The organism is Streptomyces sp. NPDC002889, assembly GCF_042888425.1.
Taxonomy (GTDB): domain Bacteria; phylum Actinomycetota; class Actinomycetes; order Streptomycetales; family Streptomycetaceae; genus Streptomyces.
In genome coordinates this window covers 170,779-256,289 of sequence record NZ_JBIAPT010000012.1, presented here as the reverse complement: position 1 = coordinate 256,289, position 85,511 = coordinate 170,779, and the positions used below count along the sequence as shown (strand labels likewise).

Here is an 85,511-nt window from a genome sequence, read left to right as displayed (position 1 = left end):
TTGGAGGCCGAGGTCGTGCAGGGTGACCGCGAGACTGTGGGCGGATTGGAGGGTGTCGGGGTGGTCCTCACCCAGCACCCGCCGACGCCGCTCCAATGTGTCCTCGTCTAGGCGGCGGGCTTCGGCATGGAGGCCGAGGTCGTGCAGGGTGACCGCGAGATTGTGGGCGGAGTGGAGGGTTTCGGGGTGGTCCTCACCCAGCAGCCGCCGACGCCGCTCCAACGTGTCCTCGTGCATGCGGCGGGCTTCGGCATGGAGGCCGAGGTCGTGCAGGGTGACCGCGAGACTGTGGGCGGATTGGAGGGTGTCGGGGTGGTCCTCACCCAGCACCCGCCGACGCCGCTCCAACGTGTCCTCGTCTAGGCGGCGGGCTTCGGCACGGAGGCCGAGGTCGTCCAGGGCGTTGGCGAGATCGTGGGCGGATCGGAGGGTTTCGGGGTGGTCCTCACCCAGCAGCCGCCGACGCCGCTCCAACGTGTCCTCGTGCATGCGGCGGGCTTCGGCACGGAGGCCGAAGTTGTGCAGGGTGTTGGCTAGGTCGTGGGCGGATTGGAGGGTGTCGGGGTGGTCGTCACCCAGCACCCGCCGACGCCGCTCCAACGTGTCCTCGACCCTGCGGCGCGCTTCGGAGTAGCGGCCGAGGTCGTACAGGGCGTCGACAAGGGCTTCGGCGGAGTGGAGGGTGTCGGGGTGGTCCTCGCCCAGGCCGGTGGCCCACGATTGGTACAGGGCGTGGGTGAGATCGTGAGCTGCACGTGGCTGGCCACTTTGGATGAGGTACCGAGCGGCATTGAGCAGTGTCGGCCGTAGGTCGGGGTGGGCGCCGATCGTGTGCCGGGCGGCTGTGAGGTGTGACGTGAGCGTGGCCCATCGCGGCCACGTCTGGGGCAGTTGGGGATTCCCTGGGTCGGCAGCGGACAGCAGCACTGCCAGGTCGTCGTGGATCTCTGCGGTGTCACCCTTGCGAGCTTGGTCGCGCACGATGGCCTGGGTGAGACGGTGGATCTGGACGGTTTCGTGCTCAACACGGGTCAGGCCGAAGCGGGCGAGTGGCTCGATGGCGGACTGAGGCCACATGAGGTCGTTGTGGTCGCCGGGGATGGTGGTCAACCGGCTGCGCGCGTCGGCCAGCCAGGGAGTGGGGATGGGGTCGGGGCCGAGGAAGGATAAGAGGCATAGCAGTGCGATTGCGTCGCGGTGGCTGACGTTGAGCCGTTCGGTGGCGATGGTGACAGTGGCCTTCAGTGAGGCGGGGTACCCGGGGGGGTCACCGTGCGCAAGGACTTTGGCGGTTTTGGTGTCCAGGAGCTGTCGGTAGCGTGCCAGCGGCATCCCTGCGGTCAAAACGCCTACGGCTTGGGCAAGGGCGAGGGGGAGGTCTCCCAGCGCATCGGCCAGCGAATTGGCCTGCTCGGGTTCGAGGGCGGGCAGACGACCGTTCAGGTAGGCCAACGAGTCCTGGCGGCTGAATACGTCCAAGGGCAGTCCGGGGACGGTCAACTGCCATGCGGAGTTGCGGGACGTGATCAGAACGTGGCCGGTCCCCTCGGGCAGCCATTCCTCCAACTTGTCCCGGTCCTCGGCGTTGTCCAGGATGATCAGCCAGCGGTCCAACGTGCGCAGGCGCTGCATCGCGTTACGTGCATTGGCTTCGGTACCGGCCTCAGGCCGAGCCACGTCCAGCCGCGCGGCCAGGTCAGCGTACGTCTGGGGGAGCTGGTCCACTTTTTCGGCGTCGACCCACCAGACGACGTCGTACTGGCCGGCGAAGCGATGCGCATACTCCACCGCGATCTGCGTCTTGCCGATGCCGCCCGACCCATGCAGCGCCTGGACAGCGATGTGCCGCTTCGCGAGCAGTCTGCTCCGCAGATCGTCGATGACCGTCTCGCGGCCGGTGAAGTACGGATTGCGCCGCGGTACGTTCCACACATCGGGGAGACCGGTGCTCGACGGGAAACGTGGCTGCGGTCCGCGTCGCACGACCGGCACGGTGGGCGCAGTCTGCGTGGTGCCGGGGAAGGCCGGTGGACTGGTCGGGGGAACGGGGCCGCGCACCGCCTCCACGAGGGCAGCGGTGGCAGTGGTTTCGTCCAGGCCGTGCAGCTCTTTCCGGAGTAGCGATGCCAGGATCGGCGGCAGCTCGCCGGCTTCAAGCGGCTGGATGACCACCGGGATGAAGCGGTCTCTACGGGCCAGGGCTGCCGTCCACTCCTCCTCGGTGAACCGCCCTGCGGCAAAGTAGGCAGGCGAGAACAGGGCCATGACCGCTGTGGCCTTCGCCAGAGCCTCGCTCATCTTTCTCACGAAGTTGTCGCCGGCGCGCCAGTGCCACACGTCCAGCTCGACCGAGTGGCCTGCTTCCTCGAGGCGCCACGCGACCCACTCCGCCCACTGACGGTCCGGCCCCGCATGACTGATGAAGATCGAATCGGAACCCTCGGGCATCCCCGTCTCCCGTCCCCCGGCGGCGATCACGTGGACGCCGTACCGCAACAACGCCCCTTGTATAGCGCGCCCTGCCCCCGGACACGCTGAAAGTCGATGCATTCCTTCGCACGCTGTAGCGGACCGCCTGGCACCTGCCTCGCGAGGTCGGCTGTGCGGCTTTGGCCGGTGTCCTGCCCGGTTTGGGGTCGTGCATGATCAGGGGGCCGTACGCTTGCCGGCTACTCGGGCAGGCTTGTCCCCTGCCCGCAATGTGTCCGAGTGGCCCCCTGGTCTTGCTCGACGCGGGTCCCGGATCGGGGAGTGTGGGTAAAGCCGTGGAGCCGTCCGTCCCCACCCCCGGGCCTGGTTCTTTTCGCCCCCTTGTGGGCGCGGGCGGGCGACGACGTGCGGGCCCGGTGGCGTAGACATTGAGGGGCAAGCGCGGCGGCGTCCGGTTGGCGCCGCCGCGCCTTGGCGCGGCACCTCTGACCTCGCGTCAGACTGCTACCGCAGTTCAGGAGGCCGGGAATGCAGACGCTCGATGCGTCCAATGTGGTGTTCTCCCGAGCGTCCACCTCTTCCCCCGGATCTGGTGCGCTGGTGTCTTTGAAGTCTTCCGGGGGCCACTCGGGCGCACGGCGGGCGTGGGACAGGGCCGGGCCCTCGGGGGTGTGCTGCGAGTGGCGGCTGATTGGCAATGATCCTGCTCCCTGACCGACTACGGGCAGCGAGCGTAGCGAGCCTTGATGAACGTAGTGAAAGTCTGTCCGCGCAGCACCAGCGGGCGCTGTCCGGTCCCGGTAGATGCTGACATTGCGATCCCAGCTGATAGTTGACGGTGGCCGTGATCGGCTTTGCTTGTCGGTCGACGAGCAGAGGTTTCGGCCGCGCCTGCGGTGCTGGCTGGGCGACGGGGTCGCCGCTCAGCTGGGTGTCGCACGGCAGACGGTCAGCGGGTGGAAATCGCAGTATGTCGCCTCGGTCTGGCGAGGCTGTCTGATCCGCTTGCGCAGGCTGACCTTGTGTCCACATCAGGCGTCTGCGGAGTGGAGGAGCCGCTTGTAGCAGCACAGGGCTACCGCGAGGCTGACCCTTGCCTACGCGGCAATCGTTCCAATCGCCTGCCGAGGTGAGCGAATGCCGCCACACTTGGGGAGCAGTGCTTCGCGACGACGCTCCGCCGGGGGAACTCATGCACCACGACGCTCCGCTAAGAAGTGGTCACATGCATCGCTGGGAGGGTGATCTGCTGAATGTACTGCTGGCCATCCTGCCCGACCCCGAGCTGGACCAAGAGGTGGCAGAACGACTAGCGCGCCAGCTGCGGTCTGAGATAATCGAGTTGGATGTCGAATCGGTCTGTCCCGCGTCCCACGCCCCGGTTCCTGACGGGGCGAAGGGCACCGATGCGGTCACGCTCGGGGCCATCGTCGTAGCCCTGAGCGCGTCTGGTGGCGTATTCACCGCACTCGTTGAGACAGTGCGCGACTGGCTCGGCAGGTCCTCTGCTCGGCACCGTGTCTCGCTGACCATCGACGGAGACACCATCGAACTGGAGCGGGCATCCGTCGCTGAGCGGCGAGACCTAATCGATGCCTACATCCGGCGCCACACGGACAGTTAGCCATGGGACGCCGAATGGCGCTGCTAATCGCGACATATGACTACCAGGACAGCGGGCTGCGGCAGCTGACCGCTCCGGCGCACGACGCCGAGGCGTTCGCGGCGGTGTTGAGAGACCCGGCCATCGCCGGGTTCGAGGTGACCACGCTGGTCAACGAGCCGCATCATCGCGTGGGGGAAGCCATAGGCGACTTCTATCGCGATCGCCGCCGCGAGGACCTGACCCTGTTGTACTTCACCGGCCACGGCCTTAAAGACGACGAGGGACGGCTGTACCTGGCGATGACCAACACCCGTCGCGAGAGTCTTCTGTTCACCGCGCTGGCTGCCGAGCAGGTCGATCAGGTGATGGAGAGCTGTGTCTCGCGGCAGAAGGTGCTGGTACTCGACTGCTGCTACAGCGGGGCGTTCCCAGCCAGCCGGCTTTCCAAGGCCGACACGGCGGTGCATGCGCTGGAGCGGTTCCAGGGCCGCGGTCGCACTGTGCTGACCGCATCGGATGCAACCCAGTACTCCTTTGAAGGAAACCAGGTCCACGGTCAGGCGGTGCAGTCCGTGTTCACCCGCTTCTTGGTGGAGGGCCTTCGCGACGGCGGCGCAGATCTCGATGGCGATGGCAACATCACCCTCGACGAGCTGTACGGCTACGTCCACGACCGGGTCGTCGACGAGATGCCTCAGCAGCGGCCCAAGAAGCAGGACAACGTAGAGGGCCGCATTGTTATCGCCAGGAACATCAACTGGACGCTTCCAACGCACCTGCGCAATGCGCTTATCAGCCCGATGGCCCATGACCGTCTCGGCGCACTGGACGGACTCACCCACCTGCACCGGGTCGGTAACGAGCTCGTTCGCCAGCGCGTTGTCGGCGAGATCCAGCGTCTCGCAGACGACGACAGCAGGATGGTGTCGGCGGCAGCTGCGGCACGGCTCCAGGCAATCCATCCCCAGGCACCCGGAAGCCCCTTCGGGGCCGCGCCGGAGCCGGCATGTACACCGGTAGCGGAGCCCACCCTTGAGGTGCAGCCAACAGCGTCCAGCATCGCTCGCTCCCAGGACAGCACCGCCGCAGGAAGCCCTGCGCGCGACCGCCCTCCGCACCTCCTGAGCCGCACGCACCCGAGCCGGACCTAGCGAACCAAAAGAAATACGCGGCGAATATCGACCCGTCCAGCCTTCCAAACTTCGGAGTCCAGCCCCAGCCTCAGGCCCAAGAAGCGGCGGGGCCCGTCGTTCCTGATCAGGACCTGATCAAGCAGCTCCTCGACCAGATGGAGCTGAAGTACGTCGTCGACGACGAGGGTGACCTCGCGGCGCCGTGGGAGGACTTCCGCACCTACTTCATGTTCCGCGGCGAGGACGAGCAGCAGATCTTCTCGGTGCGTACCTTCTACGACCGTCCGCACCCGGTCGAGGAGCGCGCCAAGATCCTCGAGGCGATCGACGACTGGAACCGTCGCACCCTGTGGCCCAAGGTCTACACCCACACCCACGAGGAGGAGGGCACCCCGGCCAGCCTGCGCCTCATCGGTGAGGCCCAGATGCTGATCAGCACCGGCGTCAGCCTGGAGCACTTCGTGTCGTCGACGGTCAGCTGGGTCCGCGCGGCGATCGAATTCGACGGCTGGCTCGTGGAGCAGCTTGGGCTCGAGTAAATGACCTCTTCGCCTCAGAGCTGGCAGCCGCCGTCCTGTACAAACGCTTCCGCAACCTCATCTGTAGGACACGGTCTTAGCGGACACGGGTGAGGTTGTTCAGGTGGTCCAAGTAGTCGCGTCCTGCTGCTTCGTTGGCGAAGTCGCGGTTGACGATGGAGGCCAGTTCTCGGCTGACCATGAGGAGCGAAGGGAGGGATTGCCGGCCCCCTTTAAGTGCCCATTCGCCGTAGTTGACGGCCTGCTCTAGATCGCCCTGCCGGGCTGCCACCACTCCGAGAGTGATCCGGGCTTCTGCCATCCTCATGGGTGCCCGCTCGGCGCCGTCGAAGTCCGTCCCGGCGCGGATGACCTCGTGGGCAAGGTTCTCCGCGAAGCGGTCCTCTCCGAGCAGTCGGTAGCAATCCATCGCGTAGAAGTCGAACTTCGCCGGGTCCACTACGAAGTGGTGGTCAAGGTTCTCGGGGTAGGGCATTCCTTCGAGGAGCTTCCGGCCGCGATCGAGCGCTACCTCGGTCTGACGACGGTCGCCGAGTCGGGCCCAGCCCTTGGCTTCCTGTGCAGCGAGCTGAACGGCAACGCCCTGGTTCGGTGCTGCGTCGGTGCCTGCTTGGGAAGCAGCGAGGATGCCTCGGTAGTCGCCCGTGGTGAGTGCAAACCAGGCCCGCATCTCATGCGCCCAGCCAGCGATCTCGGAATTGTCTGCTTCACGGGCCAGGGACAACGCCGCTCGCCGCGTGCTCTCGGCTGCGGCTCGCTCTCCCATGTCGTACTCGACACAGCCGATCAACAGAGCGAGCCAACCGGACAGCGTGAGTACCTCACGGTGCTGAGCAAGTGTGAGCCGCTGAGACTGGAGACCAGCCACCCGCTTGAGCCACTGCCGCCCTTCCACTGCGAGCTGATCGCTCGGCAGGTGAGGGTATTCGGAGCACAGCCGATCGGTGGTGATCCTCAGCGCATCCAGGGTGGCGCCGTCGACGTCGGAAGCCTGCAACCGGCTGATGATGTCCAGCGTTTCCATACCGCTGGCCGCGATGATCTCGGCGTTTCCGTCCCGTGAGCTGGCGACTGGGAAGATCGCGTGCGTCACGGTGCCGAAGGTCGCCGCAATGATCGGCTGGTAGAACTCGCTCGGCGTGACTTCGCCGGCCTCCCACCGCTTCCACTGCCGAATCATGCTGGCGCCTTCAGGCAGGCGCTTTGAGGAGTGCGCGCGCAAGGCGGCCACAGCTTCGCTCTGGGACCACTGCCGGGCTTCTCGCTCCGCCGCGATGCGTCGCGCCCATGCCGGACGATCGTCGCTCATGTGCCCTCCCATCGGGGTGCCTGCTTCGAGTCTGGCATCCCAGAAGCCGGTGACACGGGGGGTGACAGGGAGATGGCACCAAGGCTGTCCCCCAGTGACACCACGCCTGTCACTAGTTGCACGAACACGGAGCGCGCACGGTGGATCACAAGTCAGGCGCCGCCCGACCGGCTTGCTTCTCCAACTCGGCCACCCGGGCGGCTAGTTTTCGAATCTCGGAGTGGATTGCGTTGATCTCATCGCGCTCAACAGGCCCGGTCGCAGCTTCTGATTCGATCGCTGGCGTCTGCACGAAGTACCCCCGCGTAGGTACTGAGGTGACCAGCCCTTCGTCCATCAGGATCTGGAGCGCGTTGCCGATCGTCACCGTAGTGACCTCGAACCTGTCTGCTAGCTCGCGAAGCGAAGCAAGGCGATGCCCCGACGGGAGCGGGCCTCCGGTGATCTCCGAGCGCAAGACGTCGGCGATTTGCACCTTCTTGGGCCTCGGGTCGTGGGCAGCGATGGTCATGCATCGAGCGTATCCACTGAACCGAACTAGTGCACCGTATGACGCACTAGCTCTTGTGATCTAGTCTGCACTAGTGCACTCTAGTTCATGATGTTGCACGCGCTACTAGTCGAGAGGGCGGCGCCCAACCGCCAAGTAGTTCGCCGCCCTCCCAATCCCCTGAAAGGGAGTTCCATCATGCGTCAGATCCCTGTGGACACCGCCGCGATGACGGTGATGCTCATCCAGGCCCCTGAGCCGAAGATCAAGAACCGGGAGACCGGTGAGGTCGCGATCGACAAGCAGTCCGGTAAGACGCTGTTCAACGTGAACGTCGCGGTGATCGTGGACGGTCGCCCGGACGCGCTGACGATCGTGGTCGCCGAAGACGGCATCCAGCCGGACCTGTTCCCGGGCGCGCCGGTGGCTCTGCCCGGTCTGGTGGCCCGCCCGTGGGAGAACGACTTCGGGCACGGCATCAGCTACCGCGCCACCGCTGTGATGGCGCAGCAGGTCCCGGCCGCCGCCAACGGCAAGGGCTGACCGCCATGTCCGGTGGGACGCTCTTAGCACTGGCGGTCATCGTCACCGCCCTGCTCCTGGTGGCCCGCGTCAAGGCCCCCGCCGTGTACTGGACGTTGGTCGGTCTCCCCGCCGCTCTGTACCGGGTCCTGTCCTCCTACCGCCCGACGATGGAAGCCTGTGAGCTGACCGTCGCCCCGCCGTGGTGGAAGGTCTTCGCCCGCAAGCTGTCCGCCGGCGACAAGGAGACGCGCCCCGGAATCCCGAAGATCCGCGGGATACGCCCCACCACCACCGGGCTCCGCCTTCGCCTGCGGCTGGCCGCGGGTCTGGCCCCGGACGACGTGGTCAAGTCGGCCGAACGGCTGCGGCACGCCTGGGGCATCTACTCCGTCCACGTCGCCGAGATCAAACCCGGCGTAGTGGACCTGCGGCTGACCGGCCTCGACGTGCTGGCCCGGGTACGCATGCCGCGCCGCCTCGCCGTCGGTCCGCTGTCGGTCACCGTGGCCCTGCGGGAGGACGGCCGGCCCTTCGTCCGGGACTACCAGGACATCCCGCATGCCCTGACGCTGGGTGCGAACAAGTCGGGGAAGTCGATGTATCAGCGCTGCCTGATCAAGGGGCTCGCTCCGCTGGATGTGGCCGTGGTCGGGATCGACTGCAAGCGGGGTGTGGAGCAGGGACCTTTCGCCCCGCGGCTGTCGGCGCTGGCCACCACTCCGGATCAGGCCGACGGGCTGTTGGATGCCCTGGTTGCGGAGATGGAGGAGCGTTTCGACCTGCTGTGCCTGCACCAGGGCATCGCGCCGGGCACGCCGCTGGAGGACATCACCTCCGACATCTGGGGCCTGCCGAAGAACCTGCGCCCGGTCCCGATCGTGGTCCTGATCGATGAGATCGCCGAACTGTTCCTGATCACGTCCAAGGCCGACGGCGTCCGCCGGGACCGCATGGTGACCCAACTGGTCCGCCTCGCACAGCTGGCCCGCGCGGTCGGCATCTATCTCGAGGTGTGCGGGCAGCGCTTCGGCTCCGAACTCGGCAAGGGCGCAACCGCCCTGCGTGCCCAGCTCACCGGCCGCGTGGTGCACCGCTGCAACGACAAGCAGACCGCCGACATGGGCCTAGGCGACGTCAACGAACTCGCCGTCATCGCCGCGACCAGCATTGCGCCCGAACGGGCCGGTACCGCCATCGCGGGCGACTCCTCCGGCGGCTGGTCCCGCATCCGCACCCCCAAGACGACGCTGGGTGAAGTCGCCGCCGTGTGCCGCGAGTTCGCGCACCTGACCCCGGACATCCCGGCCTTGACGGCCTTCCGCCCCCACGACACGGCGCCTGCCGACGCGTGGGAGCTGGCTCCCGAGTCCGTCTGACTCGCTCCACCCTCACGGCCGGCGCGACCGCTCGCGCCACGTCCCTACCCCTCCCATGCCCGAAAGGAGAAGCCGCCGTGACCTCAGGCAAGCGCACCACCGGCCGAACGGCCAAGCCCAAGCCCAAGGCGTGTCCGGACTGCCAGACCGGCCAGGTCTCCGAGGCCTTCAAGGTCGGCACCCGCAGCAAGCGCGAGAGCACCGACCGGCAGGAAGCCCTGTGTCTGACCTGCTTCGGCACCGGTCACGCCCCCGAGTAGATCCCCGCCGGGACCGGGCGGCAGGACCTGTGAGCCCCGCCCGGCCCTGGCCCCCAACCCCTTGATGGAGGTGAAGACCCGTGACCCGCTCGACTCGTTCACTCCGGCTGGATGCCGTGCTGGTGCAAGCCGTGATCGCCGGGGCGCTGTCCTTCGCCCACCTGCACGACTTGGCCGCCGCTGCCGGACAGGACGGCTGGAAAGCCTGGGCCTATCCCATCAGCGTCGACCTGCTGCTGGTCGCGGCCTGGCGACGCCTGCGCATCCTGCGTACCGACGGAGGCCCGACCCGCGCCGCGTGGACCTGGTTCGCCGTCGCGCTCGCCGCCTCCCTCGGTGCCAACGTGGCCACTGCGGGACTGCTCGACCTGAACAACGTCCCCGACTGGCTGCGCATCCTGGTGGCCGGCTGGCCCGCCCTCGCGTTCCTCGGCGGAACCCTCCTCGTCCACACCCCCGAGCGCCCGCGACCCGAGGCTTCCCAAGAGGTCCGGGTCACCGACTCGGCTCCGGACATCGCCATTGCTCGCGAGGCACCCGCACCCGCTCCGGCTCCGGCTCCGGCTCCGGCTCCCGAGCCTGACCCCGTTCCGGCTCTGCCGCCCGCCATCCCCGTACCGCCCGCCCTGCTGGCGCATGCCCGCAAGGTCGCCGACGCGCACCACAACACCACCGGCACCCCGATCGACCCCGCAACGCTGCGCGTCCGCCTCGGCGTCCCCGCCCCGATGGCCGACGCGATCGCCGCCCAACTCGCCTGACCCGGAAGGAAGAAGAACCCCTGTGATCCGTGACCCCGCGGACCTGACGGCCACCGACTACCTCGACGGCGCCCGGGAAATGGCCGCCGCCGATCGCCCCTATCTGGCCCACCTGCTCGCCGAGGAAGCCGCACGGCGCACCACCGACCCGGCCACCGCCCACAGCATCCGCGCTTGCTTCCCCGACCCGACCACCGGAAAGGACTGACCGGCTGTGAACGTCGAACTGCCGCTGATCGCCGTCATCGCCATATTCGGCTACTTCGGGATCAAGCGCCTGCGCCCGCCGACCTGGCTGATCGTCGTGCTCCTCCTCGGCGGCTTCCTCCTCGCCGACACCTTCCTCGCGCCGACCATCGAGTCCGGCACCAAGGACGGAGTCGACTCCGTCAACGGCACCACCAAATAGCCCAGACCCGGAAGGGAGACCCGCCGTGATCCGCCCCGAGGACCAACTGCGCCACGGTCATATCCCGGCCGACCTGATTCCACCGGGCACCGACCCGCGATCGGTCGTCATCGTCCACACCACGCCCCGCTCATGGGTCGGACCGGTGGTCTTGGTTTTGGTCGCCACGGTCGGCATCTGCGGCCTGGTCTACGTCACCACGGTCGTCGTGCTGTCCCTCGTGCAGGTCGCTACCGCCGCTGCCGTCGCGGTCAAGGCCGCGATTCCTGCCCTGATCGGTGGTGGCGGTCTGATCACCCTCGCCCTGAGGGCGCCCAAAGCCCCGCGCAAGTGACCGGCCCCCGGAGCGGCCTCAACGGCCAAGCATCCGCCGCTCCGGGAGCCGTGCCCCCACCCGATCTCACAACCGAAGGGAACGCCCATCATGACCCACAATGCGGCTCGCGCTGCCCGGATCTGCCCGGACTGCGACGGCTTCCCCGTCGTCGCCGTCACCACCGGCACCCGCAACCAGGACGGCATCCGCGCCACGCTGCCCGTCGTCTGCCCGGCCTGCCACGGCACCGGCACCGCCCCCCACTGGCTCGTCACCACCCGCCGCCCGAGTGCGCATCTTCACCAGCTCGCTGTGTCCTCGTCCGGGCGGGAGGCACACCGGTGATGCGCCGATCCGCCACCTCCCGACCGACCTCCATCCATCTGTTCTGCGGCGCGGGCGGCGACTCCGACGGATTCCGCCGGGCCGGCTTCGACGTGGTGCTGGGTGCCAACCACTGGGCACGGGCCGTCGAGACGCACGCCGCCAACTTCCCCGAGGCAGAACACCTCTGCGTGGATCTCGACCACTACGACATGCGGCGACTGCCCAAGGCCCGCGTCCTGGTCGGCTCCCCGATCTGCACCGAGGGCAGCCCCGCCGACGGCATCAGCCGCCCCAAGCCCCCGCCCACCCCAGGACAACTGGATCTCCTGGAGGAAGGGCCGATCCAGGACGCCGCGTGGGAGCGGACCAGGGCCACCGCCTACGACATCCTGCGCGCCGCCGAGGTCCACAACTTCGACGCCGTCGTGTGCGAGAACGTCCCCCGGTTCGCCACCGCCTGGCCGCTGTTCTCCTGGTGGCTCCAGGCCTGGGAGATCCTCGGCTTCCGCCACCAGATCGTGTCCGTCACCGCCGCACACATCGGAGCGGACGACAACCCGCACGCCCCGCAGTGGCGGGACCGCATCTTCATCGTCTTCACCCGCCGGGAACTGCGGGCAGCGAACCTCGATGTCCGCCCGCCCGCCTGGTGCTCGGGCTGCGAACAGGACGTGTCGGCGGTTCAGTCCTGGCGCAACGGCCGGAAGATCGGCAAGTACCGGCAGCAGTACGACTTCCGCTGCCCCAACCCCGGCTGCCGTCACCGGATCGTCGAACCGTACGTACGCCCCGCAGCCAGCGCGATCAACTGGACCGACCCCGGGATCCGGATCGGCGACCGGCCCACCAAGGGCATGAAGCCCCTCGCCCTATCCACCCTCCGCAAGATCCGTCTCGGGGTGGACAAGCACCGGGTCCCGTCCGTGGTCACCGTCAACCACAGCGACCAAGGCGACGGCCGCGCCTTCCCTGCGCTCGCAGCCCCCTTGCCCACCCGCACCGTCCGGATCGGCGACGGGATCGCCATACCGCCTCTCCTGGTCCCCGTCGGCGGCAGCTGGAACACCGACGCCGCCACCGTCACCGTGCCCATGCGCACCCGCACCACCCGCGAGAGCGAAGCCCTGCTGGTGCCCGGCCCGTTCATCACCGAGCACCGAGGCGGCGGCTCCACCACCCGAGGCGTCAGCGATCCGCTGGCCGCCATCACCGCCGGCGGCAACCACCACGGCCTGGTCATCCCCTACCGCAAGGGTGGCCCGACCACGACCAGGACGCCGCTGCACACCATCGCCACCCGCGAGTCGGCCGGCTTAGTCCTCGGCACCGACAGCACCCCCGCTCAGATCGACGTGGAGGACTGCTACTTCCGCATGCTGTCCGCCCGCGAGCACCTGCGCGCCCAGCGCTTCACCGACGACTACACCGTCATGGGCCACGGAGGCGAGCAGACCAAGCAGGCCGGAAACGCCGTGCCCGCCAACGTCGCCCAGTGGATCGCATCCGCCCTCCTGGAGGTGCTCTGATGCCCCACACCTACGAACTGGCCGCCGCACCCGAGGTCTTGGCGCTGACGCTGTGGCAGCCATGGGCGAGCGCGATCGCCTACGGCACCAAGCGGATCGAGAACCGCACCTGGCCCACCGATCACCGCGGCCTGGTCCTCATCCACGCCGGACGCACTACCGACCCGAACGCCAAGGACGCGCCGCTGGCCCGCCCGTTCCTGCGCCGCCCCTACCCCAAGGGCGCGATCGTCGCCGTCGCCCGCCTCGACGGCTGCCACGAGGACGACGGCTGGTGCACCCTCTGGTCCGCACGCGGCAACTGGCACTGGCGACTGTCCACCGTCGTCCCGCTCGCCGAGCCGCTGCCCTGGCCCGGTGCCCGCGGCCTGTGGACCCCGCCCCGGGGCCTGCTCGCCTCCCCACTGCTCGTCGACGCGATGGGGGCTGCCCGTGCCTGACCTGCTCGATCCGACCACCCTGGGCGACCTGCTCAGGGTGGCCTCAGCCCCCGACTTCGACCGCTGGCAAGACCAGATCCGCAAGACGGGTGGATGTGCACAGCCCATCCACCTCACCGGATGGTCCCTCACCCGCGACAAGACGACTCGGCAGGTTCTGCACACGTACTCCACAGAGGACGAGCCCGGCGGCCGACTGCGCATCGCCTGCGGCAACCGCCGCGCCTCCCGCTGCCAGCCCTGCGCCTACCTCTACGCAGGCGATGCCTACCGCCTCGTCCGCGCGGGCCTGTCCGGCGACACCGCCATGAACATCCCGGCCGCCGTACGGGAACGGCCCCGGGTCTTCGCGACGCTGACCGCCCCGTCCTTCGGCCGCGTGCACAACATCCCCGACACCGGCCGCTGCCGCTGCGGTACTCGCCACACCGCCGACGATCCCGCCCTTGGCGCTGCGCTCGACCCGGAGACGTACGACTACGCGGGCACGGTGTTGTTCAACAACCACGCAGGCGAGCTGTGGCACCGGTTCATCAACCGGCTCCGCCGCGAACTCGCCGCCTCCGCCGGCCTCACCCAGAAAGCGTTCAAGGAGGCTGCCCGGCTGTCGTTCAACAAGGTCGCCGAATTCCAAAAGCGCGGTGCGATCCACTTCCACGCCGTCATCCGCATCGACGGACCCGACGGGCCCGCCACCTTGCCGCCCAGGTGGGTCACGACCGAACTCCTCATCCGCTGCATCGAGGCTGCCGCCGCCCACCCCTACGTCACCGCCAAGGTGCCCGCCGCCGAGGACCAGCCCGCACGCACCCTGCGCTGGGGCACCCAGCTCGACATCCGCCCTATCCGCGCCTTCGACGACGGCAGCGACATCAGCGAAGGGGCAGTTGCCTCCTACGTGGCCAAGTACGCCACCAAGGCCGCCGAAACCACCGGCACCCTCGACCGCCGCATCGGCGAACTCGCCGAACTCGACCAGCACCGCGTACCTGAGCACGCCCGACGCCTCATCCGTGCCTGCTGGGACCTCGACCCGCTTTACCCCGAACGAAGGCTGTGGGCCTGGGCGCACATGCTTGGCTTCCGCGGCCACTTCCTCACCAAGTCCCGCCGCTACTCCTCCACCTTCACCGAACGCCGCCAGGTCCGCGCCGACTACCGCGCCAACGAACAACGCCAAGTCCTCGGCCTCCCAGAACCCGACACTACCCTCGTCCTCGCCGACTGGCGCTACGCCGGCCACGGCCACACCCCCGGCGAATCCGCCCTCGCCGCATCCATCGCCGAAGACATCCGCCTCAACCGAGAAACCGCCCGTGAAGCCATGACGCTGGGGGAGGGGGTGTGACGTGACGACAGCAGCCCGATCGAGCGGGATGCTCACCCTCGCTGAGGTCTGCAAAGAACTGAGGATCTCGCGATCGACGTTCTACGACTGGCGTGCGAAAAGGCGTGCTCCGCGCTGCATCAAGCTCCCGAACGGTGACCTACGGGTCCGTCGGACTGAACTCGACCATTGGCTCGATGGTCAGGAGGACACGGCCTGATGGAAACGACTTTCGACGTCCGGATCTACAAGATTCTGGCCTACAAGGGGAAGCGCAAGACGAGCTACACCGTGCGCTGGGTGGTCGCCGGTAAGGCGTACCGCGAGACGTTTGGGACTTCGGCCCTGGCCGACTCGTTCCGCTCCGACCTGATCTCCGCCACGCGCCGCGGTGAAGCCTTCAGCCTGACCACCGGGCTACCGGTCTCCCACCAGTCTGGAGCGAGCACGGTCAACTGGTACAACTTCGCGCTCCAGTTCACGGATGCTCAATGGCGCCGTACGTCTGGTAACAACCGTAAGAACGTTGCCAAGGCACTGATGACGACAACCATCGCCCTCCTACGCACACCCTTGCCGAGTCGCTTCGCTCCCATCGATGTGCGGACTGCGCTGCGTGAGTTCGCCTTCAACACCAACCGCCGCGCTGACGCACCGCCCGAGGTGTCCACCATCCTGCGGTGGGTGGAGCGGAACATCGAGTCCATGGCGGCCTGGGAGGATCCTCGACGGGTCGAGGACGTGCTCCACGCTCTCGCGACCAAGCTGGACGGCTCTACTGCAGCAGCCTCCTCGATCAAGCGCAATCGCAGGATTCTGAACGTGGCCATGGAGTACGCGGTGAAGCATGGCACCCTGCGCTCGAATCCCCTGCCAAAGGGACGCGGGACTACCCCCAAGACATCGTCAGCCGTGGACAAGCGGTGCCTCATCAACCCGGACCACGCCGCTGGCCTGCTGGGCTGGATTTGGCGTCGTCCTCGTGGTGGCCGGCGGCTGCACGCCTTCTTTGCCACGCTGTACTACACGGGACCGCGGCCGGAGGAGGCCGTCGCCATGCGGGTCCTGGACGCACGGCTACCTGGCGAGGACGAGGAAGACCAGTGGGGCGAGCTGCTGATCCACACCGCGCAGCCTGAGGTGGGGAAGCGATGGACCGACACCGGCGAGGTCCACGAGGAGCGCGGACTGAAGGGCAGGGCCAAGGACGACACCCGCGTGGTGCCCTGTCGCCCGGCGCTCACTCGCATCCTTCGCGACCACATAGAGGCAGAGGCACTGAAGCCAGGAGACCTGCTTTTCCCTGGGGAGAACGGGGACATCCTGTCCGGCTCGGTATTCCGCCGCGCCTGGCGGACCGCTCGAAAGGAAGTCCTACCGCCCGAGGAATTCGCCTCGCCCCTTGGTAAGCGCGTTTACGACCTCCGCCACACCTGCCTGACGACGTGGCTCAACGCGGGTATACCGCCAGCACAGGTCGCCGAGTGGGCAGGCAACAGCGTACCGGTCCTGCTCGCCACGTATGCCCGGTGCATCTCCGGTCAGCTCAGGGATCACCAGAAGCGGATCGAGGCCGGGGGAGACCTCCCCGACCTGACGGAAGATCGCTGAGCCACCCCCCGAGAACTTCGACACGTATTCGACAGGGCCACCCGCAGAAACCCGGTGACAGCCGGACAGCGCCGGACCGTCCTCGTGATCACTGAGGGCGTTCCGGCGCTTACGCGTCCGCTACCGCCCACCCGCTAGGGTGCCCCTGACCAGCAAAAAGGCCCTCCCGGGAGGAGGGCCGATCTTGGTGTGCGCTGTGCGCCCCCGGCAGGACTCGAACCTGCGGCCAAGCGCTTAGAAGGCGCCTGCTCTATCCACTGAGCTACGGGGGCCGGATGGTGGCCTCGGTGGCCTGGAGCCCCACTCGGGTGGTCCGTGACCTTGCCGGGACAAGGATAGGGCTCCGATCGCCTTGGCCCGGTTGCTTCACCTGCGTGGCACGATGTGGAGGTTCGGTGAAGCGAACCGATAATCGCAGGCAGGTGCGATTCCCGCACGGCTTTTGACGTCTCAGGTCTCGGGTGTTGTGCACTCGTTATGCCTGCGTCCCACTCATCCCGTGTGTCCCGTCTGTCTGATCGGCGCGCAGAGAAGGCCATACGCTTCAAAAAAGCGCCAAAATTGGGCATTCTTCGCATGTGGTGACCATGGATGCACGGCCTCAGCTCATCGACGCACTTTCCGCCCTGCGCGACCGTGTCGCCGCCGTGCGTCTCCACCTTCCTCTGCCTGGTGCTCCACGCGCCAGGCAGACCCGTGACGAACTGCTTGCCCAGCTCGATGACTATCTCGTGCCCCGGCTGAAGGAGCCCGAAGCTCCGCTTCTGGTTGTTGTCGGGGGATCCACCGGGGCCGGGAAGTCCACGCTCGTCAACTCCCTTGTGGGGCGCCGCGTCAGTGAGGCGGGGGTGCTCAGGCCGACCACGCGTACGCCCGTGCTGGTGTGCCATCCCGACGATCACCACTGGTTCGCCGGGCAGCGGATCCTGCCGTATCTCACCCGCGTCCGGCCGCCCTCTCAGAACGAGACCGAGGCCGCACGCGAGCGGGAGCGGGAGCGGGCTCGTGGCCTCACGCCCGGAGCGCGGACGAGGGCGGCCCGGGCCGAGCAGAACTCGCTGCGCGTCGAGACTGCCGCCTCCCTGCCCCGCGGGCTTGCCCTCCTCGACGCCCCCGACATCGACTCGCTCGTTGTCGAGAACCGGCTGCTGGCCTCCGAGTTGATGTGTGCCGCCGACGTCTGGGTGATGGTGACCACCGCATCGCGTTATGCCGACGCCGTGCCGTGGCATCTGCTGCGTACCGCCAAGGAGTACGACGCCACGCTCGTGTCGGTGCTGGACCGGGTGCCGCACCAGGTACTCGCCGAGGTGTCGCGGCAGTACGCGGCACTGCTGACCAAGGCCGGGCTGGGTGATGTCCCGCGCTTCACGATCCCGGAGCTGCCCGAGTCCACGGGCGGGGGCAACGGACTGCTGCCCGCCAACGCCGTCGCGCCGCTGTTCTCCTGGCTGGCGCACCGCGCGCAGGATCCGGCGGCGCGGCAGCAGGTCATGGCGCGTACGGCGGGCGGCGTGATCGCGTCCCTGAAGAGGCGGATGCCCGAGCTCGCGGGCGCGGTGGCCGCTCAGTACGCGGCGGCCGTACGGCTCACGGGCGCGGTCGAGGACGCGTACGAGAAGGAGCGCGAACGGGTGCGTCGGCAGCTGCAGGCCGGTGCCGTGCTCGCCGGGGACGCGAGGACGCGCTGGCGCGGCTATCCGCGCGACAGCTCCGCGGACGAGCTGCTGGACTCCCTGGTCGCCGGCCTGGCCGCGTTGCTGCAGTGCGCGGTCGCCGCGGCCGACGAGCACATCCAGGAGGCGTGGCGGCGCGAGCCCGCGGCGGGGGCACTCGACGAGCACGGCCGGCTCGATCTCGAGGCGGGGGAGCGGATCGGGATGGCCGTACGCCGCTGGCGGCGGGAACTGGAGGAGCTCGCCGAGGAGGAGGTACGGCGGCTCGAGCGCAAATCCGCGCCCGACCCCGAGACGGTGGCCGCCCTGGTCGCGGCGGCGCTGCTGGGCGGGCGGCGGGCGCGCAGCGCGGGCGAGCAGCTGGCCGAGCGGATCGGTGCGCAGGGAGCGCTGCGGCTGCGCGACAAGGGCGGGGAGCTGGTGACGACGTACATCGACCGCGTACTGCACAGCGAACGCGACCGGCGCCTGGCGCCGCTCGACGCACTCGAGGTGACCCCCGAGCCGCAGGCCGAGCTGATCGCCGCGCTGTCCCAACTGCAGAAGGAGAAGTGACCGCGGATGACCGCCATCACTGACGACGAGAACGCGGCCGGCGAGAGCGCGGCCGGTAACAGCGCGGCCGGCAGGCGCGCGTCCGGCGGGAGCGGGCATGAGGCGGCCGTGATCGACGACGCCGTGGCGTACGTGACCGCGGCGGTGGCGGACGCGAACGGGGCAGAGGCGGGCGGGGGCCGCTGGGACGACGGGCTCATCGCACGGCGCGCGGACCGGCACGACGACGGCGGCGGTGGGGAAGCGGAAGGCAGCGACCAGGAGCTCATCGGGGACGAGGAGCAGCTGCCCATCGGCGGGGCGTACGTCGGGCCGCTACGGGTCAGGCTCGACGCCCTGCGTGAACTCCTCGGGCTCTCTCAGACCAGGCTGGACGGACGCACCCTCGCGGAGGCCGGACGGGTGCTCGACGAGGCCGCGGCCCGCCAGCGGCTCTCGGCCAGGCACACCGTCGTCGCCATCGCGGGGGCGACCGGCAGTGGCAAGTCGACGCTGTTCAACGCGCTCGCCGGGGTACCGATCTCGGAGACCGGGCTGCGCAGGCCGACCACCTCTGCCCCCATCGCCTGCACATGGTCCGACGGAGCGGCAGGGCTGCTCGACCGGCTCGCGATTCCCGGGCGGCTACGGCGCAAGCCGCTGGCCGGCGGCGACGGCGACGAGGAGCTGCACGGGCTCGTGCTGGTCGATCTGCCCGACCACGACTCGGCGATGGTGCGGCACCGGGAGCAGGTGGACCGGGTACTGGCGCTGGTGGACGCGGTGATCTGGGTCGTCGACCCGGAGAAGTACGCCGACGCCGCTCTGCACGAGCGCTATCTGCGCCCGCTGGCCGGGCATGCCGAGGTCACCTTCGTGGTGCTCAACCAGGTGGACCGGCTGCCCGGCGAGGCGGCCGACCAGGTGCTCGACGATCTGCGCCGCCTCCTCGACGAGGACGGCATGGCGGTCGGCGAGCACGGTGAGCCGGGGGCCACCGTGATGCCGCTGTCGGCGCTGACCGGCGAAGGGGTCGGCGAACTGCGGGAGATGATCGGGACGTTCGTGCAGGAGCGCAGCGCGGCGGCGCGCCGGCTGTGCGCGGACGTCGACGCGGCGGCGGCCAAGCTGCGGGCGGTGTACGTCGCCGGCGGCCACAACGGCCTGGGGGAACGGGCCCGCCAGGACTTCACCGCCCGGCTGGCGGAAGCGATCGGTGCCACGGCGGCCGGTGAGGCGGCGGAGCGCGCGTGGTTCCGAAACGCCGGGCGGGCGTGCGGTACTCCCTGGCTGAGGCTGTGGCGCTGGTACGAGCGCACCCGCATGCCCAGCGCCGCCCGGGTGGAGCCGCCGGCTCCGGCGGAGGAGGAGTTGACGGCACGGCAGCGGGTCGAGCAGGCGGTCCGTACGGTCGCGGACGAGGCGGCGCACGGGCTGCCAGGTCCATGGGGGCAGGCGGTGCGTGAGGCGGCGGTGCGCGGGGCGGAAGGACTTCCGGAGGCGCTGGACGAGCTGGCGGTACGTGAAGCCGAGGCGATCGGCGGGAGGCCGCAGCGGCCCGCGTGGTGGCCGGCCGCGGTGATGGCACAGGCGGCGATGACGCTGCTTCAGATCTTCGGCGGGCTGTGGCTGGTGGGCCAGATCGTCGGGGTGCTGGAACCCGGTCTGGTGCCGCCGGTGCTGGTGATGCTCGCGGGGATCGTGGGTGGTCCGCTGGTGGAGTGGGCGTGCGCGGCGGCGGCCCGGGGGCCGGCTCGTCGGTACGGGCAGGATGTGCAAAGACGGTTGCAGGAGGCGGCAGCCGCGTGCGGGCGGGCGAAGGTGCTCGATCCGATCGCGACGGAGCTCATGCGGTACCGGGAGGTGCGGGAGCAGTACGCCACGGTGTCGGGGCCCACACGGCCGGGGGTGGGGCCCGGGAGGGCCGGGCGGGCCGGGGTCGGGGCCGTTGCCCGGACCGGGGCATCGTTCGGGTGACGGGATTGTCCACAACCGCTCCGTTGTCCACAGGGCTCAGCAGGTTCTTCCCGTCCGGTCCAGCATGGAGAACGACCGGTCCGCGGTGACCGGCTCAATGCAACCGGACTGCAACCGGACGGGGAGGTGACCGTCATGAACGACACCATGGTGACGGTGGTGGGGAATGTCGCCACGAATGTGGAGTACCGGGAAACGGCGACGGGCGGGCTGGCGCGATTTCGTTTCGCGGTGCCGTCGCGGCGGTGGGATCGCGGCAGCGGAATCTGGACAGACGGACACACCAGCTTCTACACGGTCTTCGCATGGCGGGCGCTGGCGATGAATCTGGCGGGTTCGGTGTCCGTGGGTGAACCGCTTCTGGTTCACGGTCGGTTGAAGGTGCGCGAGGAGGAGGGGGACGGCAGACGCAGGACATTTGTCGACATCGACGCGGTGGCGGTGGGGCACGATCTGACCCGCGGTACTTCGGCATTCCGGCGGGTGGTGAAGGCGGAGCCGAATGCGGTACTCCCTGGTCGCGCGGGACACGCTGGCCAGGCAGGACGCCCTGGTCAGGCGGGACGCGCCGGACGGGTGGGACAGTCGGGCCAGGCAGGACACCCGGGGCGGGAGGGCCGTGTCGATCGGACCGGACGTCCCGCTGTGACGGAGCATCACGAGGTGGCCGCCGCGCCGGTTCCCGTGCCATGAGCGGACGTTGTGGAGATTTGTCGGCCCAGTCGCGTGGAAAAGGGGTGTACGGAGGCGAACGGCCGGGCGGGGGATAACGATTCCGATTCGGAATGGTTGTCTGACGGTATGACGGGGCAGCCGGCGCTGTGCCGTCCATAGGATTCCCGAGTACTCACGGGGCACTTGAGTCTGCAGGCGAGGCACTCCCCCCACGCGTCACAGCGCCCGCGCGCCCCGCGCGAAAGGTCTCGCCCGGAGGGGAATTCTGTGTTTGCTGTGTTCTCTGCGCCTGTCGTCCGCATGCGGGGCGCCGCCCGCCGGCTCGCCGCCGCGGCCGTGCTCTCGGGCCTGATCGCGACGGGTTCCCTCGCCGGCGCGGGGATGGCCGCCGCCGATGACGGCGCCCAGCACCAGGGCGGCGCGGTCGCCACTCTCGACGGGCTCAAGACCTTCGACCAGGCCGTGCTGCACACCAACGGCGAGAGCCACCAGATCCCCGCCGGGCTCTTCGAGATGACGGTCGACGGCGGCGGCCGGCTGAAGACCTACTGCACAGACATCCACAACCCCACCCAGGACCAGGCCAAGTACCTGGAGACCCCCTGGAGCCAGACCTCGCTGGGCGGCAACGGGAACGCCGGCAAGCTCCGGTGGATCCTGGAGCACTCCTACCCGCAGATAGACGACCTGGCGGCGCTGGCCGAGCAGGCCGGGACCGGGCCCCTGTCGGAGCAGACGGCCGCGGCCGGCACGCAGGTCGCGATCTGGCGCTACTCGGACGGCGCCGATGTCGACGCCGTCGACCCGCATGCGGAGAAGCTCGCCGACTGGCTGCACCAGCAGGCCAGGGCCACCGCCGAGCCCAAGGCATCGCTGAGCCTGGAGCCGAGCGCGGTCTCCGGCAGGGCGGGGGAGCGGCTCGGGCCGGTGACGGTGCGTACCGACGCAGGACAGGTCACCGTGGCGCCGCCCGCCGACGCGGCAGCCAGCGGAATCAAGATCACCGACGGGGCGGGCAAGCCGGTCACCTCCGCCGTGAACGGCAGCAAGCTGTACTTCGACGTTCCCGAGGGGGCCGTCGACGGGTCGGCGACGCTGAGTGTCGGGGCGACCACCTCGGTGCCGGTGGGCCGGGCGTTCGCCGGGGTCACCAAGAGCCAGACACAGATCCTTGCCGGCTCCAGCGAGTCCACCGTCGCCGCGCACGCCACGGCGACCTGGGCGAAGGCGGGCGCGATCCCCGCACTGTCCGCCAGGAAGAACTGCGCCAAGGGCGGCGTGGACATCACGGCCTCGAACAAGGGTGACGCCCCGTTCACCTTCGAGCTGGTGGGCTTCACGCACACCATCGCGGCGGGAGAGTCACGGACGGTGACCATCCCGGTCGCCGAGGACCAGGCGTACGACTTCACGATCACCGGGCCCGACGGATTCCAGAAGAACTTCAAGGGGGTGCTGGACTGCAGGACCACCGGTGCTCCTGGGGAGGGGACCGAGGCGCTCTCGTCGCAGCCCAGCCCGGCCGCGGCCGGCAGCGTGTCCGCGGGCCTCGAGGGGGACCTCGCCGAGACGGGCGGCTCCAGCGCCACCCCGGTGATCGCGGGTATCGCGATCGTGCTGGTCCTGGTCGGCGGCGGTGCGGTGTTCTTCCTCCGCAGGAAGAAGGCGACGACCGCCGACGAGTGAGCACGTGACGGCACGCTGGGTCACTGTGCCGAGTGACGGGCCCGGTACGCGAGGTGACTGCGTACCGGCCGCGTGCGCGGAGCCGGGCGGGGCGACCCTGCGGCCGGGCGCGCAGATCGCGGGCGTGGAGGGCACGGGCGGTTTTCGCCGAGGGACGGACGTACGGCAAGATGGGTGTATCTGCCCACCCACTGCTTGCCGGACGGTTTCTCTTGGCTGAGTACATCTACACGATGCGCAAGACGCGCAAGGCGCACGGCGACAAGGTCATCCTCGATGACGTGACGCTGAGCTTCCTGCCCGGTGCGAAGATCGGTGTGGTCGGCCCCAACGGCGCCGGTAAGTCCACCGTGCTGAAGATCATGGCCGGCCTTGAGCAGCCGTCCAACGGTGATGCCTTCCTTTCGCCCGGCTACTCCGTCGGCATGCTTCTCCAGGAGCCTCCGCTCGACGAGTCCAAGACCGTCCTGGAGAACGTCCAGGACGGTGCCGCCGAGATCATGGGCAAGCTCAAGCGCTTCAACGAGGTGGCCGAGCTCATGGCGACCGACTACTCCGACGCGCTGATGGAGGAGATGGGCAAGCTCCAGGAGGACCTGGACCACGCCAACGCCTGGGACCTCGACGCGCAGCTGGAGCAGGCCATGGACGCGCTGGGCTGCCCGCCCGGCGACTGGCCCGTCGTCAACCTCTCGGGTGGCGAGAAGCGCCGTGTCGCGCTCTGCAAGCTGCTGCTCGAAGCCCCCGACCTGCTCCTCCTCGACGAGCCCACCAACCACCTGGACGCCGAGTCCGTGCAGTGGCTGGAGCAGCACCTCGCCAAGTACGCCGGCACCGTCGTCGCCGTCACCCACGACCGGTACTTCCTCGACAACGTCGCCGAGTGGATCCTCGAGCTCGACCGCGGCCGTGCCCACCCGTACGAGGGCAACTACTCCACCTACCTGGAGAACAAGGCCTCGCGTCTCAAGGTCGAGGGCCAGAAGGACGCCAAGCGCGCCAAGCGGCTCAAGGAAGAGCTCGAGTGGGTCCGCTCCAACGCGAAGGGACGTCAGGCCAAGTCCAAGGCCCGCCTCGCGCGCTACGAGGAGATGGCCGCCGAGGCCGACAAGATGCGGAAGCTGGACTTCGAGGAGATCCAGATTCCGCCGGGCCCGCGTCTGGGCTCCGTCGTCGTCGAGGTCAACAACCTCTCCAAGGCTTTCGGTGAGAAGGTCCTGATCGACGATCTGTCCTTCACGCTGCCGCGCAACGGCATCGTCGGCATCATCGGCCCGAACGGCGCGGGCAAGACCACGCTGTTCAAGATGATCCAGGGTCTGGAGACGCCGGACGCCGGCTCCATCAAGGTCGGCGACACCGTCAAGATCAGCTACGTCGACCAGAGCCGTGGCAACATCGACCCGAAGAAGACGCTGTGGGCCGTCGTCTCCGACGAGCTGGACTACATCAACGTCGGCCAGGTAGAGATGCCGTCCCGCGCCTATGTCTCCGCCTTCGGTTTCAAGGGCCCGGACCAGCAGAAGCCGGCCGGCGTCCTGTCCGGCGGTGAGCGCAACCGCCTCAACCTGGCGCTGACCCTCAAGCAGGGCGGCAACCTGCTGCTCCTCGACGAGCCCACCAACGACCTCGACGTGGAGACGCTCTCCTCCCTGGAGAACGCGCTGCTCGAGTTCCCGGGTGCGGCCGTGGTCGTCTCCCACGACCGCTGGTTCCTCGACCGGGTCGCCACGCACATCCTGGCGTACGAGGGCGACTCCAAGTGGTTCTGGTTCGAGGGCAACTTCGAGTCCTACGAGAAGAACAAGGTCGAGCGGCTGGGTGCGGACGCCGCCCGTCCGCACCGCGCCACCTACAAGAAGCTCACGCGGGGCTGAGGAACCAGGATCGTCATGGCCCGCCATATCTACAGCTGTCCCCTTCGCTGGTCGGACATGGATGCCTTCGGGCATGTCAACAACGTCGTCTTCCTGCGGTATCTGGAAGAGGCGCGCATCGACTTCATGTTCCGGCTGGCGCCGGGGGACGGTTCACCGTCGTTCTCGGGCGGGTCCGTCGTGGCCCGCCACGAGATCGACTACGTACGGCCGCTGGTGCACCGGCACGAGCCGGTGATCATCGAGTCGTGGGTGACGAAGATCAGCGCGGCCTCACTGACGATCGCCTACGAGGTCAAGGAGGCCGACGACCCGCGGCAGGTGTACGTACGCGCCTCCACGATCGTCGTGCCCTACGACCTGGCGGCCGCCCGGCCGCGCCGCATCACCGCGGAGGAGAAGTCCTTCCTCCAGCAGTACCTGGACGACGACGCCAAGGGTGTTCTCGTCGCATGACCGCATCGGCGCCACTGCCCGTACAGACCCTGCGTCTCGCCGATGATCGGGAGACGGAGGATCTCGCCGCCTTCCTCGCGCGGCTGATCCACTACGACCGCGCCGCGGCGGTCCGGCTTCAGGCGGGCGGTGGCGCGCTCGCCGTGTTCGGCCGCCCGCCCTCCTTCGAGGTGCTGGCGATCCGTACGGCACGGCTCGGCGAGGACGTCGAGCTGGATGTGACCGTCTCGGCCGGCGAACTGCTGGAATCCCTCGGCGGGGCGGATGTCACCGTGCCCGCCGCCGTCACCGGGCCGCCGTGGGCGGGCGTGCTGCCGCCGCGCGGCGGCTGGCGCGAGCTGCCCGGCCTGCCCGAAGTGGCCGCGATGCACGGCGCGGTGGCCGCCGCGGTCACCGAGTTCCGTACCCGCGACGAAGCGCTGCCCGCCGAGCGCCGCACCCGTGCCGAGCGGGACCGCATCGGGCGCGAGATCTGGTCGCGCACCGTCGGCGGTACCGGGCTGCCGCTGCGCGCCGTACATGCCGCGCAGTCGCTCGGCTTTCTGCGTCCGGGAGTTCCGGTCGCGCTGCTGTCCGCCGGCGTCTGGCTCAGACTGCGTACACCCTTCGGGTCTGTCGCCGTCCGCACCGGCGGACTCGGCACCCTGAGCGTCACCCCGCGCCAGGCCGGCTGACGGCGGACCGACGGGCAGGCGCCCTGGTTGCCTGTCGGCGTCGTCCGGGGCAACTGCATGGGCAGCGCCAGATTCTGGGCCGCCGTCAGGCGGTGAAAGAGGCTGCGGCAGGCGGTCGCGGGGTCACCGGTTCACCATGGACGCCGCGGCATAGGTGAGATAGCCCCACAGCCTCCGCTCGTGCTCCTCCGACAGTCCGAGCTCGTCGACCGCCACCCGCATGTGCCGCAGCCAGGCGTCGTGCGCCGCCTGGTCCACGGTGAAGGGGGCATGACGCATCCGCAGCCGCGGGTGGCCGCGGTTGTCGCTGTAGGTGCGGGGGCCGCCCCAGTACTGGATCAGGAACAGCGCGAGCCGCTCCTCGGCCGGACCGAGGTCCTCCTCGGGGTACATCGCCCGCAGCACCGGGTCGTCGGCGACCCCCTGGTAGAAGCGGTGGACGAGACGCCGGAAAGTCTCCTCGCCGCCGACCTGCTCGTAGAAGGTCTGCTCCTCAAGTGTCCCGTGCGGAATCTCGTTCAACTGGATGAGCCTCGCAATATGTCTCGGGTCGGCCCCGAGAATGACGGCCGGGGTCCGGGGCAGGCCCCCGGGGAATGCGCTACCCGTCCATGGTCTCAGACGCACCGGCGGAGGACCCCGGCCCTAGGACCACCGGCCGGGACCACCGCAGCCGTACGGCCTGCGGGCGGCTCGCCTCCGGGGCGGCAGCGCAGGAAAGTGGAGGCATGGCCGCAGTCCCGGACCCGTTCGCCGCAGCCGCCGTCGAGGAGCGGCTGTCCTTGGTGCGCGAGATCGTGGCCGGCGGCGGACTGACCGACCCCGCCTGGCGGGCGGCGTTCGAAGAGGTGCCCCGGCATCTGTTCGTGCCGTACTACTTCGACACCCGCGCGGGTGCCTACGAACGTCTGTGGTGCGAGGACCCCGACCCGGTGCGCCGGGACCGCTGGCTGCGCGGTGCCTATGAGGACGGGCCGCTCGCCACCCGGGTGCGCGACGGCGAGCTGCTGTCCTCCAGCAGCCAGCCCTCGCTGATGGCCCTGATGCTGGACGCACTCGAGGTCACCGACGGGGACACTGCGCTCGAGATCGGCGCCGGCACCGGCTACAACGCGGCCCTGCTCGCGCACCGGCTCGGGGACGGGGCGGTGACCAGCGTGGACCTGGACCCGGAGATCACCGAGGCGGCCCGCTCGCATCTGGCCGCGGCGGGTTACCGGCCTGCCGTGGTCACCGGGGACGGGGCGCGCGGCTGCCCCGAGCGTGCGCCTTTCGACTGCGTCATCGCGACCTGCACCCTGCCGTCCGTGCCGTCGGCCTGGCTGCCGCAGTGCAGTCCGGGCGCCCGGATCGTGGCCCCGCTGTCCACCGGGCTGATCGCGCTGCGGGTGACCGGTGACGGGCCCGCCCGCAGCGCCGAGGGCCGCTTTCTGCGGACGTCGGCGTACTTCGTGGCACTGCGCGGCGGGGCGCTGCCCGTGCGGGGACGGACCGGCCGGGTGCCCCGCCGGGTGAGCGACAACGATCTCTTCCGCTTCCTGCTGACGCTGACGTCGGGCAGCCTCGACCCGCATGAGGCGCTCTCACTGTGGGAGCGGGAGCGCCGGCCGGAGCGCAACCGCTTCGGGGTCACCGTCTGCGGAGACCGCCAGTGGGCGTGGCTGGACGACCCGGAGGGCCCGTACATCTGGCCGCTCGGGGGAGGGCGGGAACGGCCGGCCTAGAGGCGAACGGCCGGCCTGGACGGGCACGGCCGACCGGGCGGGCACGGCCGACCGGGCGGGAAGAGCCCGGCCCGGACGGGAAGAGCCCGGCCCGGACGGGAACGGCCGCCTTGGACAGGAAGAGCCTGTCCAAGGCGGCCGGTGTCCTCCGCGGACTCAGCCCCGGCGGACGGTGATCGTCGTCCAGGCGCCGACATGCACCCGGTCGCCGTCGTTCAACGGGATCGGGACATAGGGCTGGATCGGGTCCTCGGCGCCGTTCAGCGTGGTGCCGTTGGTGGAGTTCTGGTCGACGACAGCCCAGGAACCGTCGGGCTGCTGCACCAGCACCGCGTGCTGATGCGAGACGCCCGGATCCTCCGGCGGCACGGACAGGTCGATGTCGGGGGACTCGCCCGTGGAGTGGCGGCGCCGGCCGATCGTGATCTGGCTGCCGGTGAGCGGCAGATGCTGCTCGGGGGAGTACGCGGGCAGATTCAGCCCGGTCGCCTCCGGGCCGCTGCGCTGCATCATCGCCAGGAAGTACTCCCGGTCGGGGCCGATCACAGCAGTCCAGCCCGCGGGAGCGGACGGGTACTGCGGCTGCTGCGGCTGTCCGGGGTGCTGACCCTGCTGAGGCCGGGGCTGCTGCTGGTACGGCGGCGCACCCTGGTAGCCCTGCGGACCTTGCGGACCAGGACCTGGCCCGTTCGGCGTCTGGGTGCCCGACGGAGGCGGCAGCATCCAGTCGTCACCGCCGCCAGTCTGCTGCGGCTGCGGCGGAGCGGGCGGAGCCGGCTGCTGGAAGGCGGACGGCATCGGCGGACCGGGTTGCTGCTGGTACGGCGGCGGGGGTGGCGGACCGGGTTGCTGCTGGTACGGCGGCGGGGGTGGCGGACCACCCTGCTGGAACGCCTGCGGCGGCTGCTGCGGGCCGGGCGGCTCGTGGCCCAGCGGCTCGGCGGGCCGGTTCATCTGCGACGGCCGAGAGCTCTGGTACTCGTACGCGTCGTGCTGCTGGGGCGGCGGCGGGGGCCCCTGGCGCGGCGGCGCGGGCGGGCCCGACTGGAACCCCGGCGGGAGGTTCAGCCCGGCCGACTGCTGCGGGGGCGGTGCGACGGGCGTGTAGGACGTCGCCGTGTTGGTGAGGAAGTTGTACCGGCACTCTTCGCAGAAGGGAGCCATGGCCTCTCGCGGCGTACGGCACTGCGGGCAGAGCTCGGCCTGAGCGGTCGCGTTCGGATCACCCGGGCCCGGGTAGCCGTACCCGGGCGGAGGCGGGAATCCGCCCGTGGGAGCGCCGGGAGGCGCCATGCGATGGCCGCAGACCTCGCACCAGTCGTCGGAACCCGACTGGTGTCCGTTCGGGCAGGTCGGCATGTCGGCGCTTCCCCCTCTCCTCGTCCGGCCTCTGGGCCGCTGTACGTCGTGCTGTTGCAGGCTACTTCTTGACGCGAACCGTCTTCGTGGAGCGCGTCTCGAGGGTCATCTCGTCCGCCTCCGCGACCTTTGCCTTCAGTCGCACAGTACCTGTCGCCGCATCGACGACGTCCACCACCTTCGAAAGGAGTTTCGCAGTGTCCTGATTCCCCGAGTCCGCGGCGAGCTGTACGGCACGCCCGAGTTTGGCGGTCGCGCCGTCCACATCGCCCGACTTGCGGGCTTCCAGCCCCTGTTGGATGACCTGGGCCAGTTCGGCCTGACCTGTGTAGTGCGCGACCTGGGGATTGATCGAGGTCGACGCCGCCATGTCGTCCGTCCACACGGCCCGTACGAGGCCCTGCGACAGCACCTGCGGAGCGCCGCCGTCCGCCGCTGGAACGATCAGTGAGACGCGGGCCGCCAGCATCTCCTGGCCGATCCCGGCGTCGGGCACCTGTACGCACACGTGGTAGTCGCGGGACTCGTCGCCCCATGAGCCGGTGGGATAGTCACCGGCCCGAGGTCCCGCCTCGGTGCGCCGCCCGGTCAGTTCCTCGACCGCCGGCGCGACCTGCTTGACGAACTTGATCTCCACACCGACGGGCGTCCACAGCCGCAGCGCCACGTCCGCGACCTCCTTGCCCATCGCGTTCTCCATCATCTGTGTGAAGTCCGTGGCCAGACCGCTCGGGTCGGCGACGATGTCCGCCGTTCCCAGCAGGGCCGAGGCGATGCCGGTGACCTCCTTGACCTCCCAGTCGGTGCCGACCCCGCGGGCGTCGCAGGTGAAACGGCCTGCGCAGGCGTCCAGGGCGGCCCGCAGATCCTCTGGCGACTCGTGTTCGTTGCGCCCGTCGGTGAGCAGGATGCCGTGCCGGATCGCCACGTCACCGGTGGCCAGCAGCCGGTCCGCCAGCTTCAGCCAGGTCCCGATGGCGGTGCCGCCCCCGGCGCTCAGGCGGCGCAGCGCGTCCTTGGCCTGGGCGCGGGTCTGTGCGTCGGCGACGGCGAGGCGCCCGCCGCCCGGGAAGACCTCGGTCGCCTGATGGGTCCCGGCGACCACCGCGAAGGCGACACCGTCGCGCAGGGTGTCGATGGCGGCGGCCGTCGCGTCCCGCGCATTGCGCATCTTCGTCGGCGGATAGTCCATCGAGCCGGAGCAGTCGACCATGATCACTACGGCGGCGTCCGGTGTCCGCCCCGGTATGTGCGCGGGGGACGCGGACGCCCCGGTGAGCGGGACGCCGCCGCTGGTGCCGCCTCCCGTGGAGGTGACGGTGACGATCGCGTTGACGTCGCGGCCACCCTCCGGAAGGAACTCGTTCTGGTACACCTCGACGGAGAACTGCGGCACCTGGGACTTGGAGAATACGGCCATCTGTTCGGCTCCTCGGGACTCCGCCTGGGCAGAGAGAAACAACACGTCATCGGTCAGGGCGGGTCGGCCTCCGCAGCGGCGACTCGGCAGGGCTCATGCTGTGCTGTAGGCCGATCCTGCCCCCGGCTGCGGCACGGCGAACGGCAGCACCGCAACAGTTACGTTGTCGTGGCCGCCGCCGTCGAGCGCATGGCCGACCAGCACCTGCGCACTGTGCAGCGGCCGTTCGGCGGCATCCGCGGGGACCGCGCGGGCCATCTCGTCGGCGCCCTCGGCGTAGTTCCACAGGCCGTCCGTGCAGACCACGACCACACCGGACCGGTCCGGCTTGAACGAGGCGGTGTGCGGCTCCAGTTCGTACGCGTCCGCTCCCAGCCAGCCCGTGATGGCGTGTGCGCGTTCGTCCGCGTACGCCTCCGTCTCGTTCATCAGACCGGCCGCGACCATCTGCGCGGCCCACGAGTCGTCCTCGGTCAGCCTCGCCGGCGGGCCGCTGCGGTCGTCGGGCACCCAGTAGGCGCGGCTGTCGCCGACCCAGCCGACCACCAGCAGACCGCCGGCAGCCACCGCGCCGACGATCGTGCAGGCGGGAGCATTCTGATGGCGGCCCGAGTCGTGCTCCATGGCTTCTCCCCGACCGGCGTCCGCCGCCAGGGAGTTGACCGCGGATGCCGCCGCGACGATCGCCTCGTGCATGGCCTGCTGCGGATGGGTGCCGCGCGGCAGCGACTCCAGCAGCTGCTCGTTGGCGGCGCGGGCCGCGGCCGCGGACGCCTCGTCCGGGCGGGTCGCCGACGACACCCCGTCGCAGACGACCGCGACCACGGCAGGCGAACCGTCCGGCAGGGCCGTCGACGAGACCGCGAACGAGTCCTCGTTGCGGTGGTGGCGCAGACCGCGGTCGCTGACCGCTGCGACCGAGCCGAGCTCCTGCTCCATGTGGTCCCGCTCGCGCGGCTGGGCATGACCGCAGTTCTCGCAGTAGCCGTCGGTGTCGACCCGTCCGGCCCGGCACGCCACACAGAGCTTGGCGGCGGCCTCGGTGGCCGCGGCGGGCTGCGCGGCGGCACGGGGGTCGGCGGCCACGGCCGTACCCGGCTGGGGTGCGGGCAGCTCGAAGTCCCCGGAGGCCTTTGGCGCCGCCGGGTGCCCCGGCGGAATGTCGTAGCGCACGCCGGGGCCCGGTAGCGGGTCGCCGTCGGAGTCCGTGCCCGGCAGATCGCCGGGCCGGTGGGCCGACGCGGGAGTGCCCGCACTGCCGGCCTCGGCGGCCGGCCACGCAACGGGCGTGCCGATGGCAAGGGTCGGGCGGTCCTGACCGCGCCCGGCGGGTACGGCCGACAGGTCGTACCCGCAGGCGCCGCAGAACAGATCACCCGGCGCCTGAGGTTCCCCGCAGCTCGGGCAGTTCGGCCCGGCGACAGGCTGTGGCATCTGCGACATCAATCACACCCACGTCCGGGGGCGGTAGCGGTTCGCCCGCTCCACCAGCTCTATGCGCTCCTCGCCGCGCTGGGCGAGCCGGGCGAGCACCCGGTAGGAGCGTTCCAGTCCGAAGCGCAGGCCGCGTTCGTCCAGTTCGCTGCCGAGCAGTACGGTCGGCGTGCCCGCGTGAGGCGCGTACGGCGTGTTCGGTGCGGGCGGTACGGGCGGCCGGGCCCCGGGACTTCCGGAGAGTACCCAGTCCAGAGCCGTGCCGAGTACCTCCGTGGACAACTGCTCGCGGCGCACCGCGTCCAGACCGAAGCCCCCGAGGGCCTCCACCTGCGCGGCGGCCGCCGACAGATCGTCGATGAGCGGTTCGTGCACGGCGCGTCGCCGCAGCCTCGCCCGTACGGCCGCGACCCGCGCCGCCGTGTAGTGGATCGACGCCTCGGGAACCGACTCCAGCGTCCGTACGGCTCCTGCCCGGTCGCCCGCCGCGAGCTGCACCCGCGCCAGACCGAACGCCGCGCTGACATAGCTGGGGTCCGTCGTCCACACCAGGCGGTAGTACTCCGCCGCGTTGTCCAGCTGGCCCAGCACCTCGGCACAGACGCCCAGGGCCAGCTTGGGGGCCGGCTCGCCGGGGAACGCGTCGTAGATCGCGTCGAAGGAGAGCGCCGCCGCCTCGTTGTCCCCGGTCACCAGGGCGGTGATGCCCCGGTACCAGACGACGCGCCAGTCGTCCGGCTGCTGCTGCTCCAGGGTGGTCAGCGCCCGGTCCGCGGAGACGAGCTCGCCCATCTCCAGCCGGGCGCGCAGCTCCCGCAGCCTGGTCTCGGGCGAACTCGTGGGCGCGGAGTGCAGCGCGGTGATCAGCTCGGCCGGTGCGGAGGCCATCAGGCCCGCCAGGAAGCCGGCGTTCGGATCGGTCGCATCGACGCGGGGGACGGGCAGCGCGAGCGAGATCGCACGGGTGTCGAGCACGGCGAGCTGCGGCGCGAGAGCAAGGCTCGGAGGGGCACCGGTGAGGGGCCCCGACGCCGTGCGCGGAGCGGGAACGGCGGCCCGCGCCCCGGCCCGTGCGCCCAGTTGGGACACGTCACCGGTCAGCTCCGTGAACAACTGGGTGTCCGTCACCCGCAGTTCCGCTCCGAACAGGGTCGACAGCGCCGGTCGCGGGCGGCCCGTCTGGAGGGCCACCACCTCCCTGAGCACCCCTGTCAGCTGCTCCGCCATCTCCTGAGCGGAGGCGAACCGGCGCGCCGGATCGGGGTCCGTCGCCCGCACGAGCAGCCGGTAGAACGACTCGTAGGTCCGGAAGACCTCGATGTTCTCCGGGTCCGGCAGGGAGTCCACGAACACATTCGTATAGCCCTGGAAGTCGAAGGTCAGCACCGCCAGCGTGCGCGCCACCGTGTAGAGGTCGGAGGCGACCGAGGGACCGGCCTCCGCGACCTCGGGCGCCTGGTAGCCGACCGTGCCGTAGATCGCGGACTCGTCGTCGTCCATCCGGCGGACCGCGCCCATGTCGATGAGCTTGAGCTGGTCCTGCTGCTGGATGGCGTTGTCGACCTTGAAGTCGCAGTACAGCAGGTTCCTGCTGTGCAGATGGCCGAGCGCCTCCAGCGCCTCGATCCCGTACGCGCACGCCTGCTCGACGGGCAGCGGATCGCGCCGCCCGTCCGGGCCGCGCCGCTCGTTGGCGATCTCCTTGAGCGCCTTGCCGCCCACGTACTCCATGACGATGTAGCCGTCGAGAGAGCCGGTGCGCTGGTCGAGGTGCTCGACGAAGTTGTAGATCCGCACGATGTTGGAGTGCTCGATCTCGGCAAGGAAGCGGCGCTCCGAGATCGCCGCTGCCATCGCGTCCTGGTCGCCGGTGTCCAGCAGACCCTTGAGCACCACCCACCGGTCCGAGACCGCGCGGTCCACGGCCAGGTACACCCAGCCCAGGCCGCCGTGGGCCAGACAGCCCATCACCTCGTACTGCCCGTGCACGATGTCGCCCGCGGCCAGCTTCGGTACGAACGAATAGGGGTGCCCGCACTTGGTGCAGAAGCCCTCCGTACGCCCGGGCCGCTCCCCGCGCGCACGCCCGACCGGGGCGCCGCAGTCGGAGCGCGAGCAGTACCGCTTGCGCTCGGGAACCTCGGGATCGGCCATCACCGCCGAACGCGGGTCGGGGCGCGGCACCTCCGGTACGGACACCAGCCCTGCACCCAGCCGGTTGCGGCTGGACGCGCCGGTCGAGGAGCCGGAGCTGCGCACCGAGACCGACCGGGTGGAGGTGCTGCTCCCGGTCAGGGAGCGAGACAGCCGGCCGGACACCGAGCGGCGCGAGGACGCCGAACGCGACGAAGCCCGCGAGGAACGCGAACTGCTGCGCGCCGACCCGGAGTCCCGACCGCCGGCGGTGATACCTGTCGGCTGGGAGGCGACCATCCCGTTCGCCGAGACGACGGGCGCGAGACCGCAGGTGTCGCAGTACAGCTCGCCGCCGCCCATGTCCTCGTAGTGGCCCTCGCAGCCGGGGCGCTGACAGTTGTTGATCTCGCTCACGAATCCCCCCTGCGGTCGGCGGGCCCGGAGATGCCTCCGGGCGCTCTCGGCACCAGGACCTCTGCGGCCGCATGCTGATAGCGCAGCACCGCCTGCTCGGCGACGCGCAGATCGCACGGAGCGCTCCACAGCATCCGGCGCGCCGCGTCGTACCGCTCGATCAGCAGCGGGTCCTCCGCCATCCCGTGCCGGGCGACCTTCGCCTTGTACGCGTCCAGGCGGCCGCGCAGCTCGGCGCGGACCGCCAGCGGCGCCGTGACCGCCGTCAACGACTCACGGGCACGCAGCAGTTCGTCCTCGGCCTCGCGCTCCAGCGACTCCAGCAGCGGCGACAGCCGGTGCCACTGCGCGTGCCTGCGGTACTCGGCGGCCGTGGCGAGCCGTTCCTGCAGGACGGTCGGTGGCCCGCTCACCGCGGGCACCTCGGAGGCGGCGATCTTCGCCAGCACCTCGCCGCGGGCGGCACGGGCCTCGGTCAGCGTCCGGTCGGCGCGCGAGAGGACGTCGCGCAGCCGCAACAGCCGCTCCTCCGAGTCCTGGCGGACCCGCAGCACCGCCTCGATCTCCCGGCGTACGTCCTCCAGGGCGCGCGCGGCCCGGTCGTAGCGGTCCGTGTCGGGCCGGCCGCCGCCCGGCGCCGAACTGCCCTGGGCGGAACGCCAGAAGGCGAGCGGGTCGGACACCACCTGGACGCGTAGCGCGGACAGCTCGTGGGTGATGGACTCCAGGTCGTCGCCCGAGGGGTGCTCGCCGGGCCGCACGCCCACCGAGTGCGCCAGCGAACGGGTGCGCTGCAGCTCGGCGGAGAGCAGATCTATCCGGGCGGGCAGCGCCGACCACACCGCGTCCGCGGTCACCACCATGTCCAGCGAGCTCGCGTACAGCTCGTTCATCCGCGCGACCAGCTCCGCGAGGGTGAACTCCTCGGAGAGCCTGGCGGGTCCGGTGATCGACGGTGCGGGCCGGGCCGCCGGGCTCGCCACCGTCACACTGCGCCCGCGCAGCCGCTCGGTCAGCTCGGCCAGGTCCTCCCGACTGGGCCGGTTGCGCCGGGCGCGCACCTCACGGATGTCGTGCAGGGCGGCGGTGTACGCGTCGAAGTATCCCCACAGCAGCGTGATCGCCTGCTCGGCGTCGTTCCAGCGCTCCTTGGTGACACCTGTCAGCTCGGCGCCTTCGAGGAGCCTGCGGCCGGCGTGGTCCTGCAGAGCGAGGAGCGAGGTCTCGACCGCCTCGTGCTCCGCGTCGAGCCGCGCCATCGCGCGGTCCACCTCGTCCCGGTCCATCACCGGCCCGTGCGGTCTCCCCGCGGAGCCGGGGAAAGGTCCCGCGACGCCCATCGATCACCTCTCCGTTCGTACGCACTGTTCCTGGCGGACCAGGCTTGTTCTCTAGCCGGCCTTGTACTTCGGCTGCGGCGGCCCGGATATCCCGGGCAGATCCGCGGCCAGCCACTTGTTGTACGCCTGCATCCAGGGGCCCTTGCGATAGTCGACCAGCACCTGGTTCACCCGCTTGACCAGGTCGTCGTTGCCGAGCTTGGTGGCGACGCCGTAGTACTCGGTGGTGAACGGCTTGTCGCCCTTCAGCTCCACCGCCGGGTCCTGCGCGGCCTGGCCGGCCGCCAGCGCGTTGTCCGTCACGACCGCGTCCACCAGCCCCTGCTGCAGCCTGACCAGGCAGTCCAGCTGATTGGGGACCGTGTACAGGTCCTCGTCCTGCGACTGCCCGTCGTGCTCGTCCCTGAACGTGGCGCCGAAGCTGTTCCGCTCCAGGGCCTCGTACGCCGTCGAGCCCTCGGCGGAGCAGACCCGCTTGCCGGTCAGAGACTTGTCGTACCCGGTGATGGACGAGCTCTTGGGCGCGAGCACCTGCTGGCCCGCCTGGAAGTACGCCGTGGAGAAGGCGACCTGGTCGATCCGGGCACAGTTGATCGTCATGGTGCGCACGACGACGTCCACCGTGCCGCTGTCCAGTGCGGCGACGCGCTGGTTGGTCGGTATGGCACGGAATATGACGGCCTCGCGGTCGCCGAGGATGTCCTCGGCGATGGCCCGGGCCAGGTCGATGTCGAAGCCCTCGATGCCACCGCCGGCCGGATTGCGGTAACCCCAGCGGTAGCTGTTCTGGTCGACGCCGACGATCAGCCGGCCCCGCTCCTTGATCGCGTCGATGGCGGGCCCGTCCGCCCCGGACGGCTGGAGCGAGGCCTCCGGCTCCTTGCAGTCGTCCGCCTTCGCGGAGGCGGACGCCGTCCCATGGCCGGCAGGCGTGGAACTCAGCGCGTCCGCGCCGCCCTGGGACAGTGGCAGCAGGGTGACGGCCGCGGTCAGCGCACAGGCCGCGGCCATCCCCGCGACGCCGCCCCAGCCGCGGAACCTGGCCCTCGTGTCCGACATCGCTCCCCCTCTCACCGGTACTCCGAAAGCCTGCGGTTGATCCCGAGGATCGCGCCGACCGCGCCGAGCACGGCCAGGGCCGCGGCCCCGACCGGCAGCCCGGCGAGTGCCCCGCGCCCGTCCTTCGCCGCCTCGGTGAACTCGCGCTGCTCGTGTGCCAGCGCCTGCTCCAGTGCCTGGTCCACCTTGTCGAAGCACTCGCCGGTGGACCCCTTGTCGCCGATGACCTTCTCCAGCGCGCCCTCGTAGTCGCCGGCCCGGTCGGTCCGGGCCACATCGGCGTGCCGGTCCTGCCACGCCGACATGCCCTTCGCCGCGCTCTCGACGGGGCCCGCTCCCTCGTCGTCGTCGGCCAGCTGCTGCGCCCGGGTCAGCTCCTTGCCGAGCCGGTCCATCCCGGCGCCGAACTCCGTGGCGTACTTGTCGTTCTTGCCGTCGTCCGTGAGCACCGCGCCCCGGGCGACCAGGGTGAGATTCTCGTTCGCCCGGGCCTTCAACGATGCGATCCGCGCGTCGTTGAGCACCTTCAGAGACTGCTGCCCGTGCGCCTCGGCGTCGTTCAGCTGGGCGCGGGCCACCGTGTGCCCCACGGCCAGCCACAGCAGCACCACCGTCGAGGCAGCGGTGGCCGCGAGCAGCCCGTGGTTGAACACACGGTTCGTACGCCGGTAGTTGCGCCGCTGTGCCCACACCAGGCCGCCGATGGCGACCACGCCGATCGCGAGCGAGACGACGGGCCAGAAGCGGGCGTCGTCGTCGTCCTGCTCGAGACGGGCCGTCTCCGCGTCGTACAGCTTCTGGGCCGCGGGAAGCAACTGCTTGGCCATCTGCTCGTTCGCGAACCGCAGATACGCGCCGCCCAGCGGCCGGCCCAGCCGGTTGTTGGCCCGGGCCGTCTCGATCAGGCCCGCGTAGCGCGGCAGCCCCTCGTTCAGCGTCGCTATCTGGTGTCCGGAGTCGCTCGAACTGTCCGTGTTCGCGGCCGCCTTGACCAGCAGCCGGGAGGCGAGCGCAATGTCCTTCTCGTACCGCTCGTGGACCGCGCGCGGCTCCTCGGCGCCGGCCAGGAAGCCGCTGGACGCCGCGGTGTCCGCGTCCGCAAGCGAGCGGTAGATCGAAGCGGCGTCCGCGCTCAGCGGCTGGCTGCGGCTCACCACGTCGTCCGCCGCGGTGGCCCGGTCGGAGATCTCGAAGGCCGTCGCCACTCCGAAGGCCAGGACGAGCGCCGCGAGCGCGGCCCCGATGATCTGCAGCCGTCCGGGCTCGGTCGTCGCCGCGGTACGCAGCCGCCGCTTGGCCTCGGCCCAAGCACCACGGCCGGCGGGCGGCTGGACGGGTGGCTGCGTGGGCGGATGGACCGGCGGCTGCGCGGACGCCGTCGCCGGAGCCGACTGGGGCGCGGTGCGCACATTCGGCGGGTGTGTCACGTGACCTCCCCCTCGGTCGCTGACGTCGGTCCGCCCCCCGGCGGGTCAGTAGGACGACTCCCGGCCAGCAGTATGGCCGTAGGGGACTGCTTCACACCAGAATTGCCTGGATCTTGTTCAAGTCGTGGCAATGCAGGTCCAGCCTGCGCGATCCTCCCACCCCGTCCCCACCTTGAATACGCCCGTGGACCTTGATCGGTTCCATCCGGCGCCCGACGGCACCCGAAAGGGTGGTCGCCCCTGCTTCCGAACACCGCCCGGATGCAGCCGGACACTGCCGGAGGTCGCCCCGCTGCGGCGCGCAGCCGCCGCAGCGGGGCGCATCACCCCCGCCTACGCGTATTGCGCGCGCAGCCTCGCCCCGGCCTCGGCCGGGGCGCCGACATGGTCGAGCCCGAGCAGCGCCGCCCCCAGCACCGGTGGAGCCGTCACGACGTCCACGACGGCCTTGGGCGCCCTGGTCGCCAGCAACGCGCGGACCCGCTCGTCGAGTTCCGGATGCCGGGCCGCCAGCACGCTGCCGCCGAGCAGCACCGGTACCTCCTCGTCGAGGAGGTCCAGGCGCGCCAGCGCGACCCTGGACAGCGCCACGACCTCCTCCGCCAGCCGGTGCACCAGAGCACGTGCGACCGGATCGCCCTGCGCGCTCGTCGCGAACAGCACGGGCGACAGCTCGTGCTTGCGCACCGAGGGGATACGGCCGAGGTGCAGTGCCTCGATCAGCGCGTACATCGAATCCAGGCCGAAGTGCGCGGGCAGCGCCGACATCAGAGCCGTCGGCTCTCCCCGCCCGTCCTCGGCCCGCGCCGCGAACCACAGCGCCTCCTCGGCGAGACCCGCGCCGCCGCCCCAGTCCCCGGAGAGCTTTCCGATCGCGGGGAAGCGGGCGGTACGGCCGTCCGGCAGCATGCCCACGCAGTTGATTCCGGCGCCGCACACCACGGCCACACCCCGTGGCTCGTCCACTCCCGCGCGCAGGATCGCGAAGGTGTCGTTGCGCACCTCGGTCGTACGCCCCCATCCGCGGGCGTGCAGCGCCGCGGTCAACTCCTCCTCCTCCACCGGAAGATCGGCGTTGGCCAGACAGGCCGAGACATGCTCGACGCTGTCGGCCCCCTCGCCGTCCGCCCCTGCCTTCGCCAGAGCCTCCCCGACCGTGGACGCGAGGATGTCCAGCGCCGCCTCCACACCCACTTTCGGCGGCTGGAAGCCGGGCCCGCGACTCGACGCGAGCACGGACCCGTCGGCGCCCACGAAGGCCACATCGGTCTTGCTGTTGCCCGCGTCGATGGCGAGGACTGTCGCGCCGGGGCAGCGGGGTGTCCTCGCGGAAGGCCCGGGGCTGCGGCGCGTCCCCGCGGAAGGCCCGGTCACGCCCACGCGAGGTGCTCCCGGTTGTGCGCGACCAGCTGGTCGGTGAGCTTCTCGGCGTACTCGTACTGGCCGATCAGCGGGTGCGAGAGCAGGGCCTTGAAGACCCGGTCGCGGCCGCCGCGCAGCGCGGCCTCAAGCGCCAGTTCCTCGTACGCCGTCACCTGAGCGATCAACCCCGTGTACAACGGGTCCAGTTCGGCGACCGGAAGCGGCCTGGCCCCGCTGCCGTCCACCCGGGCCTGCACCTCGATGACCGCCTCGTCCGGCAGGAACGCCAGCGTGCCCCTGTTGTAGGTGTTCACGACCTGCACCGCACTGCCGCCGTCGCCGAGCAGCGCGGCCGCGAGATCCACCGCGGCCTCCGAGTAGAACGCGCCGCCGCGCCTGGCCAGCAGCTCCGGCTTGGTGTCGAGCGACGGGTCGCCGTACATCCGCAGCAGTTGCCTCTCCATCTCGGCCACCTCCGCGGCCCGGGACGGCTTGGTCCTCAGCTCCCGCACCACCGCGTCGTGGGCGTAGAAGTAGCGCAGGTAGTACGAGGGGACGACGCCGAGCCGGTCGAGCACCGCGTGGGGCAGGCGCAGATCGTCGGCGATCGCGTCGCCGTGTTCGGCCAGCAGCTTCGGCAGCAGATCGGCACCCTCGGGGCCGCCCAGTCGCACACCTGTCTCCCAGGTGAGGTGGTTGAGGCCCACATGGTTCAGATGCACATCGGAGGGAGCCACATCGAGGAGTGCCGCGAACTTGCGCTGCAACCCGATGGCCACATTGCACAGCCCGACCGCCTTGTGCCCGGCCTGCAGCAGTGCCCGCGTCACGATGCCGACCGGATTGGTGAAGTCGATGATCCATGCGTCGGGATTCGAACGCCGCACCCGCTCGGCGATGTCGAGCACCACCGGCACGGTGCGCAGCGCCTTTGCCAGTCCGCCGGCGCCAGTCGTCTCCTGCCCGACGCAGCCGCACTCCAGCGGCCAGGTCTCGTCCTGCTCGCGGGCAGCTTGTCCGCCGACCCGCAGCTGGAGCAGCACGGCGTCGGCGTCCGCGACGCCGGCGTCCAGGTCCGAGGTGGTGACGATCCTCCCGTCGTGACCCTGCTTGGCGAAGATCCGCCGGGCAAGGCCCCCGACCAGCTCCAGCCGTTCGGCCGCCGGGTCGATGAGGACCAGCTCACCGACGGGCAGCGTGTCGCGCAACCGCGCGAAGCCGTCGATCAGTTCGGGGGTGTAGGTGGAGCCGCCCCCCACCACAGCGAGTTTCATAGGTGACTAGCCCTTCACTCCGGTCAGCGTGACGCCCTCGATGAAGGCCTTTTGCGCAAAGAAGAAGACCACGATCACCGGCGCCGTGATCAGCAACGTGGCTGCCATGGTCAGGTTCCAGTCGGTCTGATGGGCGCCTTTGAAGGACTCCAGGCCGTAGCTCAGGGTCCAGGCGGCCGGGTTCTCGGAGGCGTAGATCTGGGGGCCGAAGTAGTCGTTCCAGCAGTAGAAGAAGTGGAACAGGGCCACGGCGGCGATGGCCGGCTTCGCCATCGGCAGCACGATCCGCACCATCGTGCGGAACTCGCCGCAGCCGTCGATCCTGGCCGCCTCCGTGTACTCCTTCGGGATGGTCAGCAGGAACTGCCCCAGCAGGAAGATCGTGAACGCGTTGCCGAAGGCGAACGGGACGATCAGCGGCCACAGTGTGCCCGCGAGGTCCAGCTGCTTCGCCCAGAACAGGTACATCGGTACGACGACCACCTGGGGCGGCAGCATCATCATCGCGATGACCAGCATCATCGCCGGATTGCGGCCGCGGAAGCGGAACTTCGCGAGCGCGTACGCCACCGGGATGCTGGACCCCACCGCCAGCACCGTGCCCAGCCCCGCGTACAGCAGCGTGTTGCGCCACCAGGTCAGAAAGCCCGGGGTGTTCCATACGGTGGCGAAGTTGCCCCACTCCCACGTACGCGGCCACAGATCGCGGGTGAGCGCCTGGTCGTCGCTCATCACCGCGGTCAGGAACACGAACACGAACGGCAGCAGGAAGAACAGCGCGGCGGCGATCGCCAGCGCGTGGACGGCGATCCACTCCAGGGCCGCACGCCGCCTGGCGGCTTGCCGGGCCGGGTGGTTCTCGTTACGGGGGGCCGTCGGGGTGGCCGGCCGATACGCGGCCGGGGTCGTGGTCGTCATGGCTCAGTCCTCCGCAGACATGAAGCCGGAGCGCCGTCGCATCAGAAGCGCCGTGAACGCCATGGCCAGGGCGAACAGCACCAGGGCCACCACACAGGCCGCACCGGTGTCGAACCGCTGGAAGCCGAGGTTGTAGACGATCTGCGGGACGGTGAGCGTGGTCCTGTCCGGATAGCCGGGCTCGAACTGCTGGCCCGAGCCTCCGATCACCCCGCTCGCGACCTTCGCGGCGACCAGCGGTTCGGTGTAGTACTGCATCGTCGCGATCACACCGGTGATCACGGCGAACAGCACGATGGGCGAGATGTTCGGCAGGGTGACGAAGCGGAACCGCTGCCAGGGACCCGCACCGTCCAGCTCCGCCGCCTCGTACTGCTCCTTCGGCACATCGAGGAGCGCCGCCATGAAGATCACCATCAGATCGCCGATGCCCCACAGCGCGAGCAGCGTCAGCGAGGGCTTGGACCAGGCGGGGTCGGTGAACCAGCCGGGCGCGGGCAGCCCGATCGCTTCCAGAATCGTGTTCGCCGGCCCCGTCCCGGGGTTGAGCAGAAAGACGAACGCCATGGTCGCCGCGACCGGCGGGGCCAGATAGGGCAGGTAGAAGAAGGTCCGGAACAGCCCGGCCGCCGTCCTGATCCTGGTGATCAGCAACCCGATGCCGATCCCGAACAGGACCCGCAGCGACACCATGACCGCCACCAGCCACAGGGTGTTGCGCAGGGCGGGCCAGAAGAACGGATAGTCGTTGAAGACGTACGACCAGTTCTTCAGGCCCACCCAGGTCGGCGGGGCGAACCCGTCGTACTTCATGAAGGAGAAGTAGACGGTCGAGATCAGCGGGTAGGCGAAGAAGACACCGAACCCGATCAGCCAGGGTGAGAGAAACGCGAGGGTGCGCAGCGTCGATCTGCGGTGCCTGGCCCGCAGCCCGGGAGGGACGGGGCGGAGGGGGCTGCCCGGGTGGCCGGGGTGGACGGCGGTCATCAGCGCGCCTGCTCGTTGTCCTTGTCGACCTGCGCGTCGGTCTTCCTCAGCCCGGCGTCGAGGTCCTTCTCACGATCGGACTCGTAGCGCACCCCCAGGTCCTGGGCGGTGAGCAGGAACGCGCCGCCGTTGACGGAGGACGGGGCGTGCGCGCTCTTCGGGTGCTGCGCGATGTCCACGAAGGTCCGGTACAGCGGGTCGTTGTTGAGTTTCGGCGACGTGAGCGCGGCCACCGTGGAGGGCACGTTGTGGATGGCGTTGGCGAAGGAGACGACCGCGTCGGTGTCGGTGGAGAGGTACTTCACCAGCTCCCAGGCCGCGTTCTGCTTCTTGCTGACCTGGGCGATGCCGAGGACGGTGCCGGACAGGTAGCCCTTGCCGTACTCCGCCACCTGGTCGTCCGGGACGGGGAGGGGAGCCGCGCCGATCTCGAACGGCAGCCTGGCGTCCGAGGCCATCTTGCCGCGCCACTCGCCGTCGAGCTGCATGGCGACCTGGCCGGTGTGGAAGGGGTGCTTGGGCCCCCACTCGTCACCGAGGCCGGTACGGAACCTCTCCAGCTTCCGGAAACCGCCGAGCTTGCCGACCAGGTTCTTCTGCCAGGCGAACAGGGCCTTGGAGGCCGGGTCCTTCGCCAGGTTCGACTTCCCCGAACCGTCGAAGTACCGCACGCCGAACTGCGCGGCATAGTGTTCGAACGTGGTCTCGTAGCCCTGGAAGTTCGGCATGAAGCCGAGCTGCTCGTAGCCGTCGGCCGTGGGCCTGGTGAGCTTCTTCGCGACCTCGTCGAACTCCGAGAACGTCTTGGGCGGGGTGGTGATCCCGGCCGCGGCGAACGCCTTCTTGTTGTAGTAGAGGCCGTACGCGTCACCCAGCAGCGGCACCGCGCAGCGCTTGCCGTCGTGCTCGGTGTACTTGGCCATCTGCGGCAGGAAGGTCGTCGCCGGGTCGATCCCGGACCTGCCCAGGAAGGGCCCCAGATCCGCCAGAGCGCTGGTGGCGCAGAACCGGCCGACATTGTCGGTGGTGAAGGACGAGACGACGTCCGGAGCATTCGAACCGCCCGCGCGCAGGGCCTGGTTGAGCTTGTCGTCCGTGATGCCCTTGACGATCCTGACCTTGATGTTGGGGTGCTTGTCCTCGAAGGCCCTGATGTTCGCCTCGATGGCCTTCACCTCACCGGGCGCGCTCCAGCCGTGCCAGAAGGTCAGCGTCGTGTTCGCCTTCGGATCGTCCGTGGCGCCGCTGCCGGCCGAACCGGTGCAGGCCGGGACGAGAAGGGACAGGGCGGCCGTCGCCGCGAGCGCGGCAGCCGTGGTCCGGCGGTTTCTGGGCATGGCGGTGTCTCCCTTGGACAGGACGGAGGTCTGGGAAGGGGGGAGGGAGGAGCGGCGCTGTTCGGCGGGAGGCGTCGGATCTGCGGCAGGTGCCGGTTCGGCGGGAGCTTTCGGCTCAGCGGGAGGTGTCGAACACTTCGTCGCGGGTGGTTGCCAGCGCACTTTCCAGCGCTCCGCGCAGCACCGGATGCCTGCGTACGGAGCCGAGCACCAACCGGGGCCGGGAGGCGGCGAGTTCGGTGAGCTCCGCCTGTACGCGGTCCCGAAGCGGCTCCCCGCCGGCCGCGATCACCTCGCCGGACAGGACGACCAGCTCCGGGTCGAGCACGGCGACCATGGACGCCAGACCGGTCGCGAGCCCGGTCGCGTAGGCGTCCAGCAGTTGCCGGTACGGCCCCGAATCGGCCTCGGCGGCCCGGCTGACCAGTGCGGTGGCGACCTCGGCGTGCGGGCCGTGGCCGATGCTCCCCACTCCGAGCTCCCGGGCCAGCCGGGGCAGCGCCTGTGCACCGGCCAGCTCCTGGAAGCCGCCGCTGTTCGCCCTGGTCACCTGGCGCACCAGCGGGGTGCCGGGCACGGGCAGGAAGCCGACCTCGCCGGCACCGCCGGTGAAGCCGCGGTGCAGCCTGCCGCCGATGACGAGAGCGGCACCGAGGCCCTCCTCGTTCCACAGCAGCACGAAGTTCTCGTGGCCGTGGGCGGCACCCAGGCGCTGCTCTGCGACGGCGACGAGGTTGACGTCGTTCTCGTACTCGACCGGCATCGGCAGGGCCGCGGCCAGCTCGTCGAGCAGGGCGGGGGAGTGCCAGCCGGGCAGATGCGAGGCGTACCGCAGCCGGCCGGTGGACGGGTCGAAGGCGCCGGGTGTGCCGATGACGAGACGGTGCACCTCCGCGCGGGTCACCCCGGCGGCCTTCACCGCGCCGTCGAGCGCGTCCGTGACCTGCCGTACGACGCTGTCGGCGCGCCGCCTCGGGGTGGCGAGCTCGAACTCGCCGACGGTCGCACCGGTGATGTCGGCGACGGCGGCGCGGATGCGCTGCGGTGTGACGTCGAGACCGGCGGCGTAGGCGGCGCTCGCGTTGACGGCGTAGAGCTGGGCGCCGGGCCCGGGCCGCCCCTCGGTGGTGCCGGTGACGACGACGAGGCCTGCGGCCTCCAGCCGGGCGAGCAGCTGGGAGGCAGTGGGCTTGGACAGCCCGGTGAGCTTGCCGATCCGGGTGCGGGACAGCGGTCCGTGCTCGAGCAGCAGATCGAGTGCGGCACGGTCGTTCATGGCGCGCAGTACGCGGGGGGTACCGGGCGTGGTTCCGGCCACGGCGGTTGCACCTGCCTTTCGACCAGCACTGTTAGGAAAGTTTCCTATTCTGTAGGAGGAAAGTAGGCCGGACGTAGGGGGCCCGTCAATGGCAAACGCCCCCCGGGCAACCAAAGCGTTACCTGGGGGGCGTCGCGGGCGGGCGTGCGCCCAAGCGGTCGAATCGATCGAGGGATCAGGGGGCCGAAGGAGCGAAGGGATCAAGGGATGCCGCGGCGCCTGCCGGGAACGATCCCTCCTTCCGCCGATCACTTGGCGAGGGGCGCCGGCGGAGCTATCGGGGAGGCCGCCACGGACTGCGGCGATGTCACCGAGGCGTAGGCCGACGGAGCCGCCATCCCGGCTGTCGGGTCCGGTGCGGACTCCTCCGCCTGCTGCGGCAGCCCGCCGACGATACGGATGCCCTCCGCGTCGAACGCACGCTTGATCCGCCACCGCAGCTCCCGCTCGACGCCGAGCGCCTTGCCAGGCATCGTTTTCGCCGCGACCCGGAAGGTCATCGAGTCCAGCAGTACCTCGGTCAGCCCCAGCACCTCGACCGGGCCCCACAGCTGCTCGTTCCAGGGGTGAGCCTCCGCCAGGTCCTCCGCGACCTGGCCGATCACCGCGCTGACACGGTCCAGGTCCTCCGAGGAGCGGACCGTGACATCGACCGCCGACGTCGCCCAGCCCTGGCTGAGGTTGCCGATCCGCTTGATCTCGCCGTTGCGCACGTACCAGATCTCGCCGTTGTCGCCGCGCAGCTTGGTCACCCGCAGGCCCACCTCGATCACCTCGCCGGAGGCGACGCCCGCGTCGATCGAGTCCCCGACGCCGTACTGGTCCTCCATGATCATGAAGACCCCGGAGAGGAAGTCGGTGACGAGATTGCGCGCACCGAAACCGATCGCGACACCCGCCACGCCCGCGGAGGCCAGCAGTGGCGCCAGATCGATCTTGAACGCGCCGAGGATCATCAGACCCGCGGTCCCGAGGATCAGGAACGACGCGATCGAGCGCAGTACGGAACCGATGGCCTCCGACCGCTGGCGCCGCCGCTCGGCATTGACCAGCAGGCCGCCCAGCGCCGTGCCCTGCACCGCCTGGGCCGAGCGGTTCATCCGCTCGATCAGCTTCGTCAGCGCCCGGCGCACCAGCATGCGCAGCACCAGCGCGATCACCAGGATCAGCGCGATGCGCAGCGAGGTGTTCAGCCAGGTGGACCAGTTCTCCTCCACCCAGCCGGCGGCGTCGCCGGCCTGCTTGGCCGCCTCGTCGAGGGTGACGGGCGCGGGCGACGGATCGGCGTCCGCGGCGCCTGAGGACCAGAACGCGGTCACAGGGGAAACCTCCAGGCTTGCGTCGGTTGACCAACCACCCTAACGGGGCCGCCGGTGTCATCCGGCGCGCTCGTCCCCGGGAGAGACAAGGCTCACCCCCCGGATGAAAGGGGCGAAAGCCCTGTGGTGGAAAACACCTCGAGCCCGTTACCCGCACGTGGTGGCGCTCGGACCGGCCATGAGGAGAAACTGAAGACAGATCGTCCCGGCGCGAGCCACGCGCCGCCGGCGTACAAGGAGGCATCCACGTGCCGCACGTCCTGGTTCTCAACGCGTCGTACGAGCCGCTCGGCGTCGTACCGCTCCGCCGCGCGCTCGTCCTCGTTCTGGAGAACAAGGCTCTCTGCCTCGAGGAATCCGGCGCCTTCATGCACAGCGCGACCCGTGTTGTCGCCGCACCCAGCGTGGTCCGGCTCAAGCGGTTCGTGCGGGTCCCCTACCGGGGGCCCGTTCCTCTCACCCGCAAAGCGCTCTTCGCCCGCGACGGCGGGCGCTGTATGTACTGCGGTGGCGTCGCAACCAGCGTCGACCATGTCATTCCGCGCAGCCGCGGGGGACAGCACGTCTGGGACAACGTGGTGGCGGCCTGCCGCCGCTGCAACCATGTCAAGGCCGACCGGCATCTGCGCGAGCTGGGCTGGCGCCTGCACCAACAGCCGGCCCCGCCGAGCGGGCTCGCGTGGCGCATCATCGGGACCGGACATAGGGACCCGCGCTGGCTGCCATACCTGCAGCCGTACGGCGCGGACGACGCGATGGCCCGGATCGACGGCATCTCCGCCTGAGGTCCGCGGGCCATTTTTTGTGGCTCGGTTCCCCCCGCCCCGGCGGGGGAACGTCCACCCCTTCGGGTCACCCGCTGTGAGCCCGTGCCCGGGCGCCCGGCCGGCCCGCGGGGCAGGTGTGCCGGGGCGCGGCGGCCGTGCGCTCAGTCCGCGACCGCGTACGCCTCGACCGAGAAGAGCGAGTAGCCGAACGCGGTCGCCCGCTCGTCGCACTGGATACGGATGAAGCGGGTGTCCTTCGCGTCCATCCGGATCGCCTCGCGGCCGCCCGCGCCATGAGCGGCCGTCGCCGCCGTCCGCCAGATGCGGCCGTCGGCCGAGACCTGGACGCGGTACCGCTTCGCGTACGCGTCCTGCCAGTGCAGCACCACCTGGCCCACGCGGGACGGTCGCTCCAGTTCCAGCTGCCACCAGGCGTCGGGGCCGACGGGTGAGGACCAGCGCGTCCGCGGGTCGGCGTCGAGCGCCGCTCCGGCCGGGAAATCCGGGGTCTCGTCGGCGGACGAGGAGGCCCGGGCCCCCGCCGTGCGCCCCAGATCCTTACCGGTCGTACGCGGATAGGCGCGCACCGTCAGTGTGCTCTCCTGGCCGGCGAACGAGAACGGCACCTCGTACTCACCCGCAGGGGTGTCCGCCGGCACGGTGACCTCCACCGGAACCGTCGTCTCGAGCCCTCGCGGCACCGTGGTCTCCTCGGGCACCTCCACCTCGATACCGGCCGGCGCCTTCGCCTTGAGCGCGCCGCGCACCTCGCCGGGACGCTGCGCGGTCAGCCGTACGCCCGCCTTCTGCGGTGCGCCGCCGATCTCCGCGCTGGTCTCCGGACGGACGAGGTCGAGCCCGGCCGCCGGCTCGTCCGCGAACCAGGGCACCACGGAGCGCACCGGCAGCGGGGCATGCGGGCCGGTGCCCGCCGGGGCGATCCGCAGCGCGTCCACCCGCAGCCCCTTGGCGTCGGTCTGGGTCCAGCCGCTCGCCGCCAGCGGGGCGAGCTCCCGCCAGCCCTCCCCGGGGACGTGCGCTTCGAGCCGTCCGGCCGGGCCGGCCGAGCCCGTCGGCCCGCCCAGGGGATCGGTCATCGCGGTGACCGCGGTGACGGGCCGGGGCCGGTCCAGCCACACGGTGTCCTTGCCCGCCTTCGCCCGGTCGGCGCCCGTCCAGATCTGCGACTCCTTCACCACGCGGTCCAGGAACGGGGTCAGCACGCCCTTGCCGACGGTGGCCCGGCTCGCCCGCAGACCGGCCCGCAGCGGCTCCAGGGCAAGTGACGCGCGCCAGGCCGCGGCGCCGTCGCCGCGGCCCTGTGCCTGCAGCATGTCGACCGCCAGCTCCCCGGCCCTGCCGTAGCGCACCAACTGCTCCAGCCACGGCTCCACTTCGCCGACGAGCCGGCCGTCCGCCGTCTCCTTCAGCCGCTGCGGTGCCTGGCGCATCACGGTGAAGGCGGCGCGCAGCCCGGCCGCGGCCCGGTCCCGGGCCCTGGTGTCCGTCGTGGTGCGCGAGCGCCAGAAGTCGTCCAGCAGGGGCCGCAGATAGGCCGACTCGTGGTCGGGGTCGAGGATCGACGAGGAGTCGTTGCCGGCCAGGGCGCGCAGCGCCTCACGGGCCTCGGGGTCGCCGCCGGACAGGTCGTCCAGTGCGGCCTGCCAGGACTGCTGGGGGAGGTAACCCCTCGGGTTCCAGGCGTAGTCGGCGGCGGTGAACAGCGGGATGCGGGAGGCCGACGCCTGCTCCATCGCGTTGGCGAGCAGGGCGGCCGAGCCGCTGGCCACCGCGGGCTCCCGGCCCGTGTAGGGGCCGAGGAAGATCCGGTCCTGCGCGTAGTCGTTGACCGGATAGTTGTCCATGGTGACGAGCGGGTGGGCGAACGCGTCCCGTGCGTCGGCCAGTTCCCGCCCGGTGATGGTGCGCGGCACCACGCCGACCCCGGTCCACGCCACCTTGACCCGGCCGTCCAGTTCCTCGGCGAGCGCCCGCCGGTAGTCGGTGGCACCTTCCTGGTAGAACTCGGTCGGCATCAGGGAAAGCGGCTCCGCCTGCGGGTGCCGCTCCGCCAGGTGGCGGGCCACGGCGTCCGCCACGCGCGCCTGCGCCCGGGCCGCGGCTTCGGGGCCCGAGCCGAAGGCGTCCGCGTCCTTGCCGCAGTGCCATTCGCTGTAGCTGACGTCCTGGAACTGCAGCTGGAAGGCGCGCGCACCCAGCGCCCACATCGCGTCGATCTTGCGGGTCAGCGCTTTGATGTCGTCGTCGTCGGCCAGACACATCGACTGCGCGGGCGCGACGGCCCAGGCGAGGGTGACATGGTTGCGGCGCGCGCGCTCGGCGAGTTCCCGGAACTCGGCGCGCTGCGCCGCCGGGTACGGCTCGCGCCAGCGCGCCTGACGGAACAGGTCGTCACCGGGTGCGTACAGATAGCGGTTCTGCTTGGTGCGTCCCATGAAGTCGAGCTGCGCCAGGCGCTGCTCGTGGTCCCACGGCTGTCCGTAGAAACCCTCCGTCGTGCCGCGTACGGCGGTACCCGGCCAGTCGCGTACCGCGACGCCGGCGACGGACTTCCCGTCGATCAGCTGCCGCAGTGTCTGCACACCGTGGAAGAGGCCGTCCTCGCCGACGCCGTCGATCGCGACCGTGTCACGGCCCGCGACCTTGCCCACAGCGAGCCGGTAGCCGCCGGCGGGCAGATCGGCGCGCTCGGGTACGCGCAGGGCGCGCAGTGCCTCTGCCGCGCTGCCGCCGCCGATGCGCAGCACCGGGCCGCGGCCGGGCAGCGCGGGGTGCACGGTCCGGACTCCGGCCTCCCGCAGCAGCTCCTCGACCAGCCCGACCGCGTACGGATCGGCCGCGGGATCGGCGACGACGGTCGCCTCGTCGCCGAGCTGTACGGGGCCGCCCGCGGCCTTCAGCGACTGCGGACGCGGCCAGACAGCCGGCAGTCCGTTCGTGCCTTCGGGATCCTGCGCGGATCCCGCGGGGGAGCCGGGCTCCTGGGGGGCTGCGGCCGCGCCGTGTGCGCCGCCGAGCAGGCTGCCGATGACGGCGATCGAGACGGCTGCCGCTGTTCGCCTTCTGCCCCCGAGCCGCACGCCCGTCTCCCCTCGGTCTCCCTTGACGTTCCGGTCGGTTTCGAGCCCACCACCCCCACTACGAGGGTGTCAATGCGCGTGGCCGTTGTGCGCCTTTTGCCTGGCGTGGTGGATGATCGGAGCCAACTGTCGCACAGGGAACGCAACGTGATGCGGAACACGTTGACCGATCGTGCAGGTCTGCCGTCGTGCCCGCTGGGTAGGGCTGCTGTGACCCCTCACATCCGCTTGGAGTGATAACCGTGGCCGCATCCGCACACCTGCTGCTCTCCGCCCTGTCGCAGCACACGCATTCCGCACAGATCCAGGCAGTACAGGCCCAGTCCGGGCACGTCCTGTCCAAACAGACCCCGGGCCCGTCCGATACGGGCCGGGGCCCGGCCGGCCGGGCCCCGGCGGCGTCCGGACCGGTGCCCGGTGGCTGGCCTCTGGCCCATGAGGCTTCCCTGACCGGCGAGCCTTCGCTCGGCTACGACGCCCCGCTCACCAGCGAGCCCCCGCTCGCCCACGCCGCCCCGCTCACCAGCGAGCCGCCGCTCGCCGACATCGCGCCCCTCACCAGCGAGCCGACCGCCTCCGGCACGGCCGGCGGCTCGGAGCTGCCAGGGGCCTGAAGGAGTCCGCATGGGCCTTGCCCGGCTCGCCGCGCTGCACGGAGTCGCCACCGAGTTCGAACCGTCCGAGGGCGTCACCGTTCCGGTGGCCGACGCCACCGTCGTCCGCGTGCTCGCCGCCCTCGGCGTGGACGCGTCCACGCCGCAGGCGGTCCGTGCCGCCCTGGACCGTGCCGACAGGGCCGCCGCAGGGCTGCTGCTGCCGCCGGCGGTGGTCGCCTGGGGCGGCCCTGAAGGCTCCGCCGCCGTGCTCCCGCAGGCGCTGGCGGAGCTGCCCGACGGCACGGCCCTGCGGGTTGCCACCGAGCAGGGCGCCAGGATCTCCTGGAGCGCCCCGGACCATTCGGCAGGCTGGGCGCAACTGCCTCTCGGCGTCCACCGGTTGACTGCCTCGGTGCCGGGCGGGCGGACCCTGGAGGTGACCCTCGTCGTCGCCCCCGGCCGGGCGCCGCGGCCCCAGGGGCGTTCGCACGGCTTCCTGGTGCAGCTCTACTCCCTGCTGTCCGCCCGTTCCTGGGGCATGGGCGACCTCGGTGACCTCGCGGAACTCGCCACCTGGTCCGGCCGCGGTCTCGGGGTGTCCTTCGTACAGGTGAATCCGCTGCACGCTGCCGTGCCGGGCGCGCCCACCGATCCTTCGCCGTACCGCCCTTCGTCGCGGCGCTTCCCCGATCCGGTGCACCTGCGCATCGAGGACATCCCCGAGTACGCGTACGCGCAGGGGCCGGTCCGGCAGCGGCTGCAGGAGCTGCGCGACAAGGGATCCCAGCTGCGCGAATCCGTCCTGGACAAGGGTGAGTTGATCGACCGGGACGCCGTGTGGACGCTCAAGCGCGAGGCGTTGGAGCTCGTGCACCGCGTCCCGCTCGGCCCGGGCCGCCGCGCCGCCTACTGCGACTTCCTGGCCGAGCAGGGCAGGGCCCTGGAGGACCACGCGACCTGGTGCGCGCTCGCCGAGGTGCACGGCCCCGAGTGGCACAGCTGGCCCGCCGCGCTGCGTGATCCCCGTTCGCCGGAGACCGCCCGCGCCAGAAGCGGGCTGATGGACCGCATCGACTTCCACAGCAGGCTCGCCTGGCTGACCGACGAGCAGCTGGCCGCCGCCGGGCGGGCGGCGCGCGAGGCCGGTATGGGCGTCGGAATCGTCCACGACCTCGCCGTCGGAGTGCATCCGGGCGGCGCCGACACCTGGGCGCAGGGCGACGCCTTCGCCGCGGGGATGTCCATCGGCGCGCCGCCCGACGCGTTCAACGCACGCGGGCAGGACTGGGGTCTGCCGCCGTGGCGCCCCGATGTGCTCGCCGCATCCGGCTACGCCCCGTACCGCGGACTGCTGCGCGGCATCCTGCGCCATGCGGGGGCGCTGCGGATCGACCATGTGATGGGGCTGTTCCGGCTCTGGTGGGTGCCGCAGGGCTGTCCGCCCACCGAAGGCACGTATGTCCGCTACGACGCCGACGCGATGCTCGCGGTCCTGGCCCTGGAGGCGCACCGCGCGGGCGCGGCCGTCGTAGGGGAGGACCTCGGGACGGTCGAGCCGGGCGTGCGGGAAGCCCTGGAGAAACGGGGGGTGCTCGGCACCTCCGTGCTCTGGTTCGAGCGCGACTGGACCGGATCGGGGCGCCCGCTGCCGCCACAGGAGTGGCGCGAGGGCTGCGTGGCGACGGCCACCACCCACGATCTGCCGTCCACCGCGGCCCGGCTGACCGGCGGCCATGTGGAGCTGCGGCACCGGCTGGGGCTGCTTGCCCGCCCCCTGGAACACGAGCGGACCGAGGACAGCGCGGATGTGCGCGAGTGGCTGGACCAGCTCGCGGCCCTCGGTCTGCTGCCCGAGGGTGTGGATGACGAGGAGGGCGGGATCCGGGCGGTGTACCGCTTTCTGCTGCGTACGCCCGCGTGCATGGTCGGTATCTGGCTGCCGGACGCGCTGGGCGACCGCCGGCCGCAGAACCTGCCCGGCACCTGGGACGAGTACCCGAACTGGCGGCTGCCGGTCGCGGACGCCGCCGGGCGCCCTGTCGGCCTGGAGGAGCTGGCCGCCTCGCCCCGGCTGCACGCGCTGCTGGAGGTCTTCCCACCCCGTACGGCACCCCCGGGCGCGCGGCCGGATCAGCCGTTCGCTACGTTGGCACCGTGGACAAGAAGAACGCCTTGCGCGCCGGCGCCGTCGCGGCCGGTACGACGCTGATGATGCTGCTCATGTCGTCCCCCGCGCTCGCGCTCACGCCGGACGACGGCGACGACCCGGGTCCGGGCCTGAGCGTGATCCAGACGGTCGGTCTCTTTGTGATCGCGCCGCTCGGCCTGTTCGTGGTGATCGCCGGTCTGGTGATGGTGCTCGACAAGTCCGGGAAGCAGAGCTGACGCAGGGCTGACCTGCCGACGAGGCGCTCTGGGGTGTGCGGACACCCCAGAGCGCCTTTGTCGTGCCATGGTGCCGATCCTCCGCGGCGTGATGCCCATGTGATGCCGGCGTGATCCGCATCCCCGGCGGAGTCAAGTGGGCGCTGAACAAAGGGTCTTGCGCAACCACTACAAGTGAAGCACTATAGGTGTCGTGGTCGAGGCGCCGGTCGCCCCGGCCGGTCCTGGCGCCCAAGACAAAGAGGCTCGGCTTGCGAAAGCTCGTGTACTACATCGGTGTTTCCGTCGACGGCTTCATCGCCGGCTCCGACGGGGACGTCAGCATCTATCCCATCAGCGAGGAGTTCACCCGGTACGCCGCCACGGAGTACCCGGAGACGCTCCCCACGCACATCCGGCCGCTCCTCGGTATCGGCGACGCGCCCAACGTGCGCTTCGACACCGTGATCATGGGGCGAGCCACCTACGACCCGGCCCTCAAGGAGGACATCACCAGCCCCTACGGGCACATGCGCCAGTACGTCGTCTCCCGCAGCATCGGGCACAGCCCCGACCCCGCCGTGGAGATCGTCAGCGGCGACGTGGTCGCGAAGGTGCGGGAGCTCAAGGCGGAGGACGGGCTCGACGTCTACCTGGCCGGCGGCGGTGACCTCGCCGGGCAGCTGCGCGACGAGATCGACGAGCTGCATGTGAAGACCTACCCGCTGCTGCTCGGCTCGGGCGTTCCAATGCTCTCCGCGCCCTTCGCCGCCACCGACCTCCAGGTCACCTCCAGCCGGGTCTTCGACAACGGCCTGATCTTCACGACGTACACCAGGAAGCGGTGAGCGTCGTCGGGTCGGGCGGGCAGTGAGCCCGCACGGTGGCGACGGCCGAGGTGCCGCAGATGACCGCTCGGCCGTCCCGCGGCAGCTCTCCGGCCCGGCCGAGGGGCTCGGTGTGCCGCTGCCGGCCGACGGCGGACCGGCGCGGCGGGGCGTGAGAGAAGTGCTCGGTACGGCCCCCGCCGCCCTGTGATCGCGGCGACCCGCCGCAGGACGCGGGCGGGCGCGGGCCCGGCGCACGTCCTGGCGGCGCTGCGGAAGGCGGCGGCGGGCGGACCGGCGGGGCCACTGGGGGCCCGACGCCCCCGCGCGGGGACCGGCGGTCCAGGTCCTGTCCGGGTGGACAGGACTCAAGCGGTCTGCTTCAGCGGAACGCGTCCCCAGGGCACTGCCGCACCCTGGCGGGGGACCAGCTCCCACCACCAGGCGACCGCCGGGATGTCCAGTGGCTCGCCGCTGTCGTCGGTGGGCGTGTCCCGGAACACCGGAGGAAGGTTCGCCGGGTCGTCCGGCGTGGTGTAGCGCACGGAGCTGATGCCCCAGTCCTGGGCGCCGCGTATGAAGCTGGAGAGGCTGCGCAGATACTGCCGCAGTTGCGGGCTGCCCGTCTCCGCCAGATGCTCGCTCACCCGCATGTAGAGGCACATCACCCGGTCCCGCTGGGATATCGCGGTGTCGAGCGCCTGCCCGGTGGTGAGCCCGTGGTGCTCCTCGAGCACCCGCAGGATGTTGAGGTAAAAGCCGAGAGAGCTGCGCTCCTTGCGATGGGAGAAGATGTCGTTGTCCCACGTGATGATGAAGGACGCCATCTCGGCCACGGCGCGCACCGCCGTACGGTCGCGCTCGTGCGGCTGGAGTTCGTAGCCGTACCCCATCTCGAGCATCGGCAGCACCATCGACGTCGCGCCGTCGTACAGCCGCATCAGGGTGTAGTCGTTGAGGTCCGGTACCGTGCCCGCGCGGCGGTGGGCAGCTTCCCAGACCACGGAGAAGAAGTACTCCCGCAGCGCGTCGACCCAGCGGGCCGTCTGCCCGGCGGTGCCGTAGCGGTCCACGCGCAGGCGCAGGTCGCGTACGCCCGCGGCCAGTGGGTCGTCCAGCAGCATGGCCGCTTCCGGGTTCTGCGCGATACGAAGCAGCCGGTGCAGCAGACCTGCCAGGTCGCCAGGGCGGTGGCCCAGTTCGCCCTCCTCGCAGTGGCCGTCGTCGACGCCGAACAGCCACAGGACGAAGTCCGCGAGCAGGGAGACGACCTCCTCCCGGCCCTCCGGCAGGATCCGAGCGGAGAAGGTGCCGATGTCCTGACGGACCAGCTTGCCGCGCAGCTCGTCGGATCCGATGCGAAACGTTTCGGCCCAAGCCGCCGTCTGGACATCGATGTCCGCGTGGCATGGGTGGATCGCCGGAGGGATGGGAGAGAAGATCGGCGGAACTGTCAGGTCGGGCTCCACTACGGCCTGCCTCTCGATGCCCAGGTGCTCGGATGCCATGGCCGTGCTGCCGCACCAGCCACCACTTGCACCACACAGTGATCAACTATTACGCATCGTACTCAGCCAAGTTGGCTGATCCAATAGGACAACTCCGTAGTAAAACGGCATCACTTCAGAATCACTTCGGAACTGTTACCCACGGTTCATCGATCACGAGCGGAACAGTGGCCGCAGCCGGAACCGGCAGCCGGAACGCCCGATGCCCGAGGTGGGGCGGGGCCGGCAACGTACAAGCGGAACCCGTGCCGGGGCCGGTGGGTCCGGCATGCCGATGCCGGGCCCACACACCGTATTCACGCCACCCGCGCGCCACGGGGTGTGCTCAGGACGCCTCCTGCGCCGTGGCGAGGGTCTGCAGATAGCGCATGAGCGTCATCAGCACGTCCCGGCTGGAGCCGCGCAGACGTGCGTCGCAGGGGACGATCGGTACGTCCGCGGGCAGATCGAGCGCCGTGCGCAGGTCCTCGAGCGGGTAGCTCGGCGCCTCGGGGAAGGTGTTGACGGCGACCACGAAGGGCACCCCGCGTTCCTCGAGCCGGCCGATGACATCGAAGCTGACCTCGAGCCTGCGGGTGTCGACCAGCACCACGGCGCCCAGCGCGCCCTCGAACAGACCGCGCCACAGGAACCAGAAGCGCTCCTGACCCGGGGTGCCGAACAGGTAGAGCACCAGCTCCTCGTTGATGCTGATGCGGCCGAAGTCCATCGCCACGGTCGTCGAGGTCTTGCGCTCCACGCCCTGGGTGTCGTCGACACCGACCCCGGCCTGGGTCATCGTCTCCTCGGTGGTGAGCGGCCTGATCTCGCTCACCGAGCCGACCAGCGTCGTCTTGCCGACGCCGAAGCCGCCCACGATGACCACCTTGACCGCGGCGGTCGCCGTCTCGGGCAGCACGTCCTCGCTCCGCGGCCCCACGGCCTGCTCAGAGCTTTTGAAGTCCATCGATCACTGCCTCAATCAAAGCGCGGTCGGGGAGAAGAGCGGGCTGGACCGGTGCGCGGGCCAGCACCCGGTCCTCTGCCAGCAGGTCGCTGAGCAGCACGGTGACCACACTCACCGGGAGGCTCAGATATGCGGAGATCTCGGCCACCGACAGCGGCGCCTGACAGATCCCGATGATCGCGGCGTGCTCCGGCTGCATGCCGGGCTTGGGCCCCGACCTGGCCACGATCAGCGTGACCAGGTCGAGCGTTTTGGGTGTGGAGGAGCCGCTGCGGCCGCCGGTGATGACGTACAACCGCTCGGGGCTGCTCTCCTCCCAGTCCCCGCCCGCGTCGCTCACGCGGTCTGTCCATCGTGCCGCGGCGGCGTGCTCAGGTGCTCTCCGATCCGCAGCACGAGGTCCCGCATCCGCTGGCCCATCAGCCCTGCGTCGACTCCCTGGTCGGCGAGTACGGCGAGATACGCGCCCGAGCCCGCCGCCATCAGATAGAAGAAGCCACCGTCCATCTCGATGACGACCAGCCGCATCCGCCCGTCGCCGTGGGGGAGTTCGGAGGCCACCGCGGCCGCCAGGGACTGCAGCCCGGCGCAGGCTGCCGCCAGCCGGTCGGCGGTGTCGGTCTCCGCGCCGTACTGGGCCATGCGCAGACCGTCGGCGGACAGGACGACGACGTTTCTGGTCTGCGGGACGCCCTCCGCCAGGTCCTTGAGCATCCAGTCCATGTTGGTCTGGTTGGACTGCCGCTGAATCATGGCTGGTTGTTTCCCTTACTGGTCTGGGGGGTGTCACCGGACACGCCGCTCTGGAACGCGGCCAGCCACATCCCGGGCTGCACCGGGGGAGCGGATTCCGGCTCGGGCGCGGGGGCAGCGGCTGCAGCGGCGGGGGCGGGGGGCGGGGCGGTCACCCGGTTCTTGCGCCGCCGCTGCGGCAGACCGTTCGGGGTCCGCTCCGTCACCATCGGGGCGTCCTCCTCGGCCGACAGCTGGACCGTGGTGGGCCCGGTGACCGGCCTGGGCAGCCGCTCGTGGGTGTCGGAGCCGGCCGGGCGGGGGCCCGACGAGGTACCGATGCCGTGGGCGAGACCGGTGGCTGTGTTGGCCGCAGTGATCAGTTCCTGCGGGACGACGAGGACGGCACGCACACCGCCGTACGCCGACGAGCGCAGCGAGACCTGGAAGCCGTACGCCTGCGCCAGCCTGCCGACCACCGCGAGACCCAGGCGCGGCGTCTCGCCGAGGTCGTTGACGTCGATGCCCTGCTGGGCCTGGCGCAGCATGCGCTCGGCCCGCTTGCGGGCCTCCTCGCTCATGCTGACGCCGCCGTCCTCGATCTCGATCGCGATGCCCGACTGCACGTCGACGGCGGTCAGATGGACCTTGGTCTGCGGGGGTGAGTACCGGGTCGCGTTGTCGAGCAGCTCCGCGAGCGCGTGGATCAGTGGCTCGACGGCGGTGCCCACGACCGCGACCTCGGAGACCGAGTGCAGTTCGACGCGCTGGTAGTCGATGATCCGCGACATCGCACCGCGCATGACGCTGTAGAGCGGCACGGCCTTGCTCCACTGGCGGCCGGGCCGCGCACCGCCGAGTACGGCGATGGAGTCGGCGAGCCGGCCGATCAGCGCGGTGCCGTGGTCGATACGCAGCAGATCGCCGAAGACGTGCGGGGACTGACCGTGGCGGTCCTCCATCTCCCGCAGCTCCTGGGCCTGTTGGTGCACGATGGCCTGGACGCGGCGGGCGATGTTCACGAACGCCCGCTGGGCGGACTCGCGCAGGTCCTCCTCGGCGACGACCGCGTCGACGACCGATCGGAGCACCGCCTGGTGCGCGGCGGGCGCGTCCAGCGCGGCGATGACGTCCTCGGGGAACTCGCCCTTGCGCAGCTGCTCCACCACCTGGGGCAGCAACTCGGCGGCGAGGCGCGTGCTTTGGGCCGCCTGGCGGGCGAGCTCGGCCTCCTGTATCGCGAGCCGGCCCCGCAGTTCGGCCACCAGTCTGCCCCGGCGCACGACTTCCGCACAGGCGAGGGCCACCGTGACGACCGATGCGACCGAGACAATGACCACGGAGGTCCGAGCGGATTCGGAGGCCTGGGACACGGCCAGGACCGCGGCCGCGATCGTGGCGATGACAGGCAGCTGCCAGATCAGACCGGCCGGCGGCCGCGGACTTCCGGTCGACGTTCCCTGTCGAACCATCAGCATCCTCAGTATCGAACGAGAAAGATCATATGAATGAACGGGCGGGAGCATATCCCTGTTCTGTAACAGCAATTGACGGGGGGTCATGGCAGTGGCGCGTTGTGTATGGTCCAGACCATGAAAAAGCGTCCCGGACCGTACGGTCCGGGACGCCTCGAAGGAAACTGCCGGTGCTACTGTGCGGCGGCGTCCGCCGCCTGCGCCTTCAGCGCACGCTCGATGCCCGCGCGCGACTCCGAAACCAGCCTGCGCAGCGCCGCATTGGGCTGCGCCGATTCCAGCCAGGCATCGGTCGCGTCCAAGGTGTCCTGCGAGACCTGCAGTGACGGGTAGAGACCGACCGCGATCTGCTGGGCCATCTCATGGCTGCGCGACTCCCACACGTCCTTGACCGCGGCGAGGTACTTCTCCGTGTACGGGGCGAGCAGTTCGCGCTGGTCGGTCTGGACGAAGCCGGAGATCACCGCCTCCTGCAGGGCGTTGGGGAGCTTGTCGGACTCCACGACCGCGGCCCACGCCTCCGCCTTGGCCTCCGGAGTCGGCCGCGCCGCCCGCGCGGTCGCCGCGTGACGCTCGCCCGCGGCCGTCTTGTCCCGCTCGTACTCCGCGGAGATGTCCTCCTCGTCGAACACACCGACCGAGGCGAGGCGCTCCACGAACGCCCAGCGCAGCTCGGTGTCGACAGCCAGACCCTCGATGGTCTGCGCCCCGTCCAGCAGCGCCTCGAGCAGGTCCAGCTGCTGCGGGGTGCGCGCGGTCGTGGCGAACGCCCGCGCCCACGCCAGCTGGTGGTCGCTGCCCGGCTCGGCCGCCTGCAGATGCGCGAGCGTGGCGTCCGTCCACTGGGTCAGACCGGTCTCGCGCCACTGCGGCGCCGCGTACAGGTCGATCGCGAGCTTCACCTGGCGGTGGAGCGACTGGACCACGCCGATGTCGGACTCCTTGCCGATCCCGGACAGGACCAGCGCCAGATAGTCGCGGGCGGCGAGCTCGCCGTCGCGGGTCATGTCCCAGGCCGAGGCCCAGCACAGCGCCCGCGGGAGCGACTCGGCGAAGTCGCCCAGGTGCTCGGTGACCGTCTGCAGCGACGCCTCGTCGAGGCGGACCTTGGCGTACGTCAGGTCGTCGTCGTTGAGCAGCGCGACCGCGGGACGCGGCTTGCCCACCAGTTCCGGTACGCCAGTGAGTTCACCGTCGACGTCCAGTTCGACGCGCTCGGTGCGCACAAGCTTCCCGTTCTCGTCCAGGTTGTAGAAGCCGACCGCGATCCGGTGCGGCCGCAGCACCGGCTCACCCCTCGCGCCGGCCGGCAGCGGCGGGGCCTCCTGCTTGACCGCGAAGGAGGTGATCACACCGGACGCGTCGGTGTCGATCACCGGGCGCAGGATGTTGATGCCGGCGGTCTCCAGCCAGGCCTTCGACCAGGTCTTCAGATCCCGGCCGCTGGTCTCCTCCAGGGCGCCCAGCAGATCGGACAGGCGTGTGTTCTTGAAGGCGTGCGCCTTGAAGTACGCCTGTACGCCCCTGAAGAACTCATCCACCCCGACATACGCCACAAGCTGCTTGAGAACGGACGCGCCCTTGGCGTAGGTGATGCCGTCGAAGTTCACGAGAACGTCATCGAGGTCGCGAATTTCGGCCATGATCGGATGGGTCGACGGCAGCTGGTCCTGCCGGTACGCCCAGGTCTTCATGGAGTTCGCGAACGTGGTCCACGCGTGCGGCCACTTCGAGCCCGGCGCGTACGCCTGGCAGGCGATCGAGGTGTAGGTGGCGAACGACTCGTTCAGCCACAGGTCGTTCCACCACTCCATGGTGACAAGGTCGCCGAACCACATGTGGGCCAGCTCGTGCAGGATCGTCTCCGCCCGCACCTCGTACGCCGCGTCCGTCACCTTCGAGCGGAAGACGTACTGGTCGCGGATGGTCACCGCGGCCGCGTTCTCCATCGCGCCCGCGTTGAACTCCGGCACGAACAGCTGGTCGTACTTGGCGAACGGGTACGCGTAGTCGAACTTCTCCTGGAACCAGTCGAAGCCCTGGCGGGTGACCTCGAAGATCGCGTCCGCGTCCAGGAACTCGGCCAGCGAAGGACGGCAGTACACACCGAGCGGGACGGACTGCCCGTCCCTCTCGTAGCTGCTGTGCACCGCGTGGTACGGGCCGACGATCAGCGCGGTGATGTACGTGGAGATCCGCGGCGTCGGCTCGAAGTGCCAGACGTTGTCCTTGGGCTCCGGCGTCGGTGAGTTCGAGATCACCGTCCAGCCCTCGGGGGCCTTCACGGTGAACCGGAACGTGGCCTTGAGATCGGGCTGCTCGAACGAGGCGAAGACCCGGCGCGCGTCCGGCACCTCGAACTGCGTGTAGAGGTACGCCTGCTGGTCCACCGGGTCCACAAAGCGGTGCAGACCCTCACCGGTGTTGGTGTACGCGCAGTCCGCGACCACCGTCAGCTCGTTGTCGCCCTCGTGCAGATGCGCCAGCGCGATCCGCGAGTCGCGGAAGACCGCGGCGACGTCCAGCGACTTGCCGTTCAGCACGACCTCGTGCACCGCCGGCGCCACCAGGTCGATGAACGTCTCGGCGCCCGCCTCGGCGGACGAGAAGCGCACCGTGGTCACGGACCGGTAGGTCCCGCCCTCCTGCGCCCCGGAGAGATCGAGGTCGATCTCGTACGAGTCAACGGTGAGCAGGCGCGCCCGCGCTTGCGCCTCTTCACGGGTCAGGTTTGTGCCAGGCACCCGGTCATCTCCTCGGTATGTGATGTTTCAGGTCATCCTTCCACGGGCCGGCCCTGGTCCGCCCGGGAGAATCGTCCGCTACCGTCGCCGCACGGCGACCGGGACGAGGGGGAGCGGGCATGAGTGCCGACATCGTGATCGCGGGCGCCGGGATCGGCGGGCTGACCTGCGCCCTGACCCTGCACGAGGCCGGGTTCCGGCCCCGGATCGTCGAAGCCGCGCGGCAGCTGCGTCCCATCGGAGTGGGAATCAATCTGCTGCCGCACGCCGTGGCCGAGCTGACCGCGCTGGGCCTCGGGGACGCTCTCGCCGAAGTCGCCGTGCCCACTGCCGAGATGGCCCACTTCGACCGGCACGGCAACCGCATCTGGGCCGAGCCGCGCGGCCTGGCAGCCGGCCATGAATGGCCTCAGTACTCACTGCACCGCGGCGAGCTCCAGCAGATCCTGCACGACGCGGTACGCGACCGGCTCGGGCCGGACGCGGTGCGCACCGGGACGGCGCTTTCGTCCCTCGCCCACGACGGGGACCCGCTGCGGATCACCCTGCGCTCCTCGGCGACCGGTGCCCGCACCACCGAGTACGCCGACGTGCTGATCGGGGCCGACGGACTGCACTCCGCGGTCCGCGCGCTGCTGCACCCCGGCGAACAGCCACTGCCGCTGTGGAACGGCATCCGGATGTGGCGCGGCACCGCCGTCGGCAAGCCGTTCCTGGACGGGCGCACCATGGTCATCGCCGGCAGCAACGCGACCGCCAAGCTGGTCGTCTACCCGATCTCGCGCCGCGCCGAGCGCCGCGGCGATGCCCTGTTGAACTGGGTCGCCGAGGTCCGCGTCGGCGACCCGGGCCCGGTCGAGGGCGCCGCCTGGAACCGCACCGGACGCCTCGACGACGTGCTCGCCCACTTCACCGACTGGCGGCTGGACCGTCTCGGCCTGGACGTGCCGGCGCTGATGGCTGCCACCGGTGAGATCCTCGAGTACCCCATGGTCGACCGGGAACCGCTGGAGCGCTGGGGCAGCGGGCGGGTGACGCTGCTCGGCGACGCGGCGCATCCCATGTATCCGATCGGCTCGAACGGCGGCTCACAGGCGATCCTCGACGCCCGGGCACTGGCCCGCGCTCTCACCGCGTCCCACTCGCTCCCCGCCGGTCTGCGCGCGTACGAGCAGGAGCGCACGGACCCCGTGAACGCCCTGGTCCTCGCCATGCGCGACATGCCCGCCGACCGGCTGCTGCAGGCAGTCGCACAGCGCGCCCCGGACGGCTTCGAGCGGGCGGAGGATGTGCTCACCACCGAGGAGCTGGACTCGATCGACGCGGCATACCGCAGGACATCGGGGCGGTAGCCGTCCCGAAGCAAAGGGGGCGGGCGCCGTGCCGGCGCCCGCCCCCCTCGTACTCGCCGTGTCAGCCGCGCAGCTCCTCCGCGACCAGCTCCGCGATCTGTACCGCGTTCAGCGCCGCGCCCTTGCGCAGATTGTCGTTGGAGAGGAACAGCGCGAGGCCGTTGTCGACGGTCTCGTCCACACGGATACGGCCCACGTACGAGGCGTCCTTGCCGGCCGCCTGGAGCGGGGTCGGGATCTCGGAGAGCTCCACGCCCTCCGCGCCCTTCAGCAGCTCGTAGGCGCGCTCCACGCTGATCGGACGCTCGAATCGGGCGTTGACCTGGAGGGAGTGGCCGGAGAAGACCGGGACACGGACACAGGTGCCGGAGACCTTGAGCCCGGGGATCTCCAGGATCTTGCGGGACTCGTTGCGGAGCTTTTGCTCCTCGTCCGTCTCGAAGGAGCCGTCGTCGACGATCGATCCCGCCAGCGGGACCACGTTGAAGGCGATGGGGCGCTTGTAGACACCCGGCTCCGGGAACTCCACGGCCTCGCCGTCGAACGCGAGCTGGTCGGCCTTCTCGGCCACGGCGCACGCCTGTGTGCGCAGCTCGGCGACGCCCGCGACGCCCGAGCCGGACACGGCCTGGTAGGTCGTGGCGACGAGCGCCTCGAGGCCCGCCTCCTGGTGGAGGGGCTTGAGGACCGGCATCGCGGCCATCGTGGTGCAGTTCGGGTTGGCGATGATGCCCTTGGGGCGGTCCTTGACCGCGTGTGGATTGACCTCGGAGACCACGAGCGGAACCTCGGGGTCACGGCGCCAGGCGGAGGAGTTGTCGATCACGACGGCGCCCTGGGAGGCCACCTTCTCGGCGAGCGCCTTGGAAGTGGCGCCGCCGGCCGAGAAGAGCACGATGTCCAGGCCGGAATAGTCGGCCGTGGAAGCGTCCTCGACGGTGATGTCCCGGCCCTGCCACTCGATCGTGGAGCCCGCGGACCGGGCGGAGGCGAACAACCGCAGCTCGTCGGCCGGGAACTTGCGCTCGGCGAGGATCTTGCGCATGACCGTGCCGACCTGCCCGGTGGCTCCGACGATTCCGACCTTCACGGGACTCCTCCGTACGTTTGTGCAGCCTGTGTGGCCTGGGTGTCTTCCATGATGCGTATGTCCCTGGCCACCTTGTCCAATCCATTGTCCGAGGAGCGGGACACATGCTCCTTCTCACACGCGAAGAGCGGGCGCCCCATGGACGCCCGCCCTCCGAGTGCAGTCGGTCACACCGTTACGGCGTGACCTTCTCGATCACGACGCTGCCGGTGCCCGCGGCGGTTCCGCGCGCGTTCAGCAGCTGCACCTCGCCGAAGAACTGCCGGCCCTCGGGCGCCGCGCTGCCCACCAGGACCTCCGCGCCGACCTGCGCCGACGCACCGTTGGCCAGCTTCACGGTCTGGGCCTCGTCGACCTTGACGGTGCCGAGGGAGGGCGAGAAGTAGACGTCCCGGTAGTTGTACTCGGTGCTGCCCGCCGGGACCGCGTAGCCGACGACCTTGATGGTGTAGGTGCCGGCGGCCGGCTTGGTGAGGCTCACGGCCTCCTCCGAGTCGCCGTCCGCGGACTGGCCGACGCGGGTCGCGCCGTTCCAGACCTCGAGGTCGAGGTCGGCCGCGGCGTCGGAGACACCGCCGATGGCGACGTCGAGACGCTCCACACCCTCACCGACGGTGACCGTGGTCTCGAGGGTCTCGCCCTCCTTGATGACCGGACGGGCCACCTTCGCCGAGCCGAGCGAGCCGCCCTTCAGCTTGCCGTCGATGGCGGCGAAGCCGTTGGAGACCTTCCAGTCGACCTGGGCCGGGGTGCCGACCTTGGCCTCGGGGATCGTCTTCACGGCCGGGTCGAACGCCGCACCGAGGACGGTGACGTCCAGCTTGTACGGGTTGTCCAGCAGCGGGGACGTACGACGGGACTCGACCTCGATCTCCCAGACACCCGGCTGCGGGTCGGCGTACGACCGCAGGTCGGGACGGCAGGTGTTGGCCGGGTTGTCGTAGTTGGGGTAGCAGTTGACCGTCGCGCTGTCCTCGACGCCCACTCCGTACGGGTGGATCGAGATGAACCGGGTCTGGCTCTTGTCCTTCAGACCGCCGAGCGCGACCTCAAGGGTCTTGGCGCCCTCGGGAACGGTCACGAAGTACGACTTGTGGCTGTTGCGCTGCACCGAGCCGGACGCCGAGAACGAGTACGCCGGCTTGGCCAGCTGATCCGATGCGACCACGGTGGCCAGGATCTGCTTGTCCACTCCCTCGGTGCGGACGTCGTCCACCTCGAGGATGGCGCTGTGCGCACCCTTGGTGCGAGCCTTCGCGTCGACCTTCACGGTGACCGGCTTGTTCAGCGGCAGCACCACGGAGCCGGAGCCCGGCAGGTCGAAGGTGCCGTCGTTGTACTTCCAGTCCAGCTCGTGCCGGATCGGACGGTCCGGGCCGGTGGTCCGGGTGATGGTGACGTCGTACGACTTCTTCTGGCCGGCCTTCAGGCCGCCCTCACGGTCGTACAGTCCGGTGCCGAAGCCCGGAGTCTTCAGGAACTGGTCGATCGCGGTGTCGACCGGAGCCTTCACGGCGTACTCGTGGGCGGTGGCGCGGTCCTTGATCGCGTCCCAGGCGTCCACGATGTCGATCAGGCCGGAGCCCTGCTCGTGCGCGGCGACACCCTTGATCTTGTTCGCCGTGCTGGTGAGCGCGGTGCGCAGGTTCGCCGGGGTGAGGTCGATCTTCCTCTGCTTGGCGGCGGAGATCAGCAGCGCGCTTGCGCCGGCGGCCTGCGGCGAGGACATCGAGGTGCCCTGCAGCATGCCGTAGCCGGCGGGGAGCTGGTAGCCGGACTCCTTCACCGGCGCACCGGGCAGCCAGGTCTGGATGGTGTTGACGGAGGCGCCGGGGGCGGTGATCGTCGGGGTGAAGCCGCCGTCCTCACGCGGGCCGCGCGAGGAGAAGGGGAACATGGCGTACTTCTTCTCCACGGCCGAGCCGTAGTTGGAGGCCCAGGTCTCCTTGGAGATCGCGGCACCGACGGAGAGCACCTTGTCGGCCAGACCGGGGTCGCCGATGGTGTTGGTGCCCGGGCCCTCGTTGCCGGCCGAGATGACCAGCTGGACGCCGTACTCGTCGATCAGACGCGTGTAGAGCTCGGCGCGGGCGTTGTTGCCGTCGTTCAGCGCCGGCAGGCCGCCGATGGACATGTTGACGATGTCCACACCGCGGTTGATGACCAGGTCGGCCATGCCCTCGGTGAGCGCCACGTTGGTGCAGCCGCCGCTCCAGGAGCAGGCGCGCGAGGAGACGAGCTTGGCGCCGGGTGCCGCACCGTTCATCCGTCCGCCGAACAGACCGTTGGCGGCGGTGATACCCGCGACGTGGGTGCCGTGCTCGGACTCGATGATGCCGACGTTGACGAAGTCGGCCTTCTTGCCGACCCAGTCACCGCCCAGCGGGTCCATCGGGACGTCCTTGCGGATCTCGATCACGAACGGGATCCGCTCGGCGACCTCGGTCGCCGGGTTGTCCGTGCCGAACCAGCCGATCTGGTAGCCGTCCTTGTACGGCTTCATCGGCTCGTTGTCGGTGAAGTCGCCGTCCTGGTCGGTGTCGACGCGGACGGTGCCCGCGGCCGGGTCGTAGAGCAGGCCGAACCGGTCGCTGGTGTCGCCGTCGCGGTTGACGTCCCCCTTCATGTCACCGTTGGCCGTGATCGACTCGGTGAACCGGCTGAACTGGTACGAACCCGCCGGGGCCTTCCAGGTGCTGCCGGCACTGGTGAACACCGGACCGTCGACGGGCGTGATCTGGGCGCGCCAGGTGCCGTCGCTGTCGGTGATCGGGTCGGTGGCGGTCACCCAGTCGGTGATCTTGCGCTCGCCGGTCGTGGTCTTCTGCAGCGCCGGGTGACCGAGGTCGACGCCCGAGTCCATGATGCCGATGGTCACGCCGCGGCCGTCGTACTTCGGGTGGTCCTGGACGAACTCCACCGCGCCCGTCTCGAACGACGGGTTGTAGGGGTTCTTCGCGGGCGTGCCCTTGTCCGGCGCCTGGTAGTTGCCCGCGGTCGGGGCCGTGGCCGCGCCCCTGCTGCGGTCAGCGGCCGGGGTGGGGTCGTCCAGCTCGACCTCGTGCTTGAGGTCGATGCCGTGGACGCTGGAGAGCTTGGTGGCCGCCTTGATGGCGGCGTCCGCCTTGCCGGTCGGCAGAGTGGCCCGTACGTAGCCGAGCTTGTCGATGGTCTTGCCGACCGACGCGCCCGGTACGGCGTCGAGCTGGTCGGCGACCTGCTCGGTCCGCCCGGGTGCGGTGGCGACCATCACGGTCACGCTCTTCTGGCCCTTGGCCTCGGCCTGGGCGAGCAGATCGGCGTCCGCCGAACCGAGCTTGTCGGAGGCGGAGCCCTTGACGGGGGCGGAGCCGACGGGGTCGTCGGCGGTGCCCGCCGAGAACGCCGGCACCGCGCCGGCGGCGACCAGCGCGGCCACGAGGCCGGCGGCGGCTGCCACACGGGCCGCGCGTCTCGGCCCTGTTATGGAGCTCTGGGACTGGGGGGTCATCAGCATCCCTGTTTGTGAAAGAGAGGGTCCGGATTTCGGTACCGGATGACCGCTCACCCTTTCGCAAATGACAGGGGTTTGTGGAGAGTTGCCGGGGGCGGGATGCGGCCATGGCGGACATCCGCCACTGCGGAGTATGCGCCACGACGGTCAAATGGGGATGAATCGCCACGCGGGAGCGAGGGAAGGAGCGCCGGAAGCGGACCGTCAGCTTTCGCGGGTCTTGGCGTAATGCCGGGACGCCTTTGTGCGGTTGCCGCACAGGGCCATGGAGCACCAGCGGCGGGTGCCGCTCCGTGAGGTGTCGAAGAAGTGCAGGACACATGCCTCGTGCGCGCAGGCGCGGATCCGGTCGGGCGCGGTGCGCAGCAGGGCCAGATGGCCGTGCGCCGCGGTCCAGGCCGGCCCCCAGGCCGGATCGGCGAACTCCGCCTCCTCGCCCGGCCCCTGGGAGGTGAGTGTGGCGCGAATCCGCCCGTGGGCGAGCACCTCGTCCACACGGGCGGCCGCCGCGGCGGCGCTGTCCGTGCCGTCGGCGAGCGCGACGAGGGCGTCGCGGGCGGCCCGGGTGTGCATCAGGGTGGCCCCGTCGGCGGTGAACCGGTCCGCGAGCCCGTTGCCCTCCAGCCAGATCCGCAGCCCGTCGGCATCGGCGAGCAGATCCCGCGGTTCGCCTTCGTGGATCCAGCGGGTGTTGAGCAGGTCGAGCGAGATCGGCTCGCCGATGAGTGGGCGGGGATCGGCGACGGGCATTCCGGGTTCCTTCCTGCGCCCCTTGGGCGTCAACCGCTCAAGGGTGCGTGACTGGTTGGCTCGCGCCACGGGAGCGCATGCCGCGCGGGGCCGCCGCAGACCGGTGACCGGGACCGGGCGGGTCGTACGCCTCGTTGCGTAGCCTCTGTGGATGAACAAGGAGTTGAGGGTCGCGGCCTACGCGGTGTGCATCCGGGAGGAACAGGTCCTGCTGGCCCGTTTCGTGGCGGGCGACGGCACCAGGAGATGGACACTGCCCGGCGGAGGCATGGACCACGGGGAGGATCCCCTGGACACCGTGGTGCGTGAGGTCGAGGAGGAGACCGGGTACGCGGCGGAGATGACCGCGCTGCTCGGACTGGACTCGGTCCGCCGCCGCTATCCGCGCAGGCTCGGCGCGTTCGCGGACTTCCAGGGGCTGCGGATCGTGTACGAGGGCCGGATCACGGGCGGCTCGCTGCGGCACGAGACGAACGGGTCGACCGACCTCGCGGCCTGGTACCCGCTGACGGCGGTGCCGGGTCTCGACCGGGTCGAACTGGTGGACATCGGGCTGGAGCTGTATCGCTCCAGACCCCCGGTCGGCCGGGCCGCTCAGCGCGGCAGCACCACCACATAGGCGGCGGGATCGCGGTCCGCGGCGGCCATCAGGGCCGTGCGGACCACGACCGCCTGTTGCTGGGGCGAGTCCCGCAGTTTGCCCGGAGTGATGTGGACGACGGTGATGCCGAGGCGCTCCAGGTGCTCCCGCCTGCGGCCGTACTCCGACGACAGGGCGTCCTCGTCCTGGCGGGGCGCGCGGGTGTCCAGCTCGATGGCGACAGCCTGCTCGGGCCAGTACGCGTCCACCCCGCCGAGGTCGGGGCCGCCGGGAAGCCGCAGATCCACGTTCCACAGCGGCTCGGGGAGTCGGCTGTCGCGCACCAGGTCGTACAGCCGCCGCTCGGACAGGGCCCGCCCTTCGCACAGCAGCGTGTCGACGGCCTCCACGACAGCCGGGACAGCGAGCAGCCGGGCCTCGTTCAACTCCCGTACGACGGCCGCGGGCTCGCAGTACCTGCCGCGCACGGCCTCGGTGAGCACCAGGCGGATGGTCTCGACGTCGCCGAGCTGTGCGACGGTATCCGCGACGGCGCGGGCCACCGGGGCGACGGGCAGTCCGGTGATCTCCAGCGGCCCCGGCAACTCCTGCGCCCGCACCAGCCGGACACACCCGGCCGACCGAAGCCGCCGGGCACGCGACACGAGTACGTCGATCTTCTCGAGCGACCGCAGCGGCGGCGCGGCCGAGAACCCGTACAGGACGAGCGCGGCCATGCCGGTGATCATGGCCTCACCGGTCCGGTGCCGCCCGGCGTACAGCAGCGCCCCGTGGAGCCGCTCTTCACTGGTCGGCGTCCCGGGCCGCAGGAGATACACGCCGGGCAGCATCAACTGCCAGGCCCCGCCGGCCCGGCACTGCTCGGCGATCCGTGCGGGCGCAACCCCGTGCGCCCGCAACTGCGCGGTGGACATCACCCGCGGCCGCACCGTGGAGAGGTGGCTGAGGGGAAGGGGGGAGAGGGGAGTGTTGTGCTGCGTCATGCGGGGGAAATGCCCGCATGGACCGAGTCCGCTAACCGCTGTTACAAGCCCGTCGACATTCCGGGACAACCTCGTCCTAAAGTACGCGCGTTCGACTGCCGATCAGGATCGCTGCGCCATTCGACTGACATGGGGAAACAGGGTGCTCGGCGGGGGCAGCAGCGTCGCCCGTCCCGCCGGGCCGAGGCGGCGGGGCCGGGAAGCCCCCGACCCCGCCACCGGCCGTCAGACCGACGCGCCCGCGTCACACGCCTGCGCCCGCAGCGCCCTCGCCAGGTCGTCACGGGACTCGAGGACCAGGCGGCGCAGGGCCGGAGCCGCCGAAGCGTGCGCCGTGAGCCACTGGTCCGTGGCCGCCAGTGTCGCCTCGTCGTCCTGGAGCGACGGGTACAGCCCCCGCACCACATCCATGCCGATCTGGATCGACCGCTTCGACCACACCCGTTCGATCGCCTCGAAGTACCTCGGCGTGAACGGCGCCAGCAGCGCGCGCTGCCCCGGCTGGGAGAACCCGGCGATCGTCGCCTCCGCCAGCGCGTTGGACAGCGCGTCCGACTCCACGACCGCCGCCCACGCCTGGTCCTTGACCGCCGCCGACGGGCGCGCCGCCAGGCAGCGCACCTCGTGCCGCTTGCCCGAGGCCGTGTCGTCGCGGGCCAGTTCCGCCGCGATCGCGGCCTCGTCCGCAGCCCCGTGCGCGACCAGCGGCCCAAGGAACGCCCAGCGCAGCTCCTGGTCCACGTCCAAGCCGTCGATCTTCGCCGTACCGTCCAGCAGCCCGGTCAGGAGCTGGAGATCCGCGTCGCTCGAGGCGACCGACGCGAAGAACCGCGCCCAGGCCAACTGGTGCTGGCTGCCGGGGGCGGCCAGCCGCAGCTCCCGCAGTGCGCCTTCCGCGAGCAGCCGTCCGCCCTCCTCGCGCCACGCGGGTGCCGCGTAGTGCTCGAGCGCCGCCCGGGTCCAGGCATGCAGCATCTGCAGCACGCCGATGTCGGACTCCCGCCCGGCGAACTTCAGCACCAGGTCGATGAAGTCACGCGTCGGCATGAGCGCGTCCCGCGTCAGGTTCCACAGGGCCGACCAGCACAGGGCCCTGGCCAGCGGGTCGGCGATGTCGCCCAGGCGCGTGCGCAGCGTCTCCAGCGACCGCTCGTCGAAGCGGAGCTTGCAGTACGTCAGATCGTCGTCGTTCACCAGGACGAGCTCCGGCCGCTGCGCGCCCGCCGGCTCGGAGACGACCGTCCGCGCCCCGGCCACGTCCACCTCGGCGCGCGCGTACCGCACGAGCTCCGTGCCCTCGGTCCGGTACAGGCCGACCGCCACCCGGTGCGGTCGGAGCTCCTCGCCGTCCTGGACCACCGCGAGCTCGGTGATCCGGTCCCCGGCGTCGTAGGTGATCTGCGGGGTGAGCGAGTTGACCCCGGACGTCTGAAGCCACGACCGCGACCACGCCGTCATGTCCCGGCCCGAGGTCTCCTCCAGCACGGACAGTAGATCGCCCAGCCGCGTGTTCCCGTACGCGTGCCGCTTGAAGTAGCGCCGGGAGCCCTCCAGGAACGCGTCCCGTCCCACGTAGGCCACCAGCTGCTTCAGCACCGACGCGCCCTTGGCGTAGGTGATCCCGTCGAAGTTGAGCTTGGCGTCCTCCAGGTCACGGATGTCGGCCGTGATCGGGTGGGTGGAGGGCAGCTGGTCGGCCCGGTACGCCCAGGCCTTGCGGTTGTTGGCGAAGGTCACCCACCCGTTGGTGAAGCGGGTCGCCTCCACCATCGAGAACGAGCCCATGAAGTCCGCGAACGACTCCTTCAGCCACAGGTCGTCCCACCACTGCATGGTGACCAGGTCGCCGAACCACATGTGCGCCATCTCGTGCAGGACGACGTTCGCCCGGTGCTCGTACGAGGCCTGTGTGACCTTCCCACGGAAGATGTACTCCTCGCGGAAGGTGACCATGCCCGGGTTCTCCATCGCGCCGAGGTTGTACTCGGGCACGAACGCCTGGTCGTACTTGCCGAACGGGTACGGGTAGTCGAAGTTGTCGTGGAAGAAGTCGAGGCCCTGCTTGGTGACGAGGAAGATGTCGTCCGCGTCGAAGTGCTTCGCCAGCCCCTTGCGGCACATCGCGCCGAGCGGGATCTCCAGCTCGGTTCCGGAGCCGGAGGCGCCGCCCCCGTCGACGGTGCGCCGGTAGGTGTCGGTCACGTAGTGGTACGGGCCCGCCACCACACAGGTGATGTACGTGGAGATCGGCGCGGTCCGCGCGAATCGCCACACCCCGCCCTCCCGGGACTCCTCGGCGCCGTTGCTCCACACCGTCCAGCCGTCGGGTGCTGTCACCTCGAAGCGGAACGGTGCCTTGAGGTCGGGCTGTTCGAACGTGACGAAGACCCGGCGGGCGTCGGCCGGCTCGTACTGCGTGTACAGGTAGACCTCGCCGTCCTCCGGGTCGACGAACCGGTGCAGGCCCTCGCCGGTGCGGCTGTACGCGCACTGTGCTTCCACGGCCAGCACGTTCTCGGCCGCGAGGCCGTCCAGCCTGATCCGCGAACCGTCGAAGACCGTGTCGGGGTCCAACTTCTGACCGTTGAGTGTGATCCCGGTCACGGCGGGCGCGATCAGATCCGCGAACGTCGACGCCCCCGGCTCCACGGCACGGAACCGGATCGTGGTCACCGACCGGAAGGTGCGCGGCCCGGAGCCCTCCGGGGTCTCCCCGACCGCGGAGCGCACATCGAGGGCGACTTCGTACCCGTCGACGGACAGCAGCTCGGCCCGGGTGCGGGCCTCGTCGCGGGACAGATTCTCACCGGGCACAAGCACTCCTTCGGTGTCTCGTTCGACAGGGGAGATCCTCCCACGGGAATCGATCGGGCGATCGGTGGTGTTGCCGGTGCGAGGCAGGCAGAATGCCGTGGCCAAGGTGAGGAGAGACATGTCGGAGAACGGCAAGACCCCGGTCGACTTCTGGTTCGACCCGCTGTGCCCGTGGGCGTGGATGACCTCCCGCTGGATGCTCGAGGTCGAGAAGGTGCGTGACGTCGAGGTCCGCTGGCATGTGATGAGCCTTGCCGTGCTGAACGAGGACAAGCTGGACGAGCTGCCGGATTCCTACCGCGAGATGCTCTCGACCCAGGCCTGGGGTCCGGTCCGGGTCGCGGTCGCCGCCCAGCAGGAGCACGGCGACGAGGTGCTCGGCAAGCTCTACACCGCGCTCGGCACCCGATTCCACAACGAGGGTCAGGGGCCGGTCCGTGACGCGGTCGTTGCCGCCCTGGAGGAGACCGGCCTGCCTGTCTCGCTCGCGGACTACGCGGACAAGGAGACCTACGACGCCGAACTGCGCGCCTCCCACAAGGAAGGCATCGAGAAGGTCGGCCAGGAGGTCGGCACCCCGGTCATCGCGGTGCCCGGCTCGGACGGCGAGCAGATCGCCTTCTTCGGCCCGGTCGTCACCCCGGCCCCCAAGGGCGAGGACGCGGCCAGGCTGTGGGACGGCACGCTGATGGTCGCCTCGATACCGGGCTTCTACGAGATCAAGCGCACCCGGACACAGGGCCCCATCTTCGACTGACCGACCGACTGGCCGCGCACCGCAACGATCAATGGAGCGACCCCGGCGGTGAGCGGCCACGTCCACGAGAGCGGCGCCGGTTCAGGTGCACAAAGGGGACGGCCCCCGCGAGTCATGTCCTCGCGGGGGCCGTCCTTCTTTCCGCCTGCCCGGTGAAGGCTGAGAAGACGATCACGAGCAGGGCGTCCTCGGATTCCCCGGGTCAGGGGGCGATGAGCGGCGTGCGCTCCTTGGCCCGCGCGTAACGCCCGGCCACGTCCTGCCAGTTCACGACCTGCCACATCGCGTCGATGAAGTCCACCTTCTGGTTCTTGTACTGCAGATAGAAGGCGTGCTCCCAGGCGTCGAAGACCAGGATCGGGACGGTGCCCTGGCCGACATTGCCCTGGTGGTCGTAGACCTGCTCGACGATCAGGCGGCGGCTGACCGGCTCGTACGCCAGCACGCCCCACCCCGAGCCCTGTGTGGTCGCCGAGGCCTTCGTCAGCTGGGACTTGAACTTGGCGAACGAGCCGAACGACTCGGCGATCGCGTCCGCGAGCTCGCCGACGCCGTCCTTCTCCAGCGGTTCGCCGCCGCCGTCGCCCGTCATGTTGTGCCAGTAGATCGAGTGCAGGATGTGGCCGGAGAGATGGAACGCGAGGTTCTTTTCCAGACCGTTGATCGCCCCCCAGGCTTCCTTGTCGCGCGCCTCCTCGAGCTGCTCGAGGGTGTCGTTGGCGCCCTTCACGTAGGCCGCGTGGTGCTTGTCGTGGTGGAGCTCGACGATCTGCGGACTGATGACCGGTTCGAGCGCCGCGTAGTCGTACGGAAGTTCGGGAAGCGTGTAGATGGCCATGAGTCCAGTACCTCCGACTGCCAGTACTTATTGCAAGTCTTATGCATCTGCACATTAGCAGCATCATCGTCCCGCCGTGATCAGGCGTCGGTCCTCGGTACTACCGGCCCGCCCGCCCTCCTGCCGCGAGATCACCGCGAGGTCCGGAAAGTCGGTCACGACGGCATCCACGCCGAGGCTGTAGTGCAGGGCGTACTCGGCGAACGCGTCACCGAACGCGTTCGGATCGCTGCCGCGTCGCAGCGCCGCCGGAAGGAACTGGTTCTCGGCCCGGAAGGTGTACGCGCCGACCTTCAGCCCGGCCGCATGCGCATCCGCCCGCAGCGGGGACGGCGGGACGAGCGACGACGTGTCCGGGCCGATCCAGTCGGCGTACTCGGCGATCTCGCGCAGGTGACCGATCGCCAACGGTCCGTCGTGGAACGGGCGTTGGCTTCCGGCGGCAGGGGCCGAAAGTACGGACACAGCGGTCGTCGCGCCGGCGGCGAGCAGCAGCGAACGGCGTCCTGGCGTCGCGGGCATACGGTCTCCCTCTCACGGGCCCGGGTGGGGGCGCCGGGCGTACGCCGGCGACAGGTGGACGGTCATGTCCGGCGTGCGCGGGCGCGCGAGGCGGCGAGACGGTCCAGATGCTCCCCGTACGCCTTCGCGTAGAACGCCGACCGGGACGGGTCCGGCGCGACCAGTGCCGTCGGGGCCGTCCAGGCGGCGGCATCCAGCTCGACGCCGTGCCGTGCTGCCGAGGCCAGCACGGCGCCGCGCGCCCCCACCTCGCCCTCGATGATGCGCAGTTCACGCCCGAGCACATCGGCGAACAGCCGCGTCCAGGCGGGGGAGCGGGTGCCGCCGCCGCAGATGGTCACCGTGCCCGTAAGGCCCGCGGCCTCCAGACAGTGGCGGGCGGCGAAGGCGATGCCCTCGCAGGTGGCGCGGATCAGATCGGCCTTCGTCGACTCCAGGCTGATGCCGGACAGTTCGGCGCGCAGATGCGGCTCGACGAACGGGGCGCGCTCGCCGGAGGGTGCGAAGTAGGGCAGTACCCGAACCCCGTGCGCGCCGGGAGGTGTCGCCTCCAGCAGGGCGTCGACCTCCTGGTGCGGGACGCCCGTGGTGTTCAGCACCCAGTCGAGGGCGGCCGTGCCGACCATCGCCGGCATCGCGTGCAGGAAGTGGCCTGGGCGCTCCGTCGAGATGTACAGGCCCGCGGGCTCACCGGCCAGATCCAGGCGGGAGGTGGCCACGAGGGACGCCAGACACGTGCCGATGATCAGCAGACCGTCGCCGGGCGCGGTCACGCCCGCGCCTAGCGCACAGGCCGGCAGATCGTAGGGGCCGTTGGTGATCGGCGTGCCCGAGGGCAGCGTGCCGGTGGCGAGCGGATCGCTGACCGGGGCCAGCAGCCCGCGGCGTCGGCTCAGCCCGAGCGCCTCGACGACCTCGGCGCAGTAGCGCCGGGTGCGTGGGTCGAGGAAGGGCATGGACGCGTCGGAGACATCGGTCGCCCGCAGGCCGGTCAGCCGCTGGAAGACCATGTCCTTGCAGTAGAGCGCGGTGGCCGCGGCGTCCAGGGACTGCGGCTCATGACGCTCCAGCCAGGCCAGCACAGGGCCGGGGCAGCCGGGGAACATCGCGCTGCCGGTGCGCCGGAACACCGACTCGAACACGCCCGAGGTGAGCCATTCGTCGACCAGCGCATGGGCCCGGCCGTCCATCCACGAGATCGCCGGGCGTACGGGACGGCCTTCGGTGTCCACCAGCCACACGCCGTCGCCCTGCCCCGTCAGCCCCACCAGGTCGACCGGCTCGCCGGCGGCGTCCGTCAGCGTCCCGAGCACATCGAGGACCGCCGCGTACACCTCGTCCATGTCCTGCTCGACCCGGCCGTCGTGGATGTCCAGTGCCACTGGCCGGGACTCCACGGCCAGTGTCCGCCCGTGGGCGTCGAAGGCCGCGGCCTTCACCATGGACGTGCCCGCGTCGATGCCGATGAACATCGCCATTGCAGCAGCTCTCCTAGGGGTGGGCCGTCGGGGCAACTCCGGCCCCGTGGGGGTCCCCCGGACGAGGTCGGGGGGAAGGGATGAGGCGCGGTGTCCGGGGCAGAGTCCCGCGGGGGCGCTCCAGCACGTACCGGTCCGGGGTCTCAGACCAGTACGTGCTGGAGCGGCTCCCCGCGGGCATGGCGTGCCACCTCCGCCGCCGCGATCGCCGCCGCCTTGTGGGCGACGGCGCGGCTGGCGCCGCCCAGATGCGGGGTGAGGACCAGGCCCTGCGTGGTGAGCAGCCGGGAGCCGGATGGCAGCGGCTCCTGCTCGTAGGTGTCCAGCGCCGCGGCGGCCAGCTGTCCGCGCTCCAGTGCGTCGCACAGCGCGCCGGTCTCCACCAGGCCGCCGCGTGCCGCGTTCACCAGGACCGATCCACGCGGCAGCAGCGCCAGTTCGCGGGCGCCGATCAGAGCGCGGGTCTCGGGGGTGAGCCGGGCGTGCAGGGTCACGATCCGGGAGCGGGAGAGCAGCGCGTCCAGCGAGTGCGCGCGCATTCCGTGCACATCGCCGCGCACGTACGGGTCGTACACCTCCACCTCGGCGCCGAACGCGCACAGCACCCGGGCGACCCTGCTGCCGACCGCGCCGTAGCCGATCAGCCCGACGGGTGTGTCCTCCAGCTCCGGCCCGCAGCGTTCGTAGGTGTAGTACGAGGCATCCCAACTGCCCTCCACGGCGAGCGAGTGGTGCGCCTCGGGGATACGGCGCAGCGCCGCCAGCATCAGGCCAACGGTGAACTCCGCCGTCGCCGCCGCGTTGCGCCCGGGCGCGAAGCAGACCCGCACCCCGCGCGCCTGGGCCGCCTGTACGTTCACATTGACCGGACCGCCGCGGCACACCACGATCAGCCGCAGGGCAGGCGCCGCGTCCAGCACCCGCTCGGTGAACGGCGCCATCTGGGTCACACAGATGTCGACTCCCTCGAGCGCCTCGATCAGCGTGTCCTCGGCGTCGCTCGCCTCGTCCACCTCGGCGACCTTGCCGAAGGGCTCCAGCGGCCAGGGCAGGATGAGTTCGCGCAGCTCGAAAGGGAAGCCGTCGAGGTCGTGACGTAAGGCATCGGCGATGAGCGCGTTGCGGACGAAGTGGTCACCGGCGGCCAGGACTCTCATCTCAGGGCGTCTCCTGTTTCGGCGTCATAGACATGCGTGAGCTGCGGGTCGGCGGTGACGTGGACGCTCGCGCCGCGCTCGAGGCGTACCTCGGGCCCGGTCTGCACGACCAGCGGCCGCTCCACCCCCGCCAGGGCCAGGGTCGCGATGCCGTTCTCCAGCAGCGGTTCATGGGCGCTGACGACGGCCGCTACGCCCTCGTCACCGAGCCGCAGATCCTCGGGCCGCACGCCGAGGAGCACGGCCCGGCCGGAGGGGAGCGGACGCGGCAGCGGCATCCGTACGGTCGGCGAGAGCCGCGCCTGCCCGGCCTCGACCACTCCCGGCAGCAGGTTCATCGCCGGCTCCCCCACGAAGTCGGCGACGAAAACGGTGGCGGGGGCGTCATAGATCTCCTGCGGGGTTCCGAGCTGCTGGATCACTCCGTCGTTCATCACCGCGATGCGGTCGGCGAGCGACAGCGCCTCCTCCTGGTCGTGCGTGACCAGGATCGTCGTATGGCCGAGGTCCCGCTGGATACGTTTCAGCTCGCGGCGGGTCGTATCGCGCTGGGCGGCGTCCAGATGGGACAGCGGCTCGTCCAGCAGCAGCACGTCCGGCTCCCGGATCAGCGCGCGGGCCAGTGCCACCCGCTGCTTCTGGCCGCTGGAGAGCCCGGCCGGACGGGCGCCCAGCAAGGGCGAGATCTCGATCCGCTCCGCCATCGCCGCCACCCGGCGGGCTGTCTCGGCCCGCCCTAGCCCACGGGCCGCCAGCCCGAAGCCCAGGTTCTCCGCGACGGTCAGCGGCGGATACAGCGCGTAGTTCTCGAACGCGACCCCGATGTTGCGCCGCCCGGCGGGCAGGCCCACCACGGAGGTGCCGCCGATGAGGATGTCCCCGCCACTGACCTGCTCCAGACCCGCGATCATCCGCAGTGTCGTGGACTTGCCGCAGCCGGACGGGCCGAGCAGCCCCAGCAGTTCCCCGGAACGCAGCCGGAGATCGATGCCGCGCACCGCCTCCACCACCGGGCGGCCCCGTGCGGTATACGTCTTGCGCAGCTCGTGCAGGGCCAGTTCAGTCATGTCCGGTCACCGCCCACCTCGCAGACCCGGTAGGGAACCTTGTGCTCGTCGAGGTCGCGCAGCGCTTCGGCCGGGGCGCCGTCGTCGACCAGGACCAGATCGAAGCGGGACAGCGGGGCGAGCCGGTGCAGGGCGACGCGGCCCAGTTTGGAGTGGTCGAGCAGCAGCACATTGCGGGCCGCCGAGTCGAGCATCGCCCGCTTGACCGACACGATGTGCTGCTCCTGGTGGTAGGCGAATCCGCCCGAGACGGCGGAGGTGGAGGTGAAGCAGATGTCGACCTGGAGCGACTGGACGGCCTCCACGCACGAAACGCCGAGGAAGGAGGAGTGCAGCGGGTCGTAGTCGCCGCCGAGCGCCATCAGATGGATGCCGCGCTCGGCCGACAGCAGTGTCAGCGCCTCGAGGAAGTTGGTGACCACGGTCAGCGGGGTGATCGCCCCGAGCCGGCGGGCGATCTCCAGGGTGGAGGTGGAGTCGTCGAGCATCACCGCCATGCCCGGTTCCACCAGGGTCAGCGCCTCGGCCGCGACGGCCGCCTTCTCGTGGCGCATGGTCTTGAGCCGGTAGGCGACGTTCGACTCGAAGACGCCGGACGGCTGGGCGGTCACCCCGCCGCGGAACTTGCGCACGATTCCCTGGCGTTCGAGCTCGTCCAGGTCGCGGTGGATGGTCATCAGGCTGACGTCGAACCGGTCGGCCAGCTCGGCCGCCGTCCCTTCGCCACGGGCGAGGACGTATTCGGCTATGGCGGCCTGGCGGGGTGCGGGCCCGCGCTGCTGAGGGGTGCTCATGAGGTGATTCCTTCGATCCTTCGTCCTGGTCCCTGCGGCCCGTCGGCCTCGAACAGCAGCAGGTTCTCAGGCCGGGCGCTCAGCCGGACCGGATCGTCGGGACGCAGACCGGCCGCCGTGGCCCGCGGCGTGACGAGCGAGACCTGCCGGCTCCCGACGCGCACGGTGATCTCGACCGACCGGCCGAGGGGTTCGATGACGTACACGCTGCCGGCCAGTTCGAAACCGGAGCCTCCGAGAGCCAGATCGCGGGGCCGCACACCCAGCTGTACGGGGGTGCCGGGAACCGCCGACACCCGTGGGGCTCCTGAGCAGGCCCCCTCCAGTGGGCGGAAGGTCCCGTCGGTGGCGACCGTTCCCGGCAGCAGACTGATCCGCGGCCGGCCGAACGAACGGGCCACAAAGGTGTCGTACGGCCGGTGCCAGATCTCCTCGCGGGTGCCCGTCTGCACGATCCGCCCGGCCCTGATCACCCCGATCCGGTCGCCGAGCGCGAGCGCCTCCACCGAGTCATGGGTGACGTACAGGGTGGTGGTGCGCCGCAGCGCGCTGATCGCCTTGAGCTCGGCGCGCATCGCCTGCCGCAGTTTCGCGTCGAGATGGGACAGCGGCTCGTCCAGCAGGAACGCCCGCGCCGGCCGCACCAGTACCCGGCCGAGCGCCACCCGCTGACGCTGCCCGTTCGACAGCTCGCCCACCGGGCGCCCCAGCAGGGCGCCGATGCCGAGCAGTGCGGCGACCTCGGCGATCCGCTCCCGGGCCCGGTCCGCCGGCATCCGGTGGCGTGGCGAGCGCAGCGGGGAGGCGAGATTGTCGAAGACGCTGCGGTGCGGGTACAGGGCGTACGACTCGAAGCACATCGCCACGCCGCGGTCGTACGGCTCGACGCCGGTCATGTCCGCGCCGTCCAGTTCGACCGTGCCCGCGTCCGGCTGCTCCAGGCCCGCGATGGTCTTCAGGGTCGTGGTCTTGCCCGCGCCGGACGGTCCGAGCAGACAGAAGAACTCGCCCTCGGCGACCTCCAGTCCGATCCCGTCGAGCGCGGTCGCCCTGCCGTATCTCTTGGACACGCCCCTCAGCGCGATCGCCGTGGTCATGACTTCACCGCCCCGAAGGACAGCCCGCGCACCAGGTACCGCTGGATGGTGAGCGCGAGCAGCAGCGGCGGTACGACGGAGACGAGGGCGGCAGCGGCTGTCAGGTTGTACTTGGGCCGGTCGCCGCCGAGGAAGGACAGCGCGCCCACCGTCACGGTCTGAGCCTCGGAGGAGGTGAGGATCAGCGGGAAGACGAAGTTGTTCCAGGCGAAGATGAAGGCGAGCAGAGAGACGGCTGCGACACCCGGTTTCACCAGCGGCAGCGCCACCTTGAAGAAGGCCTGCTTGCGCGTGTAGCCGTCCAGCAGCGCCGCCTGCTCCAGTTCGGGGGACAGGTCGGAGAAGTACGACCGCATGATCCATACGATCAGCGGCAGGGTGACCAGCTGCAGCACCCACACCATGCCGACGTACGTGTCGAACAGCCCGAGCTTCTGGTAGAGGACGAACAGCGGGATGATCACGGTCAGCTCGGGCGCGAAGCGGAACGAGAGCAGGGTGAACATCAGGTTCTCGGAGCCGCGGAAGCGCCAGCGCGCCGCCGCGTACGCGGCCGGGAGCCCGATCACCAGCGACAGACCCACCGCTCCGAGTGACACGACCAGGCTGTTGAGGAAGAACCGTACGAACGGCACCCCCTCGTCGTCCCCGGTGCCCAGCACCGTGCGGTACGAGTCCAGGGTGGGGGTGAACGAGAAGTAGGTGCTGAACAGTTCGTTCGCCGGCTTCAGCGACAGGACCACCATCCAGGCGACCGGGAACAGCGCGAAGACGAAGTAGAGGATGAGGGCGCCGTCCGCCGCGATCGCGAGCAGCCTGCGTTTCCACGTCACTCGGGCACCTCCGCCGCACGGCTGTTGGCCCGGCCCAGACAGCGCACCAGCACCATCGCCGCCAGATACACCACGGCCCACAGCACGATGGTGTAGCTGATCCCGAAGGAGTAGCGCTGGAAGCGGATCGCCTCCAGATAGGCGCGGATCTGCAGTGCCACCGTCGAGTCGCCGGGGCCGCCCTCGGTCAGCGCGTAGATGATGTCGAAGACCTTCAGAGAGTCCATGAACCGGAAGATCACCGCGACCAGGACATAGGGCCACAGCATCGGCAGGGTCAGCCTGCGGAAGGTGAACCACCACCCGGCCCCGTCCACCGCGGCCGCCTCGAAGGGCGAGGGGGGCAGCGAGCGCAGCCCTGCCAGCGCGAGGATCGCGACGAACGGGGTGTAGACCCAGACATCCACCATGATCGACGACAGCAGTGCCCCGGTCGGGGTGTCCGTCCACTGCACCCCGCCGAGCCCGAGAGGCTCCAGCAGGTGGTTGACGACGCCGACGGACGGCTGGAGCATCAGCTTCCAGATGATCGCGGCGATCACCGGCGCGATCATCAGCGGCAGGATCAGGATCTTCTCCAGCACCCGCCCCACCGGTGTGGAGCGGTGCAGCAGCAGCGCGACCGCCACCCCGAGAACCGTCTCGACGGCCGCCGCGCCCACCGCGTACAGCAGGGTCACCCGAGCGGAGTCCCAGAACGCCCTCTGGGCGAAGATCCGCCGGTAGTTCTCCAGGCCCACCATGTCGGGCACGGGCCTGCTCGCCGCGAAGTCGAAGAAGGTGTAGTACACCCCGAGCCCGAACGGATAGAGGATCCCGCCGGTCAGCAGCAGGGCGGGCACGATCAGCAGATACGGACGCAGCGAGCGGCGCCAGGCCGGGACGCTGCGCGCCGCCCGCTTCATCTCCTCGCGTGAGGCCGCCCCGTGGTCGGTCTCCATCAGCGAGGACATCGCTCAGCCCACCTTCGACGCCAGGTCGCTCGCGAGGCCGCCCAGCACCGATGCGGCGTTCTTGCCGCCGTAGATCTCCTGGAGGGCCGCGGCCCAGCTCGTGGTCGCGTCGAAGAACTGCTCCTGCGGCGTGAACTGGATCTTCGTGTGTTCGACGACCTTCTCGAAGGTGTCGATGAAGCCGGGGATCGCCTTCATCTTGTCCTTGTACGCGGCGTCCTGGCTCACCGACTGCCGTACCGGGTCGATGTGGTTGTACCGGACGGCGCCCTTGAGCAGATGCTCCTTGCCGGTCGCCCACTGAAGGAACAGCCAGGCAGGCAGTTTCTTCCCGCTCCTGGCGTTCATGCCGAGCGACCAGATCCACATATTGGTGGCGAGCGAGCCGCCGGGACCCTTGGGGCCGGGGTGGAAGGCGATCTTCCCCGACGCCGGGGAGGCGCCCTCGACCGCCTGGAAGTACGCGGCGGTGTCGGCGTCGAACAGCATCCCCGCCTTCTTCGCCCCGAGGTCACCTGAGCACTGGTACCAGGTGTACGAGGTCCAGGACGGCGGGCCGCCCTTTCTGACCATGTCCGCCCAGTCCCGGGTGAAGGCGATCGCCTCGGGGGAGTTCATGGCGGGCTTGATCCTGCCGTCCTCCACGGTGAAGTCCTTGAGTCCGCTTCGCGCGTACATGGTCATGAAGCCCGGGTGGATGGTGGCCCAGCTGCGCGAGCCGCGCACCGCGACCCCGTACATCCCGTCGAAGCCCGCGCCCGGCGCCCTGCGCTTGATCGCCCCGGCCAGCTCACGCAGTTCGTCGAAGGTCTCGGCCGGTTTCAGACCGAGCTTGCCGAACACCTCGGTGTTGTAGGCGACGACATTGGTCTCCCAGCCCCACGGCAGCGCGTACTGGCCGCCCTGGCCGAGCGGGGCGCCGGCCTTGAGCGACCACTGGTCGGCCTGCAGCAGATTGGGGAAGAAGTCCGCCTGGTCCCACTCGGCGCCGGTCGCCGACGCGTTGCGCATCCACGGCCCGAGATCCTCCAGCCAGCCCGGCGGACCGTACTGCCACACCATGTAGGCGCCGAGCATGAAGACGTCGTACGAGGCGCGCCCGCTGGACAGGTCGACGGTGAGCTTGTCGAAGTAGTTGTCCTCCGGGAAGACGTCGTACTCGACCTTGATGCCGGTCTTCTCGGTGAACGACTTCAGGTCGGCGAGCAGTGCGTCCGTGTACGGGTGCTTGTTCAGCAGCGCCTTGATCGTCTTTCCTTCGGCCCGCTTCCAGTCGAAGGAACCGGTGACGTCGTCCGCCGCCGAGCCGTCGGCGCCCTGCTTGCTGTCCTCGCCGAAGCCCGCGCCGCAGGCGGTGAGCAGTCCCGCCGCGGACGCGGCGGCACCGAGGGCGAGGAACCGCCGCCGGTCGTATGCGCGCATGTCCATCCCGACCTCCGCTGTGTCTTGCCCCGGGGAGGGCCCCGGACCCCGGCAGGGGAGCGATAACACGTTCAGCCGACTGGTTAACAGAGCTTGGAACAGCAGTAGTTGCCCGTCAATCCCTCGCGCAACGTCAATTCTCGGTGCACAGTGAGAACTTCACAGAAGGAGCCGGTATGTGGATGGGGATCGATCTCGGCACACAGGGCGCCCGTGCGGTGCTCGCCACCGACAGCGGTGACATCCTCGGCAGCGGCTCGGCCCCGCTCGCCGGCAGACGCGACGGCGCGGTCCACGAACAGCGGCCCGCCGACTGGTGGAACGCCGTGTGCGCCGCCACCCGCCAGGCCCTGCGCGGGCGCCCCGCCCCGCGTGCGCTCGCCGTCTGCTCCACCTCCGGCACGGTGCTGCTCGCCGACGGTGCGGGCCGGCCGCTCACCCCCGGGGTGATGTACGACGACGGGCGCGCCGCGGCCCGGGGCCCCGGCCGGGCGCTGTGGCTGCTGCGGGAGTACGGCGCCGGGCACGGCATCCGCGGCGTACGTGTCATGCATCAGGCCGATCTGATCGTGGCCCGGCTCGCGGGCCGGCCCCTGCCCACCGACTCCAGTCACGCCCTCAAGACCGGCTACGACCCCCAGCTGGGTGCGTTCACCCGGCCCGGCCCGTCCGAGTCGGCGCTGCCGGACGGGCTGCTGCCCGAGGTGGTACGGCCCGGAACCGCGCTCGGCGGAGTGTGCCCGGCCGCCGCGGAGCTGACCGGCATCCCGGAGGGCACGCTGATCGTGGCCGGGATGACGGACGGATGCGCGGCCCAGATCGCCTCGGGCTCGCTCACCGTCGGCTCGTGGAACTCGGTCCTCGGCACGACCCTCGTCCTCAAAGGCGTGGCCGCCGCACCTCTGCACGATCCGGCCGGCGTGGTCTACAACCACCTCTCCCCGGACGGGAACTGGCTCCCCGGCGGGGCATCCGGCGTGGGCGGCGGGGCCCTGCGCGCCGCCTTCCCCGACGCCGACCCCGCCCACTACGACCGGCTCGCCCGGGCCCATGACCCGTCCGGCGCCGTCGCCTACCCGCTGCTCTCGCGCGGTGAGCGCTTCCCGTTCCTGGCTCCCGACGCGACCGGATTCCTGCTCGGCACCCCCGCGTCCGACGCGGACCACTGGGCAGCCCTGCTCCAGGGCACCGGCCTGGCCGAACGGCTCTGCCTGGACTACCTCGACCATCTGGGTGCCCCGCTGCACGGACCGCTCACCTTCACCGGCGGCGCGGTACGCAGCGACCACTGGACACAGCTGCGCGCCGACATCATCGGCCGGCCCGTGCACATCCCCCGCTCCGGTGAACCGGCCCTCGGCATGGCCGTCCTCGCCGCGTACGGCGCGGGCAGCGCGGGCACCCTGAGCGCGGCCGCCGAACGGATGGTGCGGCTGCGCCATGTGGTGCGGCCGCACCGTACGGACCGGTTCACCGGGCCGTATCTGACGATGGTGGACGAGCTGGAACGGCGCGGCTGGCTGCCCGGGCCCGTCGCCGCGCACGCCCGCGCCCGTACCGAGAGGACCCCGTGACTGCCACCCTGCTCCTCGCCCGGCACGGCCAGACCGTCTGGCATGCGGAGAACCGCTACGCCGGCGTCAGCGACATCGGCCTGACCGACGAGGGTCGACGCCAGGCAG

At 70.4% G+C, this 85,511-nt stretch carries 73 protein-coding genes, 1 tRNA gene and 1 pseudogene (1 of these 75 running past the window's edge); 34 read left to right on the top strand and 41 right to left on the bottom strand.

What is annotated here, in order from left to right; genetic code table 11:
* Nucleotides 1-2,448: FxSxx-COOH system tetratricopeptide repeat protein (gene fxsT / locus ACFYWI_RS20475; protein ID WP_389234092.1), on the bottom strand; the 2,448-nt coding region annotated here is incomplete at its 3' end.
* Between the two features lie 1,207 nt (nucleotides 2,449-3,655).
* Here fxsT and ACFYWI_RS20470 point away from each other — a divergent pair.
* The 3 genes from ACFYWI_RS20470 to ACFYWI_RS20460 are packed head-to-tail and all read left to right on the top strand — an operon-like array spanning nucleotide 3,656 to nucleotide 5,708.
* Nucleotides 3,656-4,054 carry a hypothetical protein gene (locus ACFYWI_RS20470; RefSeq protein WP_389234089.1) on the top strand — a complete coding sequence of 133 codons (399 nt, stop codon included), beginning with the start codon at nucleotides 3,656-3,658 and terminating at the stop codon, nucleotides 4,052-4,054.
* Nucleotides 4,055-4,068: 14 nt separating this feature from the next.
* Nucleotides 4,069-5,187, top strand: a complete 1,119-nt coding sequence (locus ACFYWI_RS20465) for a caspase domain-containing protein (RefSeq protein WP_389234086.1) — start codon at nucleotides 4,069-4,071, stop codon at nucleotides 5,185-5,187.
* Nucleotides 5,188-5,213: 26 nt separating this feature from the next.
* Complete coding sequence (locus ACFYWI_RS20460; protein ID WP_389234152.1) at nucleotides 5,214-5,708, top strand: YbjN domain-containing protein; 495 nt, start codon at nucleotides 5,214-5,216, stop codon at nucleotides 5,706-5,708.
* Between the two features lie 76 nt (nucleotides 5,709-5,784).
* On the opposite strand, the gene ACFYWI_RS20455 is transcribed toward ACFYWI_RS20460, so the two are convergent.
* Both ACFYWI_RS20455 and ACFYWI_RS20450 read right to left on the bottom strand, forming a co-directional pair.
* Nucleotides 5,785-7,017: an XRE family transcriptional regulator gene (locus ACFYWI_RS20455; RefSeq protein ID WP_389234083.1), complete on the bottom strand. Its 1,233-nt coding sequence runs from the start codon at nucleotides 7,015-7,017 to the stop codon at nucleotides 5,785-5,787.
* Nucleotides 7,018-7,162: 145 nt separating this feature from the next.
* Nucleotides 7,163-7,528 carry a winged helix-turn-helix domain-containing protein gene (locus ACFYWI_RS20450; protein ID WP_389234080.1) on the bottom strand — a complete coding sequence of 122 codons (366 nt, stop codon included), beginning with the start codon at nucleotides 7,526-7,528 and terminating at the stop codon, nucleotides 7,163-7,165.
* A gap of 177 nt (nucleotides 7,529-7,705) precedes the next feature.
* Between ACFYWI_RS20450 and ACFYWI_RS20445 the strand changes: the two genes are divergently transcribed.
* The 13 genes from ACFYWI_RS20445 (at nucleotide 7,706) to ACFYWI_RS20385 (ending at nucleotide 16,385) form a co-directional block, all read left to right on the top strand.
* The gene (locus ACFYWI_RS20445) at nucleotides 7,706-8,050 is read left to right on the top strand and encodes a hypothetical protein (protein ID WP_389234078.1); all 345 of its coding nucleotides are present in this window, start codon (nucleotides 7,706-7,708) and stop codon (nucleotides 8,048-8,050) included.
* Between the two features lie 5 nt (nucleotides 8,051-8,055).
* The gene (locus ACFYWI_RS20440) at nucleotides 8,056-9,408 is read left to right on the top strand and encodes an FtsK/SpoIIIE domain-containing protein (protein WP_389234075.1); all 1,353 of its coding nucleotides are present in this window, start codon (nucleotides 8,056-8,058) and stop codon (nucleotides 9,406-9,408) included.
* 77 nt (nucleotides 9,409-9,485) lie between these two features.
* The gene (locus ACFYWI_RS20435; protein ID WP_389234072.1) at nucleotides 9,486-9,668 is read left to right on the top strand and encodes a hypothetical protein; all 183 of its coding nucleotides are present in this window, start codon (nucleotides 9,486-9,488) and stop codon (nucleotides 9,666-9,668) included.
* Between the two features lie 80 nt (nucleotides 9,669-9,748).
* Entirely contained in the window at nucleotides 9,749-10,429 is a 681-nt protein-coding gene (locus tag ACFYWI_RS20430) for a DUF2637 domain-containing protein (protein ID WP_389234069.1), read from the top strand.
* 22 nt (nucleotides 10,430-10,451) lie between these two features.
* Complete coding sequence (locus ACFYWI_RS20425; protein ID WP_389234066.1) at nucleotides 10,452-10,637, top strand: hypothetical protein; 186 nt, start codon at nucleotides 10,452-10,454, stop codon at nucleotides 10,635-10,637.
* Nucleotides 10,638-10,643: 6 nt separating this feature from the next.
* Entirely contained in the window at nucleotides 10,644-10,838 is a 195-nt protein-coding gene (locus ACFYWI_RS20420; protein WP_389234063.1) for a hypothetical protein, read from the top strand.
* 25 nt (nucleotides 10,839-10,863) lie between these two features.
* Nucleotides 10,864-11,172: a hypothetical protein gene (locus ACFYWI_RS20415; RefSeq protein WP_389234060.1), complete on the top strand. Its 309-nt coding sequence runs from the start codon at nucleotides 10,864-10,866 to the stop codon at nucleotides 11,170-11,172.
* A 90-nt stretch (nucleotides 11,173-11,262) separates the two neighbouring features.
* Nucleotides 11,263-11,499: a hypothetical protein gene (locus tag ACFYWI_RS20410; RefSeq protein ID WP_389234057.1), complete on the top strand. Its 237-nt coding sequence runs from the start codon at nucleotides 11,263-11,265 to the stop codon at nucleotides 11,497-11,499.
* Nucleotides 11,499-13,007 carry a DNA cytosine methyltransferase gene (locus ACFYWI_RS20405; protein ID WP_389234054.1) on the top strand — a complete coding sequence of 503 codons (1,509 nt, stop codon included), beginning with the start codon at nucleotides 11,499-11,501 and terminating at the stop codon, nucleotides 13,005-13,007. Before ACFYWI_RS20410 ends, ACFYWI_RS20405 begins: the two co-directional genes overlap by 1 nt.
* On the top strand, nucleotides 13,007-13,447 hold the full coding sequence (locus ACFYWI_RS20400) for an ASCH domain-containing protein (protein WP_389234052.1): 441 nt from the start codon (nucleotides 13,007-13,009) through the stop codon (nucleotides 13,445-13,447). The genes ACFYWI_RS20405 and ACFYWI_RS20400 overlap by 1 nt, the downstream gene beginning before the upstream one ends.
* Nucleotides 13,440-14,795: a replication initiator protein RepSA gene (gene repSA, locus ACFYWI_RS20395; protein ID WP_389234049.1), complete on the top strand. Its 1,356-nt coding sequence runs from the start codon at nucleotides 13,440-13,442 to the stop codon at nucleotides 14,793-14,795. The genes ACFYWI_RS20400 and repSA overlap by 8 nt, the downstream gene beginning before the upstream one ends.
* 28 nt (nucleotides 14,796-14,823) lie before the next feature.
* Nucleotides 14,824-14,994: a helix-turn-helix transcriptional regulator gene (locus ACFYWI_RS20390; RefSeq protein ID WP_389234149.1), complete on the top strand. Its 171-nt coding sequence runs from the start codon at nucleotides 14,824-14,826 to the stop codon at nucleotides 14,992-14,994.
* Nucleotides 14,994-16,385, top strand: a complete 1,392-nt coding sequence (locus ACFYWI_RS20385) for a tyrosine-type recombinase/integrase (protein ID WP_389234046.1) — start codon at nucleotides 14,994-14,996, stop codon at nucleotides 16,383-16,385. Before ACFYWI_RS20390 ends, ACFYWI_RS20385 begins: the two co-directional genes overlap by 1 nt.
* Before the next feature lie 199 nt (nucleotides 16,386-16,584).
* Here the strand turns inward: ACFYWI_RS20385 and ACFYWI_RS20380 are convergent.
* Nucleotides 16,585-16,657 (bottom strand) — tRNA-Arg (locus ACFYWI_RS20380).
* A 315-nt stretch (nucleotides 16,658-16,972) separates the two neighbouring features.
* Here ACFYWI_RS20380 and ACFYWI_RS20375 point away from each other — a divergent pair.
* The 7 genes from ACFYWI_RS20375 (at nucleotide 16,973) to ACFYWI_RS20345 (ending at nucleotide 25,940) form a co-directional block, all read left to right on the top strand.
* The gene (locus ACFYWI_RS20375; RefSeq protein ID WP_389234043.1) at nucleotides 16,973-18,616 is read left to right on the top strand and encodes a dynamin family protein; all 1,644 of its coding nucleotides are present in this window, start codon (nucleotides 16,973-16,975) and stop codon (nucleotides 18,614-18,616) included.
* A 6-nt stretch (nucleotides 18,617-18,622) separates the two neighbouring features.
* Nucleotides 18,623-20,572, top strand: coding sequence for a GTP-binding protein (locus ACFYWI_RS20370; RefSeq protein ID WP_389234039.1), 1,950 nt, complete (start codon nucleotides 18,623-18,625; stop codon nucleotides 20,570-20,572).
* A gap of 135 nt (nucleotides 20,573-20,707) precedes the next feature.
* Nucleotides 20,708-21,265 (top strand): single-stranded DNA-binding protein, encoded by a 558-nt coding sequence (locus ACFYWI_RS20365; protein WP_389234036.1) that lies wholly within the window; start codon nucleotides 20,708-20,710, stop codon nucleotides 21,263-21,265.
* A gap of 282 nt (nucleotides 21,266-21,547) precedes the next feature.
* On the top strand, nucleotides 21,548-22,933 hold the full coding sequence (locus tag ACFYWI_RS20360; protein ID WP_389234146.1) for an LAETG motif-containing sortase-dependent surface protein: 1,386 nt from the start codon (nucleotides 21,548-21,550) through the stop codon (nucleotides 22,931-22,933).
* A gap of 212 nt (nucleotides 22,934-23,145) precedes the next feature.
* Nucleotides 23,146-24,810 (top strand): energy-dependent translational throttle protein EttA, encoded by a 1,665-nt coding sequence (ettA, locus tag ACFYWI_RS20355; protein ID WP_389234033.1) that lies wholly within the window; start codon nucleotides 23,146-23,148, stop codon nucleotides 24,808-24,810.
* Between the two features lie 15 nt (nucleotides 24,811-24,825).
* Nucleotides 24,826-25,266 (top strand): acyl-CoA thioesterase, encoded by a 441-nt coding sequence (locus tag ACFYWI_RS20350; protein ID WP_389234030.1) that lies wholly within the window; start codon nucleotides 24,826-24,828, stop codon nucleotides 25,264-25,266.
* A complete protein-coding gene (locus ACFYWI_RS20345; protein WP_389234027.1) occupies nucleotides 25,263-25,940 on the top strand; it encodes a hypothetical protein in 678 nt (225 codons plus the stop codon). Before ACFYWI_RS20350 ends, ACFYWI_RS20345 begins: the two co-directional genes overlap by 4 nt.
* A gap of 123 nt (nucleotides 25,941-26,063) precedes the next feature.
* Here the strand turns inward: ACFYWI_RS20345 and ACFYWI_RS20340 are convergent, their stop codons facing one another.
* The gene (locus ACFYWI_RS20340; protein ID WP_389234024.1) at nucleotides 26,064-26,462 is read right to left on the bottom strand and encodes a globin; all 399 of its coding nucleotides are present in this window, start codon (nucleotides 26,460-26,462) and stop codon (nucleotides 26,064-26,066) included.
* Nucleotides 26,463-26,668: 206 nt separating this feature from the next.
* Between ACFYWI_RS20340 and ACFYWI_RS20335 the strand changes: the two genes are divergently transcribed.
* Complete coding sequence (locus ACFYWI_RS20335) at nucleotides 26,669-27,664, top strand: methyltransferase domain-containing protein (protein ID WP_389234021.1); 996 nt, start codon at nucleotides 26,669-26,671, stop codon at nucleotides 27,662-27,664.
* A gap of 156 nt (nucleotides 27,665-27,820) precedes the next feature.
* Here ACFYWI_RS20335 and ACFYWI_RS20330 read toward each other — a convergent pair whose 3' ends face one another.
* The 14 genes from ACFYWI_RS20330 to ACFYWI_RS20265 form a co-directional block, all read right to left on the bottom strand.
* Nucleotides 27,821-29,023, bottom strand: coding sequence for an FHA domain-containing protein (locus tag ACFYWI_RS20330; protein ID WP_389234018.1), 1,203 nt, complete (start codon nucleotides 29,021-29,023; stop codon nucleotides 27,821-27,823).
* Nucleotides 29,024-29,084: 61 nt separating this feature from the next.
* Nucleotides 29,085-30,443 carry a VWA domain-containing protein gene (locus ACFYWI_RS20325; protein ID WP_389234015.1) on the bottom strand — a complete coding sequence of 453 codons (1,359 nt, stop codon included), beginning with the start codon at nucleotides 30,441-30,443 and terminating at the stop codon, nucleotides 29,085-29,087.
* Between the two features lie 93 nt (nucleotides 30,444-30,536).
* Complete coding sequence (locus ACFYWI_RS20320) at nucleotides 30,537-31,886, bottom strand: PP2C family serine/threonine-protein phosphatase (protein ID WP_389234012.1); 1,350 nt, start codon at nucleotides 31,884-31,886, stop codon at nucleotides 30,537-30,539.
* Between the two features lie 3 nt (nucleotides 31,887-31,889).
* A complete protein-coding gene (locus ACFYWI_RS20315; protein WP_389234143.1) occupies nucleotides 31,890-34,373 on the bottom strand; it encodes a tetratricopeptide repeat protein in 2,484 nt (827 codons plus the stop codon).
* A 50-nt stretch (nucleotides 34,374-34,423) separates the two neighbouring features.
* Nucleotides 34,424-35,767: a hypothetical protein gene (locus ACFYWI_RS20310; protein ID WP_389234009.1), complete on the bottom strand. Its 1,344-nt coding sequence runs from the start codon at nucleotides 35,765-35,767 to the stop codon at nucleotides 34,424-34,426.
* A gap of 51 nt (nucleotides 35,768-35,818) precedes the next feature.
* On the bottom strand, nucleotides 35,819-36,826 hold the full coding sequence (locus ACFYWI_RS20305) for a glutamate ABC transporter substrate-binding protein (RefSeq protein WP_389234006.1): 1,008 nt from the start codon (nucleotides 36,824-36,826) through the stop codon (nucleotides 35,819-35,821).
* An 11-nt stretch (nucleotides 36,827-36,837) separates the two neighbouring features.
* Nucleotides 36,838-38,253: a hypothetical protein gene (locus ACFYWI_RS20300; protein ID WP_389234003.1), complete on the bottom strand. Its 1,416-nt coding sequence runs from the start codon at nucleotides 38,251-38,253 to the stop codon at nucleotides 36,838-36,840.
* Nucleotides 38,254-38,586: 333 nt separating this feature from the next.
* Nucleotides 38,587-39,543 (bottom strand): N-acetylglucosamine kinase, encoded by a 957-nt coding sequence (locus tag ACFYWI_RS20295; protein ID WP_389234140.1) that lies wholly within the window; start codon nucleotides 39,541-39,543, stop codon nucleotides 38,587-38,589.
* An 80-nt stretch (nucleotides 39,544-39,623) separates the two neighbouring features.
* Nucleotides 39,624-40,889, bottom strand: a complete 1,266-nt coding sequence (locus tag ACFYWI_RS20290) for a 6-phospho-beta-glucosidase (RefSeq protein WP_389234000.1) — start codon at nucleotides 40,887-40,889, stop codon at nucleotides 39,624-39,626.
* Nucleotides 40,890-40,895: 6 nt separating this feature from the next.
* Nucleotides 40,896-41,807, bottom strand: a complete 912-nt coding sequence (locus ACFYWI_RS20285) for a carbohydrate ABC transporter permease (protein ID WP_389233997.1) — start codon at nucleotides 41,805-41,807, stop codon at nucleotides 40,896-40,898.
* 3 nt (nucleotides 41,808-41,810) lie between these two features.
* A complete protein-coding gene (locus ACFYWI_RS20280) occupies nucleotides 41,811-42,794 on the bottom strand; it encodes a carbohydrate ABC transporter permease (RefSeq protein WP_389233994.1) in 984 nt (327 codons plus the stop codon).
* Nucleotides 42,794-44,131 carry an ABC transporter substrate-binding protein gene (locus tag ACFYWI_RS20275; RefSeq protein WP_389233991.1) on the bottom strand — a complete coding sequence of 446 codons (1,338 nt, stop codon included), beginning with the start codon at nucleotides 44,129-44,131 and terminating at the stop codon, nucleotides 42,794-42,796. Before ACFYWI_RS20275 ends, ACFYWI_RS20280 begins: the two co-directional genes overlap by 1 nt.
* Nucleotides 44,132-44,246: 115 nt before the next feature.
* Nucleotides 44,247-45,449, bottom strand: a complete 1,203-nt coding sequence (locus ACFYWI_RS20270; RefSeq protein WP_389233988.1) for an ROK family protein — start codon at nucleotides 45,447-45,449, stop codon at nucleotides 44,247-44,249.
* Between the two features lie 248 nt (nucleotides 45,450-45,697).
* Nucleotides 45,698-46,768 (bottom strand): mechanosensitive ion channel family protein, encoded by a 1,071-nt coding sequence (locus ACFYWI_RS20265; RefSeq protein ID WP_389233985.1) that lies wholly within the window; start codon nucleotides 46,766-46,768, stop codon nucleotides 45,698-45,700.
* Nucleotides 46,769-47,016: 248 nt separating this feature from the next.
* Here ACFYWI_RS20265 and ACFYWI_RS20260 point away from each other — a divergent pair, with 248 nt between their 5' ends.
* Nucleotides 47,017-47,553, top strand: a complete 537-nt coding sequence (locus ACFYWI_RS20260) for an HNH endonuclease (protein ID WP_389233982.1) — start codon at nucleotides 47,017-47,019, stop codon at nucleotides 47,551-47,553.
* Between the two features lie 143 nt (nucleotides 47,554-47,696).
* Here ACFYWI_RS20260 and ACFYWI_RS20255 read toward each other — a convergent pair whose 3' ends face one another.
* Nucleotides 47,697-50,636 (bottom strand): beta-N-acetylglucosaminidase domain-containing protein, encoded by a 2,940-nt coding sequence (locus tag ACFYWI_RS20255; RefSeq protein WP_389233979.1) that lies wholly within the window; start codon nucleotides 50,634-50,636, stop codon nucleotides 47,697-47,699.
* Between the two features lie 242 nt (nucleotides 50,637-50,878).
* Between ACFYWI_RS20255 and ACFYWI_RS20250 the strand changes: the two genes are divergently transcribed.
* From ACFYWI_RS20250 to ACFYWI_RS20235, 4 genes are all read left to right on the top strand, one after another.
* Nucleotides 50,879-51,250 carry a hypothetical protein gene (locus ACFYWI_RS20250; RefSeq protein WP_389233976.1) on the top strand — a complete coding sequence of 124 codons (372 nt, stop codon included), beginning with the start codon at nucleotides 50,879-50,881 and terminating at the stop codon, nucleotides 51,248-51,250.
* 10 nt (nucleotides 51,251-51,260) lie between these two features.
* Nucleotides 51,261-53,441 carry a 4-alpha-glucanotransferase gene (malQ, locus tag ACFYWI_RS20245; RefSeq protein ID WP_389233973.1) on the top strand — a complete coding sequence of 727 codons (2,181 nt, stop codon included), beginning with the start codon at nucleotides 51,261-51,263 and terminating at the stop codon, nucleotides 53,439-53,441.
* The gene (locus ACFYWI_RS20240) at nucleotides 53,387-53,617 is read left to right on the top strand and encodes a hypothetical protein (RefSeq protein WP_389233971.1); all 231 of its coding nucleotides are present in this window, start codon (nucleotides 53,387-53,389) and stop codon (nucleotides 53,615-53,617) included. Before malQ ends, ACFYWI_RS20240 begins: the two co-directional genes overlap by 55 nt.
* A gap of 251 nt (nucleotides 53,618-53,868) precedes the next feature.
* Nucleotides 53,869-54,444, top strand: a complete 576-nt coding sequence (locus ACFYWI_RS20235) for a dihydrofolate reductase family protein (protein ID WP_389233968.1) — start codon at nucleotides 53,869-53,871, stop codon at nucleotides 54,442-54,444.
* 347 nt (nucleotides 54,445-54,791) lie between these two features.
* On the opposite strand, the gene ACFYWI_RS20230 is transcribed toward ACFYWI_RS20235, so the two are convergent.
* From ACFYWI_RS20230 to pepN (ACFYWI_RS20205), 6 genes are all read right to left on the bottom strand, one after another.
* Entirely contained in the window at nucleotides 54,792-55,931 is a 1,140-nt protein-coding gene (locus tag ACFYWI_RS20230; protein ID WP_389233965.1) for a selina-4(15),7(11)-diene synthase, read from the bottom strand.
* A 325-nt stretch (nucleotides 55,932-56,256) separates the two neighbouring features.
* Nucleotides 56,257-56,877 (bottom strand): ATP/GTP-binding protein, encoded by a 621-nt coding sequence (locus ACFYWI_RS20225; protein ID WP_389233962.1) that lies wholly within the window; start codon nucleotides 56,875-56,877, stop codon nucleotides 56,257-56,259.
* Nucleotides 56,858-57,217 (bottom strand): DUF742 domain-containing protein, encoded by a 360-nt coding sequence (locus ACFYWI_RS20220; RefSeq protein WP_389233959.1) that lies wholly within the window; start codon nucleotides 57,215-57,217, stop codon nucleotides 56,858-56,860. The genes ACFYWI_RS20225 and ACFYWI_RS20220 overlap by 20 nt, the downstream gene beginning before the upstream one ends.
* Nucleotides 57,214-57,630 carry a roadblock/LC7 domain-containing protein gene (locus tag ACFYWI_RS20215; RefSeq protein WP_389233956.1) on the bottom strand — a complete coding sequence of 139 codons (417 nt, stop codon included), beginning with the start codon at nucleotides 57,628-57,630 and terminating at the stop codon, nucleotides 57,214-57,216. Before ACFYWI_RS20215 ends, ACFYWI_RS20220 begins: the two co-directional genes overlap by 4 nt.
* On the bottom strand, nucleotides 57,627-59,081 hold the full coding sequence (locus ACFYWI_RS20210) for a sensor histidine kinase (RefSeq protein ID WP_389233953.1): 1,455 nt from the start codon (nucleotides 59,079-59,081) through the stop codon (nucleotides 57,627-57,629). Before ACFYWI_RS20210 ends, ACFYWI_RS20215 begins: the two co-directional genes overlap by 4 nt.
* Nucleotides 59,082-59,257: 176 nt before the next feature.
* Nucleotides 59,258-61,828 carry an aminopeptidase N gene (gene pepN / locus ACFYWI_RS20205; RefSeq protein WP_389233950.1) on the bottom strand — a complete coding sequence of 857 codons (2,571 nt, stop codon included), beginning with the start codon at nucleotides 61,826-61,828 and terminating at the stop codon, nucleotides 59,258-59,260.
* Between the two features lie 119 nt (nucleotides 61,829-61,947).
* Here pepN (ACFYWI_RS20205) and ACFYWI_RS20200 point away from each other — a divergent pair, with 119 nt between their 5' ends.
* Complete coding sequence (locus ACFYWI_RS20200) at nucleotides 61,948-63,180, top strand: flavin-dependent oxidoreductase (protein WP_389233947.1); 1,233 nt, start codon at nucleotides 61,948-61,950, stop codon at nucleotides 63,178-63,180.
* Between the two features lie 61 nt (nucleotides 63,181-63,241).
* On the opposite strand, the gene ACFYWI_RS20195 is transcribed toward ACFYWI_RS20200, so the two are convergent.
* The 3 genes from ACFYWI_RS20195 to ACFYWI_RS20185 form a co-directional block, all read right to left on the bottom strand.
* Nucleotides 63,242-64,270: an aspartate-semialdehyde dehydrogenase gene (locus tag ACFYWI_RS20195; protein ID WP_389233944.1), complete on the bottom strand. Its 1,029-nt coding sequence runs from the start codon at nucleotides 64,268-64,270 to the stop codon at nucleotides 63,242-63,244.
* Nucleotides 64,271-64,445: 175 nt separating this feature from the next.
* A complete protein-coding gene (locus ACFYWI_RS20190; protein ID WP_389234137.1) occupies nucleotides 64,446-67,760 on the bottom strand; it encodes a S8 family serine peptidase in 3,315 nt (1,104 codons plus the stop codon).
* Nucleotides 67,761-67,967: 207 nt separating this feature from the next.
* Complete coding sequence (locus ACFYWI_RS20185) at nucleotides 67,968-68,513, bottom strand: CGNR zinc finger domain-containing protein (RefSeq protein WP_389233941.1); 546 nt, start codon at nucleotides 68,511-68,513, stop codon at nucleotides 67,968-67,970.
* Nucleotides 68,514-68,664: 151 nt separating this feature from the next.
* On the opposite strand from ACFYWI_RS20185, the gene ACFYWI_RS20180 reads away from it, so the two are divergent.
* Entirely contained in the window at nucleotides 68,665-69,132 is a 468-nt protein-coding gene (locus tag ACFYWI_RS20180; RefSeq protein WP_389233938.1) for an NUDIX hydrolase, read from the top strand.
* On the opposite strand, the gene ACFYWI_RS20175 is transcribed toward ACFYWI_RS20180, so the two are convergent.
* Together ACFYWI_RS20175 and pepN (ACFYWI_RS20170) are read right to left on the bottom strand one after the other, a co-directional pair.
* Nucleotides 69,108-70,097, bottom strand: coding sequence for a hypothetical protein (locus tag ACFYWI_RS20175; protein WP_389233934.1), 990 nt, complete (start codon nucleotides 70,095-70,097; stop codon nucleotides 69,108-69,110). The two genes, ACFYWI_RS20180 and ACFYWI_RS20175, sit on opposite strands and share 25 nt — an antisense overlap.
* A 225-nt stretch (nucleotides 70,098-70,322) precedes the next feature.
* Nucleotides 70,323-72,911: an aminopeptidase N gene (pepN, locus tag ACFYWI_RS20170; protein WP_389233931.1), complete on the bottom strand. Its 2,589-nt coding sequence runs from the start codon at nucleotides 72,909-72,911 to the stop codon at nucleotides 70,323-70,325.
* 118 nt (nucleotides 72,912-73,029) lie between these two features.
* On the opposite strand from pepN (ACFYWI_RS20170), the gene ACFYWI_RS20165 reads away from it, so the two are divergent.
* Nucleotides 73,030-73,668: a DsbA family protein gene (locus ACFYWI_RS20165; protein WP_389233928.1), complete on the top strand. Its 639-nt coding sequence runs from the start codon at nucleotides 73,030-73,032 to the stop codon at nucleotides 73,666-73,668.
* 202 nt (nucleotides 73,669-73,870) lie between these two features.
* Here ACFYWI_RS20165 and ACFYWI_RS20160 read toward each other — a convergent pair whose 3' ends face one another.
* The 10 genes and pseudogenes from ACFYWI_RS20160 to ACFYWI_RS20115 all read right to left on the bottom strand — a co-directional run bounded on the left by ACFYWI_RS20160 (nucleotide 73,871) and on the right by ACFYWI_RS20115 (nucleotide 83,835).
* Nucleotides 73,871-74,506 carry a superoxide dismutase gene (locus ACFYWI_RS20160; RefSeq protein WP_389233924.1) on the bottom strand — a complete coding sequence of 212 codons (636 nt, stop codon included), beginning with the start codon at nucleotides 74,504-74,506 and terminating at the stop codon, nucleotides 73,871-73,873.
* A 63-nt stretch (nucleotides 74,507-74,569) separates the two neighbouring features.
* A pseudogene (locus ACFYWI_RS20155) lies at nucleotides 74,570-74,899 on the bottom strand (hypothetical protein); the annotation flags it as partial.
* Nucleotides 74,900-75,090: 191 nt separating this feature from the next.
* On the bottom strand, nucleotides 75,091-76,500 hold the full coding sequence (locus ACFYWI_RS20150) for an FGGY family carbohydrate kinase (RefSeq protein ID WP_389234134.1): 1,410 nt from the start codon (nucleotides 76,498-76,500) through the stop codon (nucleotides 75,091-75,093).
* Between the two features lie 149 nt (nucleotides 76,501-76,649).
* The gene (locus ACFYWI_RS20145) at nucleotides 76,650-77,663 is read right to left on the bottom strand and encodes a 2-hydroxyacid dehydrogenase (RefSeq protein ID WP_389233921.1); all 1,014 of its coding nucleotides are present in this window, start codon (nucleotides 77,661-77,663) and stop codon (nucleotides 76,650-76,652) included.
* Nucleotides 77,660-78,730 carry an ABC transporter ATP-binding protein gene (locus ACFYWI_RS20140; protein WP_389233918.1) on the bottom strand — a complete coding sequence of 357 codons (1,071 nt, stop codon included), beginning with the start codon at nucleotides 78,728-78,730 and terminating at the stop codon, nucleotides 77,660-77,662. Before ACFYWI_RS20140 ends, ACFYWI_RS20145 begins: the two co-directional genes overlap by 4 nt.
* On the bottom strand, nucleotides 78,727-79,524 hold the full coding sequence (locus ACFYWI_RS20135) for a DeoR/GlpR family DNA-binding transcription regulator (RefSeq protein ID WP_389233914.1): 798 nt from the start codon (nucleotides 79,522-79,524) through the stop codon (nucleotides 78,727-78,729). The genes ACFYWI_RS20140 and ACFYWI_RS20135 overlap by 4 nt, the downstream gene beginning before the upstream one ends.
* Complete coding sequence (locus tag ACFYWI_RS20130) at nucleotides 79,521-80,621, bottom strand: ABC transporter ATP-binding protein (protein WP_389233910.1); 1,101 nt, start codon at nucleotides 80,619-80,621, stop codon at nucleotides 79,521-79,523. The genes ACFYWI_RS20135 and ACFYWI_RS20130 overlap by 4 nt, the downstream gene beginning before the upstream one ends.
* Nucleotides 80,618-81,454, bottom strand: coding sequence for a carbohydrate ABC transporter permease (locus ACFYWI_RS20125; RefSeq protein ID WP_389233907.1), 837 nt, complete (start codon nucleotides 81,452-81,454; stop codon nucleotides 80,618-80,620). The genes ACFYWI_RS20130 and ACFYWI_RS20125 overlap by 4 nt, the downstream gene beginning before the upstream one ends.
* Complete coding sequence (locus ACFYWI_RS20120) at nucleotides 81,451-82,407, bottom strand: carbohydrate ABC transporter permease (protein WP_389233904.1); 957 nt, start codon at nucleotides 82,405-82,407, stop codon at nucleotides 81,451-81,453. Before ACFYWI_RS20120 ends, ACFYWI_RS20125 begins: the two co-directional genes overlap by 4 nt.
* Nucleotides 82,408-82,410: 3 nt before the next feature.
* Nucleotides 82,411-83,835: an extracellular solute-binding protein gene (locus tag ACFYWI_RS20115; protein WP_389233901.1), complete on the bottom strand. Its 1,425-nt coding sequence runs from the start codon at nucleotides 83,833-83,835 to the stop codon at nucleotides 82,411-82,413.
* A gap of 170 nt (nucleotides 83,836-84,005) precedes the next feature.
* Here ACFYWI_RS20115 and ACFYWI_RS20110 point away from each other — a divergent pair, with 170 nt between their 5' ends.
* Both ACFYWI_RS20110 and ACFYWI_RS20105 read left to right on the top strand, forming a co-directional pair.
* The gene (locus ACFYWI_RS20110) at nucleotides 84,006-85,403 is read left to right on the top strand and encodes an FGGY-family carbohydrate kinase (RefSeq protein WP_389233898.1); all 1,398 of its coding nucleotides are present in this window, start codon (nucleotides 84,006-84,008) and stop codon (nucleotides 85,401-85,403) included.
* On the top strand, nucleotides 85,400-85,511 hold the beginning of the coding sequence (locus ACFYWI_RS20105; protein ID WP_389233895.1) for a histidine phosphatase family protein. 560 nt of this gene lie beyond the right edge of the window; 112 of the gene's 672 nt are visible here — the first part of the coding sequence; the start codon lies at nucleotides 85,400-85,402; its stop codon lies beyond the right edge, outside the window. Before ACFYWI_RS20110 ends, ACFYWI_RS20105 begins: the two co-directional genes overlap by 4 nt.

Bases quoted from the DNA above. Each gene is read 5' to 3' on its own strand.
- ACFYWI_RS20305 (WP_389234006.1), bottom strand. From the start codon at position 36,826: ATGTCGGACACGAGGGCCAGGTTCCGCGGCTGGGGCGGCGTCGCGGGG.
- ACFYWI_RS20470 (WP_389234089.1), top strand. From the start codon at position 3,656: ATGCATCGCTGGGAGGGTGATCTGCTGAATGTACTGCTGGCCATCCTG.
- ACFYWI_RS20360 (WP_389234146.1), top strand. From the start codon at position 21,548: ATGCGGGGCGCCGCCCGCCGGCTCGCCGCCGCGGCCGTGCTCTCGGGC.
- ACFYWI_RS20390 (WP_389234149.1), top strand. From the start codon at position 14,824: ATGCTCACCCTCGCTGAGGTCTGCAAAGAACTGAGGATCTCGCGATCG.
- ACFYWI_RS20375 (WP_389234043.1), top strand. From the start codon at position 16,973: ATGGATGCACGGCCTCAGCTCATCGACGCACTTTCCGCCCTGCGCGAC.
- ACFYWI_RS20160 (WP_389233924.1), bottom strand. From the start codon at position 74,506: ATGGCCATCTACACGCTTCCCGAACTTCCGTACGACTACGCGGCGCTC.
- ACFYWI_RS20450 (WP_389234080.1), bottom strand. From the start codon at position 7,528: ATGACCATCGCTGCCCACGACCCGAGGCCCAAGAAGGTGCAAATCGCC.
- ACFYWI_RS20115 (WP_389233901.1), bottom strand. From the start codon at position 83,835: ATGGACATGCGCGCATACGACCGGCGGCGGTTCCTCGCCCTCGGTGCC.
- ACFYWI_RS20165 (WP_389233928.1), top strand. From the start codon at position 73,030: ATGTCGGAGAACGGCAAGACCCCGGTCGACTTCTGGTTCGACCCGCTG.
- ACFYWI_RS20365 (WP_389234036.1), top strand. From the start codon at position 20,708: ATGAACGACACCATGGTGACGGTGGTGGGGAATGTCGCCACGAATGTG.
- ACFYWI_RS20455 (WP_389234083.1), bottom strand. From the start codon at position 7,017: ATGAGCGACGATCGTCCGGCATGGGCGCGACGCATCGCGGCGGAGCGA.
- ACFYWI_RS20190 (WP_389234137.1), bottom strand. From the start codon at position 67,760: ATGACCCCCCAGTCCCAGAGCTCCATAACAGGGCCGAGACGCGCGGCC.
- ACFYWI_RS20320 (WP_389234012.1), bottom strand. From the start codon at position 31,886: ATGTCGCAGATGCCACAGCCTGTCGCCGGGCCGAACTGCCCGAGCTGC.
- ACFYWI_RS20175 (WP_389233934.1), bottom strand. From the start codon at position 70,097: ATGACGCAGCACAACACTCCCCTCTCCCCCCTTCCCCTCAGCCACCTC.
- ACFYWI_RS20135 (WP_389233914.1), bottom strand. From the start codon at position 79,524: ATGAGCACCCCTCAGCAGCGCGGGCCCGCACCCCGCCAGGCCGCCATA.
- ACFYWI_RS20405 (WP_389234054.1), top strand. From the start codon at position 11,499: ATGCGCCGATCCGCCACCTCCCGACCGACCTCCATCCATCTGTTCTGC.
- malQ (WP_389233973.1), top strand. From the start codon at position 51,261: ATGGGCCTTGCCCGGCTCGCCGCGCTGCACGGAGTCGCCACCGAGTTC.
- ACFYWI_RS20120 (WP_389233904.1), bottom strand. From the start codon at position 82,407: ATGTCCTCGCTGATGGAGACCGACCACGGGGCGGCCTCACGCGAGGAG.
- ACFYWI_RS20325 (WP_389234015.1), bottom strand. From the start codon at position 30,443: ATGGCCGTATTCTCCAAGTCCCAGGTGCCGCAGTTCTCCGTCGAGGTG.
- ACFYWI_RS20345 (WP_389234027.1), top strand. From the start codon at position 25,263: ATGACCGCATCGGCGCCACTGCCCGTACAGACCCTGCGTCTCGCCGAT.
- ACFYWI_RS20210 (WP_389233953.1), bottom strand. From the start codon at position 59,081: ATGGTTCGACAGGGAACGTCGACCGGAAGTCCGCGGCCGCCGGCCGGT.
- ACFYWI_RS20285 (WP_389233997.1), bottom strand. From the start codon at position 41,807: ATGACGACCACGACCCCGGCCGCGTATCGGCCGGCCACCCCGACGGCC.
- ACFYWI_RS20150 (WP_389234134.1), bottom strand. From the start codon at position 76,500: ATGTTCATCGGCATCGACGCGGGCACGTCCATGGTGAAGGCCGCGGCC.
- ACFYWI_RS20140 (WP_389233918.1), bottom strand. From the start codon at position 78,730: ATGACTGAACTGGCCCTGCACGAGCTGCGCAAGACGTATACCGCACGG.
- ACFYWI_RS20350 (WP_389234030.1), top strand. From the start codon at position 24,826: ATGGCCCGCCATATCTACAGCTGTCCCCTTCGCTGGTCGGACATGGAT.
- ACFYWI_RS20275 (WP_389233991.1), bottom strand. From the start codon at position 44,131: ATGCCCAGAAACCGCCGGACCACGGCTGCCGCGCTCGCGGCGACGGCC.
- ACFYWI_RS20385 (WP_389234046.1), top strand. From the start codon at position 14,994: ATGGAAACGACTTTCGACGTCCGGATCTACAAGATTCTGGCCTACAAG.
- ACFYWI_RS20310 (WP_389234009.1), bottom strand. From the start codon at position 35,767: ATGGGCGTCGCGGGACCTTTCCCCGGCTCCGCGGGGAGACCGCACGGG.
- ACFYWI_RS20410 (WP_389234057.1), top strand. From the start codon at position 11,263: ATGACCCACAATGCGGCTCGCGCTGCCCGGATCTGCCCGGACTGCGAC.
- ACFYWI_RS20400 (WP_389234052.1), top strand. From the start codon at position 13,007: ATGCCCCACACCTACGAACTGGCCGCCGCACCCGAGGTCTTGGCGCTG.
- ACFYWI_RS20110 (WP_389233898.1), top strand. From the start codon at position 84,006: ATGTGGATGGGGATCGATCTCGGCACACAGGGCGCCCGTGCGGTGCTC.
- ACFYWI_RS20465 (WP_389234086.1), top strand. From the start codon at position 4,069: ATGGCGCTGCTAATCGCGACATATGACTACCAGGACAGCGGGCTGCGG.
- ACFYWI_RS20280 (WP_389233994.1), bottom strand. From the start codon at position 42,794: ATGACCGCCGTCCACCCCGGCCACCCGGGCAGCCCCCTCCGCCCCGTC.
- ACFYWI_RS20440 (WP_389234075.1), top strand. From the start codon at position 8,056: ATGTCCGGTGGGACGCTCTTAGCACTGGCGGTCATCGTCACCGCCCTG.
- ACFYWI_RS20180 (WP_389233938.1), top strand. From the start codon at position 68,665: ATGAACAAGGAGTTGAGGGTCGCGGCCTACGCGGTGTGCATCCGGGAG.
- ACFYWI_RS20335 (WP_389234021.1), top strand. From the start codon at position 26,669: ATGGCCGCAGTCCCGGACCCGTTCGCCGCAGCCGCCGTCGAGGAGCGG.
- ACFYWI_RS20370 (WP_389234039.1), top strand. From the start codon at position 18,623: ATGACCGCCATCACTGACGACGAGAACGCGGCCGGCGAGAGCGCGGCC.
- ACFYWI_RS20145 (WP_389233921.1), bottom strand. From the start codon at position 77,663: ATGAGAGTCCTGGCCGCCGGTGACCACTTCGTCCGCAACGCGCTCATC.
- ACFYWI_RS20200 (WP_389233947.1), top strand. From the start codon at position 61,948: ATGAGTGCCGACATCGTGATCGCGGGCGCCGGGATCGGCGGGCTGACC.
- ACFYWI_RS20225 (WP_389233962.1), bottom strand. From the start codon at position 56,877: ATGGACTTCAAAAGCTCTGAGCAGGCCGTGGGGCCGCGGAGCGAGGAC.
- ACFYWI_RS20315 (WP_389234143.1), bottom strand. From the start codon at position 34,373: ATGGGCGGCGGCGAGCTGTACTGCGACACCTGCGGTCTCGCGCCCGTC.
- ACFYWI_RS20290 (WP_389234000.1), bottom strand. From the start codon at position 40,889: ATGAAACTCGCTGTGGTGGGGGGCGGCTCCACCTACACCCCCGAACTG.
- ACFYWI_RS20185 (WP_389233941.1), bottom strand. From the start codon at position 68,513: ATGCCCGTCGCCGATCCCCGCCCACTCATCGGCGAGCCGATCTCGCTC.
- ACFYWI_RS20330 (WP_389234018.1), bottom strand. From the start codon at position 29,023: ATGCCGACCTGCCCGAACGGACACCAGTCGGGTTCCGACGACTGGTGC.
- ACFYWI_RS20230 (WP_389233965.1), bottom strand. From the start codon at position 55,931: ATGGCATCCGAGCACCTGGGCATCGAGAGGCAGGCCGTAGTGGAGCCC.
- ACFYWI_RS20215 (WP_389233956.1), bottom strand. From the start codon at position 57,630: ATGATTCAGCGGCAGTCCAACCAGACCAACATGGACTGGATGCTCAAG.
- ACFYWI_RS20130 (WP_389233910.1), bottom strand. From the start codon at position 80,621: ATGACCACGGCGATCGCGCTGAGGGGCGTGTCCAAGAGATACGGCAGG.
- ACFYWI_RS20445 (WP_389234078.1), top strand. From the start codon at position 7,706: ATGCGTCAGATCCCTGTGGACACCGCCGCGATGACGGTGATGCTCATC.